Source organism: Senegalimassilia sp., assembly GCF_977052095.1.
Window position 1 is genome coordinate 1 of record NZ_CDRSTZ010000002.1, and the last position, 100,316, is coordinate 100,316.

86 protein-coding genes and 2 pseudogenes are annotated in these 100,316 nt (G+C 57.3%); 44 read left to right on the forward strand and 44 right to left on the reverse strand.

Features of this window, described 5'->3' with window-relative positions:
• From ACWI6D_RS00565 to ACWI6D_RS00605, 9 genes are all read right to left on the reverse strand, one after another.
• A partial coding sequence (locus tag ACWI6D_RS00565) for a dicarboxylate/amino acid:cation symporter (protein WP_449133265.1) occupies positions 1-1,258 on the reverse strand: 1,258 nt, incomplete at its 3' end.
• Between the two features lie 9 nt (positions 1,259-1,267).
• Positions 1,268-2,134 carry an SDR family oxidoreductase gene (locus ACWI6D_RS00570; RefSeq protein ID WP_449133266.1) on the reverse strand — a complete coding sequence of 289 codons (867 nt, stop codon included), beginning with the start codon at positions 2,132-2,134 and terminating at the stop codon, positions 1,268-1,270.
• Positions 2,135-2,481: 347 nt separating this feature from the next.
• Positions 2,482-3,273 (reverse strand): pyrroline-5-carboxylate reductase, encoded by a 792-nt coding sequence (gene proC / locus ACWI6D_RS00575; protein WP_449133267.1) that lies wholly within the window; start codon positions 3,271-3,273, stop codon positions 2,482-2,484.
• A gap of 572 nt (positions 3,274-3,845) precedes the next feature.
• A complete protein-coding gene (locus ACWI6D_RS00580) occupies positions 3,846-4,565 on the reverse strand; it encodes an SAM-dependent methyltransferase (protein WP_449133268.1) in 720 nt (239 codons plus the stop codon).
• A gap of 253 nt (positions 4,566-4,818) precedes the next feature.
• Positions 4,819-5,328, reverse strand: coding sequence for a pyridoxamine 5'-phosphate oxidase family protein (locus ACWI6D_RS00585; protein WP_449133269.1), 510 nt, complete (start codon positions 5,326-5,328; stop codon positions 4,819-4,821).
• A gap of 674 nt (positions 5,329-6,002) precedes the next feature.
• Complete coding sequence (locus ACWI6D_RS00590) at positions 6,003-6,896, reverse strand: hypothetical protein (protein ID WP_449133270.1); 894 nt, start codon at positions 6,894-6,896, stop codon at positions 6,003-6,005.
• A gap of 524 nt (positions 6,897-7,420) precedes the next feature.
• On the reverse strand, positions 7,421-9,118 hold the full coding sequence (locus tag ACWI6D_RS00595) for a SulP family inorganic anion transporter (protein ID WP_449133271.1): 1,698 nt from the start codon (positions 9,116-9,118) through the stop codon (positions 7,421-7,423).
• Between the two features lie 424 nt (positions 9,119-9,542).
• Positions 9,543-10,319 (reverse strand): dimethylarginine dimethylaminohydrolase family protein, encoded by a 777-nt coding sequence (locus tag ACWI6D_RS00600; RefSeq protein WP_288285370.1) that lies wholly within the window; start codon positions 10,317-10,319, stop codon positions 9,543-9,545.
• Between the two features lie 416 nt (positions 10,320-10,735).
• Positions 10,736-11,734, reverse strand: a complete 999-nt coding sequence (locus tag ACWI6D_RS00605) for a DMT family transporter (protein ID WP_449133272.1) — start codon at positions 11,732-11,734, stop codon at positions 10,736-10,738.
• A gap of 91 nt (positions 11,735-11,825) precedes the next feature.
• Between ACWI6D_RS00605 and ACWI6D_RS00610 the strand changes: the two genes are divergently transcribed.
• Positions 11,826-12,968: an aldo/keto reductase gene (locus ACWI6D_RS00610; RefSeq protein WP_449133273.1), complete on the forward strand. Its 1,143-nt coding sequence runs from the start codon at positions 11,826-11,828 to the stop codon at positions 12,966-12,968.
• A 108-nt stretch (positions 12,969-13,076) separates the two neighbouring features.
• Here ACWI6D_RS00610 and ACWI6D_RS00615 read toward each other — a convergent pair whose 3' ends face one another.
• Positions 13,077-13,358 (reverse strand): winged helix-turn-helix transcriptional regulator, encoded by a 282-nt coding sequence (locus tag ACWI6D_RS00615; protein WP_449133274.1) that lies wholly within the window; start codon positions 13,356-13,358, stop codon positions 13,077-13,079.
• A gap of 377 nt (positions 13,359-13,735) precedes the next feature.
• Between ACWI6D_RS00615 and ACWI6D_RS00620 the strand changes: the two are divergent.
• From ACWI6D_RS00620 to ACWI6D_RS00630, 3 genes and pseudogenes are all read left to right on the forward strand, one after another.
• A pseudogene (locus ACWI6D_RS00620) lies at positions 13,736-14,092 on the forward strand (radical SAM protein); the annotation flags it as partial.
• 143 nt (positions 14,093-14,235) lie between these two features.
• Positions 14,236-14,688, forward strand: a complete 453-nt coding sequence (locus ACWI6D_RS00625; RefSeq protein ID WP_449133275.1) for an SPASM domain-containing protein — start codon at positions 14,236-14,238, stop codon at positions 14,686-14,688.
• A gap of 210 nt (positions 14,689-14,898) precedes the next feature.
• Complete coding sequence (locus ACWI6D_RS00630; protein ID WP_449133276.1) at positions 14,899-15,771, forward strand: SIR2 family NAD-dependent protein deacylase; 873 nt, start codon at positions 14,899-14,901, stop codon at positions 15,769-15,771.
• A 262-nt stretch (positions 15,772-16,033) separates the two neighbouring features.
• Here ACWI6D_RS00630 and ACWI6D_RS00635 read toward each other — a convergent pair whose 3' ends face one another.
• Together ACWI6D_RS00635 and ACWI6D_RS00640 are read right to left on the reverse strand one after the other, a co-directional pair.
• Complete coding sequence (locus tag ACWI6D_RS00635; RefSeq protein ID WP_449133277.1) at positions 16,034-16,699, reverse strand: nitroreductase family protein; 666 nt, start codon at positions 16,697-16,699, stop codon at positions 16,034-16,036.
• 135 nt (positions 16,700-16,834) lie between these two features.
• A complete protein-coding gene (locus ACWI6D_RS00640) occupies positions 16,835-17,239 on the reverse strand; it encodes an ArsR/SmtB family transcription factor (protein ID WP_449133278.1) in 405 nt (134 codons plus the stop codon).
• Between the two features lie 492 nt (positions 17,240-17,731).
• Between ACWI6D_RS00640 and ACWI6D_RS00645 the strand changes: the two genes are divergently transcribed.
• Positions 17,732-17,875 (forward strand): hypothetical protein, encoded by a 144-nt coding sequence (locus ACWI6D_RS00645; protein WP_303251430.1) that lies wholly within the window; start codon positions 17,732-17,734, stop codon positions 17,873-17,875.
• Between the two features lie 135 nt (positions 17,876-18,010).
• On the opposite strand, the gene ACWI6D_RS00650 is transcribed toward ACWI6D_RS00645, so the two are convergent.
• The 11 genes from ACWI6D_RS00650 to ACWI6D_RS00700 all read right to left on the reverse strand — a co-directional run bounded on the left by ACWI6D_RS00650 (position 18,011) and on the right by ACWI6D_RS00700 (position 27,338).
• On the reverse strand, positions 18,011-19,621 hold the full coding sequence (locus tag ACWI6D_RS00650) for a peptide chain release factor 3 (RefSeq protein WP_449133279.1): 1,611 nt from the start codon (positions 19,619-19,621) through the stop codon (positions 18,011-18,013).
• Between the two features lie 487 nt (positions 19,622-20,108).
• The gene (locus ACWI6D_RS00655) at positions 20,109-20,891 is read right to left on the reverse strand and encodes a type IV secretory system conjugative DNA transfer family protein (RefSeq protein ID WP_449133280.1); all 783 of its coding nucleotides are present in this window, start codon (positions 20,889-20,891) and stop codon (positions 20,109-20,111) included.
• A gap of 661 nt (positions 20,892-21,552) precedes the next feature.
• Positions 21,553-22,305: a carboxymuconolactone decarboxylase family protein gene (locus ACWI6D_RS00660; protein WP_449133281.1), complete on the reverse strand. Its 753-nt coding sequence runs from the start codon at positions 22,303-22,305 to the stop codon at positions 21,553-21,555.
• Positions 22,298-22,459, reverse strand: coding sequence for a hypothetical protein (locus tag ACWI6D_RS00665; protein WP_449133282.1), 162 nt, complete (start codon positions 22,457-22,459; stop codon positions 22,298-22,300). The genes ACWI6D_RS00660 and ACWI6D_RS00665 overlap by 8 nt, the downstream gene beginning before the upstream one ends.
• Positions 22,460-22,479: 20 nt before the next feature.
• Positions 22,480-23,151 carry an ABC-2 transporter permease gene (locus ACWI6D_RS00670; RefSeq protein WP_449133283.1) on the reverse strand — a complete coding sequence of 224 codons (672 nt, stop codon included), beginning with the start codon at positions 23,149-23,151 and terminating at the stop codon, positions 22,480-22,482.
• A gap of 15 nt (positions 23,152-23,166) precedes the next feature.
• Positions 23,167-24,252: an ABC transporter ATP-binding protein gene (locus ACWI6D_RS00675; RefSeq protein ID WP_449133284.1), complete on the reverse strand. Its 1,086-nt coding sequence runs from the start codon at positions 24,250-24,252 to the stop codon at positions 23,167-23,169.
• Positions 24,253-24,266: 14 nt separating this feature from the next.
• Positions 24,267-24,647: a GntR family transcriptional regulator gene (locus ACWI6D_RS00680; protein ID WP_129425092.1), complete on the reverse strand. Its 381-nt coding sequence runs from the start codon at positions 24,645-24,647 to the stop codon at positions 24,267-24,269.
• Between the two features lie 147 nt (positions 24,648-24,794).
• Positions 24,795-25,076 carry an EamA family transporter gene (locus tag ACWI6D_RS00685; protein ID WP_449133285.1) on the reverse strand — a complete coding sequence of 94 codons (282 nt, stop codon included), beginning with the start codon at positions 25,074-25,076 and terminating at the stop codon, positions 24,795-24,797.
• Positions 25,077-25,079: 3 nt separating this feature from the next.
• The gene (locus tag ACWI6D_RS00690) at positions 25,080-25,217 is read right to left on the reverse strand and encodes a hypothetical protein (RefSeq protein ID WP_449133286.1); all 138 of its coding nucleotides are present in this window, start codon (positions 25,215-25,217) and stop codon (positions 25,080-25,082) included.
• Positions 25,218-25,647: 430 nt separating this feature from the next.
• Positions 25,648-26,469 carry a metallophosphoesterase family protein gene (locus ACWI6D_RS00695; protein ID WP_449133287.1) on the reverse strand — a complete coding sequence of 274 codons (822 nt, stop codon included), beginning with the start codon at positions 26,467-26,469 and terminating at the stop codon, positions 25,648-25,650.
• A gap of 35 nt (positions 26,470-26,504) precedes the next feature.
• A complete protein-coding gene (locus ACWI6D_RS00700) occupies positions 26,505-27,338 on the reverse strand; it encodes a LysR substrate-binding domain-containing protein (protein WP_449133288.1) in 834 nt (277 codons plus the stop codon).
• A 262-nt stretch (positions 27,339-27,600) separates the two neighbouring features.
• Between ACWI6D_RS00700 and ACWI6D_RS00705 the strand changes: the two genes are divergently transcribed.
• Entirely contained in the window at positions 27,601-28,449 is an 849-nt protein-coding gene (locus tag ACWI6D_RS00705; RefSeq protein WP_449133289.1) for an aldo/keto reductase, read from the forward strand.
• Positions 28,450-28,781: 332 nt separating this feature from the next.
• Here the strand turns inward: ACWI6D_RS00705 and ACWI6D_RS00710 are convergent, their stop codons facing one another.
• The 3 genes from ACWI6D_RS00710 to ACWI6D_RS00720 all read right to left on the reverse strand — a co-directional run bounded on the left by ACWI6D_RS00710 (position 28,782) and on the right by ACWI6D_RS00720 (position 33,368).
• Positions 28,782-29,648 carry a TIGR02452 family protein gene (locus tag ACWI6D_RS00710; protein ID WP_449133290.1) on the reverse strand — a complete coding sequence of 289 codons (867 nt, stop codon included), beginning with the start codon at positions 29,646-29,648 and terminating at the stop codon, positions 28,782-28,784.
• A 264-nt stretch (positions 29,649-29,912) separates the two neighbouring features.
• Positions 29,913-32,576, reverse strand: a complete 2,664-nt coding sequence (locus ACWI6D_RS00715; RefSeq protein ID WP_449133291.1) for an FtsX-like permease family protein — start codon at positions 32,574-32,576, stop codon at positions 29,913-29,915.
• Positions 32,577-32,585: 9 nt separating this feature from the next.
• On the reverse strand, positions 32,586-33,368 hold the full coding sequence (locus ACWI6D_RS00720) for an ABC transporter ATP-binding protein (protein WP_449133292.1): 783 nt from the start codon (positions 33,366-33,368) through the stop codon (positions 32,586-32,588).
• A 656-nt stretch (positions 33,369-34,024) separates the two neighbouring features.
• Between ACWI6D_RS00720 and ACWI6D_RS00725 the strand changes: the two genes are divergently transcribed.
• From ACWI6D_RS00725 to ACWI6D_RS00760, 8 genes are all read left to right on the forward strand, one after another.
• Entirely contained in the window at positions 34,025-35,407 is a 1,383-nt protein-coding gene (locus ACWI6D_RS00725) for a sodium-dependent transporter (RefSeq protein ID WP_449133293.1), read from the forward strand.
• A 473-nt stretch (positions 35,408-35,880) separates the two neighbouring features.
• Positions 35,881-36,939, forward strand: a complete 1,059-nt coding sequence (locus ACWI6D_RS00730; RefSeq protein WP_302719049.1) for a branched-chain amino acid aminotransferase — start codon at positions 35,881-35,883, stop codon at positions 36,937-36,939.
• Between the two features lie 319 nt (positions 36,940-37,258).
• Positions 37,259-37,795: a rubrerythrin gene (rbr, locus tag ACWI6D_RS00735; RefSeq protein ID WP_302935780.1), complete on the forward strand. Its 537-nt coding sequence runs from the start codon at positions 37,259-37,261 to the stop codon at positions 37,793-37,795.
• A 343-nt stretch (positions 37,796-38,138) separates the two neighbouring features.
• On the forward strand, positions 38,139-38,522 hold the full coding sequence (locus tag ACWI6D_RS00740; RefSeq protein WP_129425071.1) for a VOC family protein: 384 nt from the start codon (positions 38,139-38,141) through the stop codon (positions 38,520-38,522).
• A 252-nt stretch (positions 38,523-38,774) separates the two neighbouring features.
• Entirely contained in the window at positions 38,775-39,839 is a 1,065-nt protein-coding gene (gene ychF / locus ACWI6D_RS00745) for a redox-regulated ATPase YchF (RefSeq protein WP_449133294.1), read from the forward strand.
• Between the two features lie 193 nt (positions 39,840-40,032).
• Complete coding sequence (locus ACWI6D_RS00750; protein ID WP_449133295.1) at positions 40,033-40,179, forward strand: hypothetical protein; 147 nt, start codon at positions 40,033-40,035, stop codon at positions 40,177-40,179.
• A gap of 311 nt (positions 40,180-40,490) precedes the next feature.
• The gene (gene queA / locus ACWI6D_RS00755; RefSeq protein WP_449133296.1) at positions 40,491-41,633 is read left to right on the forward strand and encodes a tRNA preQ1(34) S-adenosylmethionine ribosyltransferase-isomerase QueA; all 1,143 of its coding nucleotides are present in this window, start codon (positions 40,491-40,493) and stop codon (positions 41,631-41,633) included.
• Between the two features lie 184 nt (positions 41,634-41,817).
• A complete protein-coding gene (locus tag ACWI6D_RS00760; protein WP_449133297.1) occupies positions 41,818-43,131 on the forward strand; it encodes an SLC13 family permease in 1,314 nt (437 codons plus the stop codon).
• A gap of 285 nt (positions 43,132-43,416) precedes the next feature.
• Here the strand turns inward: ACWI6D_RS00760 and ACWI6D_RS00765 are convergent, their stop codons facing one another.
• Complete coding sequence (locus tag ACWI6D_RS00765; protein ID WP_302718536.1) at positions 43,417-43,821, reverse strand: PaaI family thioesterase; 405 nt, start codon at positions 43,819-43,821, stop codon at positions 43,417-43,419.
• 784 nt (positions 43,822-44,605) lie between these two features.
• On the opposite strand from ACWI6D_RS00765, the gene ACWI6D_RS00770 reads away from it, so the two are divergent.
• Together ACWI6D_RS00770 and ACWI6D_RS00775 are read left to right on the forward strand one after the other, a co-directional pair.
• Positions 44,606-45,901 carry an ATP-binding protein gene (locus ACWI6D_RS00770; RefSeq protein WP_449133298.1) on the forward strand — a complete coding sequence of 432 codons (1,296 nt, stop codon included), beginning with the start codon at positions 44,606-44,608 and terminating at the stop codon, positions 45,899-45,901.
• A 59-nt stretch (positions 45,902-45,960) separates the two neighbouring features.
• Positions 45,961-46,959 carry an ATP-binding protein gene (locus ACWI6D_RS00775; RefSeq protein ID WP_449133299.1) on the forward strand — a complete coding sequence of 333 codons (999 nt, stop codon included), beginning with the start codon at positions 45,961-45,963 and terminating at the stop codon, positions 46,957-46,959.
• A 204-nt stretch (positions 46,960-47,163) separates the two neighbouring features.
• On the opposite strand, the gene ACWI6D_RS00780 is transcribed toward ACWI6D_RS00775, so the two are convergent.
• Together ACWI6D_RS00780 and ACWI6D_RS00785 are read right to left on the reverse strand one after the other, a co-directional pair.
• Positions 47,164-47,715, reverse strand: a complete 552-nt coding sequence (locus ACWI6D_RS00780; RefSeq protein WP_449133300.1) for a hypothetical protein — start codon at positions 47,713-47,715, stop codon at positions 47,164-47,166.
• 10 nt (positions 47,716-47,725) lie between these two features.
• Positions 47,726-48,178, reverse strand: a complete 453-nt coding sequence (locus ACWI6D_RS00785) for a DUF4869 domain-containing protein (protein WP_129425029.1) — start codon at positions 48,176-48,178, stop codon at positions 47,726-47,728.
• Between the two features lie 533 nt (positions 48,179-48,711).
• Here ACWI6D_RS00785 and ACWI6D_RS00790 point away from each other — a divergent pair.
• Positions 48,712-49,233: a hypothetical protein gene (locus ACWI6D_RS00790; protein WP_449133301.1), complete on the forward strand. Its 522-nt coding sequence runs from the start codon at positions 48,712-48,714 to the stop codon at positions 49,231-49,233.
• The gene (locus ACWI6D_RS00795) at positions 49,221-50,132 is read left to right on the forward strand and encodes a DUF6020 family protein (RefSeq protein WP_449133302.1); all 912 of its coding nucleotides are present in this window, start codon (positions 49,221-49,223) and stop codon (positions 50,130-50,132) included. The genes ACWI6D_RS00790 and ACWI6D_RS00795 overlap by 13 nt, the downstream gene beginning before the upstream one ends.
• 121 nt (positions 50,133-50,253) lie before the next feature.
• On the opposite strand, the gene ACWI6D_RS00800 is transcribed toward ACWI6D_RS00795, so the two are convergent.
• From ACWI6D_RS00800 to ACWI6D_RS00810, 3 genes are read right to left on the reverse strand one after another with little or no spacing between them, the layout of a single operon-like run.
• Positions 50,254-51,492 (reverse strand): lipopolysaccharide biosynthesis protein, encoded by a 1,239-nt coding sequence (locus tag ACWI6D_RS00800; protein WP_449133303.1) that lies wholly within the window; start codon positions 51,490-51,492, stop codon positions 50,254-50,256.
• Between the two features lie 7 nt (positions 51,493-51,499).
• Positions 51,500-52,294, reverse strand: coding sequence for a LicD family protein (locus tag ACWI6D_RS00805; protein ID WP_449133304.1), 795 nt, complete (start codon positions 52,292-52,294; stop codon positions 51,500-51,502).
• A 12-nt stretch (positions 52,295-52,306) separates the two neighbouring features.
• Positions 52,307-53,191, reverse strand: coding sequence for a glycosyltransferase family 2 protein (locus ACWI6D_RS00810; protein WP_449133305.1), 885 nt, complete (start codon positions 53,189-53,191; stop codon positions 52,307-52,309).
• Positions 53,192-53,299: 108 nt separating this feature from the next.
• Here ACWI6D_RS00810 and ACWI6D_RS00815 point away from each other — a divergent pair, with 108 nt between their 5' ends.
• The 4 genes from ACWI6D_RS00815 to ACWI6D_RS00830 all read left to right on the forward strand — a co-directional run bounded on the left by ACWI6D_RS00815 (position 53,300) and on the right by ACWI6D_RS00830 (position 57,365).
• Entirely contained in the window at positions 53,300-54,142 is an 843-nt protein-coding gene (locus tag ACWI6D_RS00815; protein ID WP_449133306.1) for a LicD family protein, read from the forward strand.
• A 249-nt stretch (positions 54,143-54,391) separates the two neighbouring features.
• Positions 54,392-56,080, forward strand: a complete 1,689-nt coding sequence (locus ACWI6D_RS00820; protein WP_449133307.1) for a phosphotransferase — start codon at positions 54,392-54,394, stop codon at positions 56,078-56,080.
• Positions 56,081-56,083: 3 nt separating this feature from the next.
• On the forward strand, positions 56,084-56,941 hold the full coding sequence (locus tag ACWI6D_RS00825; protein WP_449133308.1) for an NTP transferase domain-containing protein: 858 nt from the start codon (positions 56,084-56,086) through the stop codon (positions 56,939-56,941).
• Positions 56,942-57,143: 202 nt separating this feature from the next.
• On the forward strand, positions 57,144-57,365 hold the full coding sequence (locus ACWI6D_RS00830; RefSeq protein ID WP_449133309.1) for a hypothetical protein: 222 nt from the start codon (positions 57,144-57,146) through the stop codon (positions 57,363-57,365).
• On the opposite strand, the gene ACWI6D_RS00835 is transcribed toward ACWI6D_RS00830, so the two are convergent.
• From ACWI6D_RS00835 to ACWI6D_RS00855, 5 genes are all read right to left on the reverse strand, one after another.
• The gene (locus tag ACWI6D_RS00835; RefSeq protein ID WP_449133310.1) at positions 57,340-58,491 is read right to left on the reverse strand and encodes a glycosyltransferase family 4 protein; all 1,152 of its coding nucleotides are present in this window, start codon (positions 58,489-58,491) and stop codon (positions 57,340-57,342) included. The two genes, ACWI6D_RS00830 and ACWI6D_RS00835, sit on opposite strands and share 26 nt — an antisense overlap.
• A 207-nt stretch (positions 58,492-58,698) precedes the next feature.
• Positions 58,699-59,061, reverse strand: a complete 363-nt coding sequence (locus tag ACWI6D_RS00840; protein ID WP_201738744.1) for a DUF2304 domain-containing protein — start codon at positions 59,059-59,061, stop codon at positions 58,699-58,701.
• Positions 59,062-59,079: 18 nt separating this feature from the next.
• Complete coding sequence (locus ACWI6D_RS00845; RefSeq protein ID WP_449133311.1) at positions 59,080-59,805, reverse strand: glycosyltransferase family 2 protein; 726 nt, start codon at positions 59,803-59,805, stop codon at positions 59,080-59,082.
• A 41-nt stretch (positions 59,806-59,846) separates the two neighbouring features.
• Entirely contained in the window at positions 59,847-61,676 is a 1,830-nt protein-coding gene (locus ACWI6D_RS00850) for an ABC transporter ATP-binding protein (protein WP_449133312.1), read from the reverse strand.
• A gap of 12 nt (positions 61,677-61,688) precedes the next feature.
• A complete protein-coding gene (locus ACWI6D_RS00855; protein WP_449133313.1) occupies positions 61,689-62,474 on the reverse strand; it encodes an ABC transporter permease in 786 nt (261 codons plus the stop codon).
• A 396-nt stretch (positions 62,475-62,870) separates the two neighbouring features.
• Between ACWI6D_RS00855 and ACWI6D_RS00860 the strand changes: the two genes are divergently transcribed.
• Together ACWI6D_RS00860 and ACWI6D_RS00865 are read left to right on the forward strand one after the other, a co-directional pair.
• Positions 62,871-64,898, forward strand: a complete 2,028-nt coding sequence (locus tag ACWI6D_RS00860) for a DUF6541 family protein (protein ID WP_449133314.1) — start codon at positions 62,871-62,873, stop codon at positions 64,896-64,898.
• Between the two features lie 110 nt (positions 64,899-65,008).
• Entirely contained in the window at positions 65,009-66,157 is a 1,149-nt protein-coding gene (locus tag ACWI6D_RS00865) for a LicD family protein (RefSeq protein WP_449133315.1), read from the forward strand.
• 219 nt (positions 66,158-66,376) lie between these two features.
• On the opposite strand, the gene ACWI6D_RS00870 is transcribed toward ACWI6D_RS00865, so the two are convergent.
• Positions 66,377-67,405, reverse strand: coding sequence for an acyltransferase (locus tag ACWI6D_RS00870; protein WP_449133316.1), 1,029 nt, complete (start codon positions 67,403-67,405; stop codon positions 66,377-66,379).
• A gap of 90 nt (positions 67,406-67,495) precedes the next feature.
• On the opposite strand from ACWI6D_RS00870, the gene ACWI6D_RS00875 reads away from it, so the two are divergent.
• Genes ACWI6D_RS00875 through ACWI6D_RS00890 form a run of 4 tightly spaced genes read left to right on the forward strand, consistent with a single transcriptional unit; the run spans position 67,496 to position 71,897 of the window.
• Positions 67,496-68,563 carry a glycosyltransferase family 2 protein gene (locus ACWI6D_RS00875; RefSeq protein ID WP_449133317.1) on the forward strand — a complete coding sequence of 356 codons (1,068 nt, stop codon included), beginning with the start codon at positions 67,496-67,498 and terminating at the stop codon, positions 68,561-68,563.
• An 11-nt stretch (positions 68,564-68,574) separates the two neighbouring features.
• Positions 68,575-69,837 carry a glycosyltransferase family 2 protein gene (locus ACWI6D_RS00880; RefSeq protein ID WP_449133318.1) on the forward strand — a complete coding sequence of 421 codons (1,263 nt, stop codon included), beginning with the start codon at positions 68,575-68,577 and terminating at the stop codon, positions 69,835-69,837.
• A 29-nt stretch (positions 69,838-69,866) separates the two neighbouring features.
• The gene (locus ACWI6D_RS00885) at positions 69,867-70,841 is read left to right on the forward strand and encodes a glycosyltransferase (RefSeq protein ID WP_449133319.1); all 975 of its coding nucleotides are present in this window, start codon (positions 69,867-69,869) and stop codon (positions 70,839-70,841) included.
• A gap of 12 nt (positions 70,842-70,853) precedes the next feature.
• Entirely contained in the window at positions 70,854-71,897 is a 1,044-nt protein-coding gene (locus tag ACWI6D_RS00890; protein ID WP_449133320.1) for a glycosyltransferase family 2 protein, read from the forward strand.
• A 14-nt stretch (positions 71,898-71,911) separates the two neighbouring features.
• On the opposite strand, the gene ACWI6D_RS00895 is transcribed toward ACWI6D_RS00890, so the two are convergent.
• Positions 71,912-73,039 (reverse strand): glycosyltransferase family 2 protein, encoded by a 1,128-nt coding sequence (locus tag ACWI6D_RS00895; protein ID WP_449133321.1) that lies wholly within the window; start codon positions 73,037-73,039, stop codon positions 71,912-71,914.
• A gap of 168 nt (positions 73,040-73,207) precedes the next feature.
• On the opposite strand from ACWI6D_RS00895, the gene ACWI6D_RS00900 reads away from it, so the two are divergent.
• From ACWI6D_RS00900 to ACWI6D_RS00945, 10 genes are all read left to right on the forward strand, one after another.
• Complete coding sequence (locus tag ACWI6D_RS00900) at positions 73,208-74,350, forward strand: glycosyltransferase family 4 protein (protein WP_449133322.1); 1,143 nt, start codon at positions 73,208-73,210, stop codon at positions 74,348-74,350.
• Between the two features lie 3 nt (positions 74,351-74,353).
• Entirely contained in the window at positions 74,354-75,358 is a 1,005-nt protein-coding gene (locus ACWI6D_RS00905; RefSeq protein WP_303250573.1) for an LCP family protein, read from the forward strand.
• A gap of 71 nt (positions 75,359-75,429) precedes the next feature.
• Positions 75,430-76,245: an ABC transporter permease gene (locus ACWI6D_RS00910; RefSeq protein WP_449133323.1), complete on the forward strand. Its 816-nt coding sequence runs from the start codon at positions 75,430-75,432 to the stop codon at positions 76,243-76,245.
• Positions 76,235-77,032 (forward strand): ABC transporter ATP-binding protein, encoded by a 798-nt coding sequence (locus ACWI6D_RS00915; RefSeq protein WP_129424984.1) that lies wholly within the window; start codon positions 76,235-76,237, stop codon positions 77,030-77,032. Before ACWI6D_RS00910 ends, ACWI6D_RS00915 begins: the two co-directional genes overlap by 11 nt.
• 12 nt (positions 77,033-77,044) lie before the next feature.
• A complete protein-coding gene (locus ACWI6D_RS00920; RefSeq protein WP_302717636.1) occupies positions 77,045-77,773 on the forward strand; it encodes an IspD/TarI family cytidylyltransferase in 729 nt (242 codons plus the stop codon).
• A complete protein-coding gene (locus ACWI6D_RS00925) occupies positions 77,766-78,788 on the forward strand; it encodes a ribitol-5-phosphate dehydrogenase (protein ID WP_449133324.1) in 1,023 nt (340 codons plus the stop codon). Before ACWI6D_RS00920 ends, ACWI6D_RS00925 begins: the two co-directional genes overlap by 8 nt.
• Positions 78,789-78,791: 3 nt before the next feature.
• Entirely contained in the window at positions 78,792-79,967 is a 1,176-nt protein-coding gene (locus tag ACWI6D_RS00930; protein ID WP_449133325.1) for a CDP-glycerol glycerophosphotransferase family protein, read from the forward strand.
• A gap of 96 nt (positions 79,968-80,063) precedes the next feature.
• Positions 80,064-82,118, forward strand: a complete 2,055-nt coding sequence (locus ACWI6D_RS00935; RefSeq protein WP_449133326.1) for a CDP-glycerol glycerophosphotransferase family protein — start codon at positions 80,064-80,066, stop codon at positions 82,116-82,118.
• A 68-nt stretch (positions 82,119-82,186) separates the two neighbouring features.
• A complete protein-coding gene (locus ACWI6D_RS00940; RefSeq protein ID WP_449133327.1) occupies positions 82,187-84,793 on the forward strand; it encodes a CDP-glycerol glycerophosphotransferase family protein in 2,607 nt (868 codons plus the stop codon).
• Positions 84,794-84,942: 149 nt separating this feature from the next.
• Positions 84,943-86,100 carry an acyltransferase family protein gene (locus ACWI6D_RS00945; protein ID WP_449133328.1) on the forward strand — a complete coding sequence of 386 codons (1,158 nt, stop codon included), beginning with the start codon at positions 84,943-84,945 and terminating at the stop codon, positions 86,098-86,100.
• A gap of 124 nt (positions 86,101-86,224) precedes the next feature.
• On the opposite strand, the gene ACWI6D_RS00950 is transcribed toward ACWI6D_RS00945, so the two are convergent.
• On the reverse strand, positions 86,225-87,103 hold the full coding sequence (locus ACWI6D_RS00950; protein ID WP_449133329.1) for an acyltransferase: 879 nt from the start codon (positions 87,101-87,103) through the stop codon (positions 86,225-86,227).
• 405 nt (positions 87,104-87,508) lie between these two features.
• On the opposite strand from ACWI6D_RS00950, the gene ACWI6D_RS00955 reads away from it, so the two are divergent.
• The 3 genes from ACWI6D_RS00955 (at position 87,509) to ACWI6D_RS00965 (ending at position 91,985) form a co-directional block, all read left to right on the forward strand.
• Positions 87,509-89,509, forward strand: a complete 2,001-nt coding sequence (locus ACWI6D_RS00955) for a DUF6541 family protein (RefSeq protein WP_449133330.1) — start codon at positions 87,509-87,511, stop codon at positions 89,507-89,509.
• A 241-nt stretch (positions 89,510-89,750) separates the two neighbouring features.
• Positions 89,751-90,986 (forward strand): LCP family protein, encoded by a 1,236-nt coding sequence (locus ACWI6D_RS00960; protein WP_449133331.1) that lies wholly within the window; start codon positions 89,751-89,753, stop codon positions 90,984-90,986.
• A 27-nt stretch (positions 90,987-91,013) separates the two neighbouring features.
• Positions 91,014-91,985 carry an LCP family protein gene (locus ACWI6D_RS00965; protein ID WP_302717647.1) on the forward strand — a complete coding sequence of 324 codons (972 nt, stop codon included), beginning with the start codon at positions 91,014-91,016 and terminating at the stop codon, positions 91,983-91,985.
• 218 nt (positions 91,986-92,203) lie between these two features.
• Here ACWI6D_RS00965 and ACWI6D_RS00970 read toward each other — a convergent pair whose 3' ends face one another.
• Genes ACWI6D_RS00970 through ACWI6D_RS00980 form a run of 3 tightly spaced genes read right to left on the reverse strand, consistent with a single transcriptional unit; the run spans position 92,204 to position 95,400 of the window.
• Positions 92,204-92,476: a hypothetical protein gene (locus ACWI6D_RS00970; protein WP_302935836.1), complete on the reverse strand. Its 273-nt coding sequence runs from the start codon at positions 92,474-92,476 to the stop codon at positions 92,204-92,206.
• Positions 92,477-92,480: 4 nt separating this feature from the next.
• On the reverse strand, positions 92,481-93,590 hold the full coding sequence (locus ACWI6D_RS00975) for a hypothetical protein (RefSeq protein WP_449133332.1): 1,110 nt from the start codon (positions 93,588-93,590) through the stop codon (positions 92,481-92,483).
• Between the two features lie 34 nt (positions 93,591-93,624).
• Positions 93,625-95,400 (reverse strand): phosphotransferase, encoded by a 1,776-nt coding sequence (locus tag ACWI6D_RS00980; RefSeq protein WP_449133333.1) that lies wholly within the window; start codon positions 95,398-95,400, stop codon positions 93,625-93,627.
• 54 nt (positions 95,401-95,454) lie between these two features.
• Here ACWI6D_RS00980 and ACWI6D_RS00985 point away from each other — a divergent pair, with 54 nt between their 5' ends.
• Positions 95,455-95,655 (forward strand): hypothetical protein, encoded by a 201-nt coding sequence (locus ACWI6D_RS00985; protein ID WP_288284459.1) that lies wholly within the window; start codon positions 95,455-95,457, stop codon positions 95,653-95,655.
• 68 nt (positions 95,656-95,723) lie between these two features.
• On the opposite strand, the gene ACWI6D_RS00990 is transcribed toward ACWI6D_RS00985, so the two are convergent.
• Positions 95,724-97,844 carry a L,D-transpeptidase family protein gene (locus ACWI6D_RS00990; protein WP_449133334.1) on the reverse strand — a complete coding sequence of 707 codons (2,121 nt, stop codon included), beginning with the start codon at positions 97,842-97,844 and terminating at the stop codon, positions 95,724-95,726.
• 112 nt (positions 97,845-97,956) lie between these two features.
• Here ACWI6D_RS00990 and ACWI6D_RS00995 point away from each other — a divergent pair, with 112 nt between their 5' ends.
• Together ACWI6D_RS00995 and ACWI6D_RS01000 are read left to right on the forward strand one after the other, a co-directional pair.
• Complete coding sequence (locus ACWI6D_RS00995; protein WP_449133335.1) at positions 97,957-99,852, forward strand: GH25 family lysozyme; 1,896 nt, start codon at positions 97,957-97,959, stop codon at positions 99,850-99,852.
• 17 nt (positions 99,853-99,869) lie between these two features.
• Positions 99,870-100,316: pseudogene (locus ACWI6D_RS01000) on the forward strand (hypothetical protein); the annotation flags it as partial.

Sequence of the window (100,316 nt, forward strand, 5' to 3'; positions counted from 1 at the left end):
CAACCACGGTGGTGCACACGGCGTCGCCCGTGATGTTCACGGCGGTGCGCGTCATGTCCAGGATACGGTCGATGCCCATGATCAGCGCGATGCCTTCAAGCGGCAGCCCCACGGAGTTGAACACCATCGACAACGTGATAAGTCCCACCGACGGGACACCAGCCGTGCCAATGGATGCCAGCGTTGCCGTGGCGATAACCGTTGCATACTCCACAGGTCCCAGCTGTACGCCGAACAGCTGTGCCGTGAACACCACGGCCACGCCCTGCATGATGGACGTGCCGTCCATGTTGATGGTGGCGCCCAACGGGATGGTGAATGACGAGATGCGGCGGTCGACGCCCATCTTCTTCTCCAGCGTCTCGATGTTCAGCGGAATGGTGGCGTTCGACGTGGCCGTGGAGAACGCGAACATCATCACGGAGATGAACTTCTTCAGGAACTTCACGGGGTTCACGCGCGCCAGCAGGAACAGCAGCAGCATATACACCACCAGGCACTGCACGGCCAGCGCCAAAAGCACGCCGGCCATGTACTTCACCATGGGCAGGAACGCGTCGAAGCCGATGTTGGCGAACGTGCGCGCCAATAGGCAAAACACACCGATGGGCGCCACATACATGACCAGTGAGGTCATCTTCATCATGATGTCGTTGAACTGCTCGAAAAAGCGGTGCACCACCTCGACCTTGCGGCCCATCATGGACAGGATGATGCCGATGAACAGGGCGAAGAAGATGATGGCCAACATATCGCCCGAGGCCAGCGCCTGGATGGGGTTCTTCGGGATGATGTTCAGCAGCGTGTCGGTAAACGAGACGTCGGTGGACGTGCTGCTCGAAAGCGACGAGGTGTCGCTGGCGACCAGGCCGGACATGTCCACGCCGCGGCCGGGGTTGATGAGGTTCGCCACGCTCAGCGCCACGGATACGGCAAGCGCGGTGGTGCATAGGTAGAACGCCAGCGTTTTCAGGCCGATGGTGCCAAGCGTTTTCGTGTCGCCGATGGACGACGCGCCGCACACGATGGAGCAGAATACCAATGGCACCACCAGCATCTGCATCAGGCGGATGAAGCCCTGGCCAACCACGTAGAAGATGCCGTTGACGAACACGTCGTCGCGGATGGTGCCGGCCGGAACCAGGTAGTGGAAGATCACGCCGCAGACAAGGCCGAGCAGAAGCGCGATAAGGATAGCGCCGGTCAGCCCGATGTGCAGGCGCTTGGGCTTTTCGCCCATGTTGATTTCGGTGGACATGCGGCGCCCCTATTCTGTGCAGGCCAGCGCGGCCAGGTCGTGTTCGGCGGCGAAGGCGGCAAGGTCGTCTTCCCAGGTGGGCATGGCGAACACGCCGGTCAGGCGCGCCATCATGTCGTCGAGCTCGATGCGGTAGCCCTGGCGTGGGTTCGCGGTGCCGCGCAGGTTGCCCGTGGGTTGGCCGGCAAGCGCGAATGCGCGCTCGAAGAACTCGAAGCGGCTGGTCACGCCCGTGCAGGCGGCGTGGAACGTGCCGAACTCATCTGACTCCATGACGGCCAGGACGAAGCGCGCGAACGTGTCGGCCGACGTGGGGCAGGCGAATTGGTTGGCGGGGACGGGCACGGTTTTGCCCTGCGCCGACGCTTTGAGGGCGCGGCCAAGCAGGTCGTCGGGCTGGGCGGTGTACACCCAGCTGGAGCGCACGATGATGTGGCGCTGGCACAGCTCGCGCACGAAGCGCTCGCCGGCCTGCTTCGACTTGCCGTACACATGCGGCGGGTTCGTGACGTCGAACTCGTTGAACGCATGGTCGGTGTTTTCCGGGAACAGGTCGTCGGTGGACAGGTGCACCAGCGTGGCGCCCACACCGTTGCTGGCGATGGCCAGGTTGCGCGCGCCGAGCGCGTTGACCTTGTAGGCCTTGTCGGGGTCTTCGTCCGCCTCGGTGCGGCTGGCCAGCGCGGCGCAGTTGATGACGAAGTCGGGGCGATACGATTCGGCGTAGTTCATGATTTCGTGTAGGTCGGTAACGTCGATTTCGGCGTCGGTGGTGACCACCTTGTAGCGGCTGTGGTCGAGCGCGTGCTCGATGGCTTGGCCCATGCGGCCGGCGGCGCCGGCGATCCATACGGTTTCTTGGGGACCCAATCTCATGGGGCTGCTCCTTTGCTAGTTGCTCGCGCACGTGCCTTGGTGGGCATAGCGTAGCGGCGCTGGTGTTTTGCCAGGTTGTGGCGCCTTCGGCCGCGCACAGCCTGCCGGTTGGTTGTCCGGCTTGGTGCTTCGCGCACGAACGGATTCAATATACAAACGTGTTTATTTTACCCCTGCTTGCGCTGTTGCGTGGGGTGCATGTAGGCCGAAACGAAACCGAAATGCTTTGCGGTTTGTGCGGTGGCTTAAGGGTAATGCGTGCGGCTGCCAGGGCGCCTGTTGCGGTTTGAACCGGTCTTTACGGTTGCGCTTTATGGTATCTTCGTTTTCGCAGGTCGCGCTTGCTTTTACTGCAGCGTGGCATCTACGGCGCTGATCACGGCGTTGCGCAGGCCAGCCGCCTCCAGCGCGGCGACGCCCTTGATGGTGGTGCCGCCCGGCGAGCAGACGGCGTCCTTCATGGCGCCAGGGTGCGTGCCCTCTGCCAGGTGCAGCTGTGCGGTGCCGGCCATCATCTGCGCGGCCAAGCGGTACGCGGTGGCGCGCGGCAGGCCGTTCTTCACGGCGCCGTCGGCAAGCGACTCCAGGAACATGGCGGCAAAGGCCGGCCCGCACCCGGCAACGGCCGATGCGGTGGACAGCAGGTTTCCCGCCACAGGCTCGATGAGCGCGATAGGGCTGAACAGCTGCGTGAACGTGTCCCATTCGTCGCAGGTCAGAGAGTGTTTTTGCTCGCAGGCGATTACGCCGCAGCCAACGGCAATGGGTGTGTTCGGGATGGTGGACAGGTGGTGGCTTTCTTGCCCGAGCAGCTCGTCGTAGAAGTCGAACAGCAGCCCGGCGGCAACCGAGACCACGACCTTGCCCGCAAGCGCTTCGCGTGCCGGTGCAAGCACGTCGGCAACCATGTGCGGCTTCACGGCAACGATGATCAGGTCGCTTGCTTCGGCGACTTCGGCAGCGGTGTGCACCGGCGTCGCGCCTAGCGCGGCGCAGCTGGCCTGAAGCTTGTCGTAATGCGCGGCGCAGGCGGTGATGCGATCGCCTGCAACATTCGCGTGCTCTACCAGGCCTTTCGCCATTGCCTGGGCCATATTTCCAAACCCAATGAATCCGATGCGTGCAGTTTTCGCGTCCATGGTTCTCCTTTTGCTGAGCGTTTGCATTTGAGCGTTTCCGGCGTGGATGTTCTCTTTTCGCCGATAGGTCGATGATTTCGCTTTGGGGCGGACTGCTTCGCTGCTGCGAACCCACGCTTGAGCGCAGAGCAGTTGGGTGGCAGCGGCGGTTTGCCTGCAAAAACCATTGTAATCCCTGTAAGGTAAAGACTTCGTTTCGAACGTGCGTCAAGTGCGTAGGTAAGCCTCGTTCGGCATCAAAATATTGGTCGGCTTGTTTCGAACGGGCGCTATGTGCGTAGGTTCATTCGGAGATTTCGACACGAAGGGCGGTTTCCCTGCGGTTTTGGCGTCGAAGTGCGGTGGCCGGCGCGCTCTCCCTTTCGCAACCTACGCACTTCACGCACGTTTTGCTGCGTCCAAGTTTTCTCAAGGGCAAATGGGGAATCGATGGGTGCCGGCACGACGAATTTCGCCGCGATGGCTACCGCCGCTGGGGTTCAACGCAGCCAAACTGCTACGAAACCGCATTTCTCAAAATGCGCAGCATGAAAAAAGTGGGCCGGCAGGAAACCCTGCCGGCTCACTTGCCGCTATTGCTTGCGAAGCGTTATCGCGATGGTGTTGAGGTGCTCGAGCGCGCCGGCCTTAACGGCTGCGCGATCGCCTGCTGCATAGGGGTTGTCGCAGGCAACCCAATCGGCCCAGGCTTCTGCCGTGGATGTCATGGGGTGCATGTCGAGAATCTGAACGCCGGGGGTTTGCCCAATCATGCTCCGCCACCAGGTGATATCGTGCATGTATGCAAGCTGCTCAGGTGTCCAAGATTCAAGCAGGCATGCAGGCAAATCGTCATGGCAATCGCGCACCATGCCGGGGATAGACAGGTACAGCATGCCACCTTGCTTCACATAGGGCAGCAGCTTTTCGCCGAGGTAGTGCGCATCGCGGCCGTAGTAGTTGTAGGAGTCGATGCTCGCCACGGCATCGAAGAAGCCGTGCGGGAACGGCAGCCCCTGCGTTGCATCGGCCTTCACGGGATGTATCCCCTGGTCAGGAACCTTCATGCTGCGGAAAAACGCGCGGTTTTCCGCAGGGTCGCTCCACAGATCAACGGCATAGGTATCCAGGCCGTATTCGCGCGCAAGCATAACGCTGGTAATGCCGGTGCCCGACCCGAGGTCGCAAATGCGGCTGCCTGCAGGGAGGTCGGCTTCAAGGAACAACTCCTCACAGAGTTTTAGCGGGTTGGGACCCATGATTTTAGATTGCACGATTGCAGAGTCGAAGCTGTTTGCTTTTGGGAAATGCATGATGGTGTCCTGTTCTCATTGGTTGACAGCTTGGTTTTGACATAGGGGCCAAAAGAACGCCGCAAAAAACCTTGGGCCTGCTTATCGCAGCCTTCTGACCAGGCTATTTGCTTAGCGTTCTCTAAAGAACAAGGACCAAAAAGACATCCCCTTGAAATTGGTTGCGACAAAGCTTTTCTTTGTCGCTTGCCGGTGTTGTACGTGCGCGGCCAATCGCGCGCAACAGTAGCGAGCGATTGGCGGGCAGCACCAGCTAGCAATCGAGGTGCTGCCGCGAATCGAAGCCCAGCTCCTTAAGGCTGCTGGCCAGGTAATCGATGCTTGTGGGCGTGACCTTAATTAGGTGCAGCATAGTTTTGATTATGTCGAGCATGGCAGGCTTGATGCCTTTCGCGCTGGCGGCGTCGGCGAACTCTGCGTTGTCGGGGTCGACGATTTTCGCAACGCCAGTGACCTGGGCACTTGCAAGCGTTCCGAATCCGGCATACGGCTCGTAGATAGCAAGGCACACGTTCTTGTTGTGCTCGAGCGCCGCGAATTTCAGACCGCCTTCCGAAAAGATCCAAATAGCGCCCTCGCGATAGGCGTACTCAAGCGGTGTGCATCGCACAAAATCGCCCGAGGCGCAGGCGAGCGCACAGGTGTTATGCGAGGTTAGAAAGTCGTCAACCGCCTCTTTGAGCTGTTCATCCGGCATACGCGTCGCATCGTTTTCCTTGCTAGTCCAGTAGCGTGCCGCTGCTTCATATTCGCACTCATTCATGATATGTCCCTTTCTTTGGTTGATTATCGCGCTTTTTGTCGAACTGGCAAACGGGGAATCGTGCTAGCCAGAGGGCTTTATCCGCGTGCTGCCGGCGGCGTTGTCTGGGGTTGATGGAGCGCGAAAGGCGGTCGGGTGCACTTCGGGCGTCAAAAGATGCGCGAAGTGCGTAGGTGGATTTCGCGAAAGCGCATATACAGGGGTTTGGCGAGGTTGCTTTACGGGAAAAGGCCAGGTGGCGTCGATGTGAAAAAGGGTGTCGCGAGCGGGGGTTGAAATACCTACGCACTTCGCGAACGAAAGGAAAGTGGTGGGAATTTGACATAGAGAGGAATGGGCCGAACGAGGGGGTATCGCGGCTTGTTTGGCGTCTCCGCGCTTGAATGCGGTGCGGAAAAGGCAAAGTGGCGCTACATAGGCTTGAATTTGCTGATGATGGAGGCTGCCAGCATGTTGATGTGTGGATTGCCGAGAACAGCGGAATAGAAGAGAGCTGCCTCAGTAGCGTTCTGATTAGGCGTTTTGCTAATAATCGTTCTTGGAGCATCTGCTTGAGGTGTTTGGCATTCGAAAGCGCAGATGCTTCTTATTTGTAGCGTGGTGGGGGGTAGGAGTCGCTCCCTGCCGGCGGTGTGGGCGCCGGGTGTGCGCAGATGGACGCTAACTTGGCGAGGTTACGCGGCTAGTGTTTCCCAGTTGATGAAGATGTTGCGGCGCAGGTCGTGCTCTTGTTTGCGCAGGTTTTTAGTTTTGCGGCGGTAGGTGATGCCGAGGTGGCTTGCTAAGAGCCGCTTGACGGCGTCGAACCGATCGGCCAGTGCAATCTGCTCGTATGAAATCAACACGACTTCGTAGCCCATGTGCTGCAAGGCTACGGTGCGGTTGGCGTCGGACACTGCCGACGCGGTGTTGTCGTGCGCGATGCGCCCCTGGCACTCGATAATGAGCGGCTTCTTGCCTTTATGCTGGTCAAACAGCAGGTCGGCATAGCAGGTGCTGCGATTTGCCAGCATAGATGCGGCGGGGGAAAGCGCAATGCGCTGGTTATTGGTAAATGCCGGGAAGCCCTCGCCGCCTTTGCGGCGGGATTGGGTCAGCAAAATGGATGTTTGTGCCTCAAAGGGCGAGGCGGTCATTCCCGTTACGGTTTTCGCCGCTTTTGCGAAGCGTCGGTTGCCGCGCAGGCCCTTCGTGGCCACTGCGAACTGGCGTAGCTCGTCAAGGCTGATAAGCGGGCTGCGTTGCCAAAGGCTGGTGGGTTTACCGTCTTGTCCGGTGACTCGCCGCCAGCTGTTCGCCGGCAGTGTGCCGGCTTGTTGCGCGGTGGCAAGCAGGCCTTCGATTTCGGTCGAGGGTTTGAACACGGAAAACGTGCCGCAGAACTCATACATGGCCATCGCAAGATGCTCTTCCGAAAGATGTTGCGCTAGCTGCAACAGCGTGAACAGGGGCGATGTAACGTTGATGCCAAGGTCGGTAGTCTGAACGCAGCCGAATGGAAGCTCGGTAGAGGCAAGGTGCGACTGGATGCATTTGGCGCTCGAGCGCTTGCGGCGGTCGGTGACCATAAGGTGAATGATTGATCCGACAACATGCTGCACCAGGGGGTGGCGCTTAAGTCTGCTGCGGGTTTTGTCGGTTTGAGCTGCGGGAACTGTGGGCATTAGCGCGAACACCTGCGGCGGTGTGCGGTGCAGGCGGAACGCTGATATGTCGCATAAGGTTTCTTCCATGGGCGAACTATACGCGATGATTGCGGGCTTCAGCGCCGCGACGCGAAACGGTTGCCAACGTGTTACCCATTGCGAGCAGAGCGGCAAGGTTTCGCGTGCTGGTGGGCAGTCATGAGCGATTTGACGTGAGGGGTTTGGGAAAGGAGGAAGCCCGCGAGGTTGAGAAACGAAGGGGGTTGGCTACTCGCGCGAAGCTCGTTTTGACGTCGACCCCCTGGCGTTTATGCTGTTTCACCTGCGGCAACGAGGCGGGCAAACGAGAGGTAATCGCTCTGCCCGCCTTCGTCAATCTGCCGTGCTGCGGCAGATGGTACGTTCCGCTCACGCCGTTTGTGGCCCTTACACCCTTGCGCCTGCCGTTACGCGGCGGACTTTGCGGCCTGCTTCTGCTCGCGTTCGGCCTCAAGCAGCGCGCGGGCGTGGGCGATGGCGTCGTCGATGTTCGGGCGGAAGTGCTCTTCGCCGATCAGGTCGACGAATCCGGCGCGGCGCATCGTTTTCATCGGCTGCTCGTTCGCGTGGCTGAAAATGAGCCGAACGCCGTTTTCGCTGCAATAATCGTACAGGTTCTCAAGCGCGTTCATACCCGTTGCGTCAAGCGACGGCACGCCGCGCATGCGGATGATCAGGTATTTCGTGAAATCCTTCACCGAGATGTCGGAGATGCGGTCGGTCATGCCGAAGAACATCGGGCCGTTGATCTCGTACACGCGCACGCTTTTCGGCAGCTCGCGCAGGTGCGTAACCTCGGAGTTTTCGTCGCAGTAGTATTTCCAGCCTCTTACTTCGGTTTCTTCGCTGACCATCTTCATGAACAGCGCCACGGTGATCAGCATGCCCACGGCAATGGCCGTGACCAGGTCAAACACGATGGTCAGCGCGAACGTGAGCACCAGTGTGGCAACTGCGCCGCGCGACGCGGTGCGGCACAGGTGCGCGAAATTGCGCCACCCCGACATGTTGTAGGCAACTTGCAGCAGGATGGCCGCGATGGTGGGCATGGGAATGAGCGCGGCGTAGGGCATAAGGAACACCAGCACCACCAGCAGCACGACGGCGTGCACCATGCCGGCGATGGGCGTGCGGCCGCCGCTTTTCACGTTGGCGGCCGTGCGCGCGATGGCGCCGGTGGCGGGGATGCCGCCGAACAGCACGGAGCCGATGTTGCCGACGCCTTGCGCCACCAGCTCCATGTTGCAGCGGTGGTGCGAGCTGATCATGGAGTCGGCGACGACGCACGACAGCAGCGACTCGATGGCGGCCAGGATGGCGATGGTGATGCCGTTGGCGAGTTCGTCGCGGAAGATCCCCAGGTCAAGTTGGGGAACGTGAAGCGCGGGCAGGCTGGCGTTGATGGTGTACAGGTCGCCGATGGTGTTGACGTTCAGATTGAAGGCGCCAACCATGGCCGCGCCGACGATGACGGCCACAAGCGAGCCGGGGATGCGGCGGGACACGCGCGGCCATACGATGAGGATGGCAAGGCACACGGCGCCGACCAGCAGCGCCTGCCCGTTGATGGTGGCGATGTTGGCGCCGATGGCGGCAAGCTTGTCGGCGGTTTCGATGGTGGTGGTACCGGCGGGGTATGTGAGACCAAGCAGGTCTTTGACCTGGCCAATCACGATGGTGACGGCGATGCCGGCCGTGAAGCCCGTCGTGATGGTGTACGGCACAAAGCGGATGAGCGTGCCAAGCTTCAGCAGGCCCATGAGCACCAGCAGAATGCCGGCGATGATGGTCGCCGCGATAAGGCCGTCGATGCCGTCGGTGGCAACAATTCCGGCGACGATGGTGGCGAACGCGGCGGTGGGACCAGAGATTTGCACGCGGCTGCCGCCAAGCAGCGCAATGAGGAAGCCGGCGACGATAGCGGTGTAAAGCCCCTGCTCAGGGCCGACACCTGACGCGATGGCAAGCGCGATGGAAAGCGGCAGCGCCACGATAGCTACGACGATGCCGGACACGATGTCGCGTGGGATTTGGCGGCGCAGCTCCTCTTTATCGGTGTGTTTGATAACGCTGAACAGGATTGGCTTGAGTTTGTCGTGCTGCATGGGTTCCGTTTCGTTGCTGGTTGTGCGGTTGCGGGCGCGCTTGTCGCCCGGGCCGGGCTTTGGAGACAAAAAATGTCCCGCCCAGGTTGCCCCGGGCGGGACATGCGCGTTTTCAGTTGTTGCCTTGCGGTTGCAAGGGTTGACTATGGTAACGCTTTAGTAACGGATGACGGTCGGGTACACAAAATCGTCAACTTGCGGGTTGCGTTCGCGCGGGCGAGTTCGCGTGTTTGCGGCTGTGCGGCCCCGTGGCCACGCAGCTACGCCGACCATGTGCCGCATGCGTGTGACGCGCAAACTCGCCCCAGGGGCTATGCCATCGCGTGCCACATGCATGACACGGTCGGCCCGCGGCGCAAAAAGCCCGCTAGCTTTCGCCAGCGGGCTTCGTGGAAATCAGTTTCCCCAGGTGAAATGCGCGCGATTAGAAGCGCAGGCTCAGGCAGGACAGGCCGCCGTCGATTTTGCGGTACTCGGACGTGTCTACCACCAGCGTCTTGTAGCCCAGGTCCTGAACGGCCTTGAGCACGGTGGGGTAGCCCTCGGCCACGATGACGGTGCCGTTGACCCAGATGCAGTTCGCGCCGTAGGCCTCGTCGGCGGGCACGACCACCTTGTTGTACTGGGCAAAGTCGGGCTTGTCGATGAACTCGCCGGACACCAGCATGTTGTTGTCCTCGATGTAGTTCACGCCCGTCTTCAGGTGCAGCACCTCCTCAAGCGGCACCTCGGAGCCCTCAAGACCCCAGCCGGCCAGGATTTCGCAGAACTGGCGGATGCCCTCTTCGTTAGTGCGCGCGGAACGGCCGACATAGAAGTGGTCGCCCACCATCATGACATCGCCGCCGTCGAGCGTGCCCGGGGCCTCAATGTGCTTGACGTGCTCGTCGTCAAAGAAGCGGCGCACGACCGGCTCGATCTCGTTCTTCTCGCCGTTGCGGCTGTCCGCGCCGGGGTTGGTGATGATGGCGCCGCAGCGCGTGATGACGGCCGGATCCTCAACGAAGCAGCTGTCGGGATACTGCTCAAGCGCGGGCAGGACGGTGACGTCGACGCCGCACTGCTCAAGGGCGTGCTCGTAGTCGTAATGCTCCTCGATGGCGCGCTCGTACATGGGTTTGCCCAGTTCAGGAGCGCTGGTGATGCCGTCACACAGCGACTTGCCCGGGCGGCGGATGATTACGTGGTTGAACTTCGTCATGCTTCTCTCTCCTTGAAAACATGTCTTCGGCGCGCCGGCAGCTTGCTATGCGCGTCGCGTTCGGGGTTGGTGATAGCTGCTTGCATGGCATTATACCCGCATTTGCGCGCCGCGGCAGAAAAGGCTGCGCGGGCTTTAACTGCGATTTCGGGCGCTGTTCGCAGGTGGTAATTCCTAGTTGGCTCCTATCATTCGCGAAGTGCGTAGGTAATGCGTCAAGGTGCGTGCGGCGGTGGTTGCAGGTTGGCAAAATGCCTGGGAAATGGCGTCGCGATTTTGGCGCGAGGGCGGAGAGTGGCTACAATCTACGCACTTCGCGAATGATAGGGAATTACTAGGGAATCAAAGGGTACGACGGCTGCTGCCGTTTGAGGTGATTGGCGATGGGTTGGGGGCTTGGTTTGGGTTACGCGATGCTAGCGGGCGATACGGCCGCGATTGCGTTTTCGCTGGTGGGAGTTAGGGGTGCTGCCATTCGCGGCGTCCGCCGATGCGCCGGGCGCGCTTTCGGCTGCCTCCTGGTGTTCGGAGCTACCCTTGTCGCCCAGCTGCGTGATGGCGATCGAACCGAAAATCAGCATGAAGCCCAGCGCCATCCTTGGCGTAAGAATCTCGCCGAAAAATGCCACGCTGAACAGGGCGCAGAACACGCTTTCCAGCGAGCAAAGCAGGCCGGCTTCGGCAGGCGATACGTGCGCTTGCGCAAAGTTTTGCGCAACGGCGCCGAACGCTGCCGAAAGCACGCACACGTAGGCCATCGCGCCGATGAACTGGGGCGTTGCCACCTGCGCGGCGGTAGGTGCCGGCTGCGTGGCTGCTGCAAGCGCAAGGGCAAGCATGCCGCTGGTGAATTGCTGGATGACGGTGACGGTCAGCACGTCGTTGTCGCGCATGACCAGCCCTATGACAACGATCTCGGCGCCATAGAGGAACGCGGAAAGGACGCTGACGCCGTCGCCTAAGCTGATGGAAAAGCCGTCAGTCAGCGACACCAGTGCAATGCCGATTGTACAAATGGCGGCGGCGATCAGGGTTTTTGTTGCCGGCCGGCGCCGCGCAACCACCCACCAGATAAACGGGACGGTTAGGCAGTAGCACGCGCTCAGGAAGGCGTTTTTCGACGGCGTGGTCATGCCAAGCCCCAAAAACTGCGTCCAGAAACCCAGGAACGAAAACAGGCCGATGATGCACCCTGCTTTAAGAACGCGTGCGTCGAAGTGACGTTTGATGTGAGGAAACAGGATGATAAGCAGCACGATGCCCGCGCCCAAGAACCGAATGGCGGTGAACCACGTTGCACCAACGGTTGCGATGGCCCCTTTGCCGATGACGAACCCCAGCCCCCAAATGGCGGCCGCGCACACCAGTACCAGGCGGTAAACGCCCAGAGGATATGTCCTGCTTGCAATGTCCATGGGACATTAGTATACGCGGGATTGTTGTGGCACGCGAGCATGGACGGTATCCTGGTGTGCGGAGAGAATCGAAAGGTACACGGAGGAACACATGAACTATCGCGTGCTGGGGAAGACGGGATTGAAAGTCAGCGAAATCGGCTTCGGCGCCGAATGGATGCCGGGTGATGACGCGCAGGCGGTGCGCGAGGTGACGCGCGCGGCGGCCGCGGCGGGTGTGAACATCGTTGATTGCTGGATGGCCGATCCGGCCGTGCGCCGTGCGTTGGGCGATGCGGTGTGCGAGCAGCGTGAACAGTGGATCGTGCAGGGGCATTTCGGTTCGACTTGGCAGGACGGCCAATACGTGCGCACGCGCGACATGGACAAGGTTGTGCCGGCGTGGGAATACCTGCTTGACTGCTTCGGCGGCCACATTGAGCTGGGGCTTATCCATTACGTTGACTCGACGGCCGAGTTCGCCGAAATCATGGCGGGCCCGTTCATCGACTACGTGCGCGCCGAGCGCGCGGCGGGCCACATCGACCATATCGGCCTGTCGACGCACAACCCCGACGTGGCGCTTGCGGCGTGCGACTACGACGACATTGCCATGATCATGTTCTCGCTCAACCCTGCGTTCGACATGCTGCCGCCGTCCGAGGACATCAGCACCATGTTCGCCGAACATTACAGCGACGACCTGTCGAACATCGATCCGCGCCGCCAGGAGCTGCACCATCGCTGCGAAGAGCGCAACGTGGGGCTGACGGTGATGAAGCCGTTCGCTGGCGGGCGGCTGCTTGATGCGGAGAAATCGCCGTTCGGCGTGGCCATGACGCCGGTGCAGTGCATCGACTATTGCCTGGCGCGCCCGGCGGTGGCGTCGGTGCTGGCGGGCTATCGCAGCGTCGATGAGCTGGCCGGATGCGTGGCGTACGAAACCGCAACCGACTGGGAGCGCAATTGCGGCCGCGTGCTGTCCCATGCGCCGGCGCACTCGTATTTCGGCCAGTGCATCTATTGCGGGCACTGTCAGCCGTGCGCGGTGGGCATCAACATCGCGGATGTCAACAAGTTCTACGATCTGGCGCGCGTCCACGACGAGGTGCCGGAATCGGTGGCCGGCCATTACGCGGCGCTGTCGGCGCATGCGGGCGACTGCCTGGATTGCGGCTGCTGCGAGCGCAACTGCCCGTTCGGCGTGCGCATTGCCTGCCGCATGGAATACGCGGCGGAACTGTTCGGCTATTAAGCCTGCGAACAGGGAAAACGAAGCGAAAACGAAAAGGTTCGGGGCATGTGCCTCGGACCCTTTTTTGGTTGGATGCCGTGATGCGCCAACCGTTTGCGCGAGGGGTTGTTAGGCGCCCGCCGTGGGGGTGCTGCTGCGCGACGGGGGCGCGCATTCGCTGCGCGGCGGCACTTCGGGGAAGACGGCGCGCGTGATGATGCCGTCTTTCTCCATGGCGCGCAGGTTGTCCGTGAGCACTTTCTCGCTGATGCCGGGGATGGCGCGGCGCAGCTCGCCGAAGCGGAACGGCCGGTCCATCAGCTGCTGGATGATGAAGATCTTCCACTTGTTGCCGATGAGCATGAGCGTAGTGGCAACGGGGCAGGGCGGCAATTCCTCTTTCGTGAGCATGGCGTTCCTTTCTTGCCTTGTGCGGGCGGCTTGCGAAGGCTTGCGGCTGGTGGCGCTGCTGCGGAGCGTTCCGGTCGGCGCTGCCGCGCTGCTGCGCGCCGGCGCGCGCGGGCGCTGTCGCGCTTGTTGACGGGCGCGCTGTGTGGTTTGCTGCGCGCCCGTTTGCGCTGCTGTGCCGTTGCGCGGGCGGCAATCACTTGTGCGCCGCTCGGCGGGCGCGCTGACGGTTTCGCAGCGCCCCCACCAACTACCGCACAACGACAGAAGACGAGAGCATCACCCCAGATGAAAGGCGAGAATTACCATGGATTTGCAAACCTGCCTCCGAGTGCGATCAGCGCTGTAAGCGCTGCTACCTGTTCAGCGAGGACGCGCGCATGGCCTGCAAGTCGATGACATGGGACGGCATGATGCTCGTGCTGGACAGCTGCTATGACTTCTGCGACCGCGTCGGACGTGAGCCGTACTTCTACATCACCGGCGGCGACCCGATTCTGCATCGCGATTTCTGGCGGCTGGCCGAAGAGCTGCACGCACGCGGCGCGATGTGGCGCATCATGGGCAACCCCTTCCACCTCACCGACGAGGTGCGCGCCCGCATGCGCGCGCTGGGCTGTGTCAAGTACCAGCTCAGCCTTGACGGCGCCACCGCCGCCACGCACGACCTGTTCCGCAAGCCCGGCAGCTTCGACGAAACGCTGCGTGCTGCCGGCTGCATCAAGCGCAGCGGCATGTGGCTGGCGCTTATGAGCACGGTGAGCAGCATGAACGCCGCTGAGTTGCCCGACATGATCGGCCTGGCCGCCCGCATCGGTGCCGAGTGTTCGCGTTCGGGCGCTACTGTCCCACGAAGGGCCAGCGTCTCGAGGAATTCCACATGGAGCCGCTGGAGTATCGCGCGCTGCTGCTTGCTTGCCAAAAGCGCATCGACGAGTTTTTGGCCGCCGGCTGCACCACCACGTTCCAGAAGAAGGACCACCTGTGGACGCTGCTGGAGTGGGAGCAGGGGCGCTTCACCATCCCTGAAGGCGCGGCGTGCGGCAAGATCTACGACGGCTGTCACTGCGGCATCGCGCACATGACGGCGCTGCCCACCGGCGACGTGTACGCGTGCCGCCGCATGGAAAGCCGCATCGGCAACGTGCGCGAGAAAATCATGTTCGACCTGTTCACGGGGCAGAATATGGAAGCGCATCGCGAGTTCTCGAAGTTCGAGAAGTGCAACTGTTGCAAGCTGCGCGGGTGGTGTCGCGGCTGCCCGGCCGTGGCGGCGGGCTACACGGGCAACAGGTACGCCCCTGACCCGCAATGCTGGATGGAAGTGGACTAGCAGTTGACGGATTTGCTGCGGCGGCGTTTCGCCATTCGGAAGTACACGTCGCGGCGGGTTCGTGTGCCGCGAACCGCGCGGCACTTTGGCGGAGCGAGGTAAGGGGTTACGCGGCTTCGACGCGCTGGTGGCGAAAAAGCTTGCGCCGACGGCGGCCTCGTAAGAATATAGGGTGAGTTGCGAATGAGGAAATTCGGAAGGAATTAGGCAATGAACTGGGCAAACAATGCGGAAGCGTTCGAGCGCGATATCGCGCGCACGGCTGAGGTGATTAACGCGGCCGACGCCGTGTTCGTGGGTGCCGGCGCGGGGCTTTCCACGGCGGCCGGGTTCGCCTACACCGGCGAGCGGTTCGAGCGTTACTTCGCCGATTTCCACGCGCGCTACGGGTTCACCGACATGTACTCGGGCGGGTTCTACCCGTACGCCACCAGCGAGGAGCTGTGGGCGTTTTGGAGCCGCTACGTTATGGTGAACCGCTACGACCTGGGCGCGAACCCGCTGTACGTGCAGCTATGCAAGCTGCTTGAAGGCCGCGACTACTTCGTGCTGACTACCAACGTCGACCACCAGTTTCAGCTGGCCGGGTTCGACAAGCGTCGCCTGTTCTACACGCAGGGTGACTACGGCCTGTTCCAGTGCTCGGAGCCGTGCTGCGCCGAGACGTTCGACAACGAAGCGCAGGTGTGCGCCATGTGCGAACAGCAGCGCGACCTGCGTATTCCCAGCGAGCTGATTCCGCGCTGCCCGCATTGCGACCGCGAGATGACCATGAACCTGCGCGCGGACAACAAGTTCGTGCAGGACGAGGGCTGGTACGCCGCGCAGGCGCGCTACGCCGATTTCGTGCGCCGCCACGCGGGCATGCGCGTGGTGTACCTGGAGCTGGGCGTGGGGTACAACACGCCGGTGATCATCAAGTACCCGTTTTGGCGCGCCGTGCTAGAGAATTCGCGGGCCACGTACGTGTGCGCGAACTACGGCGAGGCGGTGGCGCCGCGCGAGATAGAGGGCCGATCCATCTGCATCAACGCCGATTTGGCGAAGACAATCGACGCGCTCTCGGCGGCGCTCGGCCGCTAGCGGGGCCCGGCGCTTCGCTAGCGGGAAGGCGACAGCAGCGCAGTGCGCCGGCGGGGCCGGCTGTCGGCGAACGTGGCTTTGCTGACGCGCGTCGATTGATGTCGCGGGGCATTTCGAGGGCGATGGTGGTGCGACTTGCCAAGCTGGATTTGCCGGCGAGGGGGAATTGCGCTTGGCAGGGCTGTGCAAAAAGGACGGGCTGCCCCTGAAAAAGCAGCTCGCCCTTTTGCTGCTTCGGCTTGCACCAATGCGCGGTTTTACCTTACGCCCAGGTGAAATTCTCGCGTCCGGCGCCCACTTCGAAGTGGTACTTCACGATGCCCAAGTCCACTTTCGCGTAGAAGCCCATGCCCGCCTTTGCCGACACTTTGCCGTTTTCCAAGGTCAGCTTGAACTTCTGCTGGTTCATGGCCGTGGGCGCCAGAAGCGCTGCCTCGACGCCGGCCTTGAGCCACGCCGGCGAGCCGCTGCTCAGGTTGCTTACCTCGGCGGCGGACTTCACCTTGTGCGTCACGCCTTGCGTTTCCCCATGTCCCAGCGCAATGACCACGGTCAGCTTCTCGTTGGCGCCCATCTGGAACACGCCCGGGATCTTCTTGTACGTCATGGCTACCCAGCAGGTGTTCAGGCCTAGCTGCTGCGCCTTCAGCACCAGGCGCTCGCCGTAGTAGCCACACAGCTCGTCAAGCTGGCTGCCTTTCGGGCCCACCAGCGCGATGTAGTTTTTGACGCCGCTGAACTTGCCGTAGTGGGCCATGGTGCTGTCGAACGCCTTCGGCTCGTTCGCGACAAGCTGGATGTGCAGCCCGCCTTCGCGGTTGCACGCCGCGATTTCGTCTTGCAGCGCAGCAAGCGCGTCGGCCGCGATGGGCTCGTCGGTGTATTGGCGCACGCTGTGGCGATGCTGGATTGCTTCCATAAGCTCCATGGTATTCGCTCTTTCCGTCGTATCAAGGGGTACGGTGCCCGCCGCGTCTTACGCTGTGGCTGCGTTTCTTTGATGCGGTATAACCGCAGGTAAACAGGGTAGAATCGAAGGATTTGGTTGCAGCGCGTGCCCGTGTTATTTGGTGTAGCTTCGGTCTGGTTGGTCTTCCATGATGCGTTTTGCGTGCATGAGCATGTGCAGCAGGCCGTTCATGGCTTTTGCGTCGGCGTCGAAGTAGTAATAGTTTTTCGTGCCCTCGCGGCGCATCTTGACCAGCCCCGCGCCTTTAAGGATTTGCAGATGGTGCGACACGGCGGGGCGGGAAAGGTGCGTGCGCTCCGTGATCTCTCCTACGCGAACGCCGCTGCACTTGTCGATCCCGATCACCTCGACGATGAGGTGCTGGCGGTTTTCATCGCCAAGCGCCAGCAGAAGTTTTCGACACGACGCGAACTCTTCGGCTAGCTGTTGAATCTCAAGCGGGTCGACGTGTTGCCGCTGCTCATCGTGCTGCGCTTTCTGTGGTTCTGCGTTTTCCAATCGGTTATACCTTCTTTCGTTCAACCGTTTAAACCGTTTATAGCATGCGGGGCAGCAGAGTGGCCCTTTGGTAAAGAAAAACGAGACCATTGAAATCCTAGTAAAACGCTAACGTTCGCGAAGTGCGTAGGATGTGCTACTGTGCCGCCCTTGCTTTGTCAAAAGGTGCGCGATGTGCGTAGGTTGAGGCGACAGATGCGAGAGCTCCTCGCCGGCGCGCCGCAAATGCCCTGGTGACGGTTTTCGGACTAGGGCGGCTTGTGCAGGCACGTGCGGCAACCTACGCACATCGCGCACCTTCTGTTGAGCAATCATTCGGGAATCGAGTTTCGAAGTATCGTCAAGTGCGTAAGTTTATGAGCACAGCGCCATCAAGGCGGGGACAGCACGCACGTTTCGGCTGCTCGGTCTTGGCCTGAGCAAAGCTCTGAAGCCGCTCGTCACGCTAACCTACACACTTCGCGAATGATAAGGATTCACTAGGAATTCGAGGTGCCATTTGGCGGCATTTTGGGTTTTGCTTGGGCGTTGGTTTGCGGCAAGAAGGGCTTGCCGCGGATGATGCTGGGGGTCGGGGCACGAAAAAGGCGGCAGCCGATGGCTGCCGCCTTTGCCTTTGCGGAAAGCAAGGACTAGAAGAGTATCCTTGCAATTGCGTGTACGTTGCTGCTAAAAGATAACCAACATGCTAGATATTTATGTCCACGCCCTTGCTACTCATTTTGATCGTATTTCCCCGGGTCGCGGCCTTGCACAATGTTGACCAATCTACTAGAAATTAACGTTGCCGACTTCGGCCAGCTTGAGCTCGGGGTTGTGACCGGTTGCCCACTTCACGTTCCACGAGTTCGTGAACAGCAGCAGCCGCCCTCCGCGCATGTCTTCGACCAGCTTCGTGTCGCGCGTGATGTTCAGGCGCGACGTGTCCAGTTCGTCGGGGTCGTTCTCGATCCAGCGGATGTCGGTGTACGGCATGCCTTGGCGGCGCACTTCCACGCCGTACTCGTTTTTCAGGCGCGTTTCCAACACGTCAAGCTGCAGCACGCCAACCACGCCGGCGATGACGCTTTCCATGCCGAAACCCGGCTCGCGGAAGATCTGCACGGCGCCTTCTTGCGCCAGCTCGTGCATGCCCTTGACGAACTGCTTGCGTTTCAGCGTGTTGACCTGCGTGATTCGCGCGAAATGCTCCGGCGAGAACGTGGGGATGGGCGGGAACTGCACGTGTTCGCCCTTGCACACGGTGTCGCCGATGCTGAAGATGCCGGGGTCGAACAGGCCCACGATATCGCCGGCGAACGCCTCGTCGACGGTGGCGCGGTCGTCGGCCATGAGCGACGTGCCCGTGGCCAGCTTCAGCTTTTTGCCGCCCTGCACGTGGAACGCCTCCATGCCGCGCTCGAACTTGCCCGAGCAGATGCGCACGAACGCGATGCGGTCGCGGTGGTTCTTGTCCATGTTCGCCTGGATTTTGAACACGAAGCCCGAGAATTCCTTGCGCTGCGGGTCGATTTCCTGGCCGCTCAAGGTGTCAAGGTAGGGGCGCGGCGCGGGGGCCAGGTGCAGGAACTCCTTCAGGAACGGCTCCACGCCGAAGTTCGTGAGCGCCGAGCCGAAGAACACCGGCGACAGCTTGCCCGACAGCACGGCGTCAAGGTCGAACTCGTCGGCGGCGCCGTCGAGCAGCTCGATATCGTCCATCAGATTGCGGTGGTTTTCCTCGCCGATCAGCTCGTCAAGCGCGGCGTCGCCCAGTTCGGCCTCGATCTCGGCAACCTTTTTCGCCGAGTTGCCGCGGCCTTCGCCGTCGAATGCGATGACGTTGCGCGTTTGGCGGTCGAATACGCCGCGGAACGTGCGGCCGTTGCCGATGGGCCAGTTCATGGGGTACGTGCCGATGCCGAGCACCGTCTCGATCTCTTCCATAAGCTCGAACGGGTCGCGGCTCTCGCGGTCCATCTTGTTCACGAACGTGAAGATGGGGATGTGGCGCAGCGTGCACACCTTGAACAGCTTCTTCGTTTGGGCCTCGACGCCCTTTGCGCCGTCGATGACCATGACGGCGGCGTCGGCGGCCATGAGCGTGCGGTACGTGTCCTCGGAAAAGTCCTGGTGGCCGGGGGTGTCAAGGATGTTGACGCAGCAGCCGTCGTGCTCGAATTGCAGCACGGACGACGTGACGGAGATGCCGCGTTCCTTCTCGATGTCCATCCAGTCGGACACGGCGTGCTTTGACGAGGCCTTGCCCTTGACCGAGCCGGCCGTCTGGATGCTGCCTGAATACAGCAGCAGCTTCTCGGTGAGGGTGGTTTTGCCCGCGTCGGGGTGCGAGATGATCGCGAACGTGCGTCGCGACGCGATGTGTTCTGCCAGCGTTGGCATGAAGGTCCTTTCCGCAAACCGGTCGCGCGTCCGGGCGCGGGCGCGCCTGGGGGCGAAGCCGGTGAATGGTTTCGTGCGTAACTGTATAAGTATAGCGGCGAACGTACGTGCCCGGAAGATGGGAACGCGGCTGCATACGGAAAGCGCAAGCGGCTGCGTGGCTGGTGACCGGTTGAGAACGGTGACCGGTTGCGCGCGAGAGATGCTAGATGCGGGGGCGCAAACCGCGCGCCCCTACGACGGTGGTTTTACTTGTGGGCTATTGTACCTCGCGCTATGCCGGCCACGAGTCGCCGAAGATCTCGAGGTCCTCAAGCGTCATCTCCTCGACCCATTCGGGTGTGACAACAACGTCCTCCGGGCATGGGCTCGCAAAGCTTGCGTCAGTTTCGCCCCGTTCGCTTGCCGCAAGCTCGGCGTAGCGCGGGTGCTGCTCAAGCCGGTAGGCGTCGTCGCAGATGGCGGGGCAGCCGCGTTCGAACAGCCATCAGCGCCGCGCCGGCGTTGCCAGCAGACTGGCCGCCGGCTTATTCGCGCGCAGGCTGAAGTAGCGCGCCGTCTCCTCGTCCTGAAACCCCAGGACAAGCTGGTGGTCGCAGTTGCCGATGATCGAGTTCGCCGCAGGCTTGCCGTAGCGCGCCTCAAGCTGGCTGACGGTTTGGCACACCACGGTGCAGCTGATTTCGCGGCTGCGAATGACGGACAAGACGTTGTCGAAGTTCGCCAGGTTGAGGTTGGCGAAGTCGTCGAGCATGAACCGCACGGGCACGGTCAGGCGCCCATCGGGGGTGTTGTGGTCGGCCTCGTCGCACAGGGTCAAGAACGCTTGGCGCACGAAAAGGCTGGTCAGCGGGCGCAAGCTGGCGTCCATGTCGTCGATGGTGACGAACAGCGCGCAGCGTTTGCGCCCCAGATGGCGGAAATTGACGCGGCGCGAGCTCTCGTAGGCGGCCATGGCGCCTCTGAAGCCGATTGGCAGCAGGTTAGCCGCGATGATGCCCATGATGCTTGCGTGCATGCGCTCGGCCAGGCACGTCGAGCTTGCACGGCGGTGCAACCGCACGGCGTAGCTGTAGGGGTTTTCGCTCTCAAGCTCGTCGAACAGCTTGCCGGCCTGGTTGTCGCAAGCGCGGTCGAACACGCGGATGACTTCGGTCATCGTTTGGTCCTCTTCGGGAATCGCTTCAAGTACATAGGCGATGTAGCTTGCAGATAGTTCGCTGCGGCAGGTGGCCAGAACGGGTCGGACTCGTGGTCCTCGCGCGGGCACAGCGCGCTGGCGATGGCGAATGAGCTTTCGCTCTCGGGTGCCCAAAAACTATGGGACAGGCGTTCGCTTTTCTGTCAACCCCCGATTTGCGAGGTTTTGGATTTGGCGGCAACGGCCAATGGTCGTCGCTGTGGCTGCTGCTGCGGTTGTCGCTGTGGTTACTGCGGCCGTTCGCGCACGCTTGCGACAGCGTTCCGCCAAAAGGCGCGCGATGTGCGTAGGTTCGCGTGACGTGCTGCATCAGGGCTTCGTCCGGGCCAAGATCGAACAGCCGAAACGTGCGTGGCGCCCCCGCCTTGGTGGCACTGTGCTCATCAACCTACGCACTTAGCGATACTTCGAAACCCGATTCCCGAATGACTGCCCAACGGAAGGTGCGCGATGTGCGTAGGTTGGAGCGGCGCTCCGGCCCATTGTCTTGCTTGCTCGAAATTCGACCAGGGAAAACGCAATGGCCGAATCTCCTTGTTAGCTATCGCGTTTACAACCTACGCACTTGGCGAATAATAGGAAATCACTTGGGTTTAAGAGCGTAAGAAAGGCGGCAATCTGCCGCCTTTCTTACGCTCTGCCGGTCATCTTTCAGTCTGTGGCAAAGATGCGATTGGAAAATCTTTACGCACAATAACGATGACCGAATAAATTATTTGATTACCTGGTGTTACAGTGCTGCGTATTCCTCGTCGGTGACCGGTTCGCACCACTCGTTCGACGTATTTTCGCCTGGGTATTCGAATGCCAGGTGGCTAAACCAGCTGCCTGCCTGCGCGCCGTGCCAGTGCTTCACGTTTGCGGGGATCTCCACCACGTCGCCGGGGTTGAGCGCTTGCGCGGGCTTGTCCTCTTCCTGATACCAGCCCTGGCCGTCAACGCACACCAACACCTGGCCGCCGCCCTTGTCGGCGTGATGGACGTGCCAGTTGTTGCGGCAGCCCGGCTCGAACGTGACGTTGAAGATGGGCAGGTACGCGTCCGGCGCCGTCACCGGGTTGAGGTAGGACTGCCCGATGAAGTATTGCGCGAAGCTGTCGTTGGGCTTGCCCAGGCCGAAAAAGCCGCCGTGCTGTTCGGCCGCGTCGGCCGCCGCGGCGTCGTCCTCGGCGTACACTTCCTTGGCAATGTTGAACGCCGCCCACGCGTTCGGCCAGCCGGCATAAAACGCGATATGCGTGAGGATCTCGGCCATCTCAACTTGCGTCACGCCATTGTTTTTGGCGCTCATCAGGTGATACTTCAGCGAGCTATCCGTGATGCCCTTGCCAATAAGCGCGCTGATGGTAACGATGCTGCGCTCTTTCAGCCCCAGCTTGTCGGTGCGATTCCACACCTCGCCGAACAGCACGTCGTCGTTGAGGTGCGCAAATTCGGGCGCGAATTGCCCCAGCGCGTCGTGGCCTGCGGTCTGCTTAACCATATGAATGCTTCTTCGCTTGCTTGTTTGTCTTTCGTTGAACGAAATGCACCTTAGAACTTAAAGCATGCTCTAAGTCAAGGTAGTCGCTGCAATCTTTACGGGCATCATGCGTTTTGCGAAGTGCCATGGTTTGCTTGTTGCCCAGCGCTGCCACGCGCTCGCCTTCGGCTGGCCTTACAGGTCCTTGCGCTTATAGATGCGCAGGCTGATGGCGCAGCTGGCGGCAAGGGCAAGCGCGCCGATGGCGGCGATGCCGGCCACCATCGGCCCGGCGTTCGCTTCGATCCAGTCGGCCACCTCGTACATTATGGGCGCATCGAGTACTTGCGACAGCGCCGCAATTCCCAGCCCGATGACCAGCAGAAACGTCAGCGTGGCATAGCGCACGCCCTTCGCGTTGCCGAACTTCACCAGAAACGGCTGCATACAGGCAACAAGTACCAGCACCACGGCGGTCGAACAAATGCACGTGGCTGCAAGCTCGAATGCGGGCATTGGCTCGAACTCGGCGATTGCGGCTGGGCCGATGACGTTGCCGGCCATGCCCAGCACGAACGCCGCCGCGATGGTCGCAGCTGCGAACAGCAGGATTGCCGCGTATCGGCCGACTACGATGTCGCGCCGCGAAAACGGCAGCGCAGCGCGGTAGCGCCCCCAGCCGTTGGCCATGTCGGCGTTCATGAACGTGAACATGATCAGCAGCGGTTCCATTGCGCACAGCACCGACATCATCGCGGGCGTTTGCAGCGACCAGCAAAGGAACGCGTAGACGATCACGAATGTCCCCAACGCGGCCAAAAGCGTAGACCGCACATAGGAGAATTCCGTTTGCAAAATGGCTTTCATCAGGCGTTCCTTTCTCTAGCGCAGCTGGCATTCACCGTTGAGGGCGAACTGTAGGTAGTCTTCGATGGTGGCGCGGTCGCAGGCGATTTCGGGAAACGCTTGCGCGAAGGCGAACCGGTTCGGCACCAGCACGTCGGTGCAGTACGCGCGGCGGATGGCGCGCGGCGTGGAAATGCCGAAGGTGGCGAAGGGGTCGGCGGGTTGGCCGGCGCGATGGTCGTTCGGGCTTGCGGCTGTTGCGCCTACTTGCTTGCTGACGTATTCGCCCGAGCTGCTGACTGGCAGGCTGGACATGCCGCCGACCTGGGCATTCTCCGACGTTTCGCCTTCTGCGACATTCGGCTCGGCTCCGGTCTGTCCAACTTCGGCCAGTACGCGCATGACTTCGCACGCTTGCTCGGCGGTGCAGTGCGCCACGCCGGCATCGTCGGTGATCTGCTCGCGCGGCAGGTTGAACGCGATGCGCCCGGCGTCGATGCCCACGACGCGGTCGGCTACGCGCTCAAGATCGCTGGTGATGTGACTGGAAAGCAGCACGCCGCGCTGCCCGTCGCTGGCGAATTCACGCAGCCGGTCGAGCACGCCATCGCGCGCAATCGGGTCCAAACCGGCGGTTGCCTCGTCGAGTATCAGCAGGTCAGCGCCGTGCGAAAGCGCTACGGTTAGCTGCAGCTTCATGCCCATGCCGCGCGACAGGTCGCGCACTTTCGCTTTCGGCGGGATGTCGAACTCGTCAAGCAAGCTGGCGAAACGCTGCGCGTCCCAGCGCGCAAACGCGGGCGCCACGCACGCAATCGCCTGCTTCACCTTCAGCTCGGCGGGGAAGGGGCACGTGTCGAACACGACGCCGAGTCGTCCGCGCAACCGCCGCTGCGCCTCGGCGGGCGCAGTGGCCCCGAAAGGCTGGCCGAACAGGCGCACGTTGCCGCTATCAAGGTGCAAAAGCCCCAAGATTGCGCGGATCACCGTGGTTTTGCCCGCGCCGTTTGCGCCAACAAAACCAACGATTTCCCCAGGTTGTAAGGCTATGTTCACATCGGCAAGCGCAAAATCGTCGCTGAGACGCCTGCCTGCGCCGCGAACTTCGAAAAGGGTCTCCATGTTTGTTTCCGTCTCTAGTTGTGCGACTCGTCGGCCATGAGGTCGAGCATGCTGTGCAGCTCGTCGCGGGAAACGCCCAGGCGCGCGGCCTCGTCGGCCGCTTTCGCCAGCAGTTCCTCCACGTGGCGCAGGCCCTCTTCGCGCAAAAGCTCGCGGTTGCCCGCCGCCACGAAGCTGCCTTTGCCCTGCACGGTTTCGATGAACCCGAGCGCTTCCAGGTCGGAATACGCGCGCTTCGTCGTGATGACGCTGACGCGCAGCCCGTTTGCAAGCGCCCTGATGGAAGGCAGTTTTTCGCCGCAGGCCAGTTCGCCTGAGAGGATCTGCCCCTTGATTTGCTGCGATATCTGCTCGTAGATGGGCAAGTCGCTGGTGTTCGATAGGATGATGTCCACGCTATCTCCTGTGCTTGCGGCTCCGCTGCGCACGCGGTGCCTCGTGCTGCCCGAGCGTCCTCGCGCGGCACGTGTATATAACCGGTAAGCACAGTATATATACACTATGCACAGTTGACAAGAGGTTGCTTGCTTTTGCGGGGCGAATTACACCCACCAGGCCATGGCGGCGGTACCGGCTACGATGAGCGCAAGGCCGGCCAGGCCGCGCGGCGTGAGCTTCTCGTGGAACACCAGGAAGGCGAACAGGACGGAAATCAAGATGGACAGCTTGTCAATTTGCACCACAACGCTTACCTGACCTGTGGCGATGGCGTAGTAGTAGCACAGCCACGACGCGCCGGTGGCCAGGCCCGATAGCGCCAGGAAAAGCCACGATTTCCCGCTGATGCTGCCGATGGCGGAAAGTGGCCCGGCCAGTGCCGCCATGATTCACGCGAACACCAGCACCACGCACGTGCGCAGCGCCGTGGCCACGTCGGAGTCGGTGGTTTTGATGCCGCACTTGGCAAGAATCGATGTGATGCCGGCGAAAAATGCCGAAGCGAATGCTGCCGCAATCCAAGACATAGAGGTAAGCCCTTTAAGTTGCAAGTTGTTCCTGATTGATTGGAGGCGTTTGGCGAAGTGGTGGGCGGGATTCGCTTCGTAAAGACTTCGTAAAGCGCTTGTTGAAGCGCTCGTCCTTGCGCCGTTGGGCCTTGGTGCGTGGTGCATTGAGCAAAAGGGTCGCGAAGTGCGTAGGTTGAGCGACGTCTTCGTGAATGGCCGTGTACCACCGAGCAATATGGCCTGGTCGGCTTCTGCTGGGATAGCGCCCTGCGCTGGCTTGCGGCGAGAACCTACGCACTTCGCGAATGATAGTGAATTGCTTGGAATTTCGTGCGCGAATTGGCGATTCTGGAACTGAGATGTGGGGAGGGGCGATTCCAACGCAAAAGGCCCAAGCGGCGTGATTTGCCGTTTGGGCCTTTTGCGTGAAGTGGCTGCGGGGTTTGTGTTATCGGTTGTTGGCGAGGTATTCGTTGACGCAGGTGTGGAAGCCTTGCGCGTTGCCGGGGAATGTGAGGGGGCTGACCTGGTCGTTTTCGTTGACAAGCAGCAGGGAGCCATCGCCTATGGACGTGCCGGTGCTGGTGAGTGACATGGTGTCGCATGCCCAAACGTGGGCGTGCGGGCTGTCTGGCGCCCAAACCGACGGGGCCGTGGCGGTTTCGACGGGCGTGTGCCCGACCAGTTGGCTGATGCCGGGCAGCGGGTCGTCGGCAAGGTCGCGCAGATCGGCCCACAGCGGGCCGGGCAGCTCCCATCCGCCGCGCGAGGGCGGGCAGCTGTCGAGCGCGCTCCAGCAGTCTGGATTGGCCAGCATGGCGTTAAGGCGCTCGGCAATGGCGCCCGCGTTCTGTTCGCCCAGGTCACACAGGTAGCGCTTCGCCCATGCGCGGGTGACGCCGGCGTGCGTGCACAGGTGCGACCCAATGGCGCAGGCAAGCTGCGCGTGCAGTCTGTCTTCAAGCAGCGGGCGGATGTCGCGCATGAGTGAGACGATGGTGCCCGGCCCGCGCCGCCCGCGAATGTAGCAGAAATCGTGGTTGCCCAGCAGTACGTCCACGCGCATGCCTTCGGTGCGGCGGCGCTCCGCCCAGTCCGCGTACTGCTCGAGCGCCTCGCGCGCCTGAAACGGCCGCGCGCCCCAATCGTCGCACGCATCGCCCAAAAACACCACGCGGCCGATTGCGGGCCGTTCGGCCAGCAGCATGTCGATGCGTGGCAACACAAACGGCTGTTTCAAGTGCAAATCTCCAACAACAAGCGTTTCCACGGTGTCTCCTTCTGGTTGTGACGTCAAACGCCAGGTTATCCAAACAGCTTCGCGACTTTTGGCGAATCGTGTGCCGCCAGGTAAAACGACACGTTGACCTCGGGGTCTTCGATAGGGATGCTCACGCGGCTGCCTCCGATGTTGCGATAGCGCATGCGCACGGCCACGTCGGTGGTGAAGCACGGCAGCGACGACTGTCGGATGACCTCGGCAAGCGCGAAGTCGTCGCCTTGCACCAAGAACTTCGAAGCTGTGAGCCTGTTGCGGCATAAGTCGCTCCAAAACCCCAGGTCAGAACCAAGCAAGAAGTTGAACCCGTTCAAGTCGTCAAGCGTTACCGATGTGCGCCCCGCCAGCGCGTGGTCGCGTTTCACGCACACGAACAGCTGCTCGTCCATAAGGTGCCGCACGCGCAATCCCTGGTCATCGGGCCGGTACGGCAGCACCGCGATATCGCATGCGTTGGTGCGCAGCGCCTGTTCGGTTGCCGGCAGGTCGGCCACGCGCGTGTTCGTGGAAAGCCCCGGATACAGCCGCGTGATGCGCGGTACCAAATCCCACAGCGGGGCGGGCGCGCACGATACCACGCTGATGGTGCACAGGCTGCGGTCGAACGCCTGCACCTGCGCCACGGCGGCATCGGCTTCCTGCAATACGCGCCGCGCGCGCTCGACGGCCAGGCGCCCGGTTTCGTTCAGCGTGACCTTGTTCTTGTCGCGATTGAACAGCGTTGCGCCGAACGCGGCCTCGACGTGGCGCATCGAGCGCGTGATGGTGGGCGTCGACACGAAGAATCGTTCGGCCGCTTTCGAGAACGATCCCAGCTCGCTGACGGCGATAAGTTGTTGCAGCTCCAGCAAATTCAGCATAGGACACCTTTTCATAAGGCTCTGCTGAAGCGCCTTTGGCACTTGCTTGGCAAAGGTTGGGGCAGCGTGCGCGCGTGGGAGGGGATCGTGCCTTGCTGGCTGCATTTGCGCCTCTCGCGTGTTGACTTTGGTCTTGCAGAGCATTTTACATTTCATAATCTGAAACGCAGATTGCACACTTCGTAGGATACAACGTGGGTAGACGCGCGTAAAGTTCCAACCATGCAATATGAAAGCATTTCAACTTACGAAAGGATTGCGCATGGAATACATCACGCTTAACAACCAGGTGAAGATGCCCATCCTGGGTCTGGGCACGTTCATGCTGGAGCCCGACGACGCGCAGGCTGCCGTGGAGTGCGCGCTGGCGAACGGCTACGAGCTGATCGACACCGCCAACGCCTACGTGAACGAAAAAGCCGTTGGCCGCGGCATGAAGGCGTCGGGCAAGGCGCGCGAGGAAATTTTCCTGGAAACGAAGCTGTGGCCGTGCTTCTACGAAAGCGACACCGCCGTTGACGAAACGCTTGAGCGCCTGGGCGCCGACTACATCGACCTGATGATTTTGCACCAGCCCGCCGGCGACTTCATCTCCGGCTACCGCAAGCTTGAAGCCGCCTACAAGGCCGGCAAGCTGCGCGCCATCGGCGTGTCGAACTTCAACGAGGCCGAGATTTCCCAGGTCATCGAGCAGTGCGATGTGGTGCCCGCCATCGTGCAGATGGAGTGCCATCCGTATTTCCCGCGCACGGACATGAAGCCGTTTTTGGCCGAGCGCGGCATCGCCGTGCAGTCGTGGTACCCGCTGGGTGGCCGCGGCAACACCGTCATCCTTGACGAGCCCGTCATCGCCGAGCTGGCCGCGAAGTACGGCAAGACGCCCGCGCAGGTTATCATGCGCTGGCAGGTGCAGGAGGGCAACGTGGTCATTCCGGGTTCGAAGACGCCTGCGCACATTGCCGAGAACATCGACGTGTTCGATTTTGAGTTGACCGATGCGGAAATGGCCCAGATCAGCGCGCTGGACAAGGGCAAGCCGTTCTACGTGCGCACCGACGAGGCGCTGGCGGGCTTCGCCGCCTGGCATCCGGACGTGGAAGGTCAAAAGTAGGGAAGCGCATTTTTGCGCGATTCCGAAAGCGGGGATAACCCGGTGATGTTCAGCTTCGAACGAATATGGCCACTGTTGGGCAAAAAGTCTAGAAGCTGAACGAGACGCAAGGCAAAAGCCCGGTTCAAATCAGCGTTTGCGCTGTTTGAACCGGGCTTTCTTGCGGTTTGGGCGCTGTGCGATTCAGGAAGTGCGTTTTATGTCCACGATATTCCACATGTGGGGCGCAAAATCGCGCGAAACTCGCTCATCCGATTCAGAATCTCGCATTTTTGCCCAACAGTGGCCACTTTTGCGAATTCCTGAACGTCGCCCCTGCATTCGCGCCTGCTCTACGAGCGAAACGTCACGCCTTCGGGCAGGTCGTTGGGGTCGAACTCGTCCTCGTCGTCCTGGGCTGGCGTGTCGGCGGCCGCCTCGGCCGGCTGGGGCGCAGCTTCGCGTACTTCGCCGAACGCATCGTCGAACGCGCCGAATGCTGCGCGCGGCACGGCGAACGTGATGTGGCCGATGGCTCCGGGGTGCGCGGCAATCCAGGCGCGGAACAGCTCGATCACCACTTCGGCATCGAAGCCCTGCGGGCCCGCGCCGAACGCGCCCACGATAAGCGTTTCGGCACCGTTAGCTGCGGCAATGCGCAAAAGCGCCTCGATGCGCGCCCCCAGCGCCACCTCAACCTCGCGCTCGCTGCGATGGTTTTCCAGCGCGCGGGCGCGGTTCGGCTCGGGGATGGCCAGCACGTCGGCGTGACGAATCTCGCCATCGCGCGTGAACGTCACATCGGGCAGGTACAGCGCGCGGTCGGTGAACAGCTGCCCGGATGCAAAACCGCGGTTTGCGTCGTGGTAGGCACTTTTGCAACCCTGCAAAACCGGGTACAGGTTGCTCTCCGAGCACAAAATCTGCTCGGGCCCGAACGCGCCGTCCTCGTAAGCGCCGCCGGGGCGCGTAAACGAGCACGGGTCAACCAGCACCACCTTGCCGTGCGCCGCATGCAGCGCCTTCACGGCGAAGTCGCTGGTCACGCTGGTGGTGGTAACGGCACCTTCCTCGACTTCGGGCAGCTTAAGCTCGCGGCCTTCGCCGTCTTCGTAAATCTTTGCGTTCTCGATAGTCTTCGCGGCGTCGCCGGCGAACGCCCCGCGCATGAGCGCAAGGTTCTTCGCCGCGGCGGCGCGCCGCTCGTCACGGGTGGGCATGGTTCCTCCTTCGGGCAGGTGAATGTTCCGCCTTCAATAGTAGCAGTCGGCGAAACCGCGGCGCCGAAACTTGCAAAACGTTGCCGCGATTTAACCCGAACGGCTGCAGCCTTCGCGTGCAAGGCGACTTTTGCGCAAAGCGCAAAACCGACTTTCGCCGACGCTTCCCGTTCGCATTGCCGGCGCTCGTGCCTTTTGCTCGGTCGTGCCTCCCCGTAGCCTACTGATGAAGGTTGCGGGGAGGTGGGCTTGGCCACGGTTGCCTTATTCCTGCACCTTCAGCGCCAATGCCAGCGGCACGCGCTTGATGCGGCGCACGTGCAGCAGTGCCACCACCAGGTACGTTGCGAACCCGATGGCTATCACCTCTGCAATAGCGGAAAGCGGCACGAAAATCTCGATGTTGCCCGAGTACGCCAGCAGCATGGCGCGGAAGATGGCCGTCAGCCCGCCGATGATAAGCGGCTGGCACGCTACGAGCGACACCGCCACCGTCAGCGTGATCGACCGCACGTACAGGCGGCTGATTTCCCGGTCGCGGTAGCCGAACACCTTCATGTAACTGATGGCGCGCGCCGAACGGTCGATGACTGATTTCGTCAGCAAATACATGAACACGAGGAAAATGAACACGGAAAGCCCCACCAGCATGCCGATCATATCGTCCATCATGCCTACGAACTGCTCGCCGATGGCGTCCATGTCTGCCGGCGTCAAGTCGCTGGCAAGATAGCGCGCGTCCAGATCAAGCGGCTGGTCGGACGCGTAGGCGTTGAAGTAGCCCGTGTCATTGCCGAATAGGCGGTTGAAGTCGTCAAGGCTCATATACACCGCCATGTCCGACTTCGAGCCCCACGTGAACCCGTCGCCTTCGAACACCACGTCGTGCGCTTCGTCGGCGTACTTGTCGTACAGGCTGACCGTCTGCCCCTCGGCGAAACCGAACTTGTCGACAAGCCCGCGCCCGAACACCGCGCGCCCGCTGCTCACGCCTATGCCGTCCCAGTAGCGCGAATCGGGCGCCACGCCATACACGGTGATGCTTTCGGTGCCGTTGCCCGAACCGCGGTCATACTCCAGCGTGTACACGGCGTACTTCTCGGCCTGCTCGATCTTCGCCGCGCCATTGTCGCGCGTGTTCACGGGGTGCACGTTGTCGCCGTCGGCGTCCACATCGGCGGCATCCTGCAGCAGCTCAACGACGTCATTGCGCGATTTTCCCAGGTCAGCGGCAATATCGTCCACGCGCTCGTACAGGCGGTCCTGTGCGGCCGCCGCCGCATCCTGCGCCTGCTGCGCCGCTGCAAGCCCCTCGGCCGTAGGCGTTGCGGCAAGCGCATCGGCGGCCGCCTGCAGCGCATCGCCCGCACGCGAAAGCTCGTCGGCGGCATCGGCCGCGGCGGAAAGCTTGCCGCCCTCCACGTTCGCCAGCTCGTCGACCGCCGACCACGCGGCGCGCTCGTCGTCGGTGCCCTCAAGCTCAAGCGGCGCCTTCAGCGTGTACTCGTGCTCGGCCACCACGTTGCTGCGCAGGTTTTCCGCGTAGTGCGTCATGGTCGGCAAGATAGCCAGCGAAAACAGCAGCAGCATGCTGGCAAACCCGATGCCGATGAACAGCGTGGCGAAGTTCCCCAGGTTGCGCAAAAACACGCGCAGCCGGAACCGCGCGGTGAACCCCAGCCGCTCAGGCAGCGCAAGCCCGCGCTTCACGCCGCCTTTGCTGGTTTCGTGGCGCAAAAACTCCAGCGGCGTGTGGCGCATCTTGCGCACAAGCCCCGCCAGCGTGATGAACACCAGCACGGCCACGGGCACCACCGTCGTTTTCGCGAACACGCCCCAGCTCCACGTGGCGTAGTACGGCGGCAGGCTGTAGCTGCCGTAATACAGGTTGCGCATGGGCTCGCTCATCAGCGTGAAGCCCGCCACGTTGCCCACCACGGCAGCGGCCACGCCCACGGCGCACGGCAGCGCCAGGTAGTGCGCCACCAGCTCGCGCCGGCGATAACCGCTGGCCAGAAGCGTGCCGATGATGGCGCTTTCCTCCTCGATGGTGCCCGAGGTCAGCACCACGAACACGAACGCCATGATGGCGATGATGATGTACAAAAGCACGCTCCACATGGTGGAGTCGCCCGACACGTCGTCGGCGGCGTACCCGATGCCCTGGTTCGACGCGGCGTCGGTCAGGTCATTCACGGTGGCGTCGGCGTCGGCCAGCGCGCGCACCATGTCCTTTTCCGCGTCCGTGCGCTCGGCCAGCGTCAGGTCGGGGCTGCGGAACGTGAACGAGTACGTGAATGCCGGCTGCTGCCCGTCCGCGCGCAGGGCGGCGAAGCCCGCATCGGACGCTTCGGCCACGCCGAACGTCAGCGTGTTCACCGTGAAGTCCGAGTTGTTCTGGAACAGCGCCTGGTTGTCGGGGGTGGTCATGATGCCGCACACGGTGAAACTGCGCCCGTTGAGCGTGATGGCGTCGCCCACGCGCACATCGTTGTTCTGCGCGAACACGCGGTCGACGGCCACTTCGTCGGCGGCCTCGGGCACGCGCCCCTCGGCGTATGCGGCCAGGTCAACGTCGGTGCGGTGCACGTAAGTTCGCAACGTGCAGTCGCGCCCGTCGTTGCTTTCGGCCGCGCAATCCGCGTCGATCGACCAGTTGGCGAACATGTCGATGCCGCCTGCGTCCTCGGCCGCGCCGCGCGCGGCATCAAGCTGGGCGTCGGTGGCTTCGAACGCGGTGGTGAAGCGGCCGTCTTCCACGTGGTAGGTGGTCGGGATGTCGTCGATGATGACGCTGATGGAGTGCGCGGCGGTCAGAAAGCCCGACGTCAGCGCGATGGTCACGGACATCAGCAGGAAGATTCCCAGGTATTTACCCAGGTTATTCCGCATTTCGCGCGGAAAGCGCTTGCGCAAAGGCGATGCCATGACAGCCTCCTACCACGTCAGGTCGCGCGCACGCATGCGCTCGGCGTTCACGACGTTTTCGACCAGCTGCCCGTCGCGCAGGCGCAGCACGCGGTGCGCCATGTGCTTGATGGCGTCGTTGTGCGTGACGATGACGACGGTGCAGCCGAAGTCGCGGTTGACGGTTTCCATAAGCTCGAGGATTTCCTTCGACGTTTGGTAGTCCAGCGCGCCGGTGGGCTCGTCGCACAGCAGCAGGCCGGGGTTCTTCACGAGCGCGCGGCCGATGGCGCAACGCTGCTGTTGGCCGCCGGAAACTTGGCGCGGAAACTTCGCGCGGTGCTCGTAGAGGCCCAGGCTGCGCAGCAGGTCATCGATGGGCAGCGGGTTTGCGGAAAGATGGGCTGTGACCTCAATGTTCTCGCGGATGGTAAGGTCGGGCACCAGGTTGTAGAACTGGAAGACGAACCCCAGCTTGTCGCGGCGGTATTCGCCGAGCTGCTTGGGCGTGAGCGCCGTGAGCTCCGTGCCGCCCACCGTGATGGACCCGGCGTCGGCGGCTTCCAGCCCGCCCACCAGGTTGAGAAACGTCGACTTGCCGCTGCCCGAAGGGCCCAGCAGCACGCAGATTTCCCCGGCGCCCACGGCGCAGCTGACGTCGTGCAGCACGCTCACGCGCGCCTCGCCTTCGCCATAATGCTTGCACAAGCCGCTGACCTGCAAGTACGGGTTCGCGGGTGCAGCGTTCGGCACGTCAGTGGGCGAATTCGTTGCGGTGGGGGATTGCTGTGCGGGGGCGTCGTTCATGCCCATAGCGTGCTCCTTCTATCAGGCGTTTTGCGTTTCGGTGCGTTGTGCTCCGCTAGTTTCCATAACCTAACTATATAGCACAGGTTACCCATGGGTGACAATAGGCAACACCCTATGTGGCGAAGCTGGCTCTTGCGTAGCGCTTTCGGGCCCTTAGGCTCGAAACCATCGCGAAGTGCGTAGGTCGTTGGCGGCTCGTCGGGGAGCAGGGCGGGGCGAAAAGGCCGACCAGGGAAAACGCCAACGGCGCAAACGCGACAGCACGCCTTCCGTCTCGAACCTACGCACAACGCGATAGTTCGAAATCGACTTCCCGAGTAATCCCCGAACGAAACCTACGCGAAGTGCGTAGGTTGAAGGCAGCAACCCGCCCGCACTGCCGCCATTTGCGCTCGATGCGGCCGGAATCAGACGCCTGGCCGTGGCCAACCTACGCACAACGCGATAGTTTCGAACAGCAAGCGAACAAACGCCTCTCCGTAATCCGCCGAAATGCACCGTATTCCGAAAATGTGTGCAGTTACTTACCGGTTTTCGCTGGCAGGCCTATACTTTCCGTCTTATACGCAAATGCGCCGGTGGAAAGGCCGGCGAACGAAGGCAAGCGGGGGAGTCGCTTGCGGCGCGCAGGCGATGGCGCGCCAGGAACGGAGGACATCATGGCATCGAAATCAGGCGCCGCGCGTGCGGCGTGGTCCGGCAAGTGGGCGTTTATCTTGGCGGCCGCCGCGTCGGCCATCGGCTTGGGAAACCTGTGGCGTTTCCCGTACTTGGCGGCGAAATACGGCGGCGGTGTGTTCCTTATTACCTATGTGGTGCTGGTGGTGTCGTTCGGCTTCACGCTGATGATGCTTGAGGCCGCGCTCGGCCGCAAAACAGGTCAAAGCGCGCTGGGCGCGTTCAAGTCGTTCGGCAAGAAATACGCGTTCATCGGCATTCTGACCTCGGCAATTCCGTTCATCATCGTGCCGTATTACTGCATCATCGGCGGTTGGGTGCTCAAGTACGCCGGTGCCTACATCACCGACGGCTCGGCGGCGCTGGCCGACGGCGGCACGTACTTCACGAACTTCATCTCGGGCGGCGGCGAAAGCTTCATCTGGGCCGTCGCGTTTTTGGCAATCGTGTTCGCCATCGTGGCGCTTGGCGTGAAAAACGGCATCGAGCGCGCTAACCGCATCCTCATGCCCATCCTGCTGGTCATGACCGTGGGCATCTGCATCTACGAGCTGACTATGCCCGGCGCCATCGACGGCCTGGCCTACTATCTCACGCCAGACTTCAGCAAGTTCAGCGTGCAGCTGGTGGTGGCCGCGCTGGGGCAGATGTTCTACAGCTTGTCGCTGGCCATGGGCATCATGATCACGTACGGCTCCTACATGCAGAAGTCCGACGACCTTGAGCAGTCCGTGCGCCACATCGAGATCTTCGACACCGGCTACGCGTTTTTGGCCGGCCTCATGATCGTGCCCGCCGCGTTCGTGGCCATGGGCTCGGCCGATGCCGTGGCGTCGAAGTCCGGCCCGTCTCTCATGTTCATCATCTTGCCGAACGTGTTCGACCAGATGGGCGGCATCGCCTCGGTTATGGGCTTTCTGTTCTTCCTGCTGGTGGTGTTTGCCGCGCTGACCAGCTCCATCTCGTTGACGGAAACGTGCGTGTCCATCGTGCAGGACAGCGCGCACACCACGCGCAAAAAGGCGCTCGGCATCACCATGGCGTTCATCTTTATTATGGCCATGATCGTGAACCTAGGCTATTGCCAGCTGGCCATGATCCAGCCGCTTGGCCCGGGCAGCACCATCCTGGACTTCCTCGACTTCATCTCGAACTCGGTGATGATGCCCATCGCCGCGCTTCTGGCCTGCGTGTTCGTCGGCTGGGTTATCAAGCCGAAAGCCATCATCGACGAGGTCAAAATCTCCAGCCCCTTCAAGGCCGAGAAGATGTTCACCGTCATGGTGAAGTACATCGCGCCGGTGCTGCTGGTCATCATTCTGCTTGCCTACGTGGCAGCGCAGTTCGGCCTGTTCAGCATGTAGCGCGATCGCGCGATGCGCGGCTTGCGCTGCGGGGCGTCGAAGGCGTGCCGCGCTTTTTGCGGGGGACGACGGCGAAAAGGCTCACGTTCAAAGGAGGGTGGCAGCGGCCGCCCTCCTTTTTTCGTGCCGCCGGGGTCTCCGGAACGTGTGGGAGGGACCTCGTCGCGCACAAACTCGCTCGAGTTTGGGACTTAATTCCTTTCTCGGAGCGCGGTCCTAAAAGTGGCGCGCATTTCCCCAGGTCAAGTCAAAGTGCTTTGCGGCGCTATCTGGCGCGTCGCAAGCAAGCGCGATAACGCAGGGCTCGAACATTCCTCTTGCCGGCGGCTTCCCGATTGTTTCCAACGTGTTAATTCGCGCGCCGCCAGGCGCAAAACGCGGCGCGTGCGCCCAGTTAATCCCCGTTTCCCTATCGGTTTGGGTGTAAAGTTGTGCATTAGCATTACTTGCACGTTTCACGAAGGAGCATCACGATGACGGTCGAGAAGAAAGATCTTGACTGGGGCAGCCTCGACTTCGGCTACCACCAGACCGACTACAGCTACGAGGCCCATTGGAAGGACGGCGAATGGGACGAGGGCGGTCTGACCACCGATCATGACCTGCACCTTTCCGAGTGCGCCGGCATCTTCCATTATTGCCAGGAAGTGTTCGAGGGCTTGAAGGCCTACACCACGGCCGACGGCACCATCGTGTGCTTCCGCCCCGACATGAACGCCGAGCGCATGTTCGACTCCGCTCAGCGCCTGGAAATGCCCGGCTTCCCGAAGGACAAGTTCGTCGACGCCGTCAAGCAGGTCGTGAAGGCCAACGCCGCGTGGGTGCCGCCGTTCGGCTCTGGCGCCACGCTGTACGTGCGCCCGTTCATGATCGGCTCCGGCGAGGTCATCGGCGTTGCTCCTGCGCCGGAATACACCTTCCGCATCCTGGTCACGCCTGTCGGCCCGTACTTCAAGGGCGGCCTGAAGCCCATCAAGCTGCGCGTCTCCGAGTACGACCGCGCCGCACCGCACGGCACCGGCAACATCAAGGCCGGCCTGAACTACGCCATGTCGCTGCGCCCCACCATGGAAGCGCACCGCAACGGCTACGCCGAGAACATCTACCTGGATTCGCAGAGCCGCACCTACATCGAGGAAACCGGCGGCGCGAACGTCCTGTTCGTGAAGGAAGACGGCACGTTGGTGGTGCCGAAGTCCCACACCGACTCCATCCTGCCGTCCATCACGCGCCGCAGCCTGGTGCAGGTGGCCAAGGACCTGGGCATGACCGTCGACGAGCGCTACGTGACCTGGGAAGAGGTTGCCAGCGGCGAATTCGTCGAGTGCGGCCTGTGCGGCACGGCGGCTGTTATCAGCCCCGTCGGCCAGATCGACAACAAGGTGTACGGCGCCGACCAGGAGGTCACGTTCCCGGCTGGCTGCACCGAGATCGGCCCGGTCATGAAGAAGCTGCGTGAAACCCTCACCGGCATCCAGGACGGCGACCTGGAAGACAAGCACAACTGGGTCTGCAAGATCGACGTCGACTAGTCGCGCGGTTGTTAACAACATAACCACATGTGAAGGGCGGCTCCCACGGGGCCGCCCTTCTTTGTGCGTGGGCTCGCTGGCATGGCGAACGCGGAAGGGCGGTTTAGTGTGCGCCCTGTTGCGTGCAGGTTGCTGGCCCATGCGCCCGTCTGCCAGCGCCTTCGTCCCCACATTTCGTTGCCCATCCGGCAACGCTTGCGTTGCGTTTTCGCGGAGAGGGTTGCCCCGTGGCGCGCTGGCTCGTACCATCTAGGGACGGAAACCGGGGCACCGAGCGCGACGTGCGCGGCGGGCCCACATACAGCGAGAGGGGTTTCTCATGAGCAAGTACGCAGGAACGCAGACCGAGAAGAACCTGCAGGCGGCGTTTGCCGGCGAGTCGCAGGCCACGAACAAGTACACGTATTTCGCGTCGGTGGCGAAGAAGGAAGGCTACGAGCAGATCGCCGAGATCTTCCGCAAGACGTCGGCCAACGAGCAGTACCACGCCAAGATGTGGCTGCGCGAGCTTGAGGGCATCGGCACCACGGCCGAGAACCTGACCGCTGCCGCCGAGGGCGAGAACTACGAGTGGACCGACATGTACGACGGCTTTGCCAAGACGGCCGAGGAAGAGGGCTTCCCGGAGCTGGCCGAGAAGTTCCGCCAGGTTGGCGCCATCGAAAAGCACCACGAGGAGCGCTACCGCGCGCTGCTGCACAACGTGGAGACCGCGCAGGTGTTCGAAAAGAGCGAGGTCAAGGTGTGGGAATGCCGCAACTGCGGCCACATCGTCGTGGGCACGCAGGCCCCCGACGTCTGCCCCGTGTGCGCCCATCCGCAAGCCTACTTCGAGATCGCGGCTGAGAACTTCTAGGCCACTGCGTCTCCAAGATAGCGCCCGCAAAACCGCAGGTCATACGAGAAAAGCCGCCCCAAGGGCGGCTTTTCTTATGCTGGCCGCCAAAGATGGGCGAGCGCTTTTTGCAGCGGTTGGTTGCGGCAGAGAATAACCCGGCTACCCGTCCAAAGCTAGCCGCGTTCTCAGTACAAGCGATACCGCTCGGCCAGGGTGCCGTCTTCCGTGTGCCGCGCTCGGCTAGCTTCGGCAAACGCTGCTTCGTGGAATTCCCCGCTATTCGCGCGTTTGCGCTCGCGCTGCCGCTTGCGCTTGCGGCACACTGTTCGGCAAGCGAAAACCCCGACGAAAGGACTTCACCATGAAGGCTCGCATCATCCACTGGTGCATCCACGTGCTTGATAAGGAAGCGTCCATCGCGTTTTACGAGCGCGCGCTCGGCTTCCACGTGGCGCACGAAATGGGCCCCGACGACGGCTCGTGGTCGAACACGTACCTGGTCAACGACCAGTCGCCGTTCGAGATCGAGCTGACGTGGAACCGCGGTCGCACCGAGCCCTACGCAAACGGCGGGCGCGACACGCACATCGCCTTCGCCGTCGACGACATGGAAGCCGCGCGCAAGCTGCACGAGGACATGGGCTGCATCGTGTTCGACAACCCGCGCATGGGCATTTACTTCATCGCCGACCCCGACGGCTCCTGGATCGAGATCATCCCCGGCGACTTCTCGTTCGGCGAATAGGGAAGGGCGAAGGCGGCGCGCCGGCTGCGCCCTTCAGGCAAGGTTGCCGACCGCGGCCGCGCAGGTCTTGCGCCGGGCGGCGAACCTCGCAGCTGCGTTGCCGTTTCGCGATGCGGCCGTTCCCCTTGCAGCCGCTTGCCCCCGTTCGCGACTTCGCGTGCTCGCCGCGCCAGCCCGCAATCCGCCCGCGCGCGGGCGCGGCGTTTGCGGTATGATGGCGGGTACGTATTTCACGAGTTAGGAAGTTTCAGCATGTCGCTTTCCATCGGTATCGTGGGCCTGCCCAACGTCGGCAAGTCCACGCTGTTCACGGCCCTCACGAACAAGGGCGACCTGGCAGCCAACTACCCCTTCGCCACCATCGAGCCCAACGTCGGCATCGTGCCCGTGCCCGACAACCGCCTGGAGAAGCTGGCCGAAATCGACCACCCCGCCAAAATCGTCCCGGCCACGGTCGAGTTCGTCGACATCGCCGGCCTGGTGGCGGGCGCCAGCCAGGGCGAGGGCCTGGGCAACCAGTTCCTGGCGAACATCCGCGAGACGGATGCCATCTGCGAGGTTGTGCGCTTCTTCAGCGACCCCGACGTTGTGCACGTCGACGGCCGCGTGAACCCCACGTCGGACGTGGAAACCATCAAAACCGAGCTCATTCTGGCCGACATCGGCACGCTGGACAAGGCTCTGCCGCGCCTGGAGAAGGAAGCGAAGCGCGACAAGGCGGGCGTGAAGAAGCTTGAGGTGGCGAAGAAGGTGCTCGAGGGCCTCAACGAGGGCCATCGCGCCCGCACGCTCGGCCTTGACGAGGACGAGCAGGACGCCATCTACGACCTGCACCTGCTTACCATGAAGCCCATCCTGTACATCGCCAACGTCGACGAGGACGCCCTTGATGCCGATCTGGCCGAGATTGACGGCTGCCAGCCGGTGCCCATTTCGGCGAAGGTTGAGGCTGACCTGGCCGAACTCGACCCGGCCGAAGCCAAGGAGTACCTGGAGGCCATGGGCCTTGAGGAGTCGGGCTTGGCACGCCTGGTTCGCAGCGCCTACAAGCTGCTGGGCCTGCAAAGCTACTTCACCAGCGGCGAAACGGAAACACGTGCTTGGACCATCCCCATCGGCGCGAAGGCCCCGCAGGCCGCCGGCGTCATCCACTCCGACTTCGAGCGCGGCTTCATCAAGGCCGAAACCGCGTCGTATGCCGACTACGTCGAACTCGGCGGCGAACTGGGCTGCCGCAACGCCGGCAAGCTGCGTCAAGAAGGCAAAGAATACGTCGTGCAAGACGGCGACGTCATGCATTTCAAGTTCAACGTATAAAGCGTTCGCGAACAAAGCGATTGCTTCCAAAAGGAGCCCCGTTGTCGGGGCTCCTTTTCTCTTGTTGGGGTTTGCGTGAGCTTTGTGGGAGGGCTTGCGCGCAAAGTCGACAAAGGCGCTTGGGTTTCGCCCCGAACTGTTTGCGTGCTGTTGTATATTGGGAATAGTGCAATTATCGGGATGAATGAGCCGTTTGCGGTTACGAACGAACGGGGCTCGTGCTGACGTGGTGAAGGGGGCGCTTGCCAGCACTGATGAGATTTGGCACAAGTGGCCCGTCGATTTGTTCTCGAACAACGGACGCGAACTGCTTGCGGCGGCCGATGCGCTGGTGGGCTAGCCGATGAAAGTGCTCGTGCTGCTCCCAAGGCTTCCTTTGCGCCAAACCCCAACCCGCCGACTACTCCCTAGACGTGTAGCTTGCAGCAATGTTGGCCGCGCGCGGCCGCGCTGTCGTATAATCCTTGCGTTCGATAATGTGGCCGCGGTTTGCGGCTTTTCATATGCCCTGATGCCGCGCGGCGCGGGGTTCGCGAGGATGGTGGATTCGATGAAAACAAACGATTTCGACTATCGAACAGCCCAGTGGGCTGTTCGAACCCGAGCAGCGCGAAGCGCAGCGCAAGGCCTGCGAGGAAGGTTGGTGGCTCGATGAAGACGAGTGATTTCGACTACGATCTCCCTCAGGAGCTCATTGCGCAGGAGCCGGCGGCGGTGCGCGACGCGTGCCGCATGCTGGTGATGGACCGGCAAACGGGCGCGCTTGAGGACCGCATCTTCCGCGACATCATCGACTACCTCAACCCCGGCGATCTGCTGGTGGCCAACGAAACCCGCGTCATGCCCGCGCGCCTGCTTGGCGCGAAGCGCGGCACGGGCGGGCAGTCCGAGGTGTTCCTGTTGCGCCAGCTCATGGGCGAGAAAGCAACGAAATACGCCGATGTGCCGCACATTGCGGGCCAGCCTGCGCCCGGCGAAAACCAGCAAGCCATCTGGGAAGTGCTCGTGCGCCCGGGCAAGCGCTTGAAGCCCGGCAGCGGGGCCGTTGTCGACTTCACGGACGCCGAAGGCAACGTGGCGCTATCCGCCGAGATCATCGACTGGGCCGAAGGCGCCCAGCGCGGCGAGCGCGTCGCACGCCTGACTACGACGCATCCCTCGCTTGACCAGGCACTTCACGCGGTTGGTCACACGCCGCTGCCGCCGTACATCAAGCACTACGCCGGCGACGAAGAGCTCTACCAAACTGTCTATTCGCGCCGCGAAAGCTCGGCCGCTGCGCCCACGGCCGGCCTGCACTTTACGCCCGAGCTCATCGAGCGCGTCAAGGCCAAGGGCATCGACTGGGAAACCGTCGAGCTGGAAGTGGGCCTCGACACGTTCCGCATCGTCGACGAGGAAGACCCGCTGGCGCACAAGATGCACACCGAGTTCTACACCGTGCCGCAGAAAACGGTTGACGCCATCAACCGCACGCACGCCGCGGGCGGGCGCGTCATCGCGGTAGGCACCACCAGCGTGCGCAGCTTGGAAAGTGCGTGGGACCCGGCCGCGAACGACGGGCAGGGCGCCATCACGCCGCGCAACCGCGACGCTACCAGCCTGTACCTGCTGCCCGGCAGCCAGTTCCACGTGGTCGACGCGCTCATCACGAACTTCCACGTGCCGCGCAGCACGCTCATGATGCTGGTCAGCGCCTTCAGCAGTCGCGAGAACGTCATGAACGCATACCGGCACGCCATCAGCGAGCGTTACCGCATGCTCTCGTTCGGCGACGCGATGTTCATCAAATAGCCGCCGGCGCCTGAGCGTTTTGCGGGCAGGCTAGCTTGTGTGGCAGCCGCGGAAGGGGCCGGCAGGGCAATGCCGACCCCTTCTTTGCTTTATCAGGGTTTACGGAAAGCGCTGCTGACCAGCCGCAAAACACCTGATGGCAAGCACGTTTTAATCAGTCGAGCGGCGAAGAAAGGAGCGCAGCATGGACAAGCGGCCCCGTGGGTCCATTGCGACCCGCATCCGCGCCTTTCTTGCGCGCGAGGCCGTGCTGGCGGTGGCGGCCACAGCCGCGCTGGCGTCCTGCGCGCTGGTGCTGCCGGACGCCGCTTATGCGCGCTACATCGACTGGCATACGCTTGCGCTGCTGTTTTGCCTGATGACGGTGGTGGCGGGCTTCCGTAAACTCGGCGTGCTGGACGCGGCGGGCGCTTGGCTGGTCGCGCGCGCCCGCACGCCGCGAGCTGTGGCCACGGCGCTGGCGGCCCTCGCGTTTTTCGCCAGCATGTTGGTGACGAACGACGTGGCGCTCATCACGTTCGTGCCGCTGGCGTTGGTGGTGCTGCGTCGCGCGAACATGGAAGCGCGCCTGTGCCTGGTGGCCACGCTCATGACGGTGGCGGCGAATCTGGGCAGCATGCTCACGCCCGTCGGCAACCCGCAAAACCTGTACCTGTTCACGGCGTCGGGCGTGAGCATAAGCGAGTTTCTCCAGCTCATGGCCCCGTACACGTTAGCGTCGGCCGCTTTGTTGACTGCCGTGATCGCGCTGGCGTTTCGCGAAAAACCTACCCAGATGGCGAAGGGGAAGGGGCTGGCGAAGTCCGAAAGCGTGACGAGCCCGGTCGCGGTTGTCCGCAATCGACAGCAAGCTCGTCGCGAAAGCAATGCAGATGCGAACGATGCCAGAACATTCTGCTCGCCGAGTGGGCCGGGCTTTTCCGAAGGCGAACGCCCTGGCGGCCAGACGAAACCTTTCGAATTCACCACCCATCCCATCCGATTCGCGCTCTACCTGGCGCTATTCATCGCCTGCCTTGCCTCCGTAGCCGGTGTGCTAGACGTGCGCGTGCTGCTGGCAGTGGTGTTGCTGGCAACGGCGCTGTCCGACGCCAGTTTGCTGCGTCGCGTCGATTGGGGGCTGCTTGCCACGTTCGTGGCGCTGTTCGTGTTCGTGGGCAACATGGCGCGCGTGCCGCTGCTGCATGACGCGTTGGTCGCGGCGGTAGACGGCAACGCGCTGCTGGCGGCCGTCGGCGCCAGCCAGGTCATCAGCAACGTGCCCGCCGCCGTGCTGTTGTCGGGGTTCACCGACCGGTGGTCGGCGCTTATCGTGGGCACGAACCTCGGCGGCCTGGGCACGCTCATCGCGTCCATGGCAAGTCTTATCACGTTCAAGGCCGTCTCAGTCGGCCGAGCCGGCATCCGCACGCACTACCTGCGCACGTTCACCCTGGTCAACGTAGCGTTTCTGACGGCGCTTCTGGCGTTGGCGTTTGTTTTTGGGCCTACGGCATAGCGTTCGATGCCATTGCATGTCCTGTTCGGTTGCTGGCGGTTTGGCCGCGTGCTATTGGTAAGCGCCGCATCACGACCAGCCATTTCTTTTCGTGAATGCACGAAACCTTATCGATAACCAACCACAACCGAAGAGCTAGCGTAAAATCATCGTCAAAAACCGCCCACAACTGTTATCCATCGGCCCCGCACCAAAAAAGCCCCTGCCACCTGGGTTTGTTCCCAAGTAGCAGGAGCTTTCGATCGCGGCAAACGCAATAGGCGCCGGTTTCGCCGCCGGCATCCACTACTTCTTGTGGCCCTTGCGGTAGCCCGTCACGTGCATAAGTGCCAGCAGCTTGCCGTTCTGGTCGGTCATCTCAACCTCGTAGCGCATGGTGCGGCGCGTGGCCGACACGCAATGGCAGCGCGCGTACACCGTGTCGCCCAGCTGCGCCGACGCGATGAAGTCGATCTGCGAATTCAGCGTCACAATCTCGTTCTTAATGTAGTGGCACGCCGCGCCGAACGAGTAGTCGCCCAGCGTGAAATAGCACCCGCCCATGGGGATGCCGATGCCGTTTAAGAACGACTCGTCGATGGTCATGGTAGCGGTGGCGCTGTCTTCGCCCAGCTCAACCACCTTCATGCCGTTTTTCGTGGCGAACCTGTCGCTGGTGCAATACGGATCTTTTTCGTCCTCGAATGCCATGGTCCCTCCTTGGCTTGAACCCTCGCATGCCGGTCGCAAACCCCGCGCCGGCAATCCCTGCAACCCATGCTAACACTAGCAGCGCGCCAACGCCCCGCAATTCGCGCCCCGCAACCCCAGCCTGCTATTGAATTCGCCGATTCAATAGCGGCGTGCGGCTATAGCCAAATAACGGAGCGAGCCACGGTGCCAAAAGTATTATGAAAACGTAATACTTTTGACACCAGCAAAAGCGCGTTCAATTGGGTTGGCAAGGCGCATTCCGGATCGGTCGGCTATTGTGCGCGCAAAGGCGCGGCAAACATACGGCAGGGTGCCATATTTCCACTGCCGCCGTGCGCGGGGGTGGATATTTGATACTGTGACGAACGGGGGCTATTCAAACGCGAAGGCACTGGGGCTCGTCAAGGCGAGTGCTAAGCCATATGGGTACTCAAGCACGCTTATGCAATTTGCGAAGCTGCTGCGAGGCACTCAAGCCCTTCGCCAAAGTTGTGAAAATGCAAAATGCTGCCAAAATTTAGTTGTGATAATGTACAAATAGCAGCTAAAAATGGTTGTGTTAGTGCCAAGAGATTGGATTGCATTGCTAAAACGAATGGCCTGGTGTTTTTTTTCGCATGCGTATGCGAAAAACGCTGACGGGTCGATGTCGACGATGACGCCGTAGCAAAGTTGTTTCGCAATCAGTTGGTCAAAAGCTTCGCAATCGGTTGGTTGAAAACCTCGCAATTGGTTGGTTATAATCTTTGCAATCGGTTGTTTTCGCAAGAAGGACCCTGCTATGAGTGCGAAATTGAATTCAAATCGGTATCTTCCTCGCTTTGTTGATAGGCTTATTGAGCGAAAGCTGGGGTATATCGGCGCTGTTGAGGTCAGGGGACCGAAATGGTGCGGTAAAACCCAGTCTGCATTGCAGCACGCATCAAGTTGGACGATGATGCAGGATCCCGATAAGCGGCAAGATTATCTGCTGCTTGCAAACACGAAGCCCTCGGTGCTGCTTGAAGGTGCAGCTCCGCATCTTATCGACGAGTGGCAGGATGCGCCGCAGCTTTGGGATGCTGTCCGGTTTGCTGTCGACGAATGCGATGAGCCGGGACGCTTTTTGCTGACGGGATCTGCAACCCCCGCCTCGGCGCCTTCGCATTCTGGCGCTGGCCGAATTGCATCGGTCGATATGAGCCCTATGAGCCTTGCGGAATCGAGGGACTCTACCGCCGAGGTGTCGCTGGCGGCGCTGTTTAACGGTGAAACCGACTGCTCGGGGTATTCCGAATGCGATGTTGAAGAGATGGCGTACCTCATATGCCGTGGCGGCTGGCCTCGTGCGGTGACTTTGCCCGATAAGGAAGACTCGCTTGAGCTTGCTCGCGACTACCTGACCTCCATCGCGGAGCAGGATATTTCTCGTGCCGATGGGGTGAGCCGAAATCCGCAATATGCCCGCTTGATCATGCAGGAGTACGCTCGCGTGGTTTCGTCGCAGGCAACTCAGACATCCATCAACAAAGACTTGAAGAACCGCGATATCGACTTATCGCGAGACACAGTAAACGGGTACCTTGCGGCATTGAGAAGGCTGTACGTCATTCAAGAGCTTTCGGCCTGGACGCCTTCGCTGCATGCCAGATCCCGCATAACGAAGACGCCGACGCGCCATTTTACGTGCCCCTCCATCGCCGCGGCTGCACTTGGCATTGGGCCGAGGGCGCTGCTTATGGATACGTCGACGATGGGGCTTCTGTTCGAATCGCTGTGCGTAAGGGATTTACGCGTGTATGCGCAGGTTCTCGGTGGAGAAGTGTTTCATTACCATGACGAATCGGGCCGCGAGGCGGATGCGGTGGTTCAGCTGAGAGACGGCCGCTACGCCCTGTTCGAGGTGAAACTCGGGTCGGCGTTCGCTGATGACGGCGCAAAAAGCCTGCTTGCGCTGAAGGAGAAGATTGACACGACGGTTATGGGCGAGCCTGCATTTTGCGCGGTTTTGACGCCGGGCGGCTACGCGATGCGCCGCAACGATGGCGTGTTCGTGGTCCCCATAACGTGTCTAACCGCCCAAGGTCTAGACGAATGAGTGCAGCTGTCTGAAGTGTGTCGCGAAAAACGTCGCAGAGTGTGATGCTGCGCGCAATCATGGCGTTGAAGTATTTTTGCGAGGAGCTTCCTGCATATGCGGTTGCGGCGGCGGGCTCGTTGCTGGGCCTGTCGGCGCGCGAGGGCTCGGGTTATCCGGTCGGCAAGGTCGAAACCCTCAACTTGCACCCCCTTAGCTTTCGCGAATATCTTGACGCGACGGGCGATTGGCCGCTGCGCCTGCTGCTCGACTCGCAGGACACGCAGACCATGGCGGCGTTCTCCGAGCGCGAAGTCCTTGCGCTGAAAACGTATTACCTGGTCGGCGGCATGCCTGCAGTGGTGAACGAGTATGTTGAAAGCGAAGATTTCGCCCAGGTCAGGGCATTGCAGAATCAAATTCTGGAGGACTATACCCGCGATTTCGCCAAGCACATGCCCATGCGGCTGCTCCCGAAGGCGCTTGATGCGTGGCATTCCGTTCCGGCGCATCTCTCGCACGAAAACAAGAAGTTCGTCTTTGGGCGCATTCGCGAAGGCGCTCGTGCGAAAGATTTCGAGGATGCGCTCATTTGGCTTCAGCGGGCGGGCCTTATCAGTACGGTTCCCCGAGTGAAAAAGCCTGCGCTTCCGCTGTCTGCGTATGACGACCACAAGTCGTTCAAGGTGTTCCTGCTCGACATCGGGCTGCTTGGCGCCATGAGCGGCGTCGATGCCGCCAGTATCGTGCAGGGAAGCGGGATCTTCACCGAATTCAAAGGGGCCTTAACGGAGCAGTACGTGTGTCAACAGCTGATTTCCGATTGCGGCGTCGAGCCCTATTGCTGGTCGGCCGAGAGCTCGACGGGGGAGATTGACTTCCTTGCGCAAGACCAGGGGACGGTGTACGCAATGGAGGTCAAGGCAGAAGAGAACCTGCGCGCAAAAAGCTTGCGCGCGTTCAAGCAGGCGAATCCGCAGGTGAAAGCCGTGCGCTTCTCGCTCTCGCCCTACCGCCAGCAAGACTGGATGCGCAACGTCCCGCTCTACGCCGTCGCGAACAAGGGGCTGTGGGGCTAGCGGAGCGGTGCGCTTTGCGAGCAAAACGAGCCGTGAAGTAGGTGTGTCGACGTACCGCAATGCCTGCTCGACGCCGGCGTCATCGAAGAGGGCCTCGACGGCAGCTTCTCGTTCGCCCTGCCCGGCTTCGGCGAATACGTAAACCAGCGCTTTCGGTAGAGGGCTTTGCGGTTTTGCGACTTTGCGACAGCGCTAGCTCACGGGCTACAACCCAAGTTGCGGCAAGCGCCCTTCGATCTTCTTGCTCACATGGTCATCGAGATACGCGCTGCTGAGCTTTGATTTGTCGTAGGCCAGGTACGTTCCTTGCGTCTTCTCAATCAACTCGTGGGTGAAAAACTGCTCCCAGCTGAAGAAGCTCTCGCTCTCGATAAATGCAGCGGGGTTCGCAAGCATATCCCGCGTTTGCTTGTCGTTGAACAGCCCTGATTGCAGTACAAGCCACTCAAACGATTCGGGAAGGAAAAGCTGGATATTCTTGAACCTTTGCAGCGAGGTCAGAAGTTCCATTTCGGGTCCAAACGCTGCGCCGTCTGCGATGACAAGCACGTTGCTTTCTTGCCGTTCGAGCACGGCGTTGTAAACATTAGATTTCCCGCCAGCGCTTATGCAGGGGATGCCGCTGCGTTTGCATAAAGCGTTAAAGAACTCGAACCCTGAATTGCTATCCTCTACAACAACCACATCCGGTCTTGAGCCATCGAAAGAGGCGTCGCCATAAACGCGGTATGTTGAAGCATATGTGCGCGAATACACGGGGTATTCTTCATTGCGCGGCCTCCCTTAGGCACTTGCCTGCAACCAAAACAAGTTCATCCATGGTGTGCACGGTTTCGCTCGTGTTCGCCACGTGGATGGTGAAGCGGCGATTGCCGAAGTTCATAAGATGGTACAGGTTGATTGTGATGTCCTGAGCCTTGCCGATTGCCAGTATCCATCGCGCACAGTTGTCGCCGCAGTTCGAGGCGTTGTAAACGCGCTCTGGCATGAAATGCATAAGGAGGAGCGTTTTGGTTCCGCTTGATAGCTTCTCGGGGGGAATGACGCCCAGAATTTTCGTTTCGATAGCGTTCGGTCCCAGCACAACGCCACGATCGACCGCCTTGATAACCTTTTGAGCAAAGGGGTCCTCGAACCATTCTGGGGAGTACACGTTGTTGAAATAGACTGACGTGTTGTAGACCACGCCGTCCATATCGCCGTAGTGAATCGTGAGCATGCGCAACCTTTCTTCGCTAGAGGCTCAGTATATACCAGCGAAGCGGAAGGGCGGCACGCGCAACAAAAGCGACGGAATGCGGGGCTCAGGAACGACTTGGCGTTTGTGCGCGCAGTTGCTTTCCGATTACGGCGTCGAGCCCTACTAGAGTTCTTCTCCAAAGTTGTGGGGTTGTTGGCATGGGCTCTCTAAAGTACCCTTTTATTTCAGCATCGCATTCAATCAATAGTGAAAGGCTCGGTATTATTTGATGACAAACGGTAAACCGAAGCATGCTTTTGGAACTAATTCCAAAAGCAATATCTGTGAACAGATTTCCTCGTATCTCATATTGTCATTTGGCTCGAGCAAGGGTTGCCTTTTGGGGATTGTCTTCTCCGCCGCATGTTCACTATCTTTGACGCTTCCTCTGTATTCTAACGGAAGTGGTTTGGTATCTTGCGCCGCGCTCGCGCTTCCCCTAGGCGTTCTTGTATTCGTGATTTTGTCTTAAGCCTGGCGAATGCGAGCGATCGCGAAACAGCGGAACGCGTTTGTTTGCATTTGCGGCGGTTTCATTCGTTGCGATATGGGTGGTACTCGGCCTTGCTCCTTTGTACCCGGGATGTTTTTCTACCGATAGCGTCGATATATTGAAAATGGTCTCTGGGATGCCTTTCGAATCCGACCATTTTCGTTACGATACTCTCAACAATCATCATCCTGCTGCGTATGTTTTCCTCATTTACATCATATATAACGCCTGCATGTTACTTGGATTCTCTCAAGCGACGAGCACGGCGATTGTCGCGTTCGCCCATCTGTTTGTGCTGGCATTGTGCTGTGGCTTTATCGTTCGTAAGGTGTCTGAGCTTTTTCTTCGGCCAGCGCTCACTCTCGCGTGCTTTGCATTTCTGCTTTGGGACCCGTTATTGGTTTGGTATTCGGTAACGGTTTGGAAAGATGTCGTCTTCTCTGGGCTATTTGTCTGCTTTGCCTTGCTGCTCGTAGATATTAAGGTGAACCCGAAACAATATGCCGCTCATCCGCTTCGGGGGGGGGCGTGCTGCTCATAGCGTTGGCTTGCTGTCTGCTTCGAAGCAACGGGTTCATTGCCGTTATCGCGACCATGGCGATATTCGTTTTTGCGGTATCTCGTGATTTTAGAAAATACTTGGGTGGATTGACCGTTTGCGTTGCGCTGTTGTACTGCGTGATTACCGGCCCGATTTATTCTTTCGCAAATGTTGTCCCGGCTCATTTTTCGGAAGCAATTGGCGTGCCGTTGCAGCAAATTGGAAAAGCCATTCACGATGGAGGGGACATTTCCGAGGAAGACCAGGTATTTCTTGCTCAGATTCTCCCGCTTGAAAGCTGGGGAAGCTTGTATGACAGCTCATCACCGAACTACATAAAATTCGCGCCTGATTTTAACGATGAATTTCTCGAGAGTAGCAAAGCATCGTTTGTTTGTGCTTGGGTGCGTGTAGGGATCAACAATCCTGGGACGTACGTTAAAGCGTGGATTGGCCAAACAAAGGACTACTGGAGTTTAAAGTCTCATACTTGGTATGTTGTTGGTTCGGGGCTTGGCGATTTTGCAACGCAGGATAGCGTTGATTCGGGCTTTTTCTGGCCGGTAAGCGAAAAATTCTTGAACGATGCGCTAAATCTGGCCGTATCAGCATTCCCTCATCTGTATTCAATTGGCTCAATGGTGTGGCTCATGCTGCTCTGCTTTTATATCGCCGTTATGAAGAAGCGATGTTCAGGCGCAATCTTCTGTATTCCATTCATCATATTGTGGGCAACTTTTTTGCTTGCTGCTCCAGCAAGTGATTTTCGTTACATGTTTGCGCTCCATTTAGCCATTCCGTTGTTCCTCCTATTTGGCTTTTGTGATTTGAAGCCACGAAATAGCGTTGATTTACATGCAGATAAGGATTTAAAAATACGTCTTTCGTTGAACGGGTAGATGCCGGAAAGCCATATTGCGGGAATGATGTTCTCGTGATATGGCTTTTTGCGATAGCGGCGACAACGCTGCAGGTTATTTATGCTCAGGATTAGGGTTATTCCTGAGCGCCTGAGGCGCATTAGTTGCGGCTGCGAAATGATGAGACTAGGGAGATGATCATGATGAGGGCGCTTATTGCGTAAGCAACGATGTTCGCAAAGCTGACGCCGTTCATTCCGAATAGCGGTATGAACGCGAATGCTGCAGGAACTGAGAGAGCCGCAGCGCATACATTGCCAATGAAGCTTCCACGAAACTTGCGGAGTGCAACAAGGACATCGTTCAAGAACCACACATAAGCTGTAATCATTGAGCAGATAATGGCGGGAATCAGAAGGTATGTGTACGGCGCGATGCCGCTTCCGTACATGAGCGTCAAAATCGGTTCTCCTAGGAATTCAAGAGCAACTGCTGCAACGATTCCGAGTGCGGCTATTCCAAGGCTTGCTTTTACAAGAAGAAGAAACAGGTGATGCATGTCCTTTTTCGCATACGCTTCGGAAAAGTAACCTAGCAAAGGGTTGTAAATATAGCTTGCGCCCATTTGAATTATGGTCACTGGTGCTGCAACAGAAGCGTATATTCCTAAAGCGGTCGTGCCTTCCATTGACGATAAGATCTGCTTTGGGAGCGATGGGGCCGCTCCGCAAGCGACAGCGGCAACCACGATAGGGAAGCAATAGCTTAGTAAATGCCAGGCTTTCTTACGGCTGATTCCGATTTTTAGCGGTTCGAAATGCGTTGATTGCGGCAAATCGTACAAAAGTCCTATTGCGATAATAGCTACCGTCATTGCAATGAGCGTGATAACGAGATTGCTTGTGAGTACTTGCGCAATGCAAAAAATCAGCAGAGAAACAACGCCCTGCATGGTGAGGGATTTTCCGACAAGATCCATTCGTCGAAATTGCTGATCAAGGCCATGCAAAACGTCTATGAGCAGGCTTGCGATTTTGTATGCAGCATAAGCAATGATAGCAGGCAGAGCAGCTGGTTCGCAGGTTGCAATTGAGTAGACAGCTATGCAGACCAAAGCAATGCTGCAAGTGAGGATTCGGAAAGCAAAGTATTCGCCAACAGAGTTTTCGTGCTTCACGTCCGAAACTTGATATGTGTACATTCTGTACAACGCAAGAGACGAGAACATGTTGTAAACGGACATTGCCAAAGATAGCATGCCAGCAACATCGTAACCGTTTGTCAATCTTACGACCAGAACGGTAATGAGCCACTGGCATCCTAGGTATACAAGTGAGCCGAACGAATTCCAAAACATATTTTGTTTTAGAGAAAGGCCGTTATCCGCATTGTCTGCCATTTTTGTTCTAGTCTTTCCAATACGCAGTGCAGAAGTGGGTTTCTCTTTGGTCGACAGGAGGAAGTTCCATATATTGACCGTATACGGATGTTAAATACTGATCCCAGTCGCGAGGCGCAAGGAACATTTTTCCCTCGAATTCCAGTTCGGTGGCTTCGAGTATGCTGTAAGGCATACGCTCTTGTTCTCCGTAGCTCCAGACTACGAGCGCGACGTCGTTTTCAGGGCATATTGGTGTAGAGGCAACTTGGTTATCAAGGTTCCGTGCGATTTCGTAGATATCGTTTTTGCGATATAGGGGAACAAGGATTCGCTTAACCAGTTTCCTAAATTTAGTCGTTCCGTAATTGGGATTAGCGACAACAACATTATATTTTGCATGGGCTTTTGCGTTTAACTTGAATGGTTCGCTGTCGTTCTTTTTAACGCCGTCAAGAGGAAATATGTCAACCCATGCGCCTGTGCGATATTTCGGATCAATATAGTGTTCAATCACAATTGTTTTTGGATTGACCATTTTGAAGAATGGATATATCGATGTTTTGTCGCGATACGAAATCAGCTGCATTTCGTCGTCGGTGTTGTTTTCTTTGAAGAATCGGTAGAACGCTTCATAATCTGGTTTAGGCATCGTTATATCTATGTCATCGTCCCAAGGAATGTAGCCCTTGTGGCGCACTGCGCCAAGTAAGGTACCTGAATTTAAGTAATATCGAAATCCTTGTTCGCGGCATAGAGCATCGATTTTTTGAAGGATATCTAATTGTAACTTTTTGCGTTCGCTGACGCTGATTTCTTTCATCTTCATCACTTCTTATTTTGGCCGGTATACAGTGTGACAGAGTATTTGCGCTGGTAACCAAGCAGCTGCTGCCAAAAACCGGTAGGGTGCATTGCTAATGGCGCCGCTTTGCTGCGCGAAATGACACCCTACCATATAAAGGATAGTTTCATAGAAGCGAAGCCGCCAGGTCTCAGCGTATTCGATATACATCCGTTTAAGTTTCATGTATCCAATTGGGTTTTCGCGCGTGACTTTTCTAACGTTTGCCGAATAGCCATCTGCGCGGTAGTTCGCGATTATCAGAATTTTTGGAATGACGGCGAGTTTATAATGCTGATCAATTTGATGAAACACATACGTCTCGGCGATAAACTTCTCGTTTGGCGCGACATCAAAAGGATACTGTTTTAAAATTTCTGTCCTGTGAGCTACCGCTACATCTCCTTTGTGATGATGTTTGTAGTAGAGATCCCACATCGTAGTGAATTGCAAACCTTTTGGAAAACTTGTTTGCAAGGGCGTTGCGACATCTTTTCCGTCCATGCCGATTACGCCGGCAATCGTTGGGTCGTCGTGCACTTCGCCCCACTTGTTTAAAATCGTTGCAACCATATCAACGGGTACTGTGTCATCGGAATCAACGCACATGAACAATTCGCTCTTGCAATGTTGGACGCCGGTATTGAAGGCGCGCTGCTTTCCTCCGTTGGCTTGCTTGATATAGGTTATCGGGAACTGACCTTTAGCTTGGAAGTTACTTACGAGTTCTTGCGTGTTGTCGGTCGATCCGTCATCCACAATAAGCCATTCAAACTGCATTGTTGTCTGGCGGCAAAGGCTATCAAACAGGTCAGAAAGACAATATGCACGATTATATGTTGGCGTGAATATGCATAATTCATTAGAAGATGTCATTGGCTGTGCCTTCCTTGAGCATGAGAAGGATAATGCAATAGAATAGTTTATTATATCTTATCTGCATGTATACAGCTTGCGCTGAAACGATAGACGTAGGGAGAATGGATGCAATACAACCAGCAAGTACTTCGTCGCTTGCAGCTGACGGAGCTGGGAATGCTTGTGGATATTGACTGCGTGTGTCGAGAGCACGATATCGCGTATTTTTTGGATTCTGGGACGATTTTGGGAGCCAGGCGCCACGGTGGATTCATCCCTTGGGATGACGATGTTGATTTGGGTATGCCTCGCGACGACTACGAGCGTTTTCTTGCGGTGGCACCCGAGGCTCTTGGGGACCGCTATTGTGTTACGCGCCCGGAGGATAATCCCCACCAGGCTGCACTTTTCGCAAAGGTTATGTTGACGGGCACACGCTTCGAGACGGAAGAATCGCAGGAGGCGGGATTCGACCAGGGTATATTTATAGATATCTTCCCATACGATGCCATATGCTCGGATTCTGCTAAAGCCAAGCGACAGCGGCGGCGCTGCATAATGTGGCAGAGCCTTTCGTATCTGTATCACTCGAAGCATATTGTCGTTCCTCATTCTGGAGCGCTTGGGTCGGTTGAGCGCTTTGGTTGCCGCGTTGCCCACGTATTGGTTCGAGCCTTTATGAACCCATCGCGCATTGCCAAGGGGTTCGATGCGTCAGCGAAGGCGGCTTACGATGATGCAAATACGGCGTTTATGATGGCGTCCTCGTATGCTGCTGTTAGTCCATATCCTCGTGAGATGCTGCTTCCGACGAGTGAAATTGAGTTTGAGGGGTACACCTTTTCCGCCCCTGCCGATACTGATGGGTATTTGCGGACGCAATACGGTCCGACTTGGAATGAGCTTCCGCCTGAGAACCAGCGCCGTAATCATGCGCCCAGTGTGTTGGATTTTGGCGATTACATGTAACAAGAAGATTGCGTTCGTGCAGTCTGTTCATATTTGACAAAAGCTTTACAAAAATGAACATACACCCTAGACTCGTCTCCAAGAGTTCGAGTCTAGGAGTTTGTTTACGTGGACATATCGCACAGCGTTTTCAACGTGCTCCGTGCGCTGGCGCAGCACGATATTGCTAATCAACGTCAACTCGCTGCGGCTGCCGGAATGTCGCTTGGTTCCGCGAATCGCATTTTGCGGCTATGCACCGATGATGGTTTGACCGAAGGTTTTCGCCTAACTTCGCAAGGCTATGACGCGCTGGCGCCATATAAGGTTGATAACGCCATCATTATGGCGGCGGGCATCTCTGCGCGTTTTGCTCCGCTTTCGTACGAAAAGCCGAAGGGCCTGTTCGAGGTACGTGGCGAAGTGCTCATCGAGCGCCAGATTCGCCAGCTGAAAGAAGCGGGCATCACCGACATCACCGTGGTGGTCGGTTACATGAAGGAGGCGTTCTTCTACTTGGAAGACGCGTTCGGCGTGAACATCGTGGTGAACCCTACATACGCCACACGCAACAACAACGGCACGCTTATGCAGGTGGCCGATAAGCTGCGCAACACCTATATCTGCTCATCGGACAATTACTACGCTCGCAACGTGTTCGAGCCGTACCAATACCAGGCATGCTATGCATCGGTGTTTTCCGAGGGCGAAACAGCTGAGCACTGCGTCGAATGCTCATCGCGCGGAATGATTACCCATGTGCAACAAGGTGGCGCCGGAGTGTGGACGCTGCTTGGCTATGCCTACTTCGATGCATCGTTTTCGCAGGCGTTTCTTGATGTGCTGCGGCGGGAATACTATCGGCCCGAAACCGCACCAAAACTGTGGGAGGACCTGCTGGCGGAACATTTGCGCGAGCTGCCGCCCATGATGCTCGATAAATTCGAGCCAGGCGTGGTGTACGAGTTCGACTACCTTAGCGACTTATGCGCGTTCGACCGCGATTTCATGGCGAACGTGGACTCTGCAATTTTGGACAACATTTGCCGGACGCTTGCGTGCGAGCGCGAAGACATTGTTGGCGTCGAGCCGGTGAAGGCGGGTCTGACGAACCTATCGGTGCTGTTCAGCGTGCATGGCGTTCGCTATGTGTATCGACATCCTGGTGATGGCACGGAGGAAATCGTGAACCGCCGAAGCGAAGCATATGCGCTGCGCCTGGCCAAGCGCTTGGGGCTTGACGACACGTATGTGTTTGCGGAAGCCGATGAGGGTTGGAAGATTTCTCGATACGTTGACGGCTGCATCCCGTTTGATTACCGCAATCCGCAGCACGTGCACGGCGCGCTCGAGCTTGTGCGTTGTTTGCACGAAAGCGGCGAGACATCGCCGTGGTCGTTCGATTTTGCCCAGGAAACGCAGCATGTGACGAAGCTGTTGCGCGACAAATGGTATCCGTTCCCGGCAGATTTCGATGCGCTGAGCGAACGCATTGCGGGAATTGCGCAGCGTCTTGCCGCCGAAGGAGCAGCGCCGGTGATGTGCCATAACGATTTCTATGGCCCCAACGTGCTGGTGGGCCCCGATCGCATGCACCTGATCGATTGGGAGTACGCGGCTATGGGCGATTACGGCTGCGACCTGGGAAACTTCTTCGCTCAAGGCTCGGGGTACTCCGTTGCCGAGTCCGTTGCAGTGCTGGAATTGTACTTCGGTCGTCCGGCAACAGCGCAGGAGGTGCTTCACTGCTTGGCGTGCACGGCGGTCGTGGGGTTTTACTGGTACGTGTGGGCAATGTACAAGGAATCGCAGGGCAACGCTATGGGCGAATGGCTCTATAAGTGGTATCGTTCGGCCATTGAGTATGCGAATGCGGTCGATGCGCTACGCGGTTCGGGCGAGTTGCCTTGCGAACCGTGCACGTTGTCCGACGTGTGGATGGGGAAGGAAGCGGAGTAATCGATGAACGAGCAGCAATTCAACGCACTGGTGGCGCTTGAGGAAGCGAAGCGAACGGGCCAGGCGGCTTGTGAGGTGCCGGCGGCGCAGGCCGCCTGGCTTGCCGAGCAGGGCTTTGTCGCTGACGGCGCAATCACCGATAGCGGCATTGAAGCGCTTGAGCCGTATCGCGCCAAGCGCGCGGTGTTTTTCGCCGCTGGCTTTGGTTCGCGCTTGGTGCCTATCACGCTGAACACGCCTAAGCCGCTTATCCGCGTGCACGGCGTTCGCATTATTCAGCGGCTTATCGATGCGGTGTGCGCGGCAGGCATCGACGAGATCTACGTGGTACGCGGCTACCTGCCGCACGAGTTTGATGTGTTGGCTCAGGAAAACCCCGGTATTCACTTCATTGATAACCCTCAATTTAACTGCACGAACAATATCTCGTCGGCCATTGCCTCGGCCGAGTATATGCGTGACGCTTATGTGTTCGAGTCTGACCTGCTGCTGCGCAACCCGAAGCTCATCACGCGTTATCAGTACGCTACGAACTATATTGGCGTGCCGGTTGAGCATACCGACGACTGGTGCTTGACGGTCGAAGACGGCCGCGCCGTGCACATTGCAAAGGGCGGCGACGATTGCTATCACATGTTCGGCATCTCGTATTGGACCGATGCGGACGGGCGCCGCTTGGCCGATTGCTTGGAAACGGTTTTCCAGCGCGATGATGGCAAGCAGATATTCTGGGATGATGTTGCCTTGAACTGGTATCCGGATGATTTCGATGTGCGTGTACGCGCTTGCACGTTCGATGACGTGCGGGAAATCGATACGTTCGCCGAATTGCAGGAAATCGACGAAGCCTACCGCTGCTAGTCGGGCGCATTAAGCTGAATATATACGAAATGCCAAAGCGTGCACCTCATGAAAGGGTGCACGCTTTTTGCAGGGTGTAATTTGGGCGCTGTGGTTCGTGTGCATGACTACCGACATGAACCTTGTGTGTTCAAACCCGCAAATCTAGACATGGCTATTGAACAACCCTTACAATCTCGCTTGAGATTGTAAGGGGAATGTCATGGGTTTATCAAAACGAGAATTCGCCGTGCTGCTGGCGCAAAGAAAGCCGAAGAGCTTGAGGCTGCCGACCTGGCTGCTGAAACGAAAGCGTAGTATATTTCAAGTCAATGAAGTTTTACGGGATGGCTGCGATGCTAAGCGTTGCAGCCATCCCTTTGTTTGCAATCATGCGTGTATCTTCGTGTATCGTCTGTTTATTTATGGAGCGATTCATCAATGAGCCGAACGACTTTGCTTGCCGTTGCGTCCCATGAAAATGCACGGGCTATATGATGGTTTACTTTGACGGAAGCTTCTTCTCTTTCTTTGGGGTTGCGAACGTAGTGAAGAATAGCTTCAGCTATGTCGTTCGGAGCTGTGCTGCTGACAATGGTTCCATAGCTGTCACCGGGGATGACTTCTTTTGCACCTGCGCAATTCGATACCACAATAGCGTTATTTTGACTTGCAGCTTCTAAAAGCACCGTGGGGAGCCCCTCCGGATATTCCGTTGGCAGGCAAAATATATCGCTGCTTGCAAACAAAGACGATATATCAGCAGGTGCTAAAGGTCCAACATAATAGACGCTATGTGAAGTTGCTTGCTTAACTTCTTGCTCCAAAGGTCCGTTCCCAGCTATGACGAGGGCAACATCATCCTCTGCTCCAGCAATCTGCTTCATTGCTGCAATGAGGTTCGTGACTCCCTTTTCGGGGACCAATCTTCCAACGTAGGAAACGATACACGTATCTTCTCCTATAGACAGCTTGGCTCTCCAGTCGATATTTGAATTGATCTGTTTGTATGCGTCAGCATCAATTGAATTCGGTATTACTCCATTTGCGTCAATTCGAAGCGATTTTAGCCAACGCACGCTTCCTTGCGAAACTCCATAATAGTTGGGTTTGAATAAATTTAGCAACGAGGTCATTGCTCGCTCCCAGATGCGAATTGCAAACCCGGCAATGCTGTCGGTTTTCGATAGAAAACCCGAACTGTGGTCAATGATGATGGGCTGAATTTTGTTACGTTTTGCGGTAAGGCACCCCATCAAGGATATTGGATAGTATCGTGTGTTTACGATTACTGCATCAAATGCCACTTCTTTTTGTGCTTGAAGTGCCCTTAAACAGCTAGGTGTTGGTTTTGGCAGCGGAAAGCGGTCTCCCATTATGGAGAATGAAGGAATCGTTATCAGTCTGGTTCCCGTGTTTGTAATTTGGTCACTAAAGGAAGACGCGGAAGTAAAGATAGTGACGCAATGACCTTGGCTTTGAAGTTTGTCGGCTAAGCTTTCCACGAAACGTTCTACGCCGCCAATGTGGGGGGCATAATATGCGGTGTAAAGGGCGATGTTGTATTTCATGTTAAGTCCTACTTCGATAGCGAATATTATTAAATTCCAGGCGTATTTCTGGCGATGTTTGCCATACTGGTTACTATGAGTTTCGCTTGCGGCTATCAACATTTTGATAGCCTTTGGTATGTATAATCAGTGATACTCAGGATATACGGCTAAAAGCATCGCAAGACTGAAGGCGAGGAAATCTACGAGTCCAACGATTCGGCGATTCTACTGTTCATCGTTTTGCGCTTTGAAATCCTCAAGTCGCTTTTGCAAAAGAGCCTGTTCCTGCACTAAGTTTTTAATTTTAATCGTTTGTCCGCTTACGATGACACTAAGGGAAAGACAGATTGCCATAAGAAGCAATAGCCCCATGAAGAAAATGAAATTTGAAGGGGTTTCGAAACCAAGCAGGGTGGACAGGCGATATATGGGAGTTGGGAAAATCGCGCAAATTGCCGCAATCACTGTTAACAGCATCCAAAGCAGCGAATATTTTAAAAGCATGCGGTTTTTTGCAACCAACGATATGACGTAGGCGAAAAAGGCAATCGCAGCAATTATCACAACAATCTGAAGCACGGAAATCATCTGATATCAACCACCTTGTTACTGGGCGCTCTTTGCCAGGCCGGTAATTGCAATCGCAATGGAGACTTTAACCATATAGTAGATGCTTGAAAGGCCCCCGATTGACGACTTGCCCCCTTGGCGTTCGTGCATTAAAACGGCCACATCCTTGATAGCAAGGCCATTTTTCAGTGCGAGAACGATAGACTCCGGTTCAGGATAGTCGATAGGGTAGGATTTGCTGAACAATTCTATAGCGGTTCGGCTGCATGCTCGAAAACCAGACGTAGGATCGGTGGCGGTTTTGCCGGTAAATAGCTTGATCCAGAAGGATAGCCAATTGATGCCAACGCGCCTGAGCCATGTTGAGCGAAAGTTTTCCCTGTCGTCCACAAACCTCGACCCGATGGCCAAGTCTGCTCCTTGTGAAATGGCGTCCACCAGGTCGGGGATGCAAGCCACGTCGTGCTGGCCATCTCCATCAAATTGGATATCGATATCGTATCCGTGCTCCAGGGCATACTTGTGGCCCGTTTGAACGCCTCCGCCAATTCCAAGATTTTGCGGAAGGGAGACCACGTTGATGCCGTTATCCTTGCAAAGCTGAAGGGTGCTATCGGTTGAACCATCGTTGATGACAACGTAGTCCCATCCGGCGTCTGAGACCGTCTTAGCAACCGTAACGATGGACTCTTCTTCGTTGTAGGCTGGTATCACGATCAGGACACGCGGCGCTTGATCTATGCGGTTAGAGGGCATTTCCATGATGCTTCTTTCATCGCTTAAGGGCTTATAGGGCCTCTGCTCTATTTTGCCTGCTGGACTGCCTTAATGAGCAGCCGTTTATCAATTCGGTTGAATTGATTGTCGTCTCCGACAAATACCAAGCGGTTGATGTCCCCGTTAAGCTCTTTGAGGTATTGGATAGCGAAAGCCATGCTGTCCAGGTTGGTCGAATCTACAAGCAGCATGGCGGCATCGTTCTCGATGGCGTAGCCTCCAATGTTGAACGAGTTGAATGGCTGCCATGTTGACGAGACTATAAGCGAACGAACGTTCTTTCCCTGTTGCTGCAAGGTGGGGATTATGTAGTCCGCATTGATTCGTTTGTTCGCCAACGATGCGTTGTCTTCGCAAATTCGTGTGCCGATAACTCCGCTATTATGAAGTCGCGTGAGCATTTCGTCTGGAAACGTTCGGTCGCTTCCAAGAAACAAAACCGAACTAAAATGGCCCGACGTAAGAACTTCCCAAGTTTCATTGTCGATTTGATCGTTCTCGTCAATATAAAAATACGGCGCCTTCTTCAGCGTCGAGTACGGCAAAAGCGACATTTGGTCGCCAAAGCAGCCGTCCCATGAAACGATGGCGCAATCACCCCATTGCTGAGGCTCTGCAGAGCGGTAGATATCAAGTGCTGCAGTTTGCGGTTCGGTCGACTGTGCGAATCGAATGTGCACATCATTAAAGTGCTGCTGAAGTTCAGCCAGGATACTGCTTTCGCGCTCGCTTGCCACGCCGGCAACAATAATGGTGCTAGGTTTCAGGCGCTGCAGCTCTTGCATGGTGGAGTCGGGGATATGGTCCGGCTTGATAAGCAGAAGCGGCGCATCATAAGCTGCTGCAAGCGCTGCTGCAGAGAAGCAAATCGACGGCAGCTCGGCAACCGATAGGACAACCGCATCACAACTCGGACGCTCGCAAAGCGCTGAAAGCTTTACGGCGGTACCGTAGCGGTCATCGCCAGCAATGGTGGTAGCGATCTGGTCGTCAACGGGCACCGGGCTAACAAGCGTGTCGTATACAATCGCTTCCGATTCGGCGCTTCCGATATGGCCTCCAAGCGCGCGGTACGCATCGCAGACTTCCGACGCGGATCCCATCATGCGCGCGTGGCCCTTTTCGATCCAGATTGCCTTGTTGCAAAGGCGCTCGATCTGGTCATTGTTGTGCGAAACAATCAAAACAGTCACATCGTGCTCTTTGATGAGGCTCATGATGCGCTGCTCGCATTTTTGCTGGAACATGAAGTCGCCAACGGAAAGAACCTCGTCCACAATCAGGACGTCGGGAACAATCACCGTTGCAATGGCGAAGGCTATTCTGGCCACCATGCCCGAAGAGTAATTCTTCATGGGCATGTCCAGGAATTTCTCGATTTCGGCGAACTCAACGATCTCATCGAAATGCTGATTGATGAATTTGCGCGAGTAGCCCAGCAACGCGCCGTTCAGATAGATGTTCTCGCGGGCCGTCAGCTCGAAGTCGAAACCAGCGCCGAGCTCAATTAGCGGCGCGATATTGCCGTTGACGTGGCAGGAGCCGCTGCTGGGTTCAAGGACGCCGGCGATGATTTTGAGCATGGTCGACTTTCCGGAACCGTTGGTTCCCAGAATGCCGAACACGTCGCCCTTGCGCACCGTGAACGATACGTCGTCGATAGCTCGAAATTCCTTAAACATAAGCTCGCGCTTGGCGAAGGCCACAGCATATTCTTTCAGGCTATTCAGTTGCTCGCTGGCCATGTTGAACACCATGGATACATGGTCGACGTCGATCATCACGGGTCGCGTGTCGATGACGCTGCTTTGATCGGTATGGCTGGCAAGTGGGGAAGTGTTTACGATTTCGGTCATGATATAAGCCGCCTAAACGTAGAGAATGAATTTCTTCTCGGACTTTTTAAATACAAGCAAGCCGATGGCGAAAGTGATAAGCGCCATACCAAAGCAGATCAGGTTTTCCTGTAGGTCGGGCGTGCAGTTATACATGGCGATATCGCGGAAATACGTCACGTAGTGGTACATGGGGTTGAAGAATTCAGCTTGCTGCATCCAATCGGGTAATAGGCTAACGGGATAGAACAGAGGGGTTGCGTACGTCCATGCGGTGATTACGACGCCCCACAGGTGGCACACGTCTCGGAAGAAGACGGCTAGCGCCGAAAGCAGCATGCCGAGTCCGCTGCAAAACAGCAGCATATAGATAAGAAGCAGGGGCAGCGCGAAAAGGTTCACCGTCGGGGCGATGCGGAAGAAGGCCATAACCAGAACAACCGCAATAAGCGAGATGGCGAAGTTTACAAGCTGGAACAGCACTTTTTCGATAGGGAAGATAAGCTTTGCGATGCGAATCTTCTTGATAAGCGGAGCAGATTCGAGAATCGACGTCATTGCGCTGGTCGTCGAGTCGGTCATAAGGGCAAACAACACGTTTCCCAAGATAAGGTACATGGGGAAGTTCGCAACGTCGCCGAACTTCAGGACGTTCGTGAAGACCGCGGCAAGGACGCACATCATTAGCAGCGGGTTCAGAACCGACCACAGCACGCCAAGAACGCTTCGGCGGTATTTCAGCTTGAAGTCTTTTGAAACAAGGGAAGTGATGGTGAACCAATTGCGGTGCAGCTGGCTCTTCTTTAAGGCTTCGATCATTGCATTCCTTGTGTACGTCGAATACGAGTTGCTCATCTTTTCGTTTGCAACAACCGCTCATGATATCGTAAACGCGATAGCTGTTGGTGGATGTATCATGAATTGATAGGTGGGGTTGAGTGCTTGGTGTCCTGTTGCGTGCTGCCGACGCGGGGCTTATGGATTCGAGTGGTTATTGATTCCTGCTTTAAGCGCGCTATTTGGCGTTTGGTAGGTATGCGGTTTGGCTGAAAGTGATTAGGTCGTTCTCGTGATTGACTTGCTCATTTGATGAAGGTTTTACTTAGCAAGAAGGCTTTCGGCAAACCTGATTGCTCTCGGTCTGTTTTCGCATATTATCAATTCAGCTAATCAATGGACGGATGTAGTGAAATGAAAGGGCTGGGTTATTAGTAAATGTGGGGGCTGTTCTTTCTGTGCGCCTTAGTTATATTGCTGTTGCTGTACGTGCCGGGCTTCTTTCTTGTTCGGTCTTTCTCGCATGACTCTTTGATGTCTCTTGCGATTTCCCCAATCTTTTCCATTTCTTTGTATGTGATTGCAGGGGTTTTGCTTGGACTTTTGGGCATCTTTGCCGAGTGGTGGATGATTGCTCTTCCTATTGCAGTTTTGACAATTGGCTGTTTTGGCATCTCGCATTTCCCGAGAAGGAAAGAGGCTTCGATTTATCGCAATAGCAAGACCGGTAATGATTGGCTTGCGCTTGCTTTGTATGTCGTTGTCGGAGTCGTTATCGTAGGATTATTGTTCGTCAGGGATTTAAATGGGCCTGACTCTTTCGCTCAGCTGTACGATAACGCTTCTCATCTAAACACTATTCGTTATATGGTTGAGAATGGAAACTATTCTATTCTCTATACGAGTTTGTATTCTGTTGAGGAGATATCGTCCGGAATCGCTCCAACCGTGTCGAACGGTTCATTTTATCCTGCGGGTTGGCATGTAGTGACCGCACTTGGGTCGGCAATCTCGGGAGCAAGCGCTCCTATTACTGAGAACGCTTCATTGTTCGTTTTCATGGGGATAGTGTTTCCTGCGTCAATGGCTTTGTTGATGCTGAAAACATTTTCGGATCGTTTGATTGTTTTGCTCGGGTCGTTCATTACCCTCTCGTTCTCTGCATTCCCTTGGGGATTCTTGACGTTCGGGCCTTTGTATTCAAATCTTGCGGCTTATGCCGTCACTCCCTTAGCTGTTTGCTCGGTGGCTTCCGTTTTCTCCGTCGACCAATCGAAAGCGGGTCGCTTGAGGTGGGGTATAGCGTTTCTCGCTGCATGCTTTGCTTTTTTTGCGCTGCAGCCCAACGCTGTTTTTACCGTGATTGTTCTTGCGGCTCCACTTTGTGCTGCGAACCTCATGGGGTCGCTGAGTTTGGCGGGCGTGAGCAAAAGGCGTTCGGGATTGATTTGCGCGTCAGTGGTGCTGATTCTCGCTTTGGCGTGGATAGTTGCGTGGCGCCTTCCGTTTTTTGAGGGTATAGTGACCTATCCCTGGCCTCCTTTCGAAGGGCGTTTGCAGGCTCTCATTGGCGCTCTCGATTTGTCTTTACGCGCTTATCCTAGCCAGTTGTTGCTTGCCGGACTCGTTTTGATCGGTGCCATCTGGTCGTTGTTCAAAAAGAAATATCGGGCTTTAACGGTATCGTATGCGATTTGCATCGTAATGTTCGTGCTTTGCGCTAGCTCGGATGGTCCTCTTAGGAGCTTGCTTGTTGGGTTTTGGTACAACGATGCCTATCGCATAGCTGCGTTGGTGGCACTTTCTTCAATTCCTCTTGCTTCAATGGGCATGTATGTGGTGTTCCGGGCTGTCGTTGCCCTTGGGACGAAATTGAAGATTTCGAAACCAATTGTCTGCACTGTCGGATGTCTGGTCGTTTTATTCGGGGTGTGCTTTATCTATCGCCCATCGAGCATGATTGGCATCGGCGATGACGAGCCTGCGTTTGAGGTGGTGGATAGCAAATTGATTTGGCTGTCTGCTGAAGACGTGCGTCGTTATACGGTTGAAGAGTCCGATTTCGTGAATAACGCGCTAGATCTTGCAAAAGACGATCCGGGCGGCATTGTTAACATTCCCTACGATGGAAGCGTGTTCTCGTATGGGTCGAATGGCGCTAACGTTATGTTTCGCAGCTATATGACGGCGGGTGCAAGTTCTGAAAAGCCGGAAAGCGTTCTAGTGCGTGAACATCTAGACGAAATTAGCGACAATGAATCCGTTAAAAATGCGGCTGCCGCTCTGAATGCAAAATATGTCCTTCAGCTTGATGCGGGCGGTATTGGCGCTTCGTCATCGAGTTTGGACGATGGTGTCGCCGATGCTGAAACATATAAAGGTATCACTTCGATCAACGAAGACACTCTCGGGTTTTCTTTATTGGCTTCAGAAGGCGATATGCGTTTTTATAAAATCGATGGTTAGCTCAACAGTGTCGTACGCAACCGTACGTTCTTGCATTCTGGGATAGTCGTTTATTGACGTTATCCGAGCGTATCGTAATAGGATGGTTCGACTCGAGAGGATAGATAGCTATGGGTTTGTTGCACGATGCGATTAGTCGTTTTGTTCCGCCTTCGTCGCGCTCCTTTCATGCATTGTTCTCAGAAGTGCTTGATCTCCGAAATGATGTCAGGGTTCTCAATGATGAAGTTTGGAAGCTTCGTGAGCAGAATATGGATTTGCAAAAGCTCTGCAGTGAATTGGGTGACTTGGTTTCGGCATCGACGTCTTCGTTAAAGGATGATTTTGACGCTCATGACACGCATGCAAAAATGATGCTATGGAATATCATGCAAGAAGATGGGGAATCGCTCGAATCGACAAAAAGAAGGTTTTTCGGAACCCTTCCTGAGGCTGAGGGTGATTTGCGATTGCTCCAACAGGGGAATTCGCGTCTCCTTTTCGAATTCGATTCATTTTGCAGGGAGCACAACGTCCAATACTGGCTTATGTTTGGCACATTGCTTGGTGCGGTCCGCCACGGTGGTTTTATTCCTTGGGATGATGATCTGGACGTTGGCATGATGCGCGGGGATATTCAAAAATTAATCCACGTTACAAAAGCCAGTGATAAATATCGCATCAGCAGTGCGTTTGACTGGCATGCGCATTGTTGGCAGCTCCGTTTTATGTACCGTGATATCGACAACCCTTGTTTCATCGATTTGTTCATTTTTGATTACTCCAAACGATATGGCGCTGAGGTGTTTGGCGATTTGCTTTCCTTGAGGCAATCAATGATAGACGAGATGAACTCAGCGGATAAGCTTGCTTTCTGGAACCGTGATAATCCAATTCTGGACGCTAATGACAAAAGCTCGCTTTCGGAGGATGTTTGGGACGTCTTCCGCTCTTATCGGGCAAAGGCGGAGAGCATAAACATTACTAGCGCATCCTGCGAGGATTGTTCTGGCATCACTTTTTCTATCGAGAATTATTGCGATAGCAACGATGGAATTTTGTCCTACGACATAAAGGATATCTTTCCTGTAGAACGTTTACCGTTTGCGGGCGCTGCCGTTTCAGTGCCTCGAGATTATCTGGGGATTCTATCTAGGTATTACGGTGATATATGGAGCTTGCCGAAGGATATTCATTCGCATTATAGTCATGTGCCAAGCGGCGCTCTTGCAAAAGAGGAGACGAAAGCCGCTATAACGAGACAACTGCGCGAGCATTAAGGCTTGACGGGCTTTTGTTTCCGCAAACGGCCTTTGAATTTGCAGGCTGTGCCGGCAGGAGAATGCGCAAGCGATTGGCGATGCGAGCATGCTGTCAAGTGCATAAGTAGCCGAGCGATTGTGCTTATATTTAAATTGCGGCAATCGCTCGGTGCGAGAGTTGCTTAATGGTTGCACGATGACGCTGCGTTGGTGAGGCTAACCAGCGCAGCGTCATTGCTATGCGGCGTTGTTGTCTTGCTTGGGCAAGAAGCGCTTGAACAATCGGTCGAATAGCTTTTTCGTGAACTCGATGATGGTCGAGTCAATCAAGAATGCGGCGATAGTTGAAGCTACAAATACAAATAGCGTGATGCTGATGAACATCAGAAAAGACGTTGCACCAGGTAAAATCGGCAGCGTGTTTTTGAGCGGGATGAGGATCATCATATGTACAAGGTAAATGCTAAATGAGTGTTTTGCGATGAACGATACGAGTTTAGAGGGCTTCATCTTGTCGCCGAGGAACAAAAGCAGCGCGTAAACGCCCAAAGCTAAAATCGTGTAAATCGGGGAAACGTCAGTAATGTTTGAAGTCATGCCTGCGTTCATCAGAAGCACAGTTGCGATCAGGCAGAGAGGCGAGACTGCGGCGAGTATTCGTTTGTTTCGATGGGTAAAGAAGTCCTCGATATATTGACCCAGGCAAAATGCGAACGAAAAACCTGAAAAGAGGTATCCCCATCGAAAGCTGTAGCCAGCGTTTTCGGCAACAATGGTCAAGAGGTTAAAGGCTAGGCCTATTGTAAGGAACGTCTTTTGTTCGAACTTTGTTAGTTTTGCAAACGCATGGGCTAAGAAAGGCGCAACTAGGATGCATCCCATAAGCGAGAAAACAAACCAATATTCCGTGCTTGCAAATCCATACGAGGAGTTCTTAATAAAGTATTTTGCGAATTCCGATACCGAAATCGAGGGATAAAGGTCGTAAAACGATCTGATGAGGAAGAAGATAAGAATGGGCAAAACGATATTGCGAATTTTGTTGTAATAAAACTTTTTCACGCCTGCATCATCGGTTCTTTCACGAAGATTGAATTTTCCCGACAAGAGGAAAAACAGCACGTTGCCGGTGAGGAACAACGCTTGTAGAGCCCAGTAAATCCATAGGCAGGCCGTGCTGCTTTGGTCGACGAAATAGAGCGAGTGGACGGCGACAACGAAGAAAATTGCCACCGTTCTTACGAAATCGTATTTGTATAAGCGCATGTTGCTCCTTTGGCGTTTGCTATTTGTGATGCAGACGTATGATACTATCAATTGTTCTTTGAGGATGGGCGTACGCTAAGGAGAAAGTTCATGTCCGAACCGTTGGTTTCTCTTCTGGTTCCAATTTATAACGTCGAGAAGTATTTGCGTCAGTGTTTGGACTCTGCGCGGAATCAGACGCTTGAAGACATTGAGGTAATCTGCATCAACGATGGTTCGACAGACTCTTCGCCAAGCATTATTCGGGAATATATGGCGGAAGATCCCCGTTTTCGAATGATCGATAAACCGAATTCCGGCTACGGCGCTTCGATGAACAAGGGTCTTGATGCCGCTCAAGGCAAGTATATTGCCATCCTTGAATCTGATGACTACTTTGAGCTTGATGCGCTGGAGAAACTGTATCAAGCCGCAGAAACTCATGACGCCGAAGTGGTAAAAGCTAATTTTTGGTTCTATTGGTCGAAGCCTGAAGAACGTAATGAATCGTTTGAGCTCGTGACAAGCGATATGGCGGGGCATCTCGTGAACCCTCAGATCGAAACGGAGATCTTCTATCTCAAGCCGTCAATTTGGTCCGCTCTGTATCGAAGGGATTTCCTGAAAGATAACGGCATTCGCTTCTTGGAGACGCCCGGTGCCTCTTTCCAGGATTCTAGCTTCAATTTTAAAGTTTGGGCTACCGCAACGAAGGCGTATTACATTCAGGACGAAATCCTCCATTACCGGCAGGACAACGAATCTTCGTCTATCAATTCGCCGTCAAAAGTATATTGCGTTTGCGATGAGTACGCCGAGATGGATCGATTCCTTGCGAGCCACCCCGAAAAGGCATCGCTTAAAGCTGTTGAAGAAAAAATGAAATACGACACGTACATGTGGAATTACGAGCGCTTGACGGAACCGCTGCGCAGGCAGTTCATCGTTCGATTTGCCGAAGAGTTTCAGAGAGACATCGAATCGCAGTATGTTGACCTGGATATCTTTGATCCATGGAAAAAGGATGACCTGGCTGTCATGCTCACTGACCCGATATTGTTTCATGCTCAGCGTGAATCTCCGGAAGAAGAAGGCTATGGAAAGAAGTTGGTGCGGTTTTACCACATCGGCGGCCCCTCGCTCGTCTTACGTGCTCTTTGGCGGAAAATAAGGAGATAAAGGGAGTTCTCATGCCTTTGATTTCAATTGTAATTCCCGTTTATAACGTCGAACGTTACGTATCCCTGTGCCTCGATTCTTTGCGCGCTCAAACGTTTTCGGACATCGAGATTATTTGCGTTGTCGATGGTGCCCTGGATCGCTCCGAATCGGTGGTCAGGATGCACGAGGCGCTTGATGAGCGCGTTCGCGTTATCAGCAAAGAGAACGGTGGCGTGTCCTCGGCCCGCAACGCGGGCATTCGTGCAGCTAGCGGCAAGTACATCATGTTCGTTGATCCCGATGATTGCCTAGACAAGAATGCTTGCAAGGTTGTTTTCGACACCTTCCAAAAGACCGATGCCGAAGTTGTAACTTTTGGTGCTCAGTGCCTTCCGGCGTTTGATGGCAATGTTTGGCTTGCGAAATGCTTGAGTACTCGCGATGTCGTGTATGACGGATTTGATCCGGCTCTGTTGTTCGAGGAGAATTCGCATCCTTATATTTGGCGATCTGCCGTTAAGAAGGAATTGCTGTTAAGAGAATCGATATTCTTTAACGAAGCCATTCGATTCGGCGAAGACGAGGTATTCCATTTCCTGCTCTATCCGCTCTCGAAAAAGACGGTGCTGATCTCTGATTGCCTGTATTACTATCGCGTTATACGTGACGACTCATTAATGTCGTCCGTTGCGCACGATAGGATACTGAAGGTTAAGAGGCACCTGAAGATTGCTTCGGCGATTTTTGCCGACTGGAAGCAGCGTGGGCTGCTTGATAAGTACCCTGAACATATGCTCGATTGGTTGCTGGAGTTCGTTCTGTTCGATATTCATTGCGTTCAGATTTTTGAGGATCGCGAGGGTTGCGGCCTGCGTGATGAATTGAACGAGGCTTCGGATGCCCTGCTAACGTTGATTTTCGATGTGGCTCCAGAGCTGCGTGATGCTGGAATGTCTATGGGCGGAATAGACGCAAAAATCGTCTTATCGATGCAAGAGTCTCGCGAAAAAGGCGCTTCGTGGTGTTGCACTAAAGAGCTAGCTGATGGGTTCGCTAAACGTTTGGCTGGTTCAAAGGCTTATTACAAGCAAAAGCTTGGTGATCGCTTAGCAGCTTTCAAGCGGGCTTTGAAGGGCGTGCTGCCGCTTCCTGCTTCAAGCATGCAGGAGTATATGATGGAGAATGTTGAGCGCGAGAGGATTGAGCGCGAGCTTTCTGATTCTCTGCAGTTGCTCCAGATCGAATACGACAGCAAGTTTGGTTTGAAAGCTGCCGGCTTCGAGGGTCGATAGCGCTTAGGTTGATGGGGGAGCAATTCAAAGTGTCCACTCCAAAAGTTTCGATTCTGGTTCCGGTTTATAACGTGGAGCGGTTTTTGCCGCAGTGCCTGGATGCGCTTTGCGGGCAAACGTTGCGTGACATCGAGATTATCTGCATCAACGATGGTGCGACGGATGGCTCGCCGGCTATCCTGCATGACTATGCCGCCCGCGATGCGCGCGTGCGCGTGATCGACAAGGCTAACTCTGGGTACGGCGCGTCGCTGAACATGGGTCTGTCCCAGGCGGCGGGCGAGTACGTCGGCATCGTCGAGCCCGACGATTTTCCTGACCGTCGCATGTTCAAGAAGCTGCTGAAGGCTGCTGAGTGCACGGGCGCCGACGCGGTGAAGTGCAACTACTACAACTACTTCGACGGCGCCGATCATCTGGTGGAAAACTTTGCCGGCCTGCCGTATAGGCGCCCGTTCGATTCCGTCGACCAGCCTCGCGTCGTGTGCACCATCCCGTCCATCTGGACGGGCCTGTACCGCAAGTCGTTCCTGGAGCGTGAGGGTATCGCCCTGCGCGAAACGCCCGGCGCCGCATTCCAGGACGCGGGCTTCAGCCTGAAGGTGTGGTTTGCCGCCCGCACATGCGCGCTGGTCAAAAAGCCGCTGCTGCATTACCGTATGGACAACCCTGGCTCGTCGTCGAAGACCACCGACAAGGTGTTCACGGTGTGCGACGAAGTGGCCGACGCCGAGGCGTTCCTTCGCCGCCGCCCTGAGCGCGCGGCGGTGTTGCTGCCGTGGCTTGCGGTTGACAAGTGGGGGAAGTACCGCTGGAACTACGAGCGCATCTCGCAAAGCGAGCACGTGGCCTTCGCGCAGCGCGTGGCTGCTGAATACCAGGCAGCAAACGCTGCGGGCGAGCTGGACTTTTCCCTGTTCACGCCCGATGACGCGGCTCTGCTGCAGCAGCTTCTTCGCGATGGTGCTGAGGCGTTTGCGGCGGCGCATCCGGACTCGTTCTAAGGACGGCCACTCGTGAGATTCTCCATTGTTGTTGCCGCATACAACGTCGAACGCTACATCGGCGAATGCCTGGAATCGCTCAAAAGCCAGTCGTTCGGCGATTTTGAGTGCATCGTGGTCAACGATTGCTCGCAAGACGGCACGCTTGACGCCATCGGCCGCGCTATCGCTTGCGATGATCGCTTCACCGTGCTGACCTTAGAGCGCAACTCCGGCCTGTCCGCCGCGCGCAACGCGGGCATGGCCGCGGCCGCCGGCGAGTTCATCATGTTCCTGGATGGTGACGATTACTATGCCCCCGAAGCGCTTGAGCGCCTGGACGCGCGCATTACGGCGGACAACCTGGACATGCTGTACTTCGGCGCGGCGTCGTTCTACGAAAGCCGCAAGCTTCGCAGGGAGCACTACGAGAACCAAGAAGTGCGCGAAAGCGTTGGGGGCGTGCATTGCGGCCCCGACATGTACGTGCTGATGGAGCGCACGAAGGCGTTTCGCCCCTCCGCCTGCCTATACACTGTCCGCAAAGCGCTGCTTGACACCTGTGGCCTGCGCTTTCTTGACGGCATCCTGCACGAGGACGTGCTGTTCCAGATGCAGCTTATCCCACATCCGCAGCGCGTGGCGTTTCTGAACGAGCCGCTGTACCAGCGCCGCATGCGCGAAGGCTCCATCATGACCACGCGGCCGACCATGCGCAACGTCCACGGCTTGGCGGTAACGGCGCAACGAATGCAAGAATGGCTGGCGGCACACGCTGGCGAATACTCGCGTGAATTCTGCGAAGCTTACGCATGGCGGACGTCCGACACGCGCGAGGTGGCGGCTCGCTATCTTCGTGAGATCGATGAAGCGGACGTGGCTGCGTATCGCAAGGGGCTTTCCACCGAAGAGCTCGCGGCGTTCGACATGCACGTGCTGGGCCTGTGGCGCAGCATGGGGCATGTGTACGACGAGTACGAAACGTCGCACGCATACCGCATCGGCCACGCACTTATCGCCATCCCGCAGAAAATCCGCAAGCTGGTGGAGCTTCCGCAGGCTAAGCCGGGGGAGTAACGTCGCTGCGCGCTTTACCACTCGCTTGGCTTCGGGTGGCGTTCCCTCCATGCGGCCAGCGCTTTCTGCGCGGGGTTCATGAAGTCCCAGAACTTGTAGGCGCCGTAGGGCAGCGCGTCAAGCCGACCGAGCGGACCGTTGTCGCGCGCATCTGCATCAAGCCAGGTCATAAGCGTGGCGTAGCGCTGCATGCTGCGGGGATACCCCGCAAAAAACGATGCCGGATGCTCCTTAAGCTCCAGCGCCTCGAGCGCCCCATTGTGCAACGTGCGCGCCATCATGCGGCGCGTGCCTTCGTCGGGCATGGTCTCGATATTCCACAGCGTCCAGTCGAACGCCCAGCTCAGGTAATCCCTTTGCAGCTTTTCCCACGTGCCATCGGGCCGCTCCCGCAAAAACGCCTTCACGCGGCAAATGGCGTCGTAGAAGGCAAGCGGCGCCCGTTCGCGCGAACTTGACACCGTGCTGCCGCGCCCCATGCGGTGGTCCACTAGCACCCGGTTTGCCACGGCAAGGCGCTTCGCCAGCACCAGCGCCTGGTACGTGAACACCATGTCCTCGCTGTTGGGAAGGTCTTCAGGAAACGAAAGCCCGCGCTCGCGCACGAACTCGGTGCGGTACAGCTTGTCCCACGGCCAGCCCATGAAGGCGGCGAAGATGTTGCCGTCCATGCCGCGCCATCCGTCAAACGCGCCTCCGGCGGGAAGCTGGCTTTGCTTGAGGGCCCACAACGGATGGGTCAGCGCGCCGGTGGCGTCGTCCATTTCCTGCATGTCGCAGATGGCAATGTCGGCGCCGCCGTCTACAGCTGCGCGGTGCAGGGCCTCAACCATGTCGGGATGGAACACGTCGTCGCCGTCCAGAATCATGAAGTAGGCCGCGCGCACTTCCTGCATGCCCTTGTTGCGTGCGCCGCCGGCGCCAAGCCCGCCTGTGGAAATAACGGAGAAGCGCGCGTGACGTGCAGCGAAGTCTTGCGCAATCGCCGCGGTGCCGTCGGTCGACCCGTCTTCCACCACAACAACGCGCAGCGACTCGAACGTCTGGCGTTCAAGTGATTCAAGGCACGCGCCGATGCAGGATTCCATGTTGTGCGCGGTAACAATGACGTCAACGGCTGCGTTGTGAAGCTGTGCGCACAATTGCCTCGCTCCTTTCAAGAATGCAAGCGTTCGTGACGTTTGCCGATGGTGTTCGAATGCTCCTCGGTGGCGGATGCGTTGAGGAATCGTAAGGTTTACTTTAAAGTATAATAAAATGTATTTGCATAATACCGGTTCTCTGCATGGAAAGGGGCAAGGTCCCAACTTGTGGCTTTTGTTCAAGTTGCCATAGTGTTTAGCGTGGCGTTTATCGTCACGTACTGCGCCGTGCCGCTATCTCGCAGGATAGCCGTCGCGCTTGGCGCTATCGACCAGCCCGGATATCGCCGCGTCAACCGGGGCCCTGTGCCGCGCTGCGGCGGCATCGCACTGTACCTGGGGCTTTGCGCCGCATTTCTTGCCGCCTACATCGGGCTGGTGTTCTTCGATTGGCAACTCAACGACTTGTACACGCTCAGCGGCATCAACTACATCGGGTTGTTCCTGGGCATCAGCGCCATGTTCGCCGTCGGGCTTGTTGACGACGTCACGCAGCTGCCGCCGAAACTGAAGTTCCTGGGCCAGGTTGTCTCCGCGTGCATCGTTGCCGCTTCGGGCGTGTCCATCGGCATGGTGCACACCATGTTTGCGCAGACCGGCGGCTATGTGAGCTTGGGATGGCTTGACTTCCCGCTTACCGTTGCGTACCTGGTCGTGTTCGTGAACATCACGAACCTCATCGACGGCCTCGACGGCCTTGCGGCCGGCATCGTCGCCATCGCTTGCTCCAGCTTGCTGTTCCTCGTGTGGCAGCGCGGCAGCGTCACCATGGCCCTGGTGTGCCTGGCGGTCATCGGCGTGTGCCTGGCGTTTCTTCGCTACAACTTCTTCCCGGCATCGGTGTTCATGGGCGATTGCGGCAGCCATCTGCTGGGACTTATGGTCGGCGTCATCTCGGTTTCGGGCGTGGTGCGCGCGCAGGGCTTCGTGGTCATGCTGGTGCCGCTGGTCATCGCCGGCGTTCCCGTGCTGGACACCATGTCCGCCGTTGTCCGCCGCCTGCGCAACCACGAGCGCATCGATCACGCCGACTTCGGCCACATCCACCATCGCCTTATGCGTGCGGGCTTAAGCCAGAAGCGCTCTGTTGCCCTGCTGTGGCTGTGCTCCGCGTGCCTTGCGGTGGCGGGGTGCCTCATCGGCAGCTTCTCGGGCCTGGTGCAAATCGGCATCATCGCGCTGCTGGCCGTTGCGTTGTTCGCGATCATTTGGTACTTCGGCCTGTTCAAGCCGGTGCTGAGGCACCACTACGACAATAAGGGCAGGTCGGGCCCTCGTTTGCCGCATAGCCAGGGAAAGCAGGTGAAGTAGCCGATGGCAGCTGGAGCTCACGGTATCAGCGAAGACGACAAGCGCAGGTCAACGCGCATGGCTGCGCGCGCTTTTGTGGGCGTTGCGGTGTTCGCCGCTGCGTTCATTGCGGTGTGCTTGGGCATCGGCGCGCTGGCCGGCCCGCGGCAGGTTGCCGACACCGTGCAGCTGTCGGCGGTTGAGCAGCAAGACCCGTTCTACGTGCTGCTGATCGGCTCCGACTCCCGTAAGGGCACGGCGTTGTACACGGGCAAGGCGTCCGATCATGCTCAGGTCGACCAGCATTCCGACGTCATCACGCTTGTGCGCGTTGACCCCGCAAGCTACCAAATCATGCTGGTAACGGTGCCGCGCGACACAGTTCTGCCTGGTGAAAGCAGCAAAATCAACGATACGCTTGTCAACGGCGACCCCATGGAAACCGTCAACGCGGTCCAGCGGCTCACGGGCGTCGAAATCGACTACTACATGATGACCACGTTCACCGAGTTCGAAAACTTCATCGATGCCTTAGGCGGCGTGACGGTCGACGTCCCCGCCACGGTGAAAGTGCCCGACCCCTCAACGGCCGAGGACGTCACCGTGCAGAAGGGGCAAAACCGCCACCTCGACGGCTCGGAAACGCTGGTGTTCGCGCGCGCCCGCAAGGAATATGCCGACAACCAAGACGCCGTGCGCCAGGCGAACGTCCGCCAAATCGAGGCCGCCATTTTCCGCAACGTGCTGAACATGCCCAATGAAAGCGATATCGACCAGGCGCTGGTCAGCCTGAAGCGCAACACCTCCACGAACCTTGATATGAGCAAGGTGGGGTACCTGGCCGTCGATTTCGCCCTGCATAAAGACGACGTGACGCTGTACTCGTGCACGGGGCCGTATACGGGCGACGTGAACAGCAGCGGGTTGTGGGTGGTCGACCAGAATTCGCAGGCCTGGGAAGACCTTATGGCCGCGGTGGATTCCGGCAGCGACCCCTCTGGCATCGTTGAGGGCCCCGCTATGCCGTAGCAGCACATGCGCTGCGCATGGCTATGGTAATATCAGTGGTTGCTAACAGGGCGTTTTGAATGGAGAACTGTGTGAGCACGCTCGGAACAATACTGAAGGACAACTGGGAGTGGCGAAAGCAAATCGCCCGCCTTGCCTTGTTCGAACTGGTGAAGAAAAGCCGCGGCGCGGTGCTGTCGTGGTCGTGGTTCTTCATCAAGCCCGCCATGTACATCTTCTGCTTCTGGTTTGCGCTTGACATCGGCTTGCGCGTTGGCAGCGGCGCGGCAGACGCCGGCGCGCCGCCGTACATCTTGTGGCTGTGCGCGGGCCTGATCCCGTGGTTCTTCATGCAGGACATGCTTGGCGCCGGCATCGACGTCATGCATCGCTACCCGTACCTGGTCAACAAGATCAAGTTCCCGCTCAGCGGCATCTCCACCATCTACACCGGCGCCACCATGCTTGTGCAGCTTATGCTGATGGTTGCCCTGTTCATAATCTACGCGGCGTGCGGCATGCAGTTCGACGTGTATTTGCTTCAAGTGCCCGTTTTGCTGCTGCTGATGTTCGTGTTCTGGGACATCGTGTCCATCATGTTCAGCCAGCTGTCGGCCATCAGCAAAGACGTGAAGAACCTGATGAACGCCATGTCCACGCCTTTCTTCTGGCTATCGGGCGTCATTTTCGACGTGAAAAGCGTTCCGGTGGACTGGATTCAAACCATTCTGTATTTCAATCCCATCACGTTTTTCGTCACCTCGTTTCGCGGGGCGTTTTACGACAAGGTGTGGTTCTGGGAGGACCCCACGCTGTGCGCAGGCTTTGCGCTGGTGTTCGTGGTGACGCTTGTTTTGGCGCTGTTCGTGTACAAGAAGTTCAACGAGGAGGTGGCCGATGTCCTCTAACGACCAGCAGAAAACGTTGGGCGACGCGAAGGCGAAGCACAAAACCAGCGTCAGCGACGAGGTGGTCATCCGCTTCGATCACGTGACGAAAACGTACAACCTGTACAAAAACGACCGCGGCCGCTTCCTGGGCATCTTCAACTACAAGAAGAAGGGCACGTTTCTGGGCAGCGTCAACGCCAGCGACGACCTTTCGTTCGAGGTGAAGAAGGGCGAAGCGGTGGCGTTTTTGGGCTGCAACGGCGCCGGGAAAAGCACGGCGCTGAAGATGGTCACGGGCGTCACACATCCCACAACGGGCAATGTCGAGGTCAAAGGCCGCGTCAGCGCGCTGCTGGAGCTCACCGCGGGTTTCGACATGCAGCTGACGGGACGCGAGAACATATCGCTGCGCGGTCAGATTCTGGGCCTGAAGCGCAACGAGATCAAAGAGCTTGAGCCGAAGATCATCGAGTTCGCCGAACTTGGCCTGTACATCGACCAGCCTATGCGCACGTACTCGAGCGGCATGAAGGCGCGCCTGGGCTTTGCGTTCGCGGTGGCCATCGACCCGGAAATCCTGGTGGTCGACGAGGCGCTTTCCGTTGGCGACCGCGCGTTTCAGCGCAAGTGCATCGCCCGCATCCGCGAGATCATGATGGACGAGAACGTCACGGTGCTGTTCGTCACGCACACCAGCTCCACGGCGAAGGAATTCTGCAGCCGCGGCATCGTGCTTGACCACGGCAAGAAAGTGTTCGACGACACCATCGAAGCTGCAACGGCCTATTACGAGAAGAACTACTAAGGAGCGAAGCGCATGGAAAGCGGACGCAACGTGTACGCGGCAATTCTTGCTGGCGGGTCGGGAACGCGCATGGGCAACCCCGAAAAGCCCAAGCAGTTCCTGATGCTGGGGTCGAAGCCCATCATCGCGCACACCGTCGAGAAGTTCTGCGCCGAAGGCGTTTTCGAGCGCGTGCTGGTGCTGTGCCCTGAATCGTGGATTCAGAAAACGCAGGACCTCCTGCGCCGCTATTGTCCCGATTGCTGCCAAGATGTTGCGGTCATTGCCGGAGGGTCTACCAGAAACGACACCGTGCGCAACGCCATCTCCTATCTGTGCGAAAACCATGCTGTGGACGATAGCAGCATCATCGTCACGCACGACGCCGTCAGGCCGTTCGTGTCCCATCGCATTATTGAAGAGAACATCCAGGCCGCAATCGACTGCGGAGCTTGCGACACCGTTGTACCCGCAACCGACACCATCGTGCAAAGCGCTGACGGCAAGGTCATCTCGTCCATTCCCGACAGAAGCCAGCTGTATCAAGGGCAAACGCCGCAGTCGTTCAAGCTGCTTGAGCTCAAAGCGCTTATGGAAAGCCTTTCGCCTGATGAAGAAGCTGTTTTGACGGATGCGTGCAAAATCTACACGCTGCGCGGCAAAGCGGTTGCCCTTGTGCGCGGCGACGTTTCGAACATGAAGATCACGTACCCGCAAGATTTGCGCGTGGCAACGGCTTTGATGGGAAGCTGCCGTGCTTAGCTGTGCCTATCGCCTCACCGCGCCGCGTGTTTTCGAGCCGGTTCAGCTGGAGTTGAACGCATCGGCGGGCGTGGTGGTGCGTCCCACGTATCTTTCCGTGTGCAATGCCGACATCCGCTACTACCAGGGGTCGCGCTCGCCGCAGGTGCTTGCCAAGAAGCTGCCCATGGCGCTCATCCACGAGGGCATCGGCGTGGTGGTGAAGGACGCAACGGGCACGTTTGCTCGCGGCTCGCGCGTGGTCATGGTGCCGAACGCGCCCTGCGAGACCAGCGATTACATTGCGGAAAACTACCTGCGCAGCAGCAAGTTCTGCGGCAGCGGCTTCGACGGATTCATGCAGGAGCTTGTGGTGCTGCCGCCCGAACGCGTGGTTGCCTTGCCCGATTCCATTCCCAACGAAGTCGCAGCGTTCACCGAGCTGGTAAGCGTTGCCGCCCATGCCGTGAACCGATTCGATTCCATCGCGCACGAAAAGCGCGACCGCATCGGTGTATGGGGCGACGGCAACCTGGGGTTCATCGTTTCGCTTATCCTGAAGATGCGCTATCCACAAGCGCAGATTTGCGTGTATGGGCGAAACGAGTATAAGCTGAACGACTTCACGTTCGCCGACGAAACGCACCTGACCTACGATGCGCCGGGCGAGTGCACGTGCGATCACGCCTTCGAATGCTGCGGCGGCGACGGGTCGGTGGCTGCCATCGAGCAGATCATCGGCGCGGTAAGGCCCGAGGCAACCGTTTCGTTGCTGGGCGTGTCGGAAAACCCCGTGCCGGTGAACACGCGCATGGTGCTTGAAAAGGGCCTGCGCCTGTTCGGCAGCAGTCGCAGCGGTCGCGCGGATTTCGTCAGCGTTGTGGAAATGTACAAGCAGCATCCCGACATGGCAAGGTATCTGGAGTCGCTTATCGGCGGCGTTTTCCCCGTACGCTCCATTGCCGACATGTGCACTGCGTTCGAGGCGGATTTGCGCAAGAGCGCTGGGAAAACCATCATGAAGTGGGACATGTAGGCCATGTCGTTGCGTTTTTCGAAAAAGGTCGCCGCAGGCGTTGCTCGTGTTGCGTTTCGCGGGTTGTATGGCGTCTTTTGCCTGATCAAGCGGCGGGACGAGGTGTTGTTCGTGTCCCGCAAGTCGGGCGAACCTTCTTATGATTACCTGGAATGCGGGAAAGCGTTCCAGGCGCGCGGCTACCAGCCGGTTTACCTATCGCAGCACTTCAAGAGGTCGTCGGTGCTTGCCTATGCGGGCCTGGTGCTTCGGGAGCTGTATCACCTTGCGCGCTGCAAGGTTTGCGTGATCGATCGCTACGACCCGGTTATCAGCTTGCTCGATTTTACGTGCGAGCCCACTGCGTTGCGCGGCGCCCAGCACCTCGAGTTCCCTGCGGTTCCGGTTGTCATCCAGCTGTGGCACGCGTTCGGCGCATTCAAGAAGTTCGGCTATCAGGCGATTGACGTTGCCGAGGGTCATACAGCGGAAGAGGCGGCCGCGTTCAAGATTCACCGGAACAATTCGTGGGTGATCTGCTCTGGCGAAGGCGCGCGGACGGCGTTTGCCGAAGCGTTTGCGTGCCCGGTTGAACGCGTGCTTCCCATCGGAAGGCCCGAATACCGCAAGCTTTGCGATATGCGTCAAGCGGCTCAGGCTGACGCCAGTCGCGCAAGCGAGAAGGCGACGGTGCTGTTTGCGCCCACCATCAGGAAGTACGACAAAGCCGCTGACCCGTTTGCCGACTTGCGCGGCGCGGCTGGCAAGCTGTTTCAGTCTGGAAGCTATCGGGTTTCGTGGTCTTTGCATCCGCTTGCGGCGGGCAAAGACGCTGGTGGGGACGTGCCGGTCAGCCTTATCGATGCCGATATTGTGATCACCGATTACTCATCGATAGTTTATGAAGCATATTTGTTGGGTAAGCTGGTCGGTTTCTATATTCCTGACATACAATATTATCGGCTTTCGCCTGGTCTGAACGCCGATCCGCTGGAATTGTGTCCCGGTCTTGTGGCCGATACGCCGGAGCAGCTTGCCGCCATGCTTGCATCGTGGGCGGCCGAGCCGTCGGCTTACCCGCACCAGCAGTTGCAGCGATTCGTGGGAGACTCGTTTGCAAATTGCGCCGAGGATCCGGCCGGCGAGTTGGCGACATTCGCCATTCAGTGCGCGAAGGGAAGCACGGGGTGCGTGCGGTAAAGCGGGCCCGATTCGTTGCTGTGGGATTGATGTGGAAGAAGGAGTATGAAGCGTTTTCTCAAGCGCTTTGCAAAGCGCTTCATAAAGAACGCGACGTTGAGTTTTGCGTTCCCGATTGCTTACAAGTATTTTGCGCGTAAGCCGGTTGCAGCTGGTCGGGTGCTGTTTTTCGAGACGAAGGAAACGGACATGCCCGACAGCTTCGAGCTGCTGTACCAGCGGCTCGAGCTGGATGCCGGAAAGCATCCGCGCTATATGACGCTCAACCAAAATCATGTGTCGTACGTGCAGTATCTGAAGAACAGCATCTGGGCGCTGCACGAGATTTCCCGCGCCGAAGTGGTCTTTCTGGCGGATGCCTCCGATCTGGTCAGCTGCATTGAGGTGCGTCCTGAAACGCGCGTCGTGCAGCTGTGGCACGCATGCGGCGCGTTCAAGAAGTGGGGCATGAGCACGGCCGACCTGAAATTCGGCGGCACCCGAAAAGAGCTTCTGCGCCATCCGTTCTACAAGAACCTTTCGCTTGTTACCGTTAGCAGCCCCGATGTGGCTTGGGCGTATGAAGAGGCCATGGTGCTGCAAGATCGCCCCGAAATCATCAAGCCGCTTGGCGTAAGCCGCACGGATGTATTCTTTGACCAGCAGTTTTTGGCGAACGCGCGCGAAAGCGTGGAAAGCGTTGTTCCGCAGGTGCGGGACAAGCGCGTGCTGCTGTATGCGCCGACGTTTCGCGGCCGTGTTGCCTCTGCCGAAGGGCCCGACCAGCTGGATATCGCCGGCCTGAAGGCTGCAGTTGGCGGCGAATTCGTGCTGCTTATCAAGCATCATCCGTTCGTGAAGCAGTTGCCGCCCATTCCCGCAGGTTGCGAAGACTTTGCATTCGATGTTACGCGCAGCTTGCCGATCGATCAGCTGCTGTGCGTTGCCGATGTGTGCGTTTCGGACTACTCGTCGCTGGTGTTCGAGTACTCGCTTTTCGGCAAGCCCATGGCATTTTTCGCGTATGACCTGGACGATTATTGCGACTGGCGCGGCTTCTATTACCCGTACGAGGAGTTGACGCCGGGGCCGGTGTTTCGCGACAACAAGTCGCTTATCGACTGGGTGAAACACGTTGACGAACGCTTCGATGCGCAGCAGGTGGCGGCGTTCCGCAAGAAGTTTATGAGCGCGTGCGATGGGCAGGCTACGGTGCGCATCTACAACGAGGTGTTTGCGCCGCCGCTTAACGAAGCGACGAACGTGAAAGCAGCCGACGTTTTGCGGGCACATGACGCAAGCGGCATTGATGTGAGCATCGTGATTCCGGCGCATAACGCTATGCCTCGTCTGACCAGGGCGCTCGACTCGCTGCTCACGCAGACGTATCCGCGCGAGCGCATGGAAGTGCTGGTAACCGATGACGGCTCCACCGATGCAACATGGGAAACGCTGTGTATGTATCAGGAACGCTATCCTGCGCTGTTCAAGGTTGAACGCCTGGAGGTCGCGTCGGGGTCGCCCGCGAAGCCGCGCAATGTTGCCCTGGAGAAGGCGCAGGGGAAGTACGTGTTCTTCCTTGATGCAGACGACTGGTTGGGTTCTGAGGCGATCGAACGCATGCTCGATCACGCCGTGGAGTGGGAAAGCGATGTGCTGCTGGTAAAGATGTGGGGCGAAAACGGCCGCGAAGTACCAAAGTCCATGTTCGACCGCAACCAGCCAAACGCCGACATCACAACCTCAAAAATCTGCTGGACGTTCGCGCCGCTTAAACTGTTTAGGCGCGATTTGGTTGCCGACATGAGATTCCCGAACGATATGCCAGAGGATATCCCGTTTGTACTCGAGGCTTACTTAAGGGCGAAGTGCATCTCAGTGGCGGCAGACTACGCGTACTACCACGTCTCGTTCGATTCGGCAGATGAGCAGGCTTCAGTAACGTCCTGGGACAACCCGCATTCGAGCATAAGGATCTACCAGCGAGTTTTGGACTTGCAGGAAGAGTTCGGGAGGTCCGACCACGACTTCGCGGTCGTGTGGAAGAGGCTATTTAGCAGGGACATCCCCCGAACCCAAAGCGTAATCGAGCAAACTGGGATGGTGCTTGATAAGGGTGAACAATTGACTATGCAGAAGCTGAAGGATGTCTTTGCCAATGTTGGTAGCTGACTGCATTAGCTGCTGAATTATATGTCAGCGATTTCTGAATGTGTTTTGCCGAGTACGAGGTGTGATATATGAACGCTTTTGCGAAAAAAATGAAGAAGACCGCATTCAAGAAAGCCAAGAAGGTTCTTCCAAAAACGACCGTACTTCGTATTCAGAGGCGGCGACTTGAGGGTAGGCTCGGCGTTAGCTGCAAGCCGAATAGTTACGAAGGACAGTATACCTATAGCGTTGTTTCTGCTGTTTACAATGCAGAGAAATATCTTGACGCCTTTTTCGAGAGCCTAACTTCACAGACGATTGATGGAAAGCGGATTAGACTCATCATGGTCGATGATGGCTCTACCGATGGCTCTGCGAAAGTCATAGCTAAATGGAAGCAACGGTTCCCTGAGCTTATTGATTACTATCACAAAGAAAACGGTGGCCAGGCTAGTGCGCGCAATATGGGGTTGGCTCATGTTGATACGGATTGGGTTACTTTTATAGATCCTGACGACTTTGTCTCGGAAACTTATTTCGAAGAAGTAGATAGAACGTTGTCGGCGCATTCTGATATTCAATTTGTAACCTGCCGCATTGTTTTTTACAACGAGACTAAAGATGAGTATTTTGACAGACATCCTCTGCGTGGGGAATTCAAGAATGACGTCTCTTTGTATAATGTTACCGATGATTACTTACCGATAACTCTTTCTGCTAGTAAATCCTTTTTTAGAATGCGCGAGATCGGAGATGGGAATGCTCTGTTCGATGAAGAGATAAAGCCTAATTTTGAAGATGCCCACTTTCTCAATTGCTATCTGCTCTCTCTTCATGAAGGTCGTGTGGCTTATCTGGGAAAACCTATTTACTATTATCGCAAGCGAGATAACGGAACTTCAACTCTTGATTCTTCCTGGGAAACCCCAGATAAATTTTCTACTGTTCTGGAAAAAGGTTATATTGGCCTTCTTGAATATGCTGAAAAGGAATACGGCTATGTTCCTTTTTATATCCAAAAAACTATTCTGTATGACTTGCAGTGGTATTTTAAGCAGCTGGTCGGACACGAAGAGAGGACTCAGCATTTTAAAGACGAGGGATTAAAGAATACTTTTTGGAAGGATCTCGAGAAGATTTTTAGCTACATTGACGCTGAAAATATCGAAGACATGCCGGGCGGTTGGCTTAATTATGAAATGAAATATGCTTGTGCAACTGCATTTAAGGGCGCTCGGCCAAAAGAGCAGATTATGTACGTGGAGCGCATCGATTACAAATCAAAATTGATCGAGATTCGTTCTCTGAATATGGATTACGAATTATATAGTAACGGAAAACAGCTAGAGCCCCTTGAGGTCAAGCGAGTCAGTCGCGTTTTATTTGGTAATGAATTCTATTCGCTATATATGTCTTGGTTTTCCTTACCTGCAGCGAACAGTACTTTGTCCTATAAGGTCACAGACGGTGCAGGAGGGCTTAGGCTGTCAATTAGGGGAAAGCAATCTGGGCATCATGTCCAAATGACTCAAGTTAATACCATCTATCGCACAGGTTGGAATGAATATCAGCAAGATTCCAGCAGTATCTGGCTATTTATGGATAGGGATACTCAGGCTGATGATAATGCCGAGCATTTGTATCGCTGGGTAAAGAATAACCATCCTGAGCAGAAAGCATATTTTGTGCTGCGCAAAGAAGCAAAGGACTGGCAGAGACTTTCAAATGAAGGTTTTGCACTTGTTGCTTTTGGCACAAAAGAGCACGAGGCTATTTTAAGGAAATGCTCAACCATTATCAGCAGCCATGCTGATGGCTTCGTTCACTCATATTTTGGTGATAATTTCTTTAAGTCTAAGCGCTTTATTTTTTTGCAACATGGTGTTACTCATAATAATATTTCGGGTTGGATCAATGGCAAACCCATTGATTTGTTAATTGCTGCAGCAGAACAAGAATATTCGTCGATTCGGGATACCGGGTCTACATATTGCCTGACCCCTAGGCAGGTGTGTCTTTCGGGTTTTCCGAGACACGATGCTCTTTTAAGGCGTACTGCGAAGAGGCGCTGCATTCTCATTATGCCTACCTGGAGAAATAAATTGAGTGGCGAGAAGATTGGCATTGGCAATATTCGTGTTTTGAACGATGATTTTGGTAAATCTGAATATAAGAAGAAATGGGAATCGTTTTTGAACAGTTCGACTTTACGCTCTATTGCCCAAAGTGCAAATGTGGATATCGTCTTTTATCCGCATACTAATACATTTCCTTATATTGAGAACGGCACGTTTTCTATTCCTGACTACATTGAAATCGCAGGCAATCAGACGGGGGCATCAATCCAGCAGCTATTTGTTGATGCGGAGATGATGATTACCGACTATTCGTCAACTGCATTCGAGACGGCATATTTAGGTAAAGAGTGTCTCTATTACCAGTTTGATTCCGAAGAGTTTTTCTCGGGAATGCAGGCTTATTCGAAAGGCTACTTCGATCACAGGAGGGACGGATTTGGACCTGTTGTTGATACCGAAGAAGCCCTTTTGAAATGTCTTGAGGATTGCGCTGCTCGGAATTTTGTTCCTGAAGACGAATACGCGAAACGAATGAGCGGTTTCTTTGCTTTTAGAGATGGGAAATGCTGCGAACGTACGTATGAGCGAATCAAAGAGCTTGATGAAGGGAAGTTTTAGTATTTAGCTTGGATAACGGCTTCTAGTATTTCGGTATTTTATTAGCTAGAGCTAGTCAATTCATTCGGAGTGCTTGTTGTGGGCCACCCGCAAGGTTTGTTTGTAGGTGGCCTTATTGGCTCGGGGTTATAAGATGATCAGGGGGCTATGTGAGTTCTGGCAAGTTATTTAGCCGACAGGATACTAAGCTCGTCAAGGGTTTTGCTATTCTTCTTATGCTGTATCATCATCTTTTTGCTTTCCCTAACAGGATTCAAGATGGTAGCTCTTACATTTCGCTTCTCTCTGTGCTAGGAATCGATTCAGCTGAGATTCTTGGTTTGTTTGGCAAAATGTGTGTGGCGCTCTTTCTGTTTTTGGGCGGTTATGGCACATGGGTGTCGTACCAGGCTAAGAAGAAAAAGCTTGCCGCTGGCGATCGAAATGATGATTCGTTGCAAAATTGCTCTCTGTCCAATTTTGCACTCAACAAGGTAAAGAGTCTTTACGTTCCTTATCTTAAAGTGTTTGCCATTGTCGTTCCTGTCGCAATCGTTCTGGGCGATGCCCGCGTTAGTGCCAGCTTGTCAGCTTTGTTCTGGAATGCAACTGGGCTAAACATCACCTATAACGGTGAGTGGTGGTTCTTTACCGATTACCTTATCTTGTTGATGGCCTTTCCTCTTATGGTGCGGTATTTCGACAGAAAGACTGCTTCGTTTACTGTGGATTTGCTTGCGGTTTGTGTATGGAATGCTGCGGTTATGTGGCTAATCCCTGCGTTTGCCCATGTTGATTGGGCGTCTGATTTCGCAAAGAGCATTCTGTGGGGAAAGTTGTACCAGACAATGCAGTGGTCAGCTTGCTTCGTTATGGGCTGTCTATTTGCTCGATGGGATTTGCTTTCGAGAATCAAATCGAAGTTTGTAGGGCGCTGCCTTGCGGTTATTTGCTCTCTCCTCTGCCTGGTCGGTCTTGTGGTCTTGCGCTACAAGCTTGACGTCGGCATGCGCTACGATTTTCTTTGGGCTCCAGTCTTTTGTCTTTGCCTGGTAATTCTTTTCGAGACGAAAGTGGGTAAGATTGCCCGAAAGCCTTTCGAATCTATTGGCTGCCACAGTACTAATATCTGGCTTACTCATAGCTTTTTCTGCTATCACTGGTGCCAGAGCTTTATATATTTGCCAAAGTGGTCGCCACTAGTATTCCTGCTTTTGCTCGGCGTCTCTTATGCCTCCTCTTTGCTTATCGATTTGATTTGGAAATGGATTGAAAAGACATTTCACCGGGTTGATGGCAAGCTATTTTTCGATGAGCCTTCTGCATAGCGAGATTAGTGGTGCAGATGTAAACCTAGCTAATAATCGAGTTGATGGCTGGTTGAGCAACGTTTAAATTATTGACGATACCGAGCCAATGGATGGCTCCATTGGCTCGTGAGCCATTTGCAATTTAATGTTTCTTGCCTAGTAAGCTTGAGAAAAAGCTAGCACGTTGTGCTTTGACCTTGGTGTGGATATTTGCTCCGTGATTCGGATTTGCGAAGCGGTATTTTCCTTGAAGTTCTTTTGGATTGCTCTGTAAGTAATCTAGCCTATCTTTTGCGGTCTGAAGTAAGTCGAGCTTTTTGAAAATGCCATCGGTAGATGTGTGACTGACCGCTTGGTCTGTCGTAAAAATCCACTTGTCGGAGGAAAAGAGTCGTGAAGCTTCCGTTTGTTCTTCAGTCCAATTGTGCACGCACGCGCCATCGAAGAATATGTCCTCCGCAATTTTTTTGGCTGGCGCCCCTGCCCAGCTTTGGTTTGACGGGACTAGCTTTCCTGAAACGGTGCTGTTTGCGCCTATGATGCTTCCTGAGGATATCGTGCTCCCCTTTAAAACTAAGGATCCTTGACCGATCCATATATGATCGCCAATGAGGATATTTTTGCTCGGATTGATTCTCTCGTGCGTTTCGCAGCTATAAATGAGATGTGGGTCGGCCGTCCTGAGCCATATTCCGAACGAGAATAGTCCATCGTCTCCTATCACGATGTGCTTTCGTTCCGAGAGGATTAAGTTCAGCTTGCCGTTAAAGTAGTTGTTCTTGCCGATATAAAGAGTGTTGCCTCTATTCATGGACACGCTGAGTTTATATTGATGCTTATTCTTCGATAGGTATACGAGTGCATTGTCTCCGTTAAACGTGATGGTGGAGCCTCTTAGATCCGTTCCGTCTTCGCAAAAGAGTATATTGCCGCGCGAATTTGCCTTGAACTTTACACAATTATCGGTAACTAGAGGATTTCCGATAATTGTGTTCTCGCCGAGTTCGGTCGTTTTGCTCACGGGGGCTCCTTTGCTTCGCTGCGGTAGTCAAGTGTATCATTGGCTAGTTTAGCGTAGTTGATGATATTTGATTGGCGCATCTGTCGCTAACGAACTCTCCTAGGTAATCCCTCTAGAAACAAAACAGTGATGGGGAAGTGTCTTTGCCGAGAGGGTGAACCAGAGCAGGATGCGAACCAGATTATCTGCTTAGTCCAATCGGACAAACCTCAGTTTGTTGAGCAACGCGATGATGATATTGATGAGGTTGCGTATATGATGTGCTATACGCATTTGACGGACAAATGAGTGGCTAACGATTTGAGTTAGGTGTCATCTTTCGTGACGCAGTTCTCCTTTCGGATAGTTTCTTGCCATTTGCGCTGTGAGTCATGTTGGGCTTACCATTTTGATAGGGAATAGGGTATGTGGTTGACCTTTGGTTTTGCGGTTTTGGTTGCGGTTTTGGTGCTGTATGTGCCGGGGTATTTGGTTGGCAGAGGTTTGCGGCTTGACCGATTCGTCTCGGTTGCGGTGGCGCCGGCGTTTTCCGTGTTTGCGTTGGTGGCGCTGGGCGTTGTGTTCTTTGCCGTCGGCATAACGTGCAGTGCATGGGTACTGCTGCTTGCTTGTGTGGCGCTGTGCCTGCTGGTCTTTGCTGTTTGCGGCGGTGTTCGTCGCGCGAAAGGTGGTACGGCTTGCAGCAACCCTTCGGCTTTGGGCGATGTGCGCTTGCAGGTGGCCTTGTACGTGGGCGTTGCCGTGTTTGTGGCTGCGCTTGTGTTCCTCCACGCAATGGGCGCCCCGGCTTCGTTTTCGCGCAACGATGACACGACGGTGCATCTTTCCGTTGTCCGCGGGTTCTTGGATTCGGGCACGTATTCTACGTTGAACGTCACAAAGTACCTCGACATTGGTGATGCCGGTGGATATTACCCGGCGGCTTGGCACGTGGTCACTGCGGTTGTGGCGTCCTTTGTCGGCAACGAGGTGGCGCTGGCAACGAACGCCATGATTTTCGTGACGTGTACGGTTGTGCTTCCCCTGGGCGTACTTTACCTGATGAGGGCGCTGTTTCCGGACAATAAGCTGGTCGTGTGCGGCGGGTCGCTGTTCTCGGCGGCGTTTTGCGGGTTTCCGTGGGGCTTTGTGGTGTACGGCCAGCTGCTTTCGAACTTGCTTTCGTTCGCGATGATTCCTGCTGCCCTCGGCGTGCTGATCTGCGGGCTTGCCGGCAAAGGCGGCTTGCCGAAAAGAGCTTGGATTGCCGCTTATGCCTGCAGCATGGTGGCCGTTGCGCTTGCGCAGCCGAACGGGGCGTTTACGCTGGGCGTATGGTCGGTGCTGTTTGCCGTTTCCTATCTGTGGGACAGGGGATCGAGCACAAGCCGCCGGGGCAAGGCAACTGCTGTGGTTTTGCTTCTTGCGGCATGCGCTGCATGGGCTGCGCTGTTCCTTGCGCCGCCTCTGCAGAGCGTTGTCACCTATTCCTGGAAATCGACGCTCAGCATTCCTAAGGCGGTGGTTTCTGGCCTGCTGTTCATGTTCACCTCGCGCGAAGGCGTGCAGCCTTTCTTGACGTTGCTGGTGCTGCTTGGCGTTGCGAAGACGTTGAAGGACAAGCGTTTGCGCTGGTTGTCCGTGGCATATGCGGTGGCGCTTGTGTTCTACGTAATCGATGTTTCCACCGACGGCTTCGTCAAACAGTTGCTGACGGGCTTCTGGTACACCGATTATTACCGCACCGGCGCCATGACGGCGCTGTTCGCCATCCCGCTTGCCGCGCTGGGCTTCGCCTGGCTGGTGGAGCTTGGCTCGCAGCTGGTTGGGCGCGTGCGCCCTGCGCGCGCGAACGGTCGCCGTCCTTTGGCGATTGCCGTGGTTGTTGTGGTTGCCGCCCTGACGGCGTGCCAGTTCGCTCCCGTGCATTTCGCGTTCGGCAACACCGATGTTCGGCCAGGGCTTATGAAGATTCACAAAGAGGTGAGCGGCCGCTATTCGTGGAACAAGGGGCTTACGTCCGAAGAGGACGCGTTCGTGAAGAACGTCATGTCGATTGCGGGCCACGATTGCGTGATCAATCTTCCTCACGATGGCAGTTGTTGGGCTTATGGCGTAGAGGGCGTGAACACGTACTTTAGGCGTGCGGGCACGTCGGGCCCGGTTGGTTTGGAAGAGCGCACCTCGCTCATTCGCACCCGCTTGTGCGATTACGCGTCGTCGGACGAGGTGCGTGCTGCTGTTGAGCAGGCGGGCGCGCACTACGTGATGATGCTTGACGACAAGTCGGGTGACGACCGCACGGTTGTGAATCTTCGCTATAAGGAAGAAGATTGGGCGGGTATCGAGTCCATTACGCCGGAGACTCCGGGCTTTTCGCTGGTGTTGAGCGAAGGCGATATGAGGTTGTACCGAATAGGGGATTAGCGCGGTACATTCGCTGCCAGTTGTGCTCGGTTGTAGACGATGCGTTGTGTTTGCGCTGCTGAATTTCTCGGGGTGTTACAATTCAAGGGTTTAAGCGTAAACAGAAAGGGTCATTCTCGACATGAGCAACAGGGAGCATCAACCAAGGCAAGGCCATGCCGCCCGTCCGGGCGCCGCGCCGCAACGCGCTGCGCAGGGCAGGCCCGCTGCGCCGAGCTCGCGCGCGCGTCAGGGTGCTCCCATGCCGCAAGGCGGCGGCCAGCCGGGCGGGGCTCGTGGTGGCCGGCCGGGCGGGCCGTATGGCGCGCAGGCGCGTCCGGGCCAAGCTCGCGGCAACCAGGCGGCTCGCCCGCGCGGTGGCGCTGGTGGTGCCTATGCAGGTCAGCTGCCGCAACGTGCATCGGCGGCGCCCGCGCCTGTTCAGTCGCGCGCGAACGCGCAGCGCGCGTATGTGGCGGTTGCGCGCAAGCGACGCCGCGCGCGGTTGCTCAAGCGCGTCGGCTTGACGGCCCTGGCGGTGGTGCTGGTGTGCGTTTTCGCCGTGGGCGCTTACGGCCTGTGGTTCTCTCATCAGCTTGACAGCGCGCTTTCGATGGGTGCCGAGCAGGACATTGCGGTCAGCGACGCGCTGACTCCGGCCGAAATGGGCCAGCCGTTCTACGTGCTGGTGCTGGGGTCGGACTCGCGCGAGGGCTCGGGCACGTCGGACAAGGCGGCCGAATCCGGCGACAACCAGCGCTCCGACGTCATGATTCTTATGCGCGTGGACGCCGCGAACAAGCAGATCACCATGGTCACCGTGCCGCGCGACACGCCGTATCGCACGTCCGATGGCCAGCTCATGAAAATCAACGAGGCGTATAACATCGGCGGCGCGCCGGAGTCCATCAAGGCGGTTTCGCAGCTTACGGGCGTGAGCATTTCGCACTACGCCGAGGTTCACTTCTCCGAATTGCAGGACATCGTCGACAAGCTGGGCGGCGTTGAGGTGAACGTGGATATTGAGCTTTCGTACGAGGATGCCCTGACGGGCGAGACGGTCACGCTTGAGCCGGGCACGCAGGTGCTTAACGGCCAGCAGGCGCAGTTGTTTGCCCGCGCCCGCCACGAATACCAGGTTGACCAGGACGAACACCGCCAGGATAACGTTCGCCAGCTTGCGCTTGCCATTATGAACAAGGTGCTCAACGAGCCGGTGTATCAGATGCCCAACACCATCTTGAGCGTTGCCGGTTTCGTGGGAACCGACATGCGCACGGCGGACATCATTTCGCTTGCCATGACGTTTGCGGGCGGTTCGGGCAGCATGACCGTGTACAGCACCTCGGGGCCGTCGAAGGGCGATTACAACGAGGAAGCCGGCGGTTTGTGGATGTGCTACGAGAACCCCGAGGGCTGGACTACCATCATGAAATCCGTTGATGCTGGTGAGAACCCGAAAGGCATCGACGTAGATTCAACGGCAATCATTCCGTAACAAGGATTTGCAAGGAAGGAAACGGGAATGAACACAAGGAAGAGGATTTTGGCGATCGTGGCCTGCTGCACGCTTGCGCTGTGCTTGCTGGCCGGATGCCAAAAGAAGGCCGAGCCGAACGTTCACGAGGACGAGACGCTTGAGGTTTCCGACAGCGTGCAGACCGCCAAGGCCGAAACGGAGCCGTTCTACGTGATGATCGTGGGCAACGACTCGCGCACGGGCACGGTTGAGATCACGAAGCCGGAGTATTCCGACGGCACCGGCCGCAGCGACGTGCTGATGCTTGCGCGCATCGACCCGAAAACCTACTCGGTAGCTTTGATTTCCGTCCCGCGCGACACGTCCACCGAGTACAACGGCCAGAAGATGAAGCTGAACGAGGTGTACCACATCGCCGGCATCGAGGCGCTTGAAAGCGAAGTTGCCAAGCTTACCGGCGTCACCCCGAAGTACTACCTGGACATGGACTTTGTGCAGTTCGAGAAGTTCGTCGACCAGCTGGGTGGCGTGACGGCGAACGTGCCCATCAACATGCAGCTGGTGGACATTGTTTCGGGCGACAACATTGCGCTGAACGCCGGCACGCAGGAGCTGAACGGCCCCGAGGCGCTGGTTTTGGCGCGCTCGCGCAAGCAGTACGCCAACGACCTGGACGCATGCCGCCAGATTCAGGATCGTCAGCTGGTGCAGGTGGGCATCCAGCAAGTTGCCGCCGATCCTGTTAACGCCGCGCTGCATGTGCAGGCGCTTGTCGACAACTGCGACACCGATTGGAATGCGGCTGACCTGGTCGAGACGGTGAAGGTGTTCGCGCAGAATGCGGACAAGATCGAGTTCACGTCCGGCACGGGCCCGTACCAGGGCGATATCGACCCGGACATCAACCTGTGGCTTGCCTACCGCGATGAGGCCACGTGGGCCCAGATCATCGAGACGGTAGAGGCCGGCGGCGACCCCGAAACCATCGTCGCCTCTCCCCGCGTAGCGGCAGCATAAGGCCTCCGCAGGCAGGAATTGCAAACGCGCGAACATGGCACGCACGCCACGTTCGCGCGTTGTTGTTTTGGGCCTTTCAGCAAGCGCTGGGGTTGCGCACCCTTTGACTTGCGATGCGATGTCGGGGGGCCTGCGGGCGCTGGTGCAATGTCAACAGAAAAGCAAAGGCGGGCGGCATCCTAGAGATGCCGCCCGCCTTGTTGGTTGCTTCCTGCTTGCTACAGGTATTTCGCAATCATGTCTTTACCGAAATCGTTGGCTTGGTAGAAAACCTTGAGGTTGCCGTTCTTGTCAAGCTGCCAATCGCATTCGTCAAGCAGGCCGTTTTCTTTTGCGGTGGCCAGCGACTCCTCGATGTCCTTTTCGGTAAACAGCTTATAGGTGCCGTAATCGCTTCGCAGCGCGTCCATCACGCCTTCGACGCAATCGGCCTTTCCGCTTTCGAAGTGCTTCATGATGGCGAAATACAGCGGCATTAGGTTACTGCTCATGGGATTATTCCCCCTTCTTGTTCTTGCCGAAGAGGCTGCGGGGCTCTACGGCGATGCAGAAGATTCCGATTACCATGATGACGGCGCCCAGCCATTGGATTGCCGTGAGGGGTGGATAGTCAGCAGAAAGACCGCCGATGCCCAGTACGCCCATGATAAGCCAGATGAACAGCGGTCCCCAGAACGCGTACATGCCGTTGCACGCCATGCCAAGCGCCGTGCCGCACATGGAGTTGCCTTTGTACCAGAACGAGAACGCCGGCATAGCGAACAGGCCGGAAATGGCGAAAATCAGCAGCGTGGGGCTTGTTGCGGCAGCGCCGGCCAGGCTCACCAGGCTTCCAACCCCGTCTCCCGCAATCGCAAGCACGGGGAAGACGATGAGAAGCTCAAGCACGCCAGCGGTCATTTGGCGGATGGCAATGCCGATGCGGTAGTCGATAAGGATGGTGCCGAATCCCGCAACGCAGCCCTCAAAGCCCCATCCGAATGCCGCCAGGAAGGCGAAGAGGCATCCAAGCAGCGCATCGGGCCCCATGGACGCGAAGCTTGCGCCGCCGATCATGCCTGCAGAGGCAAGGCACACCACAATGCCGAGCACTTTGTGCGCGCTGAGCTTCTGCTTGAACAGGATGCGGCCCAAAATTGCTCCGATGGCGCAGTTCAACGCTGCAATCGGCACGATAACGCCGGGATTTCCCGAGGCCGTGGCGGAGTTGAGGCCGATGACATAGGCGATGGTGGCGAAGGGGCCGCCAACTGCGGCGCACAGCATCATCACGCGGCCGGGCTTAGAGGCAAGCGTCTTGCGCAAATCGCCCAGCTGATGGTTCTTTGCACAAACGAGAACCGACCATATGCCGCTGAACAAGTCGTTAATTCCGGCGGCAAGCGCTGCAAGCGTGAACGTGATGGCGAACGCGCTCAAGGCCTCGTTGCCATTGCCCCATGTGCTTCCGGCGAACCATTCGCCCCATACGCCTTGCGTTTCCGCAAGCGTGAGAAAACCCGTGTAAAGTCCGTAGCATATGCCCGAAGCAACGGCGAACGCGATGCCGCGCGTCATGAAGCTTCTGCGCCGCTTGGCCTGAAGCGTTTCGATCGAGGAATTCATGTCTGGCCCTTTCCGCTTGGTGCTTTCCCGATGCTTACTGTTCGCTTTGGTTATAAAGGTCTAAGGCTTTCTTCAGGTAGGTCTTGCCGTAGCGGTAATAGATGTAGGCCCATTCGCCCACGTGCTCGCCCTCGGCTTCCTTAAGCAACGACCAGGCATACCAGCACCATCCCGCCAAGCCGACCTGCGCAAGATTGTGGCGCCATTCGGATGCGGTGGGCGTGCGGCCGAAGTAATACCCCAGTGCCTTGCGCATGCGCTCTTCGTCAAGCTGCTCGCACACGCAGAACGTGCCGAAGTCGTTCGCGTAATCGCCCATGCCCGCGTACTCCCAATCGATGAGGCTGACGCGGTCGTCTTCGGCCACAAGGAAATTCAGCCCGAAGAAATCGTTGTGGCAAAGCACGGGGTCGGCCGCTTCCGCGCTAATAAGGTTGTTGAGCATATCAGCCTGGCTGCTCATCTCCTGCCAATCGGAAACATCGATAGGGCCGCGTTCCTTCAGCATGCACTCGTATCGCTTGCCCTCGGTGTAGAAGCTGAAGCTGCGCTCGACTTTTGCGCCCGACTCGTGCAGCTTGCGAGCCATAACCATCGCGATTTCAAGTTGGCTGTCGTCGTGCGCATCGAGGTTCTTGCAGTGCGGGATGTATTTCGAAATCTTCCAGCCACGTCGCGCGTTTTCGAACACGAACGTGTCGTCGAGGCCGAGCTGACGGGCGGTTTCGAGCGCGGTTTTCTCGGCGGTGCGGTTGATAAGCAGTTCCGTTCCCACGCCGGGATGGCGATACACCCATTCGCCATCGTTGGTGGCGAAGTGGCAGCTCAGGTTCGTCAGACCTTGCTTAAGCGGGTAAACGTCGTGAATCTCGGATTTCTTGCAGCCAAGCACGGCAACGATGTTGTCGAAGATTTCGGAATCAAGGTTCTCCAGGAACAGCGGATCGAAGTCGCGCAGCTCATCAAGGGAGTCGAACTCGCGGATGATGGGGGGATCATAGCGGCGAATGCGCATGTCGAGCTCTTTGATGTGCTCGACGTACAGGTCTTCCCAAAGCTTGTCGCGGGTTTGCGGCAAGTCGTATTCGTCTTCAAGGATTTCGCGGAAGCGGGTGGAGAACTCTTTATCGAAGAAGACGTGGCCGATCATGTACCACGCGTTCTCGCCACCAATTTCCACGCTGCGGATTCGGTCGTGCGTGCCGGTTTTCAAGCACCATTCATCGGTATGCCCCTCGGCGTATTCGGCCGAGTAGTATGCCTTCCAAACATGGCTTTCGAAGGGGTTCTCCTCGAAATAGTTGTCCGAAGAGCAGATGTAGGTGTTACCCAGCAGCTCCCTGACCAGCATCAGGGAAGAGTTGTTGTTTCGAACGGCGTATTCGTTGTTGATGACGATCTTGACGCCGTATTTGTCTTCCAGGTAGAAGAAGCATTCTTTTTTGTATCCGACGACAACAACAATGTCGGTAACGCCCGCGGCTTTGAGCTGCTCGATTTGGCGCTCAATCAGCACTTCGCCACGAACGCGCAGCAAACCCTTCGGGCGCTCGTAGGAAATGGGTGCAAAGCGCGAAGAGAGGCCGGCGGCTAGGATGATGGCGTTGTCGACGGCGTACGGCTTCAACGATGCGATACCGGTTGCGGTCAAGCGCCCATCGCTGATGAGCCCCGCGGCTTCGCATTCCTTGCAGGCGGCGTTGACGGTGGCAAGTCCCAGGCCGGTAGCGTTCGCGATTTCTCGTTGCGTTGCATGGGGAAGCTTGCTGAGGGCATAGATGACTTTAAAATGGTTGTGCTTAAGTGCCATGAGACGAATCCTTTGTTGTTCGCTTTTTAACTATCATAGCAAGATTGCGAACATATGGAAGAGGATATGTTCGGAAAATCGATAAATAGAAAGAAATTGGAACGGAATGGTCTTGTTGCGGCGGTTAAAGAGCCCTGCGCGCTTGCGCAGCAGGGAAGCTGCTTGAGCACTGTTGTGCGTGATGCGGGTGTTGAACGGATGGCGTGTTATGAGCCATTGGCTGAAACAGCCGGCAAGATGCTTGCGCTAGTTTAAAATCGCTCGGAATCGAAAACGGGGGGCGCTCGAAGCGCCCCCCGTTTTACTGCGATATTGCGAAATGATTAGAACGTTACGACCTTAGTTCCGGAGGGGATGTTGTCGTAGATCCATTTCGCGTTGTCGATTTGCAGGCGCACGCAGCCGTGCGACAAGTTCATGCCAAGCCTTCCGTCCATAATGTTGAACGTGTTCTGGTAGTACGTTACCGAATGGAAGAGGTAGTTGCCACAGAACTGCGTGTAGTAGTAGCAGCTAAAGCCGGAGCCAAACACATACCCCTTGGCGCCTACGGTGAATTGGCCCAGGACGGTTGGCGTATCCCATGCGCCCGTGGTGCAGGTCCAGTTCTTCTGCAGCTTCCAGTTTCCTTTGCTGCCCCAATAGATGCAGACTTGGTTTCTTGTTGTGTCGCACAGAATCAGCCAATTTGTGTTGCTGGAGTAACCTTGCGCCTTGCGATACATCGGATCGGCGTTTGGATCCCACGCTCCGCTGCTGTTGAGGTAATAGTAAGCGCCTCCAACGTAGACCCATCCGGTAGCCATGGCTCCGCTTCCGTACAGGTAATACCATGTGCCGCCATCCTTAAGCCATCCGGTATGCATGGCTCCCGATTGCTTGTCGAGGTAGTACCACGTACCGCTTACCTTCTGCCAGCCTGTCCGCATGGCTCCGTTGTTTCCAAGGAGGTACCAGGCGCCGCCCGTGTAAACCCAGCCGGTTTGCATGGCGCCCTGGCTGTTGAAGTAGTACCACGTGTCTTTGATTTTCAGCCAGCCGGTTGCCGCTTTCCCGCTATCGGGCGTTGCGTAGAACTGACGTCCGTCGATTTTCGTCCACCCGCTTAAAGGAACGCCCTTTTCGTTGGTGAGCACAATCGATTTGTTCTTGATGATGGCGTTTGCGGTAAGGGATCCGCCTGCCGAGGCGTACCTTGCTTTCCCGGTTTTCGCGTTGACGACGACCCACTTATTCGCGTTCATGGCCCCATCGGAGTTGAATCGATAGTCTTTCCCTGCGATGGACTTGGTGCCCGTGACCGTAGGATGACGTGCGTCTTTGGGGTCGAGGTAATACCAGATTGACTTGTAGTAGACCCATCCGCTTTGCATGGCGCCGCTTCCGCCAGCCCAGTGCCAGAGGCCCTTTTCGTCGAGCACCCATGCGTTAGATTGCATGATTCCGGATTTGGCGCAGTGGTACCACGTTCCGTTGTCGTTGACCCAGCCAGTTGCCATGCCCGAGTTTTCGTCGATCCAGTACCAGCCGTTATCCCACAGCCAGCCCGTATGCAGGCTGCCAGACCCGTTCAGATAGAACCAGGCTCCGCGCCATTGCCAGCCGGTGAGCATTTTTCCCGAGCCGTTCATAAGGTACCAGCTTCCGCCGACCTTTTCCCAGCCAGTTGCCATGGCGCCCGTTTTCTTGTCGAGCCAATACCAACCGTTGCTCCATTTCCAGCCTGTGGACAGCTTCCCGTTGGGGGCCACCCAATACCAATGGCCCTCGCTGCGAACCCAGCCGTTGTTTCCCGTGATCATGGCGCCGGACGAGTTCGAGTGCCAAAGCGAGCCGTCGGACGTGGCGTAGGTGCCCGTTTGCATGACGCCTGCGGCATCGAAGTGATACCACGAGCCATTGACGTAGCGCCAGCAGTTTTCGGATGCGTACGGGCTGTTGTTGAACCAATACCAAGAGCCGTTGACGTGCGCCCACCCGTACGTTTTGCACGGTTTGCCGTCTTTCGTGTAGGTGAGGTGGGGTGAGGATTTGCTTTGGAGGTAGTCGTAGACAGGTTGAGCGGGAGCCTTGCTGGCGTTGCTTGAGCTGCCGGTGTTGACGTTTTGGCGGTTGTTCGTGCTTTGCGCCTGCTCGCTTACCGTGTTTGCGCCGTTGCTGGTTGCGGCACTTGAGGCGCTTGCGGAAGCTGCGGCGTCCGCAGCTTCCGTGCCGTTCTTTGCTGAAGCGTCCGGAGTACTGGTGGTGTTGGCGGAAGCGTTGCTTTCGGCGTCTTGCGGCAAAGCTTCTACTTGAGGCGTTTGCTGTTTGGCAGGCTCGTTCGCCGGTAGCTCGTCTGCCCATGCAAGGCCGGCATTGGCCCCGGCAAGTAGCAGCGCTAATGCTGCTGTTGCCAGCAATGGCGCTGCTGCATATGGATGACGTTCGCCGATTCTCCTCGTCATAGCCCCTCCCTTTTACGCGAAAACGGTTTCCATATAAAATAATTGGGTAATATCGTTACCGTTATTAGCATAAAGCAAAGGAGCGAAGGGACTCATGACAAAGTGCTTTAGGATGCCAATAGCTCTGGCGATTGGTCTTGCGACGCTGGTTCTTTCCAGTTGCCCTTTGGTGTCGGCGCACGCCGAGGATATTGGCTTCGATGTCGGCCCCATCATCAATAACGTATACGAGTCGGAACCTGAATTTGATGCGGCGTCCGGCAAAGCTGCATCAAGCTGGCGATTCTCCGATGGCTATTACGTTGGAGATGCTGGAAACGAAGACGGGATAGCTTTGTATGATTCCAGCGGGAACACCTGGTGGAAAAGCGGCGGGACGTACTATGGCAGCAACGGCACCACTGTTTGGGGCGCTAAAGGCTTTGGCGTTGACGTTTCCACGCACCAAGGGCCTATCGATTGGTCGAAGGTTAAAAGCTCCGGCGTAACGTTCGCCATCATTCGGTGCGGCTATGGCTCTGATTACACCAAGCAGGACGACAACCAATTTCTAGCGAATGTTCGCGGATGCCAGAAGTACGGCATTCCATTTGGTGTCTACTTGTATTCGTATGCTGAAAACACCAGTATGGCTCGCAGCGAAGCCTCTCATGTGCTGCGGCTTCTTAACGCGGCTGGTTTGAGCCCGGTTGATTTGTCGTATCCCGTGTACTACGACCTGGAAGAAGGCGGGAGCAGTCCGAAGATTAGCAATAATCAGCTGCTTTCAAATACCAAAGCGTTCTGCTCGGCTATTTCCGCAGCGGGTTTCACTCCGGGCGTTTACGCGAATACGAACTGGTGGACGCACTATCTGACAAGCTCCGAGTATGACAAGTGGCCGCGTTGGGTGGCCCAGTATAACTGGCAGTGCACGTACGGAAAGCACTACGATGTTTGGCAGGCTGACGGACAAAGCTCGGTTTCCGGAATCACCGAAGATGTTGACGTGAATTTCGACTTTACAGGTCCGCTTGTCCACGGGGACCAGTGGGTGTATTCGAATGGTTCTTGGTGGTACCACTACAAAGACGGTTCCTATCCAAAGAATGGGTGGGCTCAGATTGATGGCAAATGGTACTACTTCGACAGTTCCGGATGGATGCAAACCGGTTGGGTTCGTTCCGGCGGCAGCTGGTATTACTTGTCAAGTTCTGGCGCCATGACCACGGGATGGCAATACGTCGGCGGCGCCTGGTACTACCTGGAGCCCGGCAGCGGCAAGATGGCCACGGGCCTGAAGAAGGTCGGCGGCGCCACGTACCACCTGGCAAGCTCGGGCGCCATGACCACGGGCTGGGCGCTCGACGGCGGCAAGTGGTACTGGTCGGACTCCTCCGGCGCGCTCAAGACCGGGTGGAGGAAGGCCGGCGGCTCGTGGTACTGGCTCGACAAGTCGACGTTCCAGATGGCCACCGGCTGGCAGCAGGTCGACGGCAAGTGGTACTACCTGTCCGGTTCTGGCGCCATGGCCACCGGCTGGGTCCGCTCCGATGGCAGCTGGTACTGGACGAACGGCTCGGGCGCTATGACTACGGGCTGGAAGTACGTCGGCGGCGCCTGGTACTACCTGGAGCCCGGCAGCGGCAAGATGGCCACGGGCCTGAAGAAGATCGGCGGCGCCACGTACCACCTGGCAAGCTCGGGCGCCATGACCACGGGCTGGGCGCTCGACGGCGGCAAGTGGTACTGGTCCAACTCCTCCGGCGCGCTCGAGACCGGCTGGCTGAGCTCGGGCGGCTCGTGGTACTGGCTCGACAAGTCGACGTTCCGGATGGCCACCGGCTGGCAGCAGGTGGACGGCAAGTGGTACTACCTGGACGGCTCCCGCGGCGGCGCCATGGCGTCTTCGCGATGGATCGGTAACTATTACGTTATGGGCGATGGCGCTATGGCCACGTCTCGATGGGTGGGCGGCTATTACGTCGACGCAAATGGGCTATGGGATCCGACGGCTGTAAGGAAGTAATGGGTATGGGCGCGCATGTGAGAAAGTTGGTATGGACGTTCGCGCTTTCGGCGGCGTTGGCTGTTTGCTACGTTTCCGCAGCTTATGCGGCTGACGACGCCGGTGCCGTGCCGAAGGACTCGGCCGTTAAGGTTCAGAGTGGGGTTGGCGACGGTTCGGCCGGCTCGGCTGTGGTGCAGGACTCGGCTGCTAGCCGCACGGGGGCTTCTTCGTCTGAAGCCTCTAAGAAACCCCAGCCGGTTCGCTACAAGCAGGGCTGGAACTTGATCGATGGCGATTGGTATTACGCCGTTTCCGAAACCAAATTGAAGACTGGCTGGTTGCGTGTCGGCGGCGCATGGTACTACCTGGAGCCCGGCAGCGGCAAGATGGCCACGGGCCTGAAGAAGGTCGGCGGCGCCACGTACCACCTGGCAAGCTCGGGCGCCATGACCACGGGCTGGGCGCTCGACGGCGGCAAGTGG

What these genes read in the sequence shown, in the direction of transcription:
- ACWI6D_RS00570 (WP_449133266.1), bottom strand. Translation starts at nt 2,134, where the DNA reads ATGAGATTGGGTCCCCAAGAAACCGTATGGATCGCCGGCGCCGCCGGC.
- proC (WP_449133267.1), bottom strand. Translation starts at nt 3,273, where the DNA reads ATGGACGCGAAAACTGCACGCATCGGATTCATTGGGTTTGGAAATATG.
- ACWI6D_RS00580 (WP_449133268.1), bottom strand. Translation starts at nt 4,565, where the DNA reads ATGCATTTCCCAAAAGCAAACAGCTTCGACTCTGCAATCGTGCAATCT.
- ACWI6D_RS00585 (WP_449133269.1), bottom strand. Translation starts at nt 5,328, where the DNA reads ATGAATGAGTGCGAATATGAAGCAGCGGCACGCTACTGGACTAGCAAG.
- ACWI6D_RS00590 (WP_449133270.1), bottom strand. Translation starts at nt 6,896, where the DNA reads ATGGTCACCGACCGCCGCAAGCGCTCGAGCGCCAAATGCATCCAGTCG.
- ACWI6D_RS00595 (WP_449133271.1), bottom strand. Translation starts at nt 9,118, where the DNA reads ATGCAGCACGACAAACTCAAGCCAATCCTGTTCAGCGTTATCAAACAC.
- ACWI6D_RS00600 (WP_288285370.1), bottom strand. Translation starts at nt 10,319, where the DNA reads ATGACGAAGTTCAACCACGTAATCATCCGCCGCCCGGGCAAGTCGCTG.
- ACWI6D_RS00605 (WP_449133272.1), bottom strand. Translation starts at nt 11,734, where the DNA reads ATGGACATTGCAAGCAGGACATATCCTCTGGGCGTTTACCGCCTGGTA.
- ACWI6D_RS00610 (WP_449133273.1), top strand. Translation starts at nt 11,826, where the DNA reads ATGAACTATCGCGTGCTGGGGAAGACGGGATTGAAAGTCAGCGAAATC.
- ACWI6D_RS00615 (WP_449133274.1), bottom strand. Translation starts at nt 13,358, where the DNA reads ATGCTCACGAAAGAGGAATTGCCGCCCTGCCCCGTTGCCACTACGCTC.
- ACWI6D_RS00625 (WP_449133275.1), top strand. Translation starts at nt 14,236, where the DNA reads ATGGAGCCGCTGGAGTATCGCGCGCTGCTGCTTGCTTGCCAAAAGCGC.
- ACWI6D_RS00630 (WP_449133276.1), top strand. Translation starts at nt 14,899, where the DNA reads ATGAACTGGGCAAACAATGCGGAAGCGTTCGAGCGCGATATCGCGCGC.
- ACWI6D_RS00635 (WP_449133277.1), bottom strand. Translation starts at nt 16,699, where the DNA reads ATGGAGCTTATGGAAGCAATCCAGCATCGCCACAGCGTGCGCCAATAC.
- ACWI6D_RS00650 (WP_449133279.1), bottom strand. Translation starts at nt 19,621, where the DNA reads ATGCCAACGCTGGCAGAACACATCGCGTCGCGACGCACGTTCGCGATC.
- ACWI6D_RS00660 (WP_449133281.1), bottom strand. Translation starts at nt 22,305, where the DNA reads ATGGTTAAGCAGACCGCAGGCCACGACGCGCTGGGGCAATTCGCGCCC.
- ACWI6D_RS00670 (WP_449133283.1), bottom strand. Translation starts at nt 23,151, where the DNA reads ATGAAAGCCATTTTGCAAACGGAATTCTCCTATGTGCGGTCTACGCTT.
- ACWI6D_RS00675 (WP_449133284.1), bottom strand. Translation starts at nt 24,252, where the DNA reads ATGGAGACCCTTTTCGAAGTTCGCGGCGCAGGCAGGCGTCTCAGCGAC.
- ACWI6D_RS00685 (WP_449133285.1), bottom strand. Translation starts at nt 25,076, where the DNA reads ATGGCGGCACTGGCCGGGCCACTTTCCGCCATCGGCAGCATCAGCGGG.
- ACWI6D_RS00690 (WP_449133286.1), bottom strand. Translation starts at nt 25,217, where the DNA reads ATGTCTTGGATTGCGGCAGCATTCGCTTCGGCATTTTTCGCCGGCATC.
- ACWI6D_RS00700 (WP_449133288.1), bottom strand. Translation starts at nt 27,338, where the DNA reads ATGCTGAATTTGCTGGAGCTGCAACAACTTATCGCCGTCAGCGAGCTG.
- ACWI6D_RS00705 (WP_449133289.1), top strand. Translation starts at nt 27,601, where the DNA reads ATGGAATACATCACGCTTAACAACCAGGTGAAGATGCCCATCCTGGGT.
- ACWI6D_RS00710 (WP_449133290.1), bottom strand. Translation starts at nt 29,648, where the DNA reads ATGCCCACCCGTGACGAGCGGCGCGCCGCCGCGGCGAAGAACCTTGCG.
- ACWI6D_RS00715 (WP_449133291.1), bottom strand. Translation starts at nt 32,576, where the DNA reads ATGGCATCGCCTTTGCGCAAGCGCTTTCCGCGCGAAATGCGGAATAAC.
- ACWI6D_RS00720 (WP_449133292.1), bottom strand. Translation starts at nt 33,368, where the DNA reads ATGGGCATGAACGACGCCCCCGCACAGCAATCCCCCACCGCAACGAAT.
- ACWI6D_RS00725 (WP_449133293.1), top strand. Translation starts at nt 34,025, where the DNA reads ATGGCATCGAAATCAGGCGCCGCGCGTGCGGCGTGGTCCGGCAAGTGG.
- ACWI6D_RS00730 (WP_302719049.1), top strand. Translation starts at nt 35,881, where the DNA reads ATGACGGTCGAGAAGAAAGATCTTGACTGGGGCAGCCTCGACTTCGGC.
- rbr (WP_302935780.1), top strand. Translation starts at nt 37,259, where the DNA reads ATGAGCAAGTACGCAGGAACGCAGACCGAGAAGAACCTGCAGGCGGCG.
- ACWI6D_RS00740 (WP_129425071.1), top strand. Translation starts at nt 38,139, where the DNA reads ATGAAGGCTCGCATCATCCACTGGTGCATCCACGTGCTTGATAAGGAA.
- ychF (WP_449133294.1), top strand. Translation starts at nt 38,775, where the DNA reads ATGTCGCTTTCCATCGGTATCGTGGGCCTGCCCAACGTCGGCAAGTCC.
- queA (WP_449133296.1), top strand. Translation starts at nt 40,491, where the DNA reads ATGAAGACGAGTGATTTCGACTACGATCTCCCTCAGGAGCTCATTGCG.
- ACWI6D_RS00760 (WP_449133297.1), top strand. Translation starts at nt 41,818, where the DNA reads ATGGACAAGCGGCCCCGTGGGTCCATTGCGACCCGCATCCGCGCCTTT.
- ACWI6D_RS00765 (WP_302718536.1), bottom strand. Translation starts at nt 43,821, where the DNA reads ATGGCATTCGAGGACGAAAAAGATCCGTATTGCACCAGCGACAGGTTC.
- ACWI6D_RS00770 (WP_449133298.1), top strand. Translation starts at nt 44,606, where the DNA reads ATGAGTGCGAAATTGAATTCAAATCGGTATCTTCCTCGCTTTGTTGAT.
- ACWI6D_RS00775 (WP_449133299.1), top strand. Translation starts at nt 45,961, where the DNA reads ATGGCGTTGAAGTATTTTTGCGAGGAGCTTCCTGCATATGCGGTTGCG.
- ACWI6D_RS00785 (WP_129425029.1), bottom strand. Translation starts at nt 48,178, where the DNA reads ATGCTCACGATTCACTACGGCGATATGGACGGCGTGGTCTACAACACG.
- ACWI6D_RS00800 (WP_449133303.1), bottom strand. Translation starts at nt 51,492, where the DNA reads ATGGCAGACAATGCGGATAACGGCCTTTCTCTAAAACAAAATATGTTT.
- ACWI6D_RS00805 (WP_449133304.1), bottom strand. Translation starts at nt 52,294, where the DNA reads ATGAAAGAAATCAGCGTCAGCGAACGCAAAAAGTTACAATTAGATATC.
- ACWI6D_RS00810 (WP_449133305.1), bottom strand. Translation starts at nt 53,191, where the DNA reads ATGACATCTTCTAATGAATTATGCATATTCACGCCAACATATAATCGT.
- ACWI6D_RS00815 (WP_449133306.1), top strand. Translation starts at nt 53,300, where the DNA reads ATGCAATACAACCAGCAAGTACTTCGTCGCTTGCAGCTGACGGAGCTG.
- ACWI6D_RS00825 (WP_449133308.1), top strand. Translation starts at nt 56,084, where the DNA reads ATGAACGAGCAGCAATTCAACGCACTGGTGGCGCTTGAGGAAGCGAAG.
- ACWI6D_RS00830 (WP_449133309.1), top strand. Translation starts at nt 57,144, where the DNA reads ATGGGTTTATCAAAACGAGAATTCGCCGTGCTGCTGGCGCAAAGAAAG.
- ACWI6D_RS00835 (WP_449133310.1), bottom strand. Translation starts at nt 58,491, where the DNA reads ATGAAATACAACATCGCCCTTTACACCGCATATTATGCCCCCCACATT.
- ACWI6D_RS00840 (WP_201738744.1), bottom strand. Translation starts at nt 59,061, where the DNA reads ATGATTTCCGTGCTTCAGATTGTTGTGATAATTGCTGCGATTGCCTTT.
- ACWI6D_RS00845 (WP_449133311.1), bottom strand. Translation starts at nt 59,805, where the DNA reads ATGGAAATGCCCTCTAACCGCATAGATCAAGCGCCGCGTGTCCTGATC.
- ACWI6D_RS00850 (WP_449133312.1), bottom strand. Translation starts at nt 61,676, where the DNA reads ATGACCGAAATCGTAAACACTTCCCCACTTGCCAGCCATACCGATCAA.
- ACWI6D_RS00855 (WP_449133313.1), bottom strand. Translation starts at nt 62,474, where the DNA reads ATGATCGAAGCCTTAAAGAAGAGCCAGCTGCACCGCAATTGGTTCACC.
- ACWI6D_RS00860 (WP_449133314.1), top strand. Translation starts at nt 62,871, where the DNA reads ATGTGGGGGCTGTTCTTTCTGTGCGCCTTAGTTATATTGCTGTTGCTG.
- ACWI6D_RS00865 (WP_449133315.1), top strand. Translation starts at nt 65,009, where the DNA reads ATGGGTTTGTTGCACGATGCGATTAGTCGTTTTGTTCCGCCTTCGTCG.
- ACWI6D_RS00870 (WP_449133316.1), bottom strand. Translation starts at nt 67,405, where the DNA reads ATGCGCTTATACAAATACGATTTCGTAAGAACGGTGGCAATTTTCTTC.
- ACWI6D_RS00875 (WP_449133317.1), top strand. Translation starts at nt 67,496, where the DNA reads ATGTCCGAACCGTTGGTTTCTCTTCTGGTTCCAATTTATAACGTCGAG.
- ACWI6D_RS00880 (WP_449133318.1), top strand. Translation starts at nt 68,575, where the DNA reads ATGCCTTTGATTTCAATTGTAATTCCCGTTTATAACGTCGAACGTTAC.
- ACWI6D_RS00905 (WP_303250573.1), top strand. Translation starts at nt 74,354, where the DNA reads ATGGCAGCTGGAGCTCACGGTATCAGCGAAGACGACAAGCGCAGGTCA.
- ACWI6D_RS00915 (WP_129424984.1), top strand. Translation starts at nt 76,235, where the DNA reads ATGTCCTCTAACGACCAGCAGAAAACGTTGGGCGACGCGAAGGCGAAG.
- ACWI6D_RS00920 (WP_302717636.1), top strand. Translation starts at nt 77,045, where the DNA reads ATGGAAAGCGGACGCAACGTGTACGCGGCAATTCTTGCTGGCGGGTCG.
- ACWI6D_RS00930 (WP_449133325.1), top strand. Translation starts at nt 78,792, where the DNA reads ATGTCGTTGCGTTTTTCGAAAAAGGTCGCCGCAGGCGTTGCTCGTGTT.
- ACWI6D_RS00940 (WP_449133327.1), top strand. Translation starts at nt 82,187, where the DNA reads ATGAACGCTTTTGCGAAAAAAATGAAGAAGACCGCATTCAAGAAAGCC.
- ACWI6D_RS00955 (WP_449133330.1), top strand. Translation starts at nt 87,509, where the DNA reads ATGTGGTTGACCTTTGGTTTTGCGGTTTTGGTTGCGGTTTTGGTGCTG.
- ACWI6D_RS00960 (WP_449133331.1), top strand. Translation starts at nt 89,751, where the DNA reads ATGCCGCAAGGCGGCGGCCAGCCGGGCGGGGCTCGTGGTGGCCGGCCG.
- ACWI6D_RS00965 (WP_302717647.1), top strand. Translation starts at nt 91,014, where the DNA reads ATGAACACAAGGAAGAGGATTTTGGCGATCGTGGCCTGCTGCACGCTT.
- ACWI6D_RS00970 (WP_302935836.1), bottom strand. Translation starts at nt 92,476, where the DNA reads ATGAGCAGTAACCTAATGCCGCTGTATTTCGCCATCATGAAGCACTTC.
- ACWI6D_RS00975 (WP_449133332.1), bottom strand. Translation starts at nt 93,590, where the DNA reads ATGAATTCCTCGATCGAAACGCTTCAGGCCAAGCGGCGCAGAAGCTTC.
- ACWI6D_RS00980 (WP_449133333.1), bottom strand. Translation starts at nt 95,400, where the DNA reads ATGGCACTTAAGCACAACCATTTTAAAGTCATCTATGCCCTCAGCAAG.
- ACWI6D_RS00985 (WP_288284459.1), top strand. Translation starts at nt 95,455, where the DNA reads ATGGAAGAGGATATGTTCGGAAAATCGATAAATAGAAAGAAATTGGAA.
- ACWI6D_RS00990 (WP_449133334.1), bottom strand. Translation starts at nt 97,844, where the DNA reads ATGACGAGGAGAATCGGCGAACGTCATCCATATGCAGCAGCGCCATTG.
- ACWI6D_RS00995 (WP_449133335.1), top strand. Translation starts at nt 97,957, where the DNA reads ATGCCAATAGCTCTGGCGATTGGTCTTGCGACGCTGGTTCTTTCCAGT.